Below are 85,015 nucleotides of genomic sequence, written 5' to 3' on the forward strand. Positions count from 1 at the left end.
TCCCTGTTCCCTATTCCCTATTCCCTACTCCCTACTCCCTACTCCCTACTCCCTACTCCCTGCGCTATAATTGCTGCTGATTCAGATAGAAATAATGTCCTCGCTTTGCCATTAAGTCTTCGTGAGTACCGCTTTCAATCAAGACCCCTCTATCGAGGACTAAAATCAGGTCAGCTTTGCGTACGGTAGAAAGACGGTGAGCAATCACTAGGGTGGTGCGGTTTTTGAGAATAGTATTGAGATTGGTCTGAATAATCCGCTCGGATTCTGCATCCAGGTGGGAGGTGGCTTCATCGAAAATTAATAGGTGGGGATTTCCCAAGAGGGCGCGAGCAATGGCTAAACGCTGTCGCTGTCCCCCAGACAACATCCCTCCTCCCTCCCCAATCTCGGTTTCATAGCCCATGGGCAATTTTTGGATAAATTCATCAGCACCGGCCAGTTTCGCTGCTGCCATAATTTCGTCTAAGGTGGCTGAGGGATAAGCCAGACTGATGTTTTCTCGAATTGTCCCTCCAAACAGAAAGGTATCTTGATCTACCACACCAATTTGCTGGCGCAAGGAGCCTAAGGAAAGACTGGTGATATCCTGCCCATCAATCAACACCTTCCCATCTGAGGGAAGATACAGCCCCAACATCAGCTTGGAAATCGTGCTTTTCCCGGAACCACTGCGCCCCACTAGGGCGACCATTTGCCCTGGTTTTACCTCAAAACTAAGATTTTCCAGGACATTGGTATCACTTTCTGGGTGATAGCGGAAGGTGACCTTATCAAAACGAATGTGACCGCGCAATTGAGGTAATGATTGCCGTGCTTGATAGTGCAAATCTTCTTCTGGTTGGTAATCCAGCACATCATTGATGCGCTCCATAGCAATCACCACTTCCTGAAATTCATTCCACAGTACCGTGATCCGCTGGAAAGGGGTAATCACATTACCCAGCAACATATTAAAAGCCACCAATTGCCCAATGGTGAGCTGATTTTGAATCACCAACCATGCCCCAAACCAGAGCAGTGCGGTAGTGGCTAACCCCTCGATGGTATTGCTGAAAATCTGGAGTCGATTGCTAATCACTTGCCCAGAAAAGTTAGTTTTAACCTCTTTATTTAATAACTCTTCCCAATGCCAGCGTACGGTTTGCTCAACTGCTGTAGACTTGACAGTGCGGACACCAGAAAGCACTTCAATCAGATAACTGCTTTCTTTTGCGATCGCATTAAATACTTCCCGAGAAATTCGTTTTAAAAAGGGTGTAGAAATCAACGCCAACAGGAAAAAGGGTGGTACAATTACTAAAATTAGCAGCGCCATCTTCCAACTGTACCAAAACATCAATCCCACATAGATAAAAACTGTTACTAAATCTAGCAGGATAGATAACGCTTCACCGGTAAGAAACCGCTCAATTTTACGATTTTCCTGAATCCGGGAGGTAATATCACCCACAAAACGAGACTCAAAGAAACCTAAAGGTAATCGCAAGGTATGGCTGATAAACCCCACAATTAGTGCTAGGTCTACTTTATTTGCGGTGTGGTCAAGCAAATATTGCCGCAACCCGGTAATCGCAACCCGAAACATAGTAAACATCAGCAATCCTAACCCCACAGCGGTTAGGGTGAGGGTGCTCCGTTGCACCACCACTCGGTCTAAAATTATCTGGGTAAATATCGGTGTAATCAGACCAAATATCTGGATCATCAGGGAAGCAAAAAACACCTCCAGCAACACGACACTGTGAGGCTTTACCAACTCAAAAAATTGCCAGAAAGAGGTCTTACTTTCTTTGGTATCCTTCAGGATTGCTGTGGGTTCCAGTAGCAGTACATAACCAGTCCAATCCGCTTTGAATTCCTGGTGGCTCAGACTTTTCTGACCAAGAGCAGGGTCAGCAATTACCACATGCTTGTTGGTGATTTCATAAACAACAATAAAGTGTTTTCCTTCCCAGTGGACAATCGCAGGTAGCTGTTGTTTTGCCAGTCGATCCAGACTAGCTTTCACTGGTCGAGTGGAAAAGCCAATACTTTCGGCAGCCGCTGATAGTCCCCGCAATGAAGCGCCATTACGGTCAGCATTGGAGATATCTCGCAAGCGATTAACACTGAATCGTTTCCCCCAATAGCGACCGATCATCACCAGACAGGCAGCACCGCAGTCAGAACCACTCTGTTGGGCAAAAAACGGATAGCGCCGGATCACTCGCTGCCACAAATGACCAACTTTTTGAGTAGGGCTAGGAAAGTAAGCTTTGCTGATGGTTTGCTTGGGTTTTTCGTCTCCGGAGGTGGGGATGTCTTTCTTCTGTCCCACTCCCGCTACTTCCGCTATTCTCCCTTTCTCCCCCTCTCCCAAAGCACTCTCCGAGGGCATCAGCAGGGAATTTTGCCCTTGGGCCTGACGATAAAAATGTTCGCGGATTTGGGGATGTTTGCTAATCAGGGGAAATAACAGTTCCGGAGTTAGATAACAGAGCTTAGTTTTGAGGGAAGCTCTGGCTGAGTAACACTCAAAAGACTCTTCTGGAAAGAAAGTACACTCCCCAAACGAAGCTCCAGCTTCTAAGTTGGTAATTAACTCCCCGGCACTATTAATCAGTCTGACCTTTCCGGAAATCACAATATAAATGCCAGCTTCAGCATCTGTTGACTGCCAAAATTGACCGACCGTTGGCTCGCGATATTTTATTTGTTTGAGACAGCGTGATACTTCTAATTCTGAAAGAGAATGCCCTAGAGTATTAGCGAGCTGCTCAGGGGAAATCAGTGGATTAGATCTAGGATTAGATGTAGATGTATGTCGAACCATAATCTCATGCCATGTTGCTGGGATTAAATAGCCAAAAACTATTGGACTCGGAGCCATTAGCGGATTTCAGGTCAGAAATAAAGATGCTGTGACCATCGTTTTCCTGTCTGCTAGGGGAGTTAACCTTTCTCCGTGTTGGTATAGTCGATAATCCCATGTCTTTGAGCAATCGTTGCAGGTGGCGATTGCTGAGTTCAATCCCGAATTCTTTGGCCAGATGTTTGTTCAACCAATTCACTGTCCAGCGGCGAAAGGAATACCCATAATCCCGGGGACTCTGGTTAATCAGTTCTTTCAAACGGTCTAAATACTCGTCATTGACTGCCTTGGGGCGACCAATTGGACAATCCTGCCATTGGTGAGCCATCCCACTACGAGCTATATGCATCCAATGTCTTACTGTTGCGGCACAACACCCCAAGGTTTGACAAATTTCCGTTTGAGATTTGCCCTCATCTGCTAATAACATAATTTGAATCCGCTGACGGTAGGATTCATGTAAATCCTCTTCTAGGCTTTTTTGGAGTAGTTTGCGTTGGAAGGCTGTTAAATAATGACTTTGAGTAATTTTGGCTTCTGTATCTTGAGCGTTATTCATATCAATCTGTTTTCTATTTACCACAGTCCTAAATTGGGCATTTTTAACATTCATTGAATGTAAGCTATCAGCGGTCAGCGGTCAGCGGTCAGCCCTCAGCCCTCAGCGGTCAGCCTATGGGTATGGCCACAGGCTAGAAGCCTGTGCCACCCTACTTGAGGTGCCTTCAGCGGTCAGCCCTGAGCCCTCAGCCCTCAGCCCTCAGCCTTTAGCTGATAGCTGATAGCTGATAGCTGTTCGCGTAGCGTGCGCGTAGCGCTTAAGCTGATAGCTGATAGCTTACTAATGAGCTATTTAGAAACCCTATATAGACCCCAAGAGTTAAGCGATTGGCCTACGGCCACGCTACGCGAACGCAATCAACTTACAGTTCTAAAACAGATAGTTTTTACTTCGATGGAAGTAATTGTTAGTTCAAGAATAGTTGAATTAACTCTTGGTAGTAATGGCTGAATTATCTCCCATGAAAGATTATATAAGTAGTCGGCTCAAAATCAACGGTTTAGCATTAAGCAATCCTTAAAAAATGCCCATCATTGCTCCAACCCGATGGACTAAAAATTCACAAGAATTAAGATAATCTTAAAAACGTTGCTCCGAGTACTTATCACTAAACTATTGGTTATCTAAAGGGTATCGCTTTCACGAAAACTAAACTAAACCTTTAACTCTGTAAAGCTTTGATAAAGCTTGCATAAAGCTTTGATCAAAAAACAATGACCAAAAAACAATGATCAGATCAAATTCCATAGTTTATCCCTTTATCCACAATGGATGTAATCTGTAATTATCGGGGGATGGGAATTAGGCACTAGCCAGGATCAATGCACCGATGAAGTGAGCACCACTGAAGGCTGACAAGGCTGCTTGTCACACCTGAACGCTATAGCTAGTTTTTTGATTGGGGTGGAAGCCTGAGTTAATGCATTTCCCTGGGTCAAACTTTAAAGGTGAATGTTATAGTTCACCATTTGCCACATGAGCGGGTTGTTGTGGTAAGCAAACTATTACGATGGCTGCAAACTGCTACATGTATAAGCAATATTGAGTTGGTAGTAACGGCTTCTTTACCTATTATTCCTTTATAATAGGTAATGCTGACAGTACCCTTTTGGGTACTGTTTCACTGCAGTTTCTGTGTTAAGGCAATATGCAGAATATGCATTTAAATTTCAGTCCGAGCCACTATTGATGTGTAGGCGTAATCCGCCAGAATTGGGATGAAAACCTCTCTGGGTAAGGGAAAAAGGTCAATTGCCTGAAAGTGAATACTTAATGATATACGCCTCCAAGGTGAATCGCCCTCCCCATCTAGGTTGATCGGTGATTGGATTGCAAGATTTTGTCAAAGTCCCGCTATCTGGTATTTGATTCATGACTATAACTCATCCTTACTGGTTTAGGACAACCAAGAGCATCAAGCTTTATTGGTCCTCCTCACTATAATTAATCACTCCAAAAATTGAATTTTTATACAATTTTATGTAAAGTTTTGTAACGAATATCATGGTCATCACCCAGGCAATTCAACCTATGAATGCTAAAATAAACCACGATAAGGATTAAAATAAACATCTGTAGCGGGCTTGGGGAGAACTGGTTGAGAAAATTTTGCTTTTGCGATCGCGTAGCGTGACCTATGGTCAATCTCGTAGCGTGACCTATGGTCAATCCCGTAGCGTGACCTATGGTCAATCGCCTTTGGCGGGCTCTTCGAGCCATCCCATAACGTAAGCCATCAGCCATCAGCCATCAGCCATCAGCTAGCAGGCGCTTTAACTGCACTGGGTCGGATCAGTAAAACGAGCAGGGATTTTCAACCAGCCGTACCAGGACCCCCCAGCTTGTTTACTACCAACCGTTGATTAGCATGATAGGTGACAGCTGATACCTCGAGGACTGTAAAACATAACCAGTCGTGTGTGACAATCGTTGTAATCTTCTCGTACAAAGACGGTTAACTCTGATCAGGAGTTTCTGGCAAAAACCCTACCGACTATAAACTAATCAATCGCCATATACCTAATAGGGATGCGTGTAGGAATTGTGATAATTTTTGTTCCCAGATCCGCTGTTCCCAGATCCGCTGTTCCCTGTTCCCAGATCCGCTGTTTCCACGGCTAACTGTTAATACCTGACGGCTTATATTCACTTCTATCATTTATCGACTTGTAGAGATCATCAAGCCTTTTCTTTACCTCTGGAGGTTGGGATGTAAAACGGATATAAAACCCTAGATGTTCTGTTTCAAGTGACGTCACTTTAGCATAGATGTCATCACTATATTCGGCTTGGGATTGATTTAATATATTTAGGCTTATATTACTGAGCTCTACTGGTAAATCCTCTCTTCGTCTCTCATAGGAACGCACTTTCGCTCCCTTAGCTGAAAGCTGAATTAAACTTCCGAGAAAAAGATTTTTGCCGATATGCTTTCCTTCCAAAACTTTATAGGTGAGTGGAATGGCTTTAGGAAGGGAAAAAAAATCCTCATCGTCTTTAGGTAGAAATAGATTGTATTCATCACCAATTCCCACAACTTGATAGATAGTAATTGGCTGTTTAACCCCTTTTGGTTGTACCTGTTTGTACCCGTGAATCATCACGATTGACTTAACCTGTTCAAAGGTAGATTCTGAAATCAGAATTTGACCACCTATGGTATAGGATTCAATGCGATAGGTTAAGTTTACTTGGCTACCTACTACACTGTAATCGGTGCGTTTTTCCGAGCCAATATTGCCCACCACAACATCACCTGTGTTGATACCAATACCCATTTCTAGAGGTGGATAGCCCCAGGCATTCATCGTTTCGTTGACAGGAACCATTGCCAATTGCATCGCCACAGCACAAGCAACTGCCCGTTTTGTATCGTCTTCTCTGGCCGTGGGAGCACCAAATAAAACCAAAATTCCATCACCCATGAACTTATCAATGGTTCCTTGGTATTTAGTAATTACCTCTGACATATATTTCAGATAGAGGTTGAGGATTTGAACCACTTCTTCGGGAAGCAATCGTTCTGATAGGGCTGTAAATCCTCTTAAATCAGAGGTTAGTATGGTGAGAGTTTTGCGCTGGCCTCCCAGTTTCAATTCTTCGGGTTTTTCTAGTAACTTATCTACTACTTCCTTACTCAGGTAACGCCCAAAAATCTGACTAATGATTTGATTCCTTTTTTCTAAATCTTGGTTAGCTTCAGCCAAAGCAGCCGTGCGTTCCCTAACCCGCCTTTTTAATTCCTTTGCTGTTTGACGCAATCTACCGATAACCAAAATTAGCCCTGACAGTGCCAACACAGATAGTCCTCCTAAGGTGATAAATGTACTCCTCAGACTCATTTGTGTATGTACCACAAATTTATCTAGAGGCTGAATGATTTCCAAAACACCTCTGACCTCTCCTACTTTCCAGTCCATCCTGGGACTATCCGGATGGCTGTTATGACAAGCAATGCAGCTAGGCTCCATAATGATGGCTTCTGCATATCGAAATGAGGAACGACCTTGGATCTGCTCTTGGCGAAAAAATGACTGAGTGGGATATTTTCTCAAGAACTTGAGTGCATCCCATTCAAAATCATCTTTCGGACCCCCTTCAGCTTGTCGATGGGGAAAGGGATAATCACTGTAAAGCCTGATTAAAGCTCCCGTATCATTGGCACTGATGCGCGAACCCAGTTCTATCACATAGGTGGCTGGATTAGGAATTGCCCCTTTTTTGGTGGTGTAGTCATGGGTAACGGTAATCCCATGAACAGTTTTAGCACGACTAACCACCTCAGTACTGTAGAGGTTACGTGCCTCATTAATAACTTGAGTGGATAAGGCGGAATACTCTAGTGCGTGGGATTCAATTAGATCCATAGAGAGACGAGACATGCTTGAGAGGGCAATTCCCACTCCCAGGCAAAACATGATCGTTAGAACCAGGATTATTCTCTGAAAAATTAGGTTGAGTAACCAGTTCCAGAGTTTAAAAATTAGGTGTCGCATCCCATAGAAACCCCAACCGAAAAGCGTGTTATTCAAAATCCCTTTCACCCCTGGTTGAGAACACCATCTCAGAGGTGATAGTTATAGAGTTCCCTGAAATGCTGACAAAACCTAAATTTCGCTTGCCATTAGGACTAATACTTAATGCTTAATCTAGCCAATTTGAAAAATCCTGGGAAAATTGTTCAAGAGACAACAACTGAATTCTCGGGTCATTACAAGCAGATTCTTGCTCAGCTTTGGTGTTGTAGCCCCAATCAGCTAGATAGAGTTTCACCGGTTTGAGGTCTTGCTGCTGTTGCACAGATTTAAGGGTCTTGAGCCGATCTTCCACAAACCATAGTGTTACGGCTTCCCCTGGAAAAGTTTCAATTAATTGTCGTAGGGTTTGATGTTTGGGTCGTTTGGACTCCTTGCCAATAATTCTGTCTTGTGGTAATTTAATACCTTGTTGCAGCAATAGTTGTTTGATGAAGCGTCCTTCTTTAGTAGAAACAATATATACCTGTGTGGTATTTGTGGAAAGTATTTGATCCAACCGCTCAATCACACCGGGATAAAATTGGTGTAGACTCAACCAACCATCTAAATCGGTAGTAATCCATTTATCCCGAATAGTGTCTAACTGCTTAGCTATATCGGTTCTGTCTAAGGTCTCGGAATTAACGATAGACTGGGAAACCGTTGACCAATTCTGCAAAATCTCGTCTTCTGAAATACCGAGAATCAGCGCGTGAATCAATATTGGCATTTCCCAGCCGATTTGGATAACAGGTCGTAAGGGGTAGAAGCTAGCTGCTAAATTTTCGGGTGGTGTTTCACTGGCGGGTTTCCAAATTTGACAGTATGTACGCCACGCCGTCTGAAAATATTCTAATAGTCCGTTACACAGAACACCGTCAAAGTCAAGAGCCAGAATTGTGGGTACCATTTAACTTAATTAATACTTATGAATACTACAAATTACTATACTCAAAATTAAGGTAAAAACCTAAAATAGTTTAGCTTTACATTTTTCCCTTAATCTTTACATTTATGCAATAATAGATAGCAAGGTTTTAGTGAATTGGTATAATTTTATAGCACCCTATCAAGTTATAGTTTTTATGGCACTCCAGCAAATTTAAGAAGATTGAGCTTTGCTCACGCTACGCTCCGGAAGCTAAGCTTCCGCGCTTATGGGATTGGCCGTAGGCCACGCTACGGGATCGACAATACCAAATTTTCCTGAATGTGAACCCAGTGTTGGTGTCTGACTTGCCTGTGACCAAAGCGGTAAGCAGCAACTGAAAACTCCACTGGAATAAATGGCTGATTTTGCCAGTTATACCATTGACGACCCTCCTTGAGCACGGTCTCAACTACTTCATAGGCTCACGATCAGGGGCAGAAACTTGTGTAGTACAATCCATTGGTAATGCCAAGGAACTAGAGACTGGGCTTCTTCAAACCGATCATGTTTCTCCTTGATACTCCAGCTTGTCAATCACTGCGTTATGGAACTTGATAAACGGTAGCTGAACCTAAGAGTTTCAGAATTTCATGTTGGTGAGGGACTGCTGGCTTGGGAAATACGCGATGGCTCGAAGAGCCCGCCAAAAGCGATCGCATTGCTCACTTTATTACTCCATAAATCTAGCGCTATATATAAATTAGGAGCTCTCAACGTATATAGCGTTTTCATTTCACGTGAAAATGCTATACTTGTTAAGCAAAACCACTATTCCTCCTCAAGGAACCATAAAAACTAATAGAAGTTACCACCTAACCCAGGGTTTTTGAGATCAAGTTTTTCGATCAGCCCTTGTCCTTTGCTTATCAGGTGCATCTCATATTTGTAAATAAAGAAGGGAAGTGTGGGAAGTGTGGGGCCCGGGCGCGGGAAATGTGCCAATTTTCGCGCGAATTTTTTCGTAATTGTAAAAGCGATGCAGAGGTGCGACCCGTGGCGAATTTAATTACGGGTCAAACGCACCATTACGGTCTTGGGGAGGCAGCGCGGTCTTGGGAAGGCAGCGCCGACCTGGGGGGGTTTCCCCTATGAGCGACTGCTGTTCCACGGGGCAAACAGCGGTGCGGACGCAGGTTCCGCACACAGACCCATGGGCCATGAGCGACTGCCGTGGTTACCCCCATGAGCGCTTTGCATCAAGAAAGGATGAAGTTTTACCAAAGGATAAAGGTAAAGGGAAATTTTTATCGTTCATCCCAGGTTACTGTCACTCTAAATCTTGACTATTGGTCAGATCAATAACTTAAAAAACACGCTTCCTAGTAAGTTATTCCAGCCTCACCGGTGTGGGAATATAAATCACTATAAATTGGCCATAAATTCAATTATTCGTTAACTAAAGTATAACTTATATATAACTCAAAAAACAATTGCAAACTATGGATTTTTTTTAAATTAATTTAAGCATTATAAAATGGCATAAATGAGTAAATACTACCAATCCATGTTTTTTTTAACGAATCAACCATTGGATAAATTCTCAAAAGCTAACCCTAAGAGCATTTGTTCGTTGTAGACTACAAATAATTTGAGCGAATCCATTTTTAATCAATTACCATAAAGAAAATAAGAGCTATAATAAACTTAGAGGTACAAAATGAATACTTGGGTAAAGTCAGAAGCTGCGTACCTAGAAAATCATCGCCCTTGGTACGAGGGACCTCATGGCACTTGCAATCTCCTCAAACCGACTCTAATCCACATGGGAGACGATAAGCCACTTCATTTGATGTTCCCTGTCCATTGGACTGAAGCTATAGATGCCTTACCTCAAGCTAAAACAATGGCACGGCAACTCAATGGGTTCTTAGTACTACTGCTTTATGGACAGGCATCTGACCAAGAAATTCAATCCTTGGTACTAGAATTAGCAGAAGCCCAAGTTCTCCCCTTGTGGCTAGGTTGGCAAAATAGGAAAAGATTCGACCGCATTGTAGCGATGCTTTCGACGAATTCTGAACTGAATTGATGTCAGTGCATATGATGTCAGTCCATAGTAAGGGTGCATTCAAGGCATTTAGCACTGATATTGACAGTGCTTGCATGGTTTGTGACGAGGATTCTTTAGGAGTTAGACCTTGAATTATTGAAGCAATAGAATTATTGAAGCAATCCACATGAACATTATGAACAGACTAGACAGAATCGAGCTGATGTGATTAGGGTTTTTATTAAAACATTACGTGGTAAGATTCCGGTTTGACTGGTAAGAAAAGATAATGACTAACCCTTGATATGACTTAACTATCAATATCTAGGAATTAGCCATTACCAAGTTTTTTTGGTAGCTATCTGATCACGACTACTCGAGTGAGGTTTTCGGTGACCGTCTTTTCATAGCCTTTTTTACAGTGACCATCTGAGACATAAGATGCTGAACTTTAGTGTAGAGTTGGTCAAACTCATCACCATTAAGGGGAGTTGGTTTCTTCTGTGGCTCCTGAGCAGCATTGGGTGGAGCATAGGCTAGAAATGATTGCACCGATGGAAACCTAGCCGTAGCTGCTCGCACGTCCAAGTCGGGTTTAGTGGGGGATTGAGTGGATGGTTCATGATCCACTGTTTGATTGGTAATTATTACAGGTTCAGTTACCGACCCAGTTTCGGCAATCGGATGGTAGTTTTTGGGCAAGGATTCAGAAGTGACTTGCTCAACATTGCTAATGGGCTGGTAGTTGTCGTTCAAAGATAGTGAAGTGTCTTTCTCTGAGGTAAACTCCTTCAGTCCAGAAGCGTCTAACCTAGAGTCTGAGAGCTGAAGTGTCTCTAACAATTCCTCCTTTTTCTTGAGATTTTCCTCAAGACCCGATAACTGTGCCTCTATATCAGACCGGTTGCGGTCAGCGGAGCGCCATCCGGTCATCGCCACTGTAGCAGTTCCTACAGTCAGACTTAGTAGCGCTGCTAAGCCCAAGTAAGGTGGAGCTACGTCCATTAGTTTACCGTCAAACACTGGCTCCTCTTGTACTTGGATATTTAAAGGTCTAGAGCCAAACCAAGCTAGTGGTATGGTTAGGACTGTAAAGAGTGCAGCTGAAAATACAATTGGTTTCAGGACAAATTGCTTAATCGGAGATGTCATAATCAGTAGTTTCCTTCGATAGTTGCCGCATCAGCCATTTAACCTGAGCCGCGTCAGACTTTGCCAAGTTTTGATCAAGTTGTGATCTGTTTAGTCTTTCGCTCACTCCTTATCGGTGGTCAGCGGCAGAAGTTTTTTGTAGCTGCACCCTTTAATACTTTGGCTTTTCTTTAAGTTAATCCGTAGTAATCCCATGTTTCATAAAAGTTTCATGAAACGATTTACTAAGTTTATGAATTTTACATGAATAAGTAGTGAAGGTATATTTAGAGAAATAAGTAGTGAAGGTATATAAACCCCTTCTAGATTGAAACTTGCAGTTCCTAGTGATTACCTGAGAACTTTACAATTAATCAGAAGACTCCCTGAAAAACCGAGGGTTTTGAAGGTGGATGTGGGGGAAACTAAAAAGGGTTATGGAACTAAAACCCATGTTCAATAAGCGTTCGACTGTATGCCCCCCCAAAAGTTGGTAAGTTTTTTAAATACCTGCCCTGACTTAGTCTTTGGAATCTGTCAAAATACTTTGTGACGGTTGTGTGACAACCTCCCAGAAATCCCTAGCTGATTTCGAATCTAGCCTTTACCCATCAAGCATTACATGATTTTTAACCAGGGGAATTGTCGGGTTTCGGTTTTGAGGAGATACACTGACATTAGGGCTAGTTTTGGGTATTGATATTAAGGGATTGTCTATCGTAACCTACCCATTGCCCTATATATAGTATAGTGGCTTAATTTAGTTTTTCGAGTTAGCCAGGGTGACGGAAGCTCAATCTCAAGTTCTTAGGTGCGCTCTTACTTGGCGAATTAAATTCGCCACGGGTCGCACCTCTAGTTGTGACTAACTCTACCTCTTCTCTTGTAGAAACCGATGTCTAGATTTTTCCGGCACATATCCCGAGTTGCCCGCATCCTATCAACTATCCTGCTGACAATCATCAGCCATTTCGGGCAGCCTCGACGGCGCAAGCCTGGGCATAGTAGGCTTCCTAAGTACCAGCGAACCAAATTTACACTTCCTTGGCGAATCATTGGTCTTGGCTTAGCGTTAGTCTTTTTATCCCTGATGGAATTAACCTTGCCTTCTCACCATCCTGTTGATGCAGCCAATGCTGCAAGAACCATGCAGCTACCTCTTTCTACCCAAGGATCACAACTACTTGATTCCCTAGGTCGCCCGATATTACTCAGAGGGGTGAACTGGTTTGGGATTGAGACAGAGTTGCATGCTCCTCATGGGTTGTGGAAACGAGACTACAAGGATATGTTGGCGCAGATCAAAAGCTTGGGCTACAACATGATTCGGCTGCCGTTTTCTATCCAATCCCTAAGAGCCTCAGAGGTCAGTGGGATTGATTTCAACATCGGTAGCAATCGGGAGCTTTACGGTAAATCGCCCTTGGAGGTCATGGATGCCATTATCAAGGAAGCCCAGCAGCAAGGCATATTAATTTTGTTGGACTGTCACCGACTCAATGACCAACGTATTCCTCCATTATGGTACGGGGATGGGTTTACGGAAACTGATTGGATAGAAACCTGGAAAATGCTGGCAACTCGTTACCGCAATCAGCCTAATGTCATTGGTGCAGACCTGAAAAATGAACCCCATGGTCGAGCGAGCTGGGGAACAAACGATCTAGCCACTGACTGGGGACTGGCAGCACAGAGGGCTGGTAATGCCATTCTTGCGGTCAACCCCAAATGGCTGATAGTTGTTGAAGGTGTGGAAAAGAATGTTCCAGGTCAACGACTAGCGACCCATTGGCATGGGGGTAATCTGGAAGGGGTTAGGGAATATCCAGTACGTTTGTCTAATCCGAATAAGCTGGTCTATTCCCCCCATGAATACGGCCCTGGAGTGTTCAATCACTCTTGGTTTTCAGAACCGAGTTTCCCTAACAATTTGGAATACCGCTGGGAAATTGCTTGGAACTATATCGCTAGACAAGGCATTGCGCCGATTTTGATCGGAGAATTCGGTGGAAAGGAGGTAGACCCTAACTCAAAAGAGGGAGTTTGGAAGCGGCGGCTGGTAGATTACATTAATCGAAACAACCTCAGTTTTGCCTACTGGAGTTGGAATCCCAATAGTGGGGATACTGGCGGGATCCTGCAAGATGATTGGCAGAGTGTGGAGGCTCCTAAGCAACAACTGCTTCAGGGACTGCTAATTGCCAACAATTTCGCCCCGAACGTGGGAGTTGCTCCGATTATCCCCTCAATTTCCATACCGCGACCAAGTTTCCCACCAGGCATAACTAAACCAATGCCTACGCCATTGCCGAATTCCCAACCCAGCTCAATCGGGCAAATACCTACACCAACATCAAGTGGGCAGCAATCCAGGAGGGTTGCACCACTACCTCCACCCCTATCTAATTCCACACCCAGGAGCGTGGCACCACTACCCCCGCCTAACCTGCGTACCAACCCTGGTGTAATTCCACCTTTACCTGCACCTTTACCGAGTAGTAACCCTGGTGTAATCCCACCGTTACCTGCACCTAACCTGCGTGTCACACCAACTCAAGTTACACCCCTTCCCCTACCGTCACCCCTTGCCAATCCAGGTTTAAAGGAGCCACTACCTTTACCATCCCCCAGTGCCAAACCTAGCGACAGGGCACCTTTACCTTCATCGCCACCTGATACCAACCAAGCTTTAAGGGAGCCAAGACCAACACCTGAAACTAGCCCTAATCTCCCTAACCCTAATCTCTCTACAAGGTCACAAACTCGAAACCGTGTCTCTTTAAAAGTGCTACCTAACCTGCATTCAGATTGGCAAGAAGGATTTTGCATCGGCATACAGGTTATCAATGAGGGCAGTAGTAAGGTTGAAGACTGGGAATTAACATTCCAAATGAATCAAGCTGCGATTAACAATAGTTGGAATGCTAATTTCCAACCCCGTAACAGGGAAAACTCTCAATCCTCTAAAGACTATGTGGTCACCCCGCTGGATTGGGGAGGATTGATCGAACCTGGTCAAAGCCGTCATTTAGGATTCTGTGCCAACAAGCTAGGGTCTGACTACAAACCCCAGCAAATGTATGCATCAGGCCAGTGAAGGTTGATCTGCGATTGGCCTACGGCCACGCTACGGGAACGCCGAAGCGCTGGCACTACTTCCTCAATCACCCGGTGAGCTTTCAACCTTAAGCCTTAAACCTCCAACCTCCTTAAACCTTAAACCTTAAACCTTCAACCCGATTAAACCTTAAACCTTCAACCCGATTAAACCTTAAACTAGAGTACTTTCAAAAGCTGTTTAATTTTTGTCTCCTGTTTCTGCTTTAACTGATCTGGGAACTTCAACTCAATGGCAACTTGATCGGATAAATCTTCGACATCCACAATTTGAGCCAACAATCGCTGTGGTAACTGGTTAGTCGATTCCTGACTCAATAGCAAGCCAACGAAGGGTTGGTCTTGCTCCATTCTTCGTAAATCTTCTGGTGTGAGCAATGGACTAGTTTGCTCCGTGGTGTCAGAAAATTCAGTGCTGCGGTCTAATTCCACCCGTAAACTCATCACTCCCATTTCAGTTGCCCTGCCACTGTAAAACTTACCTTCCCAATAAAGCTGAGCAGTAGCCCTAATCTGTTTCCGCACCTTAGTACTACTGGTTTGGGTGTTCAACTCTCGGAAGGCACGGAACACACCAGTGGCTAAGAAACCTAAGGAGCCCATGGGTCGGTCTAAGGTCGCACGCTTCTGGGAATACCACTCCCTGACATCGGAATAAATTACTAGGACTAAATCATCTAGCTGAGCTTGAGTGAGGTTGATAAAATTAATCGCAAGGTGAACTTGATGGTCACTAATCGGTGTCTTGCGGATAATTTCTCCAGCAACAAAGGCTCGTCTGCCGTAATCTCCCACAATTTCAAGGTCTACTTGATCAGGTAGGTTGGGCCAGCTATCTAAGGCAATTAAAACTCCGCTTTCTGAGATATTAACCGTTTCCCCTGGCCAACTCTGGTCAGTGGTGTGAATTGTCACCGGAAGGCGTCGTAGCAGGCGGTGTTTGGGGCGTTGTTGGGGTTGTTCAAAGGCAACCAGCAAACCTGCTATCAGCAGAACCGAGTTAAAGACGCACCACATGGCGTTAACCAAGACCGCTTCTGCATCTTCTGGACGCAGCAGCAGCCAAAACGGAACAGCTAGTAAGGCAGCAATCACTATAGCTGTTACTACCAAAAGACCCTGTACTGACTGCCAATCAAAACTCCGCTGACTAACCGATACCCCCTTGTCAGTTACATTAAATGAACCGAGCTTGGGGTTAATCACCGCCATCAGAGTGACATACCCCGTCTGGAATGACATCACAAATTCAAACACCTCGTTCCAGAAGGAAAAGCGAACTTCTTTGTAGGTGATATAGTTAGCATTGAGGCTAATCAGTAGATGGGGCAGGGCATAAAATAAGGTTTCTAGCCCCAAACCCTGAATGGGATTGATGCCAAACAATAGGAATAGAGTGGGAGTGACAGCGTAAATCAGCCGGGGAAAGCCATAGAAGAAGTGGGAGGTGGCTGAAAAATAGCAAATCCGCTGGCCTAAGGTGAGATGTTTTGCCTTCCAGTTCAACAAGGGGAATTCTAGCCGTAGAATCTGAGCCATTCCCCTTGCCCAACGCACTTGCTGACCCACATAGGAGGCAAAGGTTTCAGGGGCTAAGCCAGCAACCATAATCTGGTCATAGTACACTGACTCATAACCTAAGGAATGGAGTCGGAAGGCCGTGTGACAATCTTCTGTAACGGTTTCAACAGCAATTCCCCCAATCTCCAGCGCATGGGTTTTGCGAATTACCGCTGCTGAGCCACAGAAAAAGGAAGCATTCCAGAAGTCATTGCCCTTTTGCAGTACTTTATAAAAGAGTTCATTCATGACTGGAATCTCACCCTTAGTATAGAGATTTCGCTCAAAGGGGTCGGGGTTAAAGAACCAGTGGGGCGTTTGCACAAAGGATACGTTTGGGTTGTAGAAAAACCCGACTGTGCGCATCAGCAATTTTCGCACTGGAATGTGATCGCAGTCCAGAATCAATACCAGATCGCCCTTGGTAGTCTTAAACGCTGTGTTGATATTACCTGCCTTGGCATGATCATTGTTAGGTCTAGTCAACAATTTACAGCCGATTTCTTCGCACATCTGCTTCAACTTTTTGCGACGCTCTGGATACTTTCTGCCATCATCTAAGACATAGACTTGTTTTTTATCCTCCGGATAGTCCATAGCCAGAGCGGCTACTGCTGTATTGCGGACAATTTCCACAGGCTCGTTGTAGGTTGGAATGTAGATATCAACCTTGAACCATTGGTCTTGAGGATAGTTAGCCAGATCAACGATTTCTCGGTCTTTGATTTTGAGAGTTTGAAAATAAGCTAGCACTAGGGTTAGAATTGCATACAATTCCGCCCCCAACAACAGCACACAGAAAAACCCGTTGATCCAAGTATCAAAATTTAGGGTATAGGCAAAGCGATAGTATAGGTAGCGCATGGTGGTCACCAGGCTCAGCCATACTAAAAACAGATGAAAATACTCACTGACTGTTTTATCAGATTGTTTGGCTTCAGTGCGCACTACCACTTGACCAACCAATATTAGTGCGATCGCTACAATCCCCTGCTGCCTGACTGTTAGGGGTGTAGTAATCAGGGGTATGGATAGCAACACCAGCAGCAAAATCAGCCACGACAAGTGATTCGACCCTAGCCGTGCTAGGACTCGGTCAAAAAACCGAGGTAGGCGATCAACGAGTAATGTAATTAAAGGGGAGCGACGAGGGCGATTTTGCCTATTTCTCGATTGTTTGAATAAGGAAAAAGACATAGCAATTTATAGCATTTTGATTTGAGATGTGAAACTAATATTGATGTAAGTATTCAGCCGTCAGCTATCAGCTATCAGCTGATAGCTGACAGTGGAATTTTGATTTAATCCTATTTAATAGACAGACAAAAGTAAATACTAATCAAGAGTAAAGACTAATCACTAATGACTAATTACTAATGACTTTTTTGATCTGTCACACGCTTGAGGTACAACTGGCTAATGCCATAAAGCAGGAAGGTTACGCCCAGAATACCTAAAGCTAGGAACCACCAGTTTTGTTGGAGGAAGAACGATGCTTTACTGAGGGCGGAGGTTTTTTCAATGCGCTTCTTAGAACGGGCTAGTTCAAAGAACTCTAGCTTATAGGCATCGGGGTCATAACCAGCAGGGTCTTGTTGATAACTACTAACTAAAACCGTATCCTTCTGCAACTGGTAGAACCAAGAATCTTTAGTGAGAATCTGCCGCACCCGGTCTAAGCCATTTTCCGTTTGACCACTCAAAGCCAAAAGTACCCGCTGATTGTTATAGGGAGACATGATTTCTTTAATTACCCCTTCACTATCCGGTAGAGTCTGGACACTAGCTTCACCCCACTGACGTCCTAGAGCATTACTCAAACGCAAACCACTTGACTCAAATACCTCTGGAAAGGGAAATTCCTCTCTGGTGCCAATTCCGACCAGATTGCGCTTCCTCGTGATCTGATCAGGCAATTGTTCAATGGTGTAAACATCCAGCTGTACTGAATCTGCCTTACTTAGACGTCCTAAACGTTCACTGACAGCTAGGAGGGTGAGCAGATCGGTATCAGATGGTGTCTCTGACAACACGATCGCTGTATTGGACAAATCTTGAGGAGCTGCAAATGGGTAACCTACTTGCAACAGTTCTAGATTAGGTAGTTGAACTGACGGCTCCCGATTAACTTTGAAGTTGGTCTCAGCATGAACCGTACCGGTTAGTTGTTGATCGGTAATTTTACCACACTCCTCTGGTTCCCTGGGGTTCAGCCGGAAAGCGACTTTGATTTTAGAGGTGGGTTTAATCAGATTGGCAGGAAGATCCACTTTGAGAGTTTCTCGCTGTGAGCCATCCCTCTTAGTCAAGCGTTTACCACCAATTAGTACATCATCTAGTAAGACTTCTACAGCAGAGGTGCGAGGATTGACCTGGGGACCATAACTGTAAACTAAATTCATGGAACTGCCCCGTTTAAACCGATCATCCGGTAAGGCCCGAAAATCAAACTCTACCGGTGGTGCTGAAGTCCCTCGCACCGTGACGTCTTTAAAGGGTTTACCATTGGGCTGAGTAGCGATGTCTTCGAGAGTAAAGGAATTTTCTTCTGGCAAATAACCAGGCCAATTTCGGGGGGATGGTATTGGTACATCCCGAAGCTGATCTACGAAAATTAATTGACCTGTGCCAAGTTTACTGGTATCTGGCTGTACTAAAAACTGGGCAGCCTTTTTCACGCCATCTGGGCCATTGCCAGTCACCACCAAGACCGGGTTACTGCCATCATTGACTGTGGTAAGTGCTAGCACACCGACATCATCGGGTAAGGGAATCTGATTCCCATCTAAAATCTGATTCCCGGAGAAGGTAAAGGGCAGTGCTAAAGACTTCAAAACTGGTTGATCCCCAGGAGTCCCCATCACAACTAAACTATCGCCCCACTCTAATTCGTCGATAGTCTCTACCAAACGGGTGGTAATGGGACGGAAGTCAGCCAACCTGCCTAAGGAAGCCTGTAAGCGAGGGGCAGCAGTCAACCAAGATTCTAAGGACTCCACGGATCGGGTCTGGACATTCCCCTGCGGCAGCATATAAGCAATGCGATTGGCATCTAAGCTGAGTTGATCAAAGAAAGGATAAGGATAGCGACTGAAGTTTAGGGGAATAGGTTCAACTTGGTATTGGAAGATTAATTTGGAATCCGGCAAAACCTCAGTCCACAACGTGGCATCCCCTCCATCCGTACAGCCAGTGGTGTTGTGTTGCTGGGCTACTAGGGAAAGTTCATTGTAGTCCTGGATCAGGGTCGTTGGAATAGCAAACATGACGTTAGCCACCTGAGACTGCTTGCGGTTGAGAGGGACACTGGCCACACTGGTACCATTAATCCGCAAGGTCAGGTTAGAGCGATTTGCAATCAAGGCTGGTGAATGCTGGAAGCGGATTAAGGCTTTGGCGGTTTTTATATTCCAACCCCTCGGACGGGTAAAGCCCAGTCTTGCTTCCGAATAAACCCCCCGCATACGGAGGCGATTGCCTACAATCGGAGAGCGGTTAAATTGCAAGATGTACTCACTTAATGGGATATTCGGCGTAGAAGCAATTGGATTTGGGGTAGATTGGGGCTGTGAACGAGGTTGGGACTGGGAGCGGGGTTTGGTCCGTGGCTGAGGTCGGGCAGCTGGTCGAGGTCTGGTGGGAGCAACCCTTGCTGGCGCAGGATTAGAACGTCTTTGTCGTGGCGCTGCTGGAGCAGCTTTTGGTCTAGGTCGCGCCGCTGGCCGAGGTCGAGGTTTAGGTTTGTAGACTGGAGCCTTAGTGGGGGTTTTGGGTAAGCTGTACTTCTGGATGAACTGGTCTTCCTGTTTTCTGAGGTTACCGTCCCCTTGAGCTCTGGTTAGGGTAGTACCGATGCCGAGGGTTAATACCATGCTTGCACATAGCAGCAACAAGGATAATCTAGGACCTAGAGAAGGACGTCGTTGATGATTAGTCGTACGATCTTGGGCTTGGGAGCGGCGAAACAAGAATTTCATAATCTTAACAATAGAGAATACTAGGAGAATAGTAAGATCACCCTTAATTTATAAAGAAAAGTTGTATTGCTTAGGCTTAACTTTAACGATTGAGACCATTTTTGTCACCTGTATTACCTGATTGATCGGTATAGTTATCGGTATAGTTATTGGTCTGTTTAAACTATTCCCCTCCCTAACTGGGATTTAACAGGTTGCGGTCGATGGCTGTGGTAGGCAATAACCCTAACCAAGCTAAGTTTTGGGTATAGTAGGCCGATTGATCATCCCAAATCCCTTCCTGATATTGTGGTAATAGTTTCTGCTCTATCAATTCTCTAGCCATGGCTGGTTCAATTAAACGTAGGGCAGAATAAAGCATGGCATATTGGGAAGTTGCTTCGTAAGTCACCGTTGGTTTTCCCTGGATGTCAATCCTGGCGGGCAGCTTTGAAGAAGAACGCCACAGGGATTGCAAATGCTGGGTGGCAGTACCGAGATAGGCAAATGCTTCTGGGGTATTGAACCAAGCTGCATCCCAAGCAACCCTCCACCACACTCGGTAGGCATCAAAACTATAAGAACTTTTGAGTGGACTGTCTGGTGGCAATGGCTGGAATTGACCAGTTTGGGTGTCAAGGGCGACCCAATCGCTGGGTAAGCCTACAGCAGAAACCTGGGAAGATTCTTTTAACACCTGGTAGCTACTATCCACCAAACTTAACCAGTCATGGTTGGAATCAACTTGGGCAAAGAGACGAAAGGAGAAAGGAGCAAGATATGAGGGGTTGAGATATAGAGTTGATGGAGAAGGGACAAAGGCTGCTACAGGTCCTGGCAGAAGATAGCGCTTTCCCCTTACCTCTTTGGTGGACAAGTTCCAGAGATCTTCCAGCTTAGTCAAAGCTAAGTCTAGGTATTCCGGACGATTCCAGCGGCGGTAAGCTAAAATTAATGCCGTTGCTGCATCAATATCGGCATCGCTGGCAAAATTTCTGTCAATCGCACCCCAGTTACCGCTCTGATCACGACCCCACTTCCACACCCACAGTTGATCTTCGAGAGTACCATTGGTTCCTGAGCGTTTGAGATTGTTTTGAGACCATTGTAAGGTTAGGGCAAAGGTGGTGGGGTCATCGGCAATGACCGCTCGCAGCATCCCATAGGCTTGCCCTTCAGAGGTTGAGCGATCGCTAGCTTCGTAGTCGATGACTCGCCCGTCTTTTTGAATAAATTTCTCTTTGTATACACTCCAACTTTCTGCTATAATATTACTTTCGTCTATAGGTAAAGTAGTCTGGGGAGGGTCTGGTTCAGGATACTCACGGTAGACTGAAGGCGTTTTGGTTGGTGATGACTGGGGGGGTGTTGGGGTTGGAGATCGTCTTGACAATTGATGGGGAGCACAACCCAATTGACTCAACATAATGGTGACAGTAACGATAGAAACGCTCTTAGTGCGACCCATAAATAAATGTTGACGGCTGTTGTAGGACATCGTAAATTTGCGGCTCTTACATTTACTCCTCAAACATAGTTGGATACAAGCCTCTAGATTGATCCAACCTGGTCTTTTAAGGCAAGAAGTCTGAACATCAGCCTAGCCCAAAAACATCAGAGTTCAGAATTATTGAATGCTGATATCGGCTTTAAAAGTCTGGATTATTGATTTGTGATTATAAAATAGCCAATTTTTAATTGCCAATTTTTAAGTGTTCATTGCCATTTGGGATTTTCTCTTTTCATACCTTAATCCTTTATACTTCATCCTTAATCCTTAATCCTTCATCCTTGACACTTCATCCTTTATACTTCATCTAGACTTCATCCTTCACACTTCACACTTCATCTAGACTTGATCCTTTATCCTTAATCAAAACGTTCCCAAGGCGGTTGGAAACCCCTGCGGAACAGAAATCCTTCTTGGATTTGCTGTCTCTGACGGGACAGAGTAGCAGTACTAGAGCCTCGACTGAATTCCTCCAGTCTTAGCTGTTCCAACTGTTCTAGGGCTTTGACTTTGAAGTCTTCAGTCTGATTTAGTCCAACTAAGGCACGACGTACCCCAAAATCCAGGGGTTGGATCGCAAGACCCCTATAATAGAGTTGCTTGGCCGAGTCAAAGCGCCGTTGTTGGAAACGAACACCACCTAAAGCAGCAATAATCTCCGTGTTACTTGGTTCTGCGGTCAAAATCACCTGATAGGCGCGCTCTGCTATGTCTAACTCATCAATCGCTTCTGCCAATCGCCCCTGCAACAAGTATGTCTGAACGGAGTAGGGAGCCCGATTGACTAATTCAATCACCTGAGCTCTAGCTAATTCTGGACTACGCTGAGCAATAACCTGAATTAAACGGCGGTTTACTGGTATGTTGTCTGGTTCAGATTGCAGGAGCGAAATGTATAGGGGTTCCCGTGTGGGATTGGCAGGTAGAGCACCAACTAGAGCAAAGAGTTCTTGGGGCGGAAGCACATTGGGTTGTGTCTGCAACCAATAGTATACAAATGCCTCAGCTTGGGATTCTGGAATCAGATTCGCTTGATAGGCAATTGTAGCTCGTGCTAGCTGTAGGTTAACATCACTAGGATTGAGCGCCACTAGTTGGTCATAAAGTGCCACAGCTTCCCCTGGTCTATCCTGTAGCAGAAGTATAGATGACAATCCTTGCAATGCACCATTGAGAATATCTCGTTGTGGGTTGCTGGCAATCAAGGCTTGGTAACGCTGACGGCTAGCAATCCAATTACCTTCACGACGTTCAATATCTGCCGCTAGCAACTGTACTGCCCGATCGTCAGCTCCCTGGGGTGTGGCGGTATATGTAGCCAAAGCATTTCTAGCTGAGATCAAGTCATTGGCTTCAATGTAAAGTTGAGCCATCCGAAAGTACAAAAACGGGGCGTTAACCCCAGATGCCAGGATATTTTGGTAAATAGATAGAAATTCTGGCCCCGGCGGCTCGATCGGGATCAAGGCGTCTGCCACCGCTTGCAATTCCCTGGGTTCAGTAGGTAGGGGAATCAGTATGGTCGCTAGACGGTTGCTCAATTGAGCTTGAGAAATTAACCCGGTCTGACGTTCCAGACCCACGATCTTAATCATCAGACTACGGTTATCAGGCTCGAAGGCAAGCTGTTGTTGGTAAAGCTGCAATGCGGTTGCCCGTTCGCTGGGTATGCCTGTGAACACATCAGCTATCTCCCGAATTAAGTTAGGGTCATTAGGATTCTCTGCCAGTGCCTGGCGGTAGAGCATAGAGACTTGGGCTTCCAGGGCTGGATCTTGATTTTTATTGCGAATTTCATTTAGCGATCGCGCTAAGGGCAATGTGGCTTGAGAAAGACCTTGTAAAGGCTCTAATACAGCCAAGGCTTCAGAGATTTGTCCATTATCAGCATAGGATTGGGAGAGGGCGGCTCGGGTTTGGATGCCTAGGTCATCCAGCTGATCGATTAGGGCAAACCCCACTAACTCGTTTTCCAGAACCTGCACCGCCTGAGCCGCATTGCCAGTTTGCCTTAAGGATTGGGCATAAGCCAGGACAGCATAGCCACTAATCACATTCCCTGTCGCGAGGTATTGATTAAAGAGTTCCAGACCCCTTTGAGGGTTACCGTTGTAGGTGTAAACTTCTGCTGCCCCTATTAGCACATCTGGAGTAGGGTCCGTTTGCAGCACAATTTCATAGTCTGCGATCGCTTCACCAAATCGTTGCTGATAACCATACAGCAGAGCTCGCCTGCCACGAGCTTCTGTATCATTGGGATTAATATCGAGCAAGACCGTAAGGGCTTCAATTCCCTGAGCCTGCCATTCTTGTTTATAAGTCCCGAACAGACCTACTGCACTTAGGGCTAACTCATTGGTAGGGTCTTCAGCGATCACCTGTTGATAGGCATCCCAGGCTTGGTCAATCAATCCCTGTCGGCGGTAGGCGATGGCTAGGCCAATCTTCGCATCAATGGATTGGGGATAACGCTGGACAGCTTGCTCAAACTCTTTAATTGCCTCCTCCACTCGTCCTTCCCTGAGCAGATTAAAGGCTTTGATAATCGGCACCGGAATAGTTTGGGCTTGAGCTGCCTCAAGGCAAAAGGCAAGAGGGAAAAGGGAAACAGTTAAGGGTAAGAGGTAAACGGTCAAGGGTAAGAGGTAAATGGGTAAATATTTTACCACACGGCGGCACGGATGGCAAGGTGAATCCAGTCCCTTTGCCTTTTGCCTCTGACCCGAGGATTCTCCGCTCTTTATCGGGGGTAAGCCTTTTCCCTTGTTCCTTTTGCCTTCCTCTAGAATCATCTTTCCGCCTCCCGGTCGTCTCCCGCTATAATCTTTGATTTAGCGGTGAGAGGAAAGGGAGGACAGAGTTTAATGCCTATAAGCATAACCATCTTTCCTGTGAATAAATTGACAATATTTATGACTGATACCCTGCACCAGTCCTGATTTAGTTGAAATATTAAAAGATCCGGATTTCCGGGTCGCAACTCTTCCCACATAAGTACCGATTTTTTTGCCTTTAGTTACAACGGCGCGAACAATATCTCCTGTTTGAAAACCTTTATGAATCTTAGTTCTTGAACAGTAACGGATAGGAAACCCATACTTGTTTGTTCGACAAATTTTACGAGTACCGTGACCTTTAGCGGCAATAAGTAAAGGTTGATAACCCTCAATAATTAAAGTATCAACTTTGCCAACATTTGCGGCATCCAGCCAATGAGTTTTAGGTAGGTTTTGACGACATCGGTTGAATTTAGTCAAACCACCACTCCCGACTTCAACAGGTAATCCGATTGATTTCAGTTCATGGTACAACTTCCAACGAGTTGTGTTAACGGCAGCCGCATCAGTTAAAGGTCTTTTGGCTTGAGACAAAACCCGTTTCAACACGTCAGGTTTTCCAGATAAGAACTGTTCGATTTCTTGAGCAGACTTAGACTGATTGCATGAATGACACGCAATAGCTAAATTAGAGACTCTATTCGAACCACCTTTAGATAATGGCTTAATATGCTCAATCTCTAACTGAGTACCCGTTGTCCCACAATAGGCACATTTTCGATTCCATTTTTCGAGTAGATATTCTCGAAAAATGGAATCGTAGAGCGTACCTTGCTGATACTCAATGCCAGATATTTCGGGATTTTGCAACTTCTGAGTGTCAAATCTAACCAACTCTTGAGAGATTCCTGCAATGGGACATAAACGAGTTAGTTTTTTAACCCAAGTCAAGATGTTATGAACTCTAGACATTAGGCTAGGAGCTAACCAGCCTTCTGGTCTAGACCGGTTAAGAAATCTAGGCTTGCGATACCGAGTTTTGCGGTTACGGCGAGCACACCTTAGTTGCCTACGAGAAGTTAAGGCATCTCGAATTTGAAAACCTCTGTGAGTAAGTTCACCGCCCCAAACTATTCGGTTACCTTGAACAATTGCTAAGCCACTTGTTTTTGCTCCGGGGTCTATTTTGAATTGTGACCCGTGGGTTATTGGTTCTTGTATTTCCTCCGTTAAAATTATAGTAAATGGGTAACGACGATAGACTTTAGCTTTTCCTGTCGAAAGTAGAATTCTAGCTCTCGCCGGTTTGCATGGATCTAAAGGTTGTCGATTTGAGTTAAGTACAAATACACGCATAATTGTGTTTTCTCCTATTACTAGGGTAAAGTTAGCTTAGTCAAAGTTATTTCTCGGTACTTTCCCGATCGCACTGACTTAACTCAACTAGGTCTGTTTAACGACCGGGTTCTAGAGCTGGGGACTAGCTACGCATCTCCAGGTATGAACACTAACTCTCAGAAATAACGTAGTTCTGTAAGAACCTAGACTGGTAAACTATGAGCTTGAAAGCTCCCGCTATAGTCTGTTCGCGCAGCGTCGGCTACGCCGAAAGACTTAGCGGTGAGTTGTTTACTGAGTCAACCTACCTCTAGGAGTTACATCAAAATCAGTTTTCAATCGAAATCCGGCAAAGGTTTCCTTTAAACTATTGCGTTGCTGAAGGCTAAAACCAAGCCGCACATTCGGTAAAAATTGGAAATCGTAGTATAGCTCTAAGACATCTGGTACATCATCCCCATTTTCCTGGCGCAATTCCTCATTGGAGAGATCCCGACCATAGGCTAATCCTACCCGGTCATTCTTAGAAAACAAATCCAAGAAGGTGATTCCGAAACTGAAGGTGTTTCCCTCTTCATCCAAATCCCGGTTGCGGTAAATCCCATAGCGACCAAATATGCCCATATTCAGTTCAGGAATAAACACTTCGCCATTGACACCAAATGCTTCTTCATCATCATTCTTGTTGATGCCAAAGTCATCCCTTCCCCGTTCGATGGAGAAAATTTCCCGGAAGCCACTATTGGCACCACCATCCCTGCCTGAGGCATAGGTTCCTCGCACGATCACATTATCGTAGCGCAGACCAATTTCTCCAGCCAAGCCATTGAGGTCAAATCGCTCCAGACTTTCAGCTGATGAAAACAGAGCAACTTTGCCTTCTATATTGTCTGTCACTGCCCAGTTAACCAATAAACCTGGACGAGATGCGATCGCAGTAGCACTCAAGGCTGGATTAGTTTGAAAAACTGGATTAAAGAAATGGCTTACCCCATCCTTGGCAAAACTATTGCGATCAAAGTAGGAGGTTAAATCCAACTGACCGACAGAAAAGCGCAGAGTGGGTAAGGTGCTAGCAGGAGCAGCCGTAAAGAACAACTGATTGATAGTTGCCCCTTCGTTAGGTGAGTCTACCAATTGGTCATTTTCGCTAGTCAGATCTAGGGTAGCTCCAAACAGGAATTGGGGCGTTAGCACATAGTTTCCGTCCAAGCGAGCTCTGGCTACTGAATTTTCCCCTTGAGTCACGAAACTACCCTGGAAACGCAATGATGCTGGGGTGAGAGCGGTAGTAGGCAGCAAGGGGCGACCGGTGGATTGGGCAGTTGGGGGAGAGGTTGGTCGATTCAGGTTTGAGTTAGGAGCCGGTGGCCAGGGTTGTAGTGCTGGTTGCAAGAAGGGTACTTGACCAAAGCCAGGGGTATTGGGATTTGGCACCACTGGGATGGGAGTGACTTGCCCTGGTACCTGCCCTGGGGGGGTGGCCGGGAAAGGAGACTGACTCAAGCCAGGGATGTTGGGATTTGGCACCACTGGGATCGCCATGACTTGCCCTGGTACCTGCCCTGGAATGGTATTTAAATACTGTAGCTGACCTAAGCCCAAGCCATAACTACTGCCCCCTATCGGAATGGGATTGATCGGGACTACTGACTGGGGGGCTGGGGCAGTTCTCAGATAGGGCAGCTGACCTAAACCCGAATTGTAAGGACTACCCCTCATGGGCATAGGATTCACTGGGGCTGGCAGAGGAGCGGGCATGGGTCTCGGGTAGGGCAACTGACCGAAGCCAGGGTTATAGGTAGTACCCCCCATCGGAATGGGATTGACTCGGGCTGGCAGAGGAGCTGGTGTAGTTCTCAAATAAGGTAGCTGACCCAAGCCAGGGTTATAGCTAGGGTTATAGCTATTTATCCCCTGGGGGGTAGACATGCCGAACCCTGCCGTCGGCATCAATAGTACAGTTTGTGGGAAATATGGCAATTGACCAGGATTAACATTATTCGTACCCATAGTCGTACCCAAGGGCATCGTCCCAGTTACTCCTGGCATCATCGGCATCAAGAGTACCGTTTGTGGCACGTAAGGGAAATAGCCCCAATTTGGGTTAGGAGTATTGCTTCCCAACGGCATCGAGTTAGGAAGTGCTGGCAATGACGCTGGTGTCTTGCTTTGTGGGAAGACAGGCAGTTGTCCTACCGCTTGGTTTTGGTAGTTATTCAGAAATAGGGGTGTGACCGTTCCTTGGCCTAGCTGCTCCGGCAGGCTTGGTGGGGAAGGAGGCAGTTGCTTGAACTTGTTGGGAAGTTTACCAGCATTAGACGGAATTGGGTCTGTTGGTACTGCCAAAGGTTGGGTTTTTGCTTGGGAGGTTGTCTGCTGGTTGGAGCTAGAGTTGGGACTATTCGGAACTAACTTCGGAATTAGGGATGGCAGGAGCTGATTACAGGCTGTGTTTGTTTGACAGTTGCTCCAGTTAGCTGGGAGTACTCCTTCCAAATCTACACTCGAACTGCTGCCATAGGGCAACAGTTGGCTTAGCTTGAACTCCGTGAACGTTAAGTCTATTTGCTCTAGGTTTAGCGTCGATGATGACACTAGAGGCTTTTGATGTGATGGCGTTAACGCTAACTGGTCTACTTTAGTGTCAGCTTTAGTGTCAGCAGATTTCTTCTGGGTGACTAGCTTAGAGTTAGCTGCTTTGCTGTGTTTTAGTTCCGACGACTCTGGGACTGGTGAGCCTAGTTTCGAGGTAGCCTCAGGGTTAGGTCGATGAGAGACTTTAGTAGTTTTATTGAGCCGGGATGACTTTGGTAACCCATCCCTGTGTCCTGGTTTTAGCTCCAGTTTCCCTGGTTTTTGAGGCTGTTGAGATAACTCAGGGATTTCCGAACCCACCTTTTTGCTAGTGGTGAGGTTAGGTTGGCTAGTGGTGATGTTTAGGGAAGCCGACGTTTTGGCTTTTCCAAAGGGTGGCATTGCCCTAGCTCTAGACCTGGCATAGGGTGATCTGAACTTGGGTTTAGTTGATTGTCTTTGCTGGTGGTTACCTGTCGGCTGGGCTAGGGTAGTTCTGTTTTCTCTACCGTTTTCTCTACCGTTACTGCTTAGTAAAGCCGACTTTTTGCCTTTGGGCCGTGCTGGAATAACTTTGGCTATCTGCTCTGGCTGGGCCTTAGCCGTCGGCTGGATTGGAGCAGCTACAGTTTTTTGGACGGTTTTTTGGGAGGCAGTCCTTGAGGTAGCTGAGCTTTGGGTTTTCAGCGGTGCAGAAACAGCTTTAGCTGTAGACTCCCGTTTGGCTAATTTTTGCTGCTGCTGCAACCGAGATAATGGTAACTTCCTCCTGGTAACAGAAGAACTGGGCTGAGCAGATTCCTTGGTTTTCAGCAATGCAGGGAGAGCCTCAGGGGTAGCCCTTGACTGGGGTGAGCCTAACTTACGCTTAGCTGCTGGTTTAGCTGATTGTTCAGTCTGGGGTAAGACGTGCGGCGGCACAGCTGAAGTCAGTTTCCTGGTGGAGTTGCTCCTTAGGGCAGAAGATCTTTGGGTCTTAATTGGCTCAGGGATTGTCTCCTGTTGACTTTCAAGCTTTCCTAGTGCTAAGATTTTGGTTTGGGTTACTTGTTCACTTTCTTCACTAATGGATTGCTCTGAATCCTTGCTCTGATTTGTCCGGAGCTGCTCTAAAAACTTAGTATGTTTAGATAGGGTAGTTGCCTGGGCTGGTTCAATGGCACTGAAGGACAGCATCCACACTACGACGAATGACCCAGTACTAAGCAGTTGCATCCATAGAAGGACATTCTTGACTATCCATCTCAGACATTGACTAGTTGTTTGATGGATTGTCGGGGTTTTTTGCCTAATCAATCCTTTCTGTAAACCCTGTCGCCGCTCTAGGAAAGGGCTTGGTTTTTGGCGACTCATACTACCTCCACTCTCATTGATCTTGCCTGACGACCAGTTATGGTCACAATTTTAGGGCACACCCAGTTCTAGATTATTTTGGCTCAGATTTGTTGAAAACTGAACCAAAATTAGCTCAGATCCCTAGGATTTACTTGGACTGTTAGTGATCTAAGCCAAAACTATCACCAAAATTACCATTACTAGAGTTTAGTGCTTAGCTCGATTTGTCGCCAACTAGATCACGCTTAGGTTACTGATCAGGTTTGCTGATAGTCAATGGTTGTTGGCATCCATGAAGCCATTAAACCATTAACACAGATATTTAATCCCCCCATAGTTGACCAGCAAATCAGTTACCTGACCTACCCTGTTGGGGTAGTGCCGATTTCTTGGTAGGACTTTAACACTTGCCGATCACCTAGCCAATGTTAATGGCAATTACTGGTCAGTTAACTCAATTTAGATGCTTGATGCCCCCGTACCAACCTTGCTGGGTGCTGATTGGGGTTTTGTTCTTGTTCAACACCAACAATAGTCTTAACACAAAGTTGTTTGCAAATCCCAACAACTACGATTTTTACCTTTGGGGATGGGGTTTGGGTATTTAGCTAGTATTGACAAAAATAACTGAGGGGTCAGACCCCTCAGTTATTCTAGTACAGGATTTCACTTATGGCAATTTACATGTAAGTAGTATGCTAAACCGACTACCACAAAAATTCTAAAGGTGCGCTTGACCCATTAAAAATTAAATTCGCTTCAGGCGCGCACCAAAGAGGTGCGCGCCTCCTAGGGCTAGTAAATTGCCCTTGGGTCGCACCTATCGGCTTTCGCCGACGCGGGGCGCGAACGGGCGCACACCTAAAAGATGCCGGTAATTTCTTGATCAAAGGGCTCCAGGAAAGTGCTGATCCCTGGAGGAGGAAGTAACAACACAACTTGATTGTCAATCCTCGCTCCATGAGGAGGAGATAGAGTTCAACGACCAATTCCCAAATACGAGAAACCAGCACGTTCTAGCTGGTTCCGATCTAGGAAGTTGCGGCCATCAATGATCACCGGATGGTTCATCAGCTGGGCCATTTTACCATAGTCCAGCTTCTGGAACTGATCCCAATCTGTAACTAACACTAAAGCATCACAGCTATCAGCCAACCGTTCTGGATCGGTTTCGACAATCACGTTAGATAGACCATGACGCATGCCAGTTTGGGAAATAATTGGGTCATAGGCTTTGACCTTGGCTCCGAGTCGGTTTAGTTCTTCCACCAGATTTAGAGCAGGAGCATCCCGCATATCATCAGTATTGGGCTTAAAGGTCAAACCCAACAGGCCCACTGTTTTACCTTTGAGGATTTTAAGCTCTTTCTGGAGTTTTTCAACCGCAAGTAGACGTTGGCGTTTGTTGACACTGACAGTGGCTTTAAGCAAATCTGCTTCATAACCGTAATCTTCAGCGGTATGGAGTAGTGCTAAGACATCTTTGGGGAAGCAAGAACCACCCCAGCCAATTCCTGCTTGTAAAAACTTGTTGCCAATGCGGGAATCTAAACCAATTCCTTGAGCAACTTGGGTAACATCAGCACCGACGCGATCGCAAATATTGGCAATTTCATTAATAAAGCTAATTTTAGTAGCCAAAAAGGCATTAGCCGCATATTTAATCATTTCAGCTGAGCTGAGGTCTGTAGCTAGTACAGAAACTGGGGGAAGGGATTTGTCTTCGGCAAACTGGCGTTCGACAATTGGTTGATACAGTTCCTTCATCATTGCGATCGCTTGTTCGCTATTGCCTCCTAGGACAATACGGTCTGGATTAAAGGTATCGTAAACTGCTGACCCTTCTCGGAGAAACTCTGGATTACTGACCACATCAAAATCCGCTGTAATGTCTTCTGCTGCTTCAGTTTCAGCTTGCCCTCCTGCAGTTACCAAAGATTTCTGGCGTTCAGCTACCCCATCTAGGACAATCATGCGTACCCAATCTCCAGAACCAATGGGTACCGTTGATTTGTTAACAATTACTTTGTAACCATCCTTGAGATGGGAGCCAATCCCTCTGGCAACCGCTTCCACATAACGAGTGTCACTTTCTCCGGTAGGTAGGGGGGGAGTTCCCACTGCAATGAATAAAATTTCCCCATGCTCTACCCCAGCCGCCAAATCTGTGGTAAACTCAAGTCTACCTGCATTAGCTGACTCCTGCATTATTTCCGACAGTCCCGGTTCATAGATGGGAGACTGTCCAGATTTCATCAGCTTAACTTTTTCTTCGTTGTTGTCTACACAGATTACATGATGACCGATATGGGCTAAGCAAGCGCCAGTTACTAAGCCCACATATCCTGTACCAATCACACAAACGCGCATGGACCTATGCCTCAATTAATATAAACTTCAATGGTTAGTAAAGGTTAGGGAAGTCTCACGGTTGGAGCCAAAGATAGTATTGGCCCCCTGACCCGAGGTTGATTGATTTAATTAAATCTGATTGTTTTACTCTTGAGGAGTTAAACGCTTACGGAAATCGGATACTGTCAAATCTAACCCTTCTGACAAAGGAATAGTAGGTTCCCAACCTAGTAAAGTTTTAGCTTTACTAATGTCTGGTTGACGACGTCGGGGGTCATCCTGAGGTAGAGGCTTAAAGATAATTTCTGTATCAGGATTCACCATTTTCTGAATTGCCTGAGCGAGTTCTAATATAGTGTATTCTCCAGGATTTCCGAGATTAATCGGTCCGGTATGGTCATTATTCATAAGTCGAATTAGTCCTTCTACTAAGTCGGAGACATAGCAGAAACTTCGGGTCTGTGAACCATCCCCATAAACCGTTAAGGGTTCCCCCTTCAGAGCTTGCACCACAAAATTGCTAACGACTCGCCCATCATTTTCCAGCATTCGAGGACCGTAGGTGTTAAAAATGCGAGCTACACGAATGTCTACACCATTTTGTCGATGGTAGTCAAATGCGAGGGTTTCTGCCACTCGCTTCCCTTCATCGTAACAACTGCGGATCCCAATGGGATTGACATTACCCCGATAATCTTCTGACTGGGGATGGACGTCAGGATCCCCATATACCTCAGACGTGGACGCTAATAAGAATCTCGCCTTCACCCGTTTGGCTAACCCTAGCATGTATAGGGTACCCATGACATTGGTTTTGATAGTCTTGACGGGATTGTACTGGTAGTGAACTGGGGATGCTGGACAAGCAAGGTGGTATATTTGATCAACTTCTAACCGAATCGGTTCAGTGATGTCGTGACGGACCAACTCAAAGTAGGGGTGTGACAGCCATTTGAGGATATTCCGTTTGTGGCCAGTATAGAAGTTATCCAGACAAATAACTTCATGACCTTCTGCCATCAAACGATCAATTAGATGGGAGCCGATAAAACCAGCCCCACCAGTAACTAGGATTCTCATGCCACTGAACTTTTATCATGTGAAATCAATCCTAAACTAACCTCTGAGTTTAACTGTGTCCAGTTAGACAATTTTTTTTTTAATTGATGGCAAAAATTCCGGATATATATCTCCCCATATAGTTGTTCACCTACCTTGAAAACCGATTCAGTAATTACCGAAGGTTATCATCAAATTTTCTTGGCTGACTGGTTGAAAATTACGCTAGTTCGTATTACTAGGTTGGTACTAAGCATTACGAGATTAGTACTCGGCTTTCAGCTCTGGACGTTTAATGACTCAATCACCCCTCTAACCTTGGTCAAGACGTAATACTGCCATAAACGCTTCCTGGGGAACATCAACAGTGCCTACAGCCTTCATCCGCTTTTTCCCTTTTGCCTGCTTTTGGAGAAGTTTTTTCTTCCGGGAAATGTCACCACCGTAGCATTTAGCCAATACATCTTTTCTCAAAGCCGGAATATGTTCACTAGCAATGACTCGACTACCAATAGCCGCTTGAAGAGGAATTTTAAATTGGTGGCGGGGAATAAGTTCCTTAAGTTTCTCCACCAAGGTACGACCCACATAGTAAGCTTTGTCTCGGTGAACAATTACGGCCAGCGAGTCCACAGGTTCCGCATTAATCAGTAGATCCAGCTTGACTAAGGGATTATCTCGGTAACCAATGAGCTGGTACTCCATACTGGCATAACCCCGAGAGCGAGACTTCATTTGATCAAAAAAGTCAGTAACCACTTCTGCTAGGGGTAATTCATAAATTAAAGTAGTCCGTCCTTGGGCAAGATAAGTCATATCCTTAAAATCCCCACGGCGGCTTTGACAGAGTTCCATCAGAGTCCCAACATAGGTTTCTGGAGTAATCATTTCTACCCGGACATAGGGTTCGGCAATTTTTTCCCGTTCTTGGGGGGATGGCAGGGTACTCGGATTATCAATTTCAAGGACTTCTCCCTGATTGGTGGTCACTTGATACACCACTGAAGGGGCAGTGGTGATTAGCTCCAAATCATATTCCCTTTCCAGGCGCTCTTGAACAATTTCCATGTGCAGCAAGCCTAAGAAACCACAGCGGAATCCAAATCCCATGGCAGAGGAAGTTTCTGGTTCGTAGTTCAGGGCAGCATCATTGAGCTTGAGCTTATCTAATGCTTCCTTTAAATCCTTATACTGGTCAGCATCCGTGGGAAACAAGCCACAAAAAACCATGGGTTTGGCTTCCGTGTATCCCGGTAAAGGGTCAATAGCTGCTGCTTTTGCTAAAGTAATGGTGTCACCAACACGGGCATCGGCTACCGCCTTAATGGCAGCAGCTAGGTAACCAACTTCACCCGCGTGGAGTTCATCCACTTGGACTTGGTTAGGGGAAAGCACCCCTAGCTCATCAATTTCGTACTCCTTGCCAGATGCCATCAAGCGAATGCGATCGCCTTTTTTTAGAGTGCCATCGACCACTCTAAAATAAACGATTACGCCACGATAAGCATCATAGTAACTGTCAAAAATCAACGCCCTTAGGGGTTGGTCTACAGTATCGATTGGAGGTGGAATTAGATGTACAATAGATTCCAGGATTTCTTGTATGCCTATACCTTCCTTGGCTGATGCTCGAATCGCTTGGCTACAATCAAGACCAATGATATCTTCGATTTCGGTACTTACCCTTTCCGGTTCAGCTCCAGGCAAGTCTATTTTATTTAGAACTGGAATAATTTCTAGATCGTGTTCAAGGGCTAGGTAAACATTTGCTAGAGTTTGAGCCTCTACACCTTGGGATGCATCGACTACCAACAGTGCTCCTTCACAAGCCACTAGTGAGCGCGACACTTCATAGGAGAAATCCACATGACCGGGAGTGTCAATTAAATTGAGAACGTACTCGTGACCATCGCTAGCAGTATAGTTCATCCGAGCCGCTTGCAGCTTAATCGTAATTCCCCGCTCCCGTTCCAAATCCATATTGTCCAGGAACTGTTCTTTCATCTGGCGGTCGCTTACGGTCCCAGTAGCTTGCAGTAGGCGATCAGCTAAGGTCGATTTCCCATGATCAATGTGGGCGATAATCGAAAAATTACGAATATGAGAGACAGGGGCATCAGTCATAAGCTATTGGTATAAACCCAGTCAATAACTGGTCTATTGAGTTCATGCTTCACTTAATGTATTTTAATGTTTTCCGTCAGAGGTAAGGGTACTATCCCTGGAATGGTTATAACTGAGCCAGGCTATTTGTCAGTTATCGTAAAGTTATATTAGTAGTGTTATTAGCCCATCGATTATGAATGATCATGCCTTACATCAAGAGGGTTTGCTTGAAAACCACCTTGACTCTACCAAAGCTACTAACGTAGATTTATCACGTTCAGCTGACAAAGAAGAAATTTCTATTCATTTGGATACGGAACTCTTGGATCAAATCAAACACTTGACTAATGATCCGAGTAAAGTAATAGAAACGGCAATTCGTCAATGGCTCAGGGGTGAAAGGGGAACAGATCAGGAATTAGCCCGTACCTTTGACCGAAATCCGCCCCTGCCCCCCCGAGGTGAGTGGAACGATTGATAGACAAGAGGTAAAGGCATCTACTTTGAGACGTTGCCATTGGCTCGTGCGTTAGGGTTGGGTGGTTGCATTTACATGTTGAAACGGGAACTGAGGCTCCCGGTGTTGCTTGTAGTTTCCAGGTTTCTTTTAATGGCTGCACCTGTGAATTTTCAATGTTTTCAAACTGGATATATAAATAATAGGCAATCCGCTAGTGCACAAGGTGATTCTAACTTTTTGCAGGGTTTAGGGTGTGAGCTGGTGTATACTCAAGAGGCATCGGGTAAATGCCTTTCTTTTTACTGGCAAGCTGCTGAGCAATATGGTCTGAGTTTCACACAAGTGGTGGGACTTCCCCTAGAAGATGCATTCTGCCCGACTGAAGCCGAAGCCTACCAAGAGAGGCTTCAGAGAATTTTGAGCCAGCGAACCCCTGAACGTTGTCTTCAATCGTTTTGTTACCAGGACAAATCCTTTGCCTTTGAGTTGGTCATTAGCCCCATTTTGCCAGCGGATGGCGAAGCAACCACTGTTCTAGTTATGGGGCGCTTTTTGCCGGAATCATCAATATTGGAATGGCGGGAATCTCCTACAAGCCTAAGTGTAGACCCCCATCAAAAATTACTCACCAAAATTGCTCGGCAAATTCGTCGTACCCTCGATCTAGATACCATTTGGCAACAAACTGCCCAAAGTCTAGGGGAGGCACTCCAGGTCAGCCGTTGTCTCGTGTGCTATTACAAACCAGACGCACGGGTAACTAAGGTGCAGGCAGAATATTGCCAACAGCCCTGGCGGTCAATGGCCAAACAACTGTTACCCTTAGATTCTGAGCCTTACCTCCAACAAGCCCTCAGTAGTCAGGAGCCACTGCTGGTAGAACACATTGTTCCTGGTGAATGGGAACAGTTATCTGTGTTGGTGGTTTCAACTTCTTATAAAGATGAACCTAATGGTTTGATTTGTCTACAGCAGTGTGATCATCGCCGTCAATGGAGTGCCGCAGAAATCAAGTTAGTGGGGGAATTGGCTGAACAAGTCGGCACAGCGATCGCTCATGGCACCCTTTACAAGGAGCTAGAAATAGCTAGTGAAAGGGCTGAAGAGGCCTCTCGCCACAAAAGTGATTTTCTGGCTAATACTTCCCATGAGTTACGCACCCCTCTCAATGGCATGATTGGGTTTCTGAAGTTGGTTCTTGATGGCATGGCAGACGATCCACAGGAGCAACGGGATTTTATCCAAGAAGCCTACAATTCTGCATTGCATCTGCTCAATATTATTAATGATATCCTGGATATTGCCAAGATTGAAGCGGGTAAAATGGAGCTAGAACTCGCTCCAGTAGAATTAGAGTCTCTGTTTAGAAAAGTTGAAGACTTTACGATCAATCAAGCCGAGCTAAAAAACCTCAGCCTCAGAATTGAAATGCCTGATGTCTATGATGGCATTGTTATGTATGGTAACTATCAAAGGCTGCTACAGGTCATGTTAAACCTAGTGGGCAATGCCATTAAGTTTACTGATGAAGGTGGGGTGACTGTTAGTGCTGAGGTGATCCGAAAGAAGATAACTTTCAAAGGTACAGAATTCCCAGGATTGGTTAAAGTTCGAGTTGCTGATACTGGCATCGGTGTTTCCCTCGACCAGCAAGACCGGCTGTTTCAAACCTTTACCCAAGTCGATGGTTCCCGAACTCGCCAATATGGCGGCACGGGTTTAGGCCTAGTCATATCCCAAAAGCTGATTGAAACCATGGGGGGTGTGGTCAATTTTTTCAGTATGGGGGAAAATTTAGGGTCAACAGTTACCTTCACAGTACCTCTTTATCAAGTTCCTGTGATGGTTTCCAATCAACCAACTGATATGGATTAACCATCCACTTAAAAGGTTACCCTTACCATCACCGCTCCCAGTGACTTTAGCATGATCAAGGGCTGATAGCTGGCAAGGGATTGATTGGCTTAGGGGGTTAGCTGAAGGCTGGCAAGCTTAAGCGATATCCTCTGCTGGAGAATTCGATCAAATCTGGTTAAATAACCATACTTCCTGCTGACGAGAACAGGGAGAGCAGCTTTCAGAACTATGGAATTAAAATAAAGTCAGCTGATCCTGTTAATGGTTAATAGTTCATTTTTTATAAAACCTAACGGTAAGATTAGCAAACTTTTTGTGCAAAATTTCAACTAAACTTACCTATACTTATTCCAAATCATGATAAATTTGGGAGTAATGGTGAAAATTTAGTTTTAGCTTAAAGTTAGCTGAAACTACCTCACCCAATTTAAAGATTCTATATCAAGCAGTAATGCTATAATAACCAGCGTCAGAGATTAGTGAATGAGTAGTCTTTGGATAAACTATCGGTTGACTTAGCAAGACTATGATCGAAAACGAAACAGCTCGTGAAGTATTCCAGGCGGCTTACGAAAACCGCTACACCTGGGACGACGATTTTCCTGGTTACAAAGCTGACCTGGAAATTAAGCAAGGTGATGAAGTATACACTGGTCAAGTTCGCATTAATGGTGATCACAGTGTTGACGTCAGTGGGTTTGATGATGAAAAGGTCAAAGAAAGTGTCTATAACCAGATGCGGGATATTGTGACCCACCGCAAGCGGTCATCCTTTGAAAAAGCCCATGGTAAAAACCAATTTAGCTTTGGTGACAATGATTCTACTGGTGCAGTGGAAATTTTTGTCAAGGGTGATGCTATGGGCTCTAACTATAAAGTCCGAGGGCAGGAAATTTGTCATGTCAGTCGCGTGATGGGTCCGATGGCTTTTACAATTAATACCAACGATAGCCTAGATACAGGAGAAGGGTATATTTCTTCAGGCTACAATGCCATTTTTCGCAATGCCAAAACTGGTGATTTGATGGCTAAACGAGAGTTTGAAGACAGCTTTGATAAAGTTGGTGATTATTATATTATGACTCGTCAAGTGGTTTATGCCATCGAGGAAAAAGGGCGGACAGCTACTGAATTCAACTTTTCTAATATCAGGTTACTCGAACCAGCTATGGTTTAAGCTTTGGTTGTAAGCTATCAGCTATCAGCTATCAGCTATCAGCCATCAGCCTATGCGCTACGCGCACGCTACGCGAACAGCCATCAGCCTATGCGCTACGCGCACGCTACGCGAACAGCCTTGGCCAAGGGCAAATCCCCAGACTTTCAATTCTGATTAATCTCGAACTATTAAATTCTACCGTTTGCGTAGCGTGGCCATAGACCTGCATAGGTTTATTTTAAGCTTACGGCTGACAACTGACGGCTGACAGCTGACGGTTGAATGCTTACGTTTTATTTAAGGGGGAGAAGAGTTCAAACATAACGATCGCAAAACTCTAATCCCACAGATACATTGCTGGTTTGCTGGGGATAATCCACAACTGGGCGAGTAATGATAACTAGGGAGATGCCTAACTCATTAGCTAGGGTTCGTTTGATATCTTCTCCCCCAGCAACCCCAGATGCCTTGGTGACAACAACAGAGATGTCCCAGTGATGCCAGAGTGCCTTTTCCAACTCAGCTGGTACCGGAGGGCGCAGGGCAATAATTCGATTTGGGCTAAATCCAGACGCGATCGCTACATCGATGGCAGTAACACTCGGCAGAATCCTGGCGTATAGGGTTGACTGGTCTTGCCAGCTACGGAATAAGGGTAAATGTTTGTAACCGATGGTCAGCAATACCCGCTGGTGATGGAGATAGTTACCAGCAATCAGGTCTTGGAAACTATTGAGATAAATTATTGGTGAATTGTCTAGTTCAGAACTTACCTGAGAATTTAGCTGTTGTCGTTCAAAACGTAGGTAAGGTATATGCCGAGCACAAGCGGCTGAAATCGCTATTTGGGAAATTTCTACCGCATAGGGGTGAGAGGCATCTAGGATCGCTACAATACCATGCTTCTCCAAAAACTGCTCTAGCTCATTTGTATCTAAACGTCCGACTCGAACCCTTAAATTTGGGGTTTGGGGATAGAGGGATTTAGCCGCCGTTGTGGTAACGGTTACTGTACAGGGCATACCCCTGGATGCGATCGCATTTGCCAGAGTCACACTTTCCGTGGTTCCACCAATCAGCCAAATACGGCCACTGCTATCTAGCACTCCTATCTGCCCTTCAGGGCTTTAGTAAAGTTTTTGCGATAGGACTTATTGGCAACGATTAAAGCTGGCCACAACAGTGACAAGTATATCCGATTGGTTAAGCTCCGGTTGAAGTCAGTGCGCTCAAACCCCCTCCAGAATTTCCACACGCCGTAGCCATAGACTACCAGTAACCCTAAGACAATTAACTTAGCCATTCATCAAAAATCTTGCCATATTTGGAAACCCCGTCTCAACTCAGATAGGCGTCTCGCCTGACAGGGATTAAAAGCGAGCCCTTGGGGCGGTTTTAACTACCCTTGATGAATCTGGGTAGAAGACATTTGGTTATTGTTACATGCTTTTTCACCTCCGGTGCTTTTTATAAGATAATTTTTATATTAATGATAATTTTACCTTATCAAGCCAGTGTTAGACCATGACCTCAATACCATAAGTGTGTAGGTTAATCAACCGAATTGATTCGGATTACAGCTCCTAGTAGCATTGATCCAGATCCAGTTTCTCTAGTCTTCATTTGTGGTGTCACCCTTAGGAGTTACAGACTAGCCAAACTCAGTAGTGATCATTACCTGAATGAAGAAGCAGCGGGTTAACGCGCGATCTTTCTTCTGAGGTCGGAGGAAACTTGGCGACACCAGTGTCGTTAGTTATAGTTCCGCCAGTCTTTGTCGAAAGCACTCTTTTATGAATCACTATCGACGCTAGCATGCCAAAATCACGGTTTTGAGATCAAGTCACTGTTTGTGGAGGTGAGTAAACAGCTAGAAAAAATGTCCCAGAGTCTACCAAAAACTCTTATTATTTGTGAGAGTTAAATTAGGGTAACACCGACACGGATGATTATGTAACTTAAATTAAAGCCGAAAACCAAGGTAAAAATAGTTGCGCTTAAATCCCGGTGGAACGAACTTTTTTGACATTTTTATGGCGCTCGCGGGATATTCCTGAGAGCTTTGGGAGATACCCCCTGGATGCTATTGCATCTTGCATTGGCGGGCTAAAGTCTACGAGGGTAGATTTTGGTAGCTAAAAAGTATCGGAAAGTACTTCACTAAAAAAAGCCCATAACAAGACAAATGAACGTAGACAAGATGATCAAACCCCTTAACGGGTTAAAAGAGGAGGAATTATGCGAGCAGTGCTGATGGCTGGTGGTTCAGGAACACGGCTGAGACCGTTGACCTGTGATCTGCCCAAGCCCATGGTGCCAATCCTGAATCGACCCATTGCTGAACATATCGTTAATCTACTCAAACGGCACAATATCAATGAGGTCATTGCCACTCTGTACTATCTCCCAGATGTCATGCGGGACTACTTCCAAGACGGCAGTGACTTTGGGGTAAAGATGACCTATGCGGTAGAAGAAGAACAGCCTCTGGGGACTGCAGGTTGTGTTAAAAATATTTCCGAATTACTCAATGAAACCTTTTTAGTCATTAGTGGCGATAGCATCACCGACTTTGATTTGACTGCTGCGATCGAATTTCATAAAGCTAAGAAATCAAAGGCGACATTAATCCTAACTCGCGTTCCCAATCCCGTTGAGTTCGGGGTGGTGATCACCGATAAGGAAATGCGCATCCGCCGATTTTTGGAAAAACCTTCGACCTCAGAAATTTTTTCCGATACTGTTAATACTGGCACTTACATTCTCGAACCATCGGTTCTAGAGTACCTGCCATCAAATGAGGAATGTGACTTTTCCAAAGACCTGTTTCCGAAACTCCTCGCGAAAGATGAGCCAATGTATGGCTATGTGGCTGAGGGATATTGGTGTGATGTCGGTCACCTGGAGGCTTACCGAGAAGCCCAGTATGACGGCTTAATGAATAAGGTCACACTAGACTTTGCTTACCCAGAACAATCCTCAGGACTGTGGGTGGGACAAAATACCTATATCGACCCTACTGCCAAGATTGAAACCCCAGTACTAATTGGTAGCAACTGCCGGATTGGTCCAAACGCCCACATCGAAGCAGGAACAGTAATTGGCGATAATGTTACCATCTCTGCCTACGCTAACCTGAAACGACCGATTATTTGGAATGGAGCGTTGATTGGTGAAGAGGTTAATCTGAGTGCCTGCACCATTTCCAGGGGAACCAGGATAGACCGTCGTGCTCAGGTTTTCGAAGGTGCCGTTGTCGGTTCCCTGTCTAAAGTGGGAGAAGAAGCTCAAATTAGTCCCACTGTAAGGGTTTGGCCAAGTAAAACTATAGAATCAGGTGCAACATTGAATATCAATTTAATTTGGGGCAACACTGCCCAACGGAATCTTTTTGGTCAGCGGGGTGTCCAAGGCTTAGCCAACATCGATATTACTCCGGAATTTGCCGTTAAGTTGGGAGCTGCTTATGGGTCTACCTTAAAACTAGGCTCCCAAGTATCACTCTCCCGTGACCAGCGTAGTATCTGTCGCATGGTGACCCGGTCTTTGATTGGGGGATTGATGTCTGTGGGTGTCGATGTCCAGAACCTAGATGCAACTGCAATTCCTGTGGCTCGAACCGTGATACCAACCCTAGGGGTTGAGGGGGGTATCCATGTGCGAGTGCATCCTGACCGACCAGATCATATCCTGATCGAAGTTATTGATGCCAAGGGAATTAATATCAGCAAGGGTAAAGAGAAAAAAATTGAGGGGGCTTACTTCAAAGAAGACCTAAGACGAGTCCAGATCAATGATATCGGTAATGTTAACTACCCGATCCAGTTAATCGATATCTACGGTACTGCTTTTGAGAAGCATCTCAATGTAGAGGCAATTCGCAACAGTGGTTCTAAGGTAGTTATTGACTATGCTTATGCCGTGTCTGGTGCGGTGTTACCCCGACTGTTAGCGAAATTTGGCGCTGATGCAGTAGTCCTCAATGCCAGTTTGAAACAAACAGCTATCTCCACAGAAGAACGAGAGAGTTTGCTCAATCAGCTGGGTCAGGTGGTCGAAGCCCTAAAAGCCAATTTTGGCGTGCAGGTCTCTGCTAATGGGGAACAGTTTATTTTGGTGGATGAATCGGGAATGTCGATTCGAGGTGAGGTATTGACTGCACTGATGGTCAATATTATGTTAACATCTAATCCCAGGGGAACTGTGGTGGTTCCAGTGCAGACATCAAGTGCGGTGGAACAAATTGCCCGACGCCATGATGGCAAGGTGATCCGCACCAAAGCTAACCCCACAGCACTGATGGAAGCTTCTCAAAGCAACCCCAATGTGGTATTGGGAGGCAGTTGGGATATGGGCTTTATTTTCCCCCAACTACATCCAGGCTTTGATGCCATGTTTGGAATCGCCAAGTTGATCGAGATGCTGACAGTCCAAGAGCGATCGCTTGCTGATATTCGCGCCGAACTCCCCCGCGTATGGTACAAAACCGTTACCCTGCGCTGTCCTTGGACAGTTAAGGGTAGCCTGATGCGTCATCTGGTGGAAACCCATCCCAGTGAGCAGCTCGAACTTGTTGATGGCGTTAAAATTATCAACGCGCAAAATGATAACTGGGTGTTGATTTTACCCGATGCTGGCGAACCCTTAGTTCATATTTTTGCCAACAGCGATGACCGGGATTGGGCCGAGGAAAACCTCAAGCATTATCGCAACCATGTTCAGGAATTCGTTGAACAAGAACAAGGTGTAGAAGCGCAACCTTCAGCCGTGTCATAAATCCGTGTCATAAATCCGATTGATCGGCTGTTAACAGGTAAGCTATCAGCGAACAGCGATTAGCGCTACGCGCACGCTACGCGAACAGCTATCAGCTAATGCGCTACGGGCACGCTGTCTTGATGCAAAGCGCGAGTGGGGGTTTCCCCCAAGACCGCGCCGCATCGCTACTTGAGGTGGTATCAGCTATCAGCCATTCGCGTAGCGTGGCCTTTGGCCAAGGCCTGTGGTCACGCTACGGGAACAGTTTATGCCCATAGCGCAAGCTACACCGAACAGCTTTTGAATAAAATAAGCTGACGGCTGTTCGCGTAGCGTGGCCACAGGCCTTTAGCTGACGGCTGAATGCTTACGTTAACAGGCATAGCGGTGGCTTTCCTCAGAGAGTTTGTAGACTTCAGGAAAGTCACCGCTATGCCGTTGTTGGTAGTTAATTGTTGGTAGGTTAAGTTCAATAAAAGAAAAGCCAAAAGTATTGGTACGCTTGTTCTATAATGAAGAGTCAACACTGAAAGGACAAGGGAGATACGAGATGAACAGCTGCATTTTAATGGCACAAATTATTCAAGATCCAGAACTGCGTTACACCTCAGAGAATCAGACACCGCTGACTCAGATGCTAGTACAATTCTCCGGTCTCAAGGCTGAGGAATCCCCATCAACCTTAAAAGTGGTAGGTTGGGGGGAATATTTGGCTAATGAAATTAAAACAAACTATTCCACAGGCGATCGCGTGGTGATTGAAGGTAGCTTAAGGATGAATGTGATTGAGCGACCAGAAGGATTCAAGGAAAAACGGGCAGAATTGACTGTTTCCCGGATTCACAAATTGGGAACAGATGATCACTTCGAGCCACAAGTCATGGCATCGGATAGAACTTTCCAGCGTACCCCAGAACCATCCTCTCCCCAAACCTATGATAAGGTTGTATCGATGGATCAACATCGGATGTCGTCATCAGTTTCTTATCCCAACAATACCGAACAAGATTTTGCTTATACCAGCACTGAACAAAATACTGAGCAAAGTTTTGAGTCTTCTTTTGGGTCTTCATCTCCTCAAAACCCAACCTCTGGTAGCCCTAGTCATCAACAAGATTTAGATGATATTCCCTTTTAGTTATTCGGAGAAAAGATTATAGCGTTTCTCATAGTTATGAGGTACAAAAAAAATTTACCTCTTCCCTCTTCTCTGCTCCCTGCTCCCTGCTCCCTGCTCCCTGCTCCCTGCTCCCTGCTCCCTGTTCCCTATTCCCTATTCCCTGCTCCCTAAAACCAATAATTTTTCCCAGACCCAATTTCAAACTACTATAATAACCATAATGAAAAATATTCAACGTCCCAATTACTTTACTTCCCAGTTTCTAGTAGAAGAAGATTTTAAGGATGAGCAAGCCTACCATCGTGACATGCGCCTGCGTCACAATCGTTTACTCCATGAATGGGGTGTGGTGGAAGGATTAGAAGTAACTAAAGCCGGGGATAAAAAAATTGCCGTTAGTAAGGGTATGGCCATTGATAAAGATGGTCAAGAAATTATTGTTTTACCAAATTGTACAGTACCGGACACGATTAACACGATTAACTTAGATGGATTACCACTCAAGACAACTATTGAAATTACCGTCATGTATCGGGAAATTAAGGACAAGGGTTACCGAGTAGGTAGCGAGATCAAATACACTCGCACCACTGAACGTCCCAAGTTTGTCATTTACGGGAGTAACACAAGTCAAGACAATCTCCAAGACGGTAATGTAGATTTAAAAAATGCGGATAGTGACCCTAGGGATGATAAAGAGATTCTGTTGGCACGGGTGACCCTAGACAACAACGGTAAGGTTAGTGCAGTGGATAATTCTGTACGCAAGCTTGCTGGTGCTAAGTTATCTACTGCAGATGCTTTTCGAGTCAGATACGACTACAATTTCTTTGGGGCTAATCAAGATGCTTTAGTGATTGAACAAAGAGATCTTAATCACCCTAATCCTGATGGAGGGATTGCTTTTGTTAATACGGGTGACGATGGAGTTGTAGAAACTGCCCTTGTTATTAAAGGAAACAGCAATGTAGGTATTGGGACAAATAATCCTAGTGAAAAATTAGAGGTGGCTGGAACTGTTAAGGCCACCAACTTAAACCTGACAGGAGACTCAACCATCGATGGTTCCCTAACCGTTGCTGGAAACCTGGAAGTACAGGGGGATGTGATTGCCCGTGATACCGAGCATATGCCTGGGAATGTGTCCTTGGGGAATGGTGATAATGATCAAGTGATAATTGCAGGGGTAATTCGCTCAGAGCATTCATCTGGGGCGCTGAGGGTGGATGATGCGTTACATACCACTGGTGCTCTGACAGTGGATGGCAATGTAGGCATTGGCACAACCTCTATTCATAATCCTCAGGATTGGCACAAAGTTTTAGACATCTTAGGTTCACAGCATGCTCGGTTAAATGTCAGGTCTGGTGGTGGGGTAGTAACCAGTGTTTTTAGTCATGATGATTGGAATGGAGCCAGAGGCGTAATTGGAACGGAATCGAACCACCCATTAACCTTTGCTACTAACTATCAACACCGTATGACGATTGACCCCAATGGCAATGTGGGTATTGGGACAACTAATCCACAATCCCTTTTGCAAGTTGGAGATGGATTAGGAGGTGGTAATCGCCCCTGGATGACAACAGGACTACAAGTTGCTTGGGATAGTGACAATGTATTTCTAGGATTGAAAGATGAAGGGGCAGATCGCAAAGATTCTGTACTGGCATGGGGAGATAATACCAATGATGTATTCAGATTCATTTTTGCAGCGACCGGCGGTGCTGCAGATGGTCAAGAAATAATGAGGTTACAGCCAAACGGCAATGTCGGTATTGGCACAAATAATCCTACTGAAAAATTAGAGGTGGCTGGAACTGTTAAGGCCACCAACTTAAACCTGACAGGAGACTCAACCATCGATGGTTCCCTGACAGTGAATGGTTTGCTGGAAGTAAAAGGGAATGTGTCCTTGGGGGATGCGGATAATGATGAAGTCAAAGTTACAGGGGTAATTCGCTCAGGGCATTCATCTGGGGCACTGAGGGTGGATGATGCTTTACATACCACTGGTGCTCTGACAGTGGATGGTAATGTCGGTATTGGGACAACCAATCCTAGTGAAAAATTAGAGGTGGCTGGAACTGTCAAGGCCACTAACTTTGAAGGGGATGGTTCGGCTTTAACTGGTATTAGTGCTGGAAAGTGGTCTGATGGTGGTAGTAACAAGATTTACTATAATGCTGGCAATGTCGGCATTGGGACAAATAATCCTATTGAAAAATTAGAGGTGGATGGAGCTGTTAAGGCAAAGTCGCTGACTATCGAAGACAACCTCACTGTCAATGGCAAGATTACAACCTCTGGCATGATTAGGGGGTCATCAATGCCGCCTAATCTAATCAGAAATTCCTACATGAATATACTCGATGGCAACAAGCCTGCTGGGTACAGAATCGATGGGAATGTTACTTTAGAAGCAGCCCACCCTTTCACGAAAGGGTTTGAAGGACCCTATGTAGGCGAAAAACCACCCAATGCTGCCGATAGTGTAGATGATGCAACCGAAGAAAATCCTTATTGGTTTGGCATATTTAACAAAGGTGCGCGAATAAAAAGAGGTGGTTTAGCTGATGGTTGGGCTAGTTTTCCTGACGGTAAGATTTTGAAAATTACTGGGGATAATTCAGGACAACATACCATGATACTTTTTCCCTTTGAGTCCCGAGGTAATTTTTTAACCAAAAAGTACGTACATCTCAAAGCTTGGCTCAAGATTTCTTCCGGTAAACAAGTGGGATTTGGCGAACTTGCTGGGTGGGGTAACGGAAAGCCTAATAGTGGATTGATAATTACCAAGGAACAAAGTGATAATGCTCCAGATGGTTGGTATCGAGTAGATGGCGTAATTCCCACATCTGAGGTAACGAGGTTGGGTGGTCAGAGTTTTTCTATGGGTATAGCGGGTGACGACGCTGACGGATCTTTTGAAGTATATCTAGCCTTACCATACCTAGCCAATTTAGATAATGATAGCTGGCTTCCTAGTGTTTCTGATATGCTTTCGCGGGATGGGTTAACAGTTCATCCTACTTCTGGTAATGTTGGCATTGGGACAACAAATCCTAGTACAAAATTAGAGGTAGATGGAACTGTCCAAGCCACTAGGTTTGAAGGGGATGGTTCTGGTTTAACTGGTATTAGCGCTGGTGGCACAAAGTGGTCTGATGGTGGTAGTAACAGGATTTACTATAATGCTGGCAATGTCGGCATTGGGACAAATAATCCTAGTCAAAAATTAGAGGTGGCTGGAACTGTTAAGGCCACTAAATTTGAGGGGGTAGGAGACTCAACCATCGATGGTTCCCTAACCATTGCTGGAAACCTGGAAGTACAGGGAGATGTGATTGCCCGTGATACCGAGCATATTGCCGGAAATGTCTCCTTGGGGGATGCTGATAATGATGAAGTGAAAATTACCGGAGTGCTGCGCTCGGGACACTCCTCAGGGGCGCTTAGGATAGATGATGCTTTACATACCACTGGTGCTCTGACAGTGGATGGGAGTCTCAGTGTTAGTAATGCGATCGCTACTGCTCAATTAAGTGTCACAGATCGGGTCACAGGTTCCCTAACCGTAGAGAATAATCTAACTGTGGGTGGTTCCCTTACTACCAGTGAACTAAATGCCACAGGAACTATTCAGGCAAAATATCTATCACTTGCCCAAAGTGGTGCTCGGAATAGCAATATGGCAACCTTTGCGAGTAAGAATCCAGAGCCTCCTTTCGTTAACTGGTATCACAATAAATCAGGGGGTGATACGGTTCGCTACGGGTATATTCAGGCTGGAGATTTTGGTCAACACAAAGAGTTTAGATTTAGGGTAGAAAACCAAGCTAATTTTACATTCCTCAACGGCAATGTCGGCATTGGCACAAATAATCCTAGTCAAAAATTAGAGGTGGCTGGAACTGTTAAGGCCACTAAATTTGAAGGGGATGGTTCTGTAGGTAATGCCGAATTAGCTAATAACTCCGTGACCAATGCCAAAATTGCCAATGATGCGGTCAACGCTGCCAAGATTCAAAACGGTTCTGTCGGTAATGCGAAATTAGCCGATAACTCCGTGACCAATCAAAAAATTGCTGATAACAGTATTAGTATGGATAAATTGGATGATGAGACTAGGAATGCAGTGAATCAAGCTTCTCAGGTCGAACGTCTAGAAGGGCTAATTTTGGGTCTAGAATTTAGAATTTCAGGGTTAGAAAGGGGAAATTTGTAGAAATGCGAGTAGATTTTCCTATCGCTGTTCCTGACTCAGATTTTCCTGATCAAGAAAATTCAAGCTAATACTTTAAAGCTTAAAGACGTTATGATCAAGCAAGGATATTAGCAGTAATACCCAAGAAAAAGGTGAACCATATGGGATATCAACGGGCAAGCCAAACTAAAAACAACCAAACAACCCCAAAGGGAAAAACCGTTCAAGCCAAGCCAACCCCCTTGGGTACCCATAGTCCGGTTCACCCGATGCTGCAACTCCAACGAAAACTGGGAAACCAAGCGGTCAATCGTCTGATCCAGACAAAAATGCAAGTGGGGGAACCAGATGATGTGTACGAGAAGGAGGCAGACAGTGTTGCAGCCCAAGTAATGCGCATGCCAGCACCCTCAGTGCAAAATTCCATGGAGGAAGAGGAGGTTCAAACTAAGCCGATAGCGCTACAGTTACAATCCGAGGAAGAGGAAATTCAAACTAAGCCGATAGGGCTACAGTTACAATCGGACGAAGAAGAAATTCAAACTAAGCCGATAGCGCTACAGTTACAATCCCAGGAAGAGGAAATACAAACTAAGCCCATAGCGCTACAGTTACAATCCCAGGAAGAGGAAATACAAACTAAGCCCATAGCGCTACAGTTACAATCCCAGGAAGAAGAAATACAAACTAAGCCCTATGGGCTACAGTTACAATCCGAGGAAGAGGAAATACAAACTAAAGCAAATCCTGGTCAAACCCCAACAGTATCCCCTAATTTAGAAACCAAAATCCAATCCCGACGGGGAACGGGTCAACCTCTACCGGAGAATACCCGCAGTTTCATGGCATCCCGCTTTGGTAATGATTTTAGCGGAGTAAAAGTCCATACAGACTCGATAGCAGCATCAGCAGCCCAAGAATTAAATGCCCAGGCTTTCACCACCGGTCAAGATATCTTTTTCGGTTCCGGTTACTACGAACCCCATACCACTAAAGGGAAAACCCTCTTAGCCCACGAACTTACCCACACGATTCAGCAACAGCCTAGTGTTGCCGGGAGCTCTATTCAGGGTCGTGAGGGTATGAATGACAGTGAAACCGCAACCATTTCACCCACAGCCCCAGCCCCAGCACCTTCCTCCCCCACATCAGTACCACCCCCAACTACCACAACCCAACCTCCCGAAGTTACTGTTACCGCCACATCCCCAGAAGCAACTGCTGCCCCACCAGCAATAACTGAACAGACCACAGCATCAGTTTCCGCAGAAGCTCCCCCAGAATCAGTAACTCCCCAACCTGCAGGGGAAACAGGAAGTGTTGGTGTGGAATTGCTCATGCCCGAACCTCCTTCGGAACTTTCCCCAGAAGCTCAAAACCGCCTCGCACAAGTTCAAAGCAATGCTGCTACGGCTGCTGCCACAGAATCTGAACTTCCCAGTGCAGAAGCTAACGTTGCCAGTGCCCGTAGTGCAGTAACAGAACCAGAGGAAGAAACCAGTGCCCGTGCAGGGGAAGCTTTGGTGGAAGCCCTCGGCGAACGACCCCAGCCCAGTCCTGAAATTGAAGCTCTGTGTCAGAGAATTTATCAGATAATTCGCAGTAAGCGTCCCCCCGATGAAGAATCCCTCGTGGATGCTGACCCCACAGAAGCTGCCCAGGAAGCAGGGGGTGAACTGAATCAATCCATTCAAAGTAACATAGAGCAAGTCGAAAGTAGTTATGACCAACTAGACCAACAACCAGAAGGCACTGCCCAACAGCAACCCCAAGCACTGGAAGTTCCCCCGGAAACCGTAGAAACCCCAGAAATCAATGCCGAAGCTGCTGTTCCTGACCCCGTAACCCCAGAAGCAGTGTCCCTAGATGCAGATGTTGCTGCCAGTAGCACTCGCATGGAAGAAGCGGGGATGAATACGGAAGCTGCCCAGTTAGTGGAAACAGGTCCCATTGCAGAAGCGAGGGCAGCTCAGGGAGAACTTCAGGAAACAGCCCAGCGAGATCCAGCAGAGGTTCTTGCCGAGCAACAAGAAGCTTTAGCCAATGCCAGTTCTGATATGGCAGCTTTGCAGGAAGCAGCACTTAATGCCCTAGCTACCTCCCGTGCATCCACCGTCGGCGGAGTACATAGCCAACAGACAGAAATGGTGGGTTCCGAAGAGCAAATGCGCACCCAAATAAGTGCCCAAGCTCAAGGAATTTTTGCCCATGCCCAAAACCAAGTTAATACCCTCCTCACGCCCCTATCTCAAACAGCCATGAATCGATGGGAAACCGGAGCAGCAGTTCTTTCTGAGCAGTTCCGGCAAAGTCTATCTCGGGTAAAACGCTGGGTCGATGAGCGTCACGAAAGTACGGTGCTGGCAGTGGTGGATTATTTTACCGGTTTACCTGACTGGGTAACGGAGGAATACGACAAAGCGGAACAGGCTTTTGGTGATGGGGTTTGTAACCTGATCCGGGAAATTTCGGCAGAGGTAAATGGGGTAATTGCTACCTGCGAAGCAATCATAGATCAAGCCCGTCAGGAGATTAATAATCTCTTTACCAATCTGCCAGCAGAACTACAGGAATGGGCAGCATCGGAACAGGAAAGGTTTAATGCTCAACTCGACGGCTTGCATCAGCAAGTAATGTCAACCCGCGATAACTTTAACAGTGACCTGGCTAACCGTGCAGCTCAATCCGTACAAGAGGTGCGCCAAGAAATTCACGAGTTGCGTGAAGCTGCTGGAGGGTTAATTGGGCGCGTTGTTAATGCGGTTAACCAATTCCTGGAAGATCCCGCTAAGTTTATTATTGAGGGATTGTTAGCATTAGTGGGCATTGCAGCCTCTGCTTTCTGGGCAGTGGTAAACCGCATTGGAGATGTGATTGACGATATTGCTGAAAATCCCTTGGGATTTGCCGAGAATTTACTGGCAGCCATTGGTCAGGGATTTGCTCAGTTCTTCGACAAAATTGGTAGCTACCTGCTCGATGGCTTACTAGAATGGCTATTTTCTGGTTTAGGAGCTGTGGGAGTGCAAATTCCCTCTGATTTTTCCCTATCGAGTGTTATTACCTTCTTCTTGGAATTAATGGGTATTACCTGGGAGCGAATTCGGGGCTTACTGGCTCGGCACATTGGGGAGGAAAATATCGCCTTAATTGAACAAGCCTATGAACTCATCGCTGACTTAATTACCATGGGTCCCCAGGGAATTTTTGAGATGATTAAAGAACAGTTAGATCCCCAGAATATCCTGGACATGGTAATGCAATCAGCAATTGATTTCTTGCAGGAAACCTTGATTGCCCAGGTGAGTGTTCGGGTGCTGGCTATGTTTAACCCCGTGGGAGCAATTGTTCAGGCGATAGAAGTAATTTATAAGGTACTTAAGTGGATTTTTGAAAATGCAGCTCGCATCTTTAGCCTGGTGGAAACTGTGGTTAATGGTATGGCGGATATTATTGCTGGTAATGTTAGCGGTATGGCAAATGCGGTTGAGCAGGCACTAGCAAGGTTGGTGGTTCCCGTCATTGATTTCTTTGCCGGTTTAGTTAATTTAGGTAATTTGCCAGATCGTATTGCGGATACGATTCGCGGTTTCCAAGAGTGGGTTGAGGGTATTCTGGAACGGGTGATTGCTTGGTTGGCGGAAAGGGCGAGGGCGTTGTTGAGGAGTTTGGGGATTGGGGGTGAAGAGGATGATCAGGTAGGACCAGATGGACAGCTCAGCGATGTTGTTGTGGGTGAAACTATCAATTTTACAGGTGGCAACGAGAACCATCGTATTTATGTTTCTGTTAGTGGGTCTGAAGTGGAATTGATGGTGGCAAGTAGTAGACCGCTACCTCTCTCTAGTAAGCTAACTGAATGGGAAAGCTCTCTCTCAACGCTTGCATCTCCACAACAGCAACAAGCTAGTGCCCTGATTGCTACAGTTAGAAGCCAGTACAATATTGTTGTAAAAGAGGGAGAAGAGGCTAACCAGGCAATTAGTCAAGCGCAACGAACCCCCAATGAAAACACAACAGCGCAAGCACAGCAACAAGACAATGAGGTAGAAGCAGCGGAAAGAAGTATCACGCCTGAACTAGGTGAATTGTTTGACATCTTTGAAGGTGGCATTCCATTCCAACCGATTGAGGAAACGATTCAACTTGAAGGAGGTACTGATCGACTGTCTATAAGACCAGGCAACCGAGGGAATCTTGATGTATTTGTCAAAAATAGTGAAATTACATCTTTATTTGTCAGTATTATCTCAGGTCCGCTTGGAAATGCCATTCATAATCATGGCACCATTTTAGCCGAATCCATTGCAGATAATATTGATCCTCAACTTGATGAAATAAGATCTGTGCATATTAATGACGGAAGAGTTGCCTCTAGCTCACTCGAATTACTTAATTCCCATGCAAGAACAATTAGTCAGCAATTATCCAGGTTTGGACCTGCCATGAAAGCTCCTTCCCTCTCAAGACTGTTGAGTCTTGAGCCGATTCAGAGGTACCGAGTTGGCTTTAATCAACAAATGGGAAATCACCCAACAATCATTGCTGAATACGATAGACAGCTACACGAACAGGAAATTGGTCTCAATGCCATAACACTGGATCAGTGGATTGTTAACAGGAATGCTTATTCTCTCAATCAAAATCAAATTGAGCAAATTGACAGTGATGAAAGAGAAACTGTTTTAAGAGAACTCCGTGAACGTGCTTTAGCAGCTCAAGAAACCGCAAGAGGACGAAAGCCAAGGTTCCAGCAAGCTGCCGATGAGGTAGAAAGAGCACTTGAAAATCCAGAATACATCCCCAATTTTAATAAGTTAAAGTTAGTAACTAATCGATTTGGTAATGAACGAGCTTGGCGCAGGCAAAATAGAGAAGGAATTGCAGCCCTATTACAACAACTTAGGAGTGAAACAGATGATTGGAAACTTATTTTTAAGAGAGCTGCTGTTCTGCACAATGCTGATCAAATAGCAGGAGGATTTGGCACAATCCCGAATGTAAACATTGTTCCTAGACCTTCAGAAAATGATAGTGATGAGGCTTGGCAGAATTATCTTCAACAGCTCCGAAGATATGTCGGATCATCCCGAATCAATTCTGGAATAGGTTCACTTTGGAGAACCAAAATAGATGCTCTGGAAGATTATATTAGAAGCAACTATCAATCTCAAGGATGGTCTATTTGGAGAATGAATGTGGAACTCAGTAGAGAGTAATTAGGTAGGCAGAAAATATGTCATCAGTTGGAGAAGCTTTCATTCAAGGAATTGGTCGCCCAGACTTACCTGAAGTATCAGGGATAGATTTTTCTAAGCGCATTGCGCAAAAAGTTTGGGAAGAAGTGCAAGAGGAGATTGGCTCTGGATGGTTTATGAATAGGTTTTTATATTTATTTGGAGAAAAGCTAGAATATTTATCTCCTTGTATAGATGCATGGAGCTTCTTGTTGGATTCTGAATTAAACAGAATAGTTATTGGTAAAAACGCTTATGGTTTTCTATTGATAATGGAAGACCCAAAAACTAAGGGAATTAATGCCCCAATTGGTTTGTTTGATCCATGGAATATTAGCTATCGTAAGTATGATGGACTGGGTTTTATAAATCTGATTGGTAATTGGTTGCCTCAAGGAAGAGTACCAGGTTTTCTATATAATATTCTGTATGAAAGCTGGCAAGAAAAAAATAAAAACTATCTCGATTTTTTTGAAATAATTGCCATTAAGCAGCCTTTATCCCTTGGAGGAAAAATAGAAGAGCAAAATTTTCAAATTGAGAATATAGTTGAGTACTATCAAACTACTGGTTCTATATATAATAAAGTCTTAAATTCATAATAATATCAGCCTCTTATCCTGATATTTATGAATCACAATTTTTCAAAAATCCTCTGGTCTAACCCAGAGCGATCGCGTTTCTTCCTCATCCCTAGCAATATACACGGCGATGATTTTCCCAGCCTTCATGGAGCAGCATAAAATGGTTGCGATCGTGCCCCGCGTGACCTACGGTCAATCGCTAACCTAACCCAGAATAACTTATAACTCTCAAAGAAGTCGATTATTGTATAATAGTTTCGTATCAAGATTTGCATAGATTGCTTATCTGAAGAGGTGATTTTAGAATGGAAAAAATAATCCAGTATCGCCAATACATTAAACAACTTCTGAGTGATTATGCCAGTAAAAGTCCATCTGATCAAGATGTTGAAGCTGCCTTAATATTTGACTCAGACCACGACCATTACCAAGTTGTCTATACTGGTTGGAAGAATCGCCAACCAATGTATGGTTGTGTTCTACATATGAGTATCAAGAATAGGAAAATTTGGATACATCATGATGGAACTGAAATTGGTTTTGCCAACGAACTTGTTAAATTGGGAGTACCAAAAACTGATATTGTACTAGCATTTCAAGAACCTGCTGTACGTCAATATACTGACTTTGCAGTGAATTAGAGTAAATTCATCGGCATTTTTTATAATTTTAGAGGTAAATTGACTGTCATAGAACTTATCAGCAAACACTATGCCACCGCATACCCAGTATGTTCACGAATCTCGGGGGGATGAAAAGCAAGAACAATCCTATCCTTCGGTACTCCTGAAGCAACCAATTCATCCGTGATACCATCTTCAATACCGTCGTAGTGAATCCAGATTTTACCATCGCGGATTTGAGCATGAACAATGGTACCATATACACGGCGATGATTTTCCCAGCCTTCATCGAGCAGCATAAAATGATTGCGTTCGCGTAGCGTGACCTACGGTCAATCGCTACTGATAATTACAGAGGTTGTCACATCACCATAGCGGTAAGGAAGATTGGCGTAATACTTTAAAATATTTTCTAGCGATGCAGCGCGGTCTTGGGGGTTTCCCCCATGAGCGACTGCATCAAGACAGGGTTTCACGCCATTGCTCTAAACGTTGATTGGTGGTTTCCATTCGATAATTTCCTCAATATTTACATCGAAAAAAAGTACTGGAACTAAAACCAGGACTGCCATTAACCACAACTGGCTTTACTTTAATTTATCAAAAAAATGAGTAACCATACTGAAAACTTCCCTTTAGACAAAGACTTAACCTTAAGCGACTCCTCCAATCCCTTAACCATTCCCACAACTTCCCTATCCCTCACCAAACAAAACGACAAAATCATCGAATGTCGTCTTACCTTCTGTGTAACCCCCGAACTTTACCACCGCATCGATACCGAAAAACTATTCAACCTCAAACCAGAAGTACGGGCACCCATCAGTGGTGGTAACTTTCTCCCCAGTGGTGACATCCAAATTGAAACCACTCTCCAACCGGATTTACTGCCACAGCTATTAGAAAAGGCTTCCACCGCAGAAGAAGCTGCTAACTACCTGCTTCACCTTTGTCAACAACCCGAAAACCCCTTAACAAACAAACTACTCAACACCGAAAGCTGGCTATGCTTATCGGTAAAACAGCAACAACCCAACGGTGAAGTCGGTTATAACACCTTCTGGAACTACCTTAATCCTTCCACCATTAACCACCCAGAAGCTACCAGCGAAGAACTGTCAGAAGGAATTGTTAACTTTTTCCAAGAATGGACCCAAGCCAATTTAGCTGAAGCTACCCAAAACGCTACCTCTGAATTTCTTGAGGGAATTACCAGCGTTTTCAACGAATTAGTTGATGAAAAATTCTCCGACACAGAAGAAGATCCCACCACAAACCAATCAATCTTTACCGCAATAGTTAACTTTTTTGAATCAGACCAATGGCAATTTGTCAATATACCAGAAACATCAGCCTTGCGTCTTTTATTCCGGGGTGAAAACGGACAATGGACTTGCTACGCCCAAGCCAGAGAAGAACAAAGACAATTCGTTTTTTATTCAATGTGCCCCGTTAAGGCTCCAGAAAACAAGCACCTAGCTATCACAGAATTCATCACCCGCGCCAACTATGGCATGATTATGGGTAACTTTGAATTCGATTTAGACGATGGAGAAATCCGCTACAAAACCAGCATTGATGTAAAAGAGGACAATCTTAGTTTGGCTTTAATTAAACCAATAGTTTATGCTAACGTGATGACAATGGATGAATATTTACCAGGAATTATGGCAGTTATTGAATCAGAGGTGGAGGTGAAAGAAGCGATTTTGCGGATTGAGGGTTAAGACATATAGCAATTCTACGACTTGTGAGGTACAAATTTATGGGTTTTAGGGAGCAGGGAGCAGGGAGCAGGGAGCAGGGAGCAAGGAAGAGGGAAGATGGAAGAGGGAAGAGTCAATTTGAGGTACAATAACGGAGCCATAAAGTTGTGGGAGTAAATGCAGTAAATTTGTTTGATATAGATATTGGATTGGTGAGGTATCAGCAATCACATTAGGCATTTCCTAAATCCTCTGTTAATTCTGCTTCTGTTAATCTGAAAGTGTTGATACCATAGTCCCTCAACTTAGATAAAAAAACTACTCGCTCAATACCAGCTAGTTGAGCAGCAGCACCAGAGGAAAGTTTACCTAATTCATAAAGTTTCATCGCAGCACTTAAACATAATTCTTGTCCTAGTTGTTCTGGTGTTAGGTTTAAAGCCTCTGCGGTTTCTTCTGGAACAGATAGGGTAACTTGATACATAATCAACGGGAAAGCTACTTTGCTATAAATATAGCATTTATCAAATAGGTGAGGTACAGCCCGTAGGGAGCATGTCAGTGCTATAAGGTACACAATTTATAGATTTTAGGGAATAGGGAATAGGGAACAGGGAACAGGTAAGAAGGTAAAAATATTGTGTACCTCATTATGATAAAAAACGCTATATTAACTTTAACAAGGATAACGTCGAGGTGCGCAATGGATCTACACAAATCTAAAACTATACTCTTGACTAGCATACTCTTGGCATACTTGAGTCTCAATGCTTGTAACGAACAAGAGACACCGCCACCGGATACATCCACTTCCTATCCATCTCCTATAATAGAAGTAGAAACATCCCCAACTCCTACCCAAACTCAAACTACTCCTAAGCAAAGAAACGTTAAAGTTTTTTTTCCCAAGCAACCTCAAAGTAATCAGGATTTTAGGTATGTAGAACCTGTAGTCAGAAGCACCACTAGTCGTGCAGTGGCTACTTTTGCCATTGAACAGTTGATTATTGGTCCGACCAAAGCAGAAACTAAAATTGGTTTCACCGAAGCACTACAACTTAAAGGTAGCTCCAACTGTGGTAAAGATTTTACCCTCTCTATTGCAGCAGAAACCGCGACCCTCAAGTTTTGCCGTGCCATTCCTTCCCCTGGAGTAGGCTATGATGCTAGAGCTACCAGTGCTATTGAATCTACCCTCAAACAGTTCTCAACTATCAAATCGGTAGTTATCCTCAACAAAGAGGGCAATTGTTTTGGGGACTTAAGTGGTGAAAACTTCTGCAGGAAGTAGGATAAAAGCAATACATCGTTACTCCTTACTTCCTACTTCCTACTCCCTTGGGTGCAGCGCTAAGATTCTTTACCCATAGGATTATTTCCTACATTGACCAAAGGTCACGCTACGCGAACAAAGATAATCACAAATTGAGCATCAGGCATCAGCCGTTTAAGGGCTTTTAAATGACCTTCCGCATCCGAGCGCTTGCGGAACCGAGCAACAACTACTCGTTGCATTTTAGGCAATAGGCGGACTATCACCCACGGATGAAGGCGTTCAGAATAAGACATAATCAAACTATATCCTTTTCTAGGGGTACTAGAGCCAGCCTTGGACTGTCGAGAACCTGTAGGCTGGCTCTTAACATGGAACGTTTAACCTCCATGTCAATTTTATTATAACAGACAAATAAACTTATATTATAACATAATTTGAGAATTTTTGTAACAAATCCGTTGCAGATTGTTTACAGTTATCTCTCTTCCATCAGATTGGGTATATAGCATTTTTTTTGGAGAGATAAACATAGGATTGAGATCAAAAGGGAACAGCGTATCTGGGAACAGGGAACAGTATAAAAGAGCTCCGAATAATTTTTGATGTTATGAAAAATTAGCAACATTGTTCATGACCTATTGAGAAATGTTATATATTAAAAATAAGCCGATTTTTGATATAAATTGCCATGATTGCTCAACTTGACACTCCCCAAATGTCCCCCCAGGACTATTTAGCTTGGGAAGCAGAGCAACTTGCCCGCTACGGCTATATTGACGGTCAGATCTATGCCATGACTGGGGGCACCATCCCCCATAACCAAGTAGCTGTAAATCTAGTCGCTTTAATCAAACCCCATCTGCGGGGTAAACAATGTAAAACCTTGAGCAGCGATGCCAAAGTTGGGATTACAGAACAAGGTCCTTTTCACTATCCAGACGTATCCGTTACCTGTGATCACAGAGACCGCACTGCCCGGGATTATATTCGTTATCCTTGTCTCATTGTAGAAGTGCTCTCTAGCACCACAGAAGCCTTGGACCGTGGCCAAAAATTTAGACACTATCGCCACATTGAAACATTACGAGAATATGTTTTAATTGATCCCGATCAAATGAGCGTAGAATGCTATCGATTAAACGAAAACCAGAGATGGGAACTGTACCATTATCCTAGTAGCCCTGATCGCCCAGAGGATTGTCAAGTTGAACTTACCAGCATTGAGCTAGCATTTCCCATTAACTTGCTTTACGAAGACATTGACCAACTCGATAACAGCTAAAACGATGAGATTTATCAATCCCAAAACTGACTACGCCTTCAAAAAAATATTTGGTTCCGCTGAAAGTAAAGACATTCTGATTAGTTTTCTCAATGCCTTGATTTATGACGGTAACTCTACCATTGAAGACTTAGAAATCATTAATCCCAACTTACCGCCAAAAGTTGAGGGCTTAAAAGATACTTACCTTGATGTCAAAGCTAAACTGAATGATAGCACCCTGGTCATCATCGAAATGCAAGTTTTAAATGTGCAATCCTTTGGTAAAAGAGTATTGTTCAACGCTGCTAAAACCTACGCCTTTCAACTACAAAAGGGAGAGGGCTACCGCATGCTCAAACCAGTCATTGCTCTAACCCTGACCGATTTTGAAATGTTCGCCAATCGCCATCATTTTACCTCTCGTTTCGTTTATCGAGAAGTATCTGATGGGTCGGTGTATCCCGAAAACGATATCGAACTAGTGTTCGTTGAGTTACCAAAGTTTACCAAAGAACTCCCAGAACTCGAAACCATTACCGATAAATGGATTTACTTTATCAAATCTGCGCGATCGCTTGCCTCCATCCCCGAAAATATGGACAATATTCCGGAATTACAACGAGCCTTTGAAATTGCCAATCAAGCCAATTTAACCCCCACTGAACTTGAAGATTTGGAACGTCGAGAAATGTTTATCTACGATCAGCAGGGAGCAGTTGCTCTTGGTCGGGAAGAAGGTCGGGAAGAAGGTCTTCAAGAAGGTCGTCAAGAAGGTCGTCAAGAAGGTCTTCAAGAAGGTAGGCTGGAAGGGAAAAAAGAAGAACAACGCATGATTGCTCAAAAATTACTCACTGTACTAGATGACGAAGCGATCGCCGCAACAACAGGATTAAGTCTAGAAGTAGTTCGAGAGCTGCGCGAGACAATGAATGAACCATGAATACTAAGTTTTCCCAAACCCTTTGGTCTAATCCAGAGCGAACGCGCCCCGCGTGACCGTAGGTCAATCGCTTTTAGCGTGGCCGTAGGCCAATCGCGTTTTTTCCTCATATCCAAAGATTACCAACTTCGCCAACACCCTCCCATCTTGTGAAGTTAGCCGTGATGAGGCGAAAACTGCGCTCAATTCCCAATACCGATTTCAAGGAAAATGGTATACCCCATGTTCGAAGATCTACTCTCAGCCTTAGAAAGACTAAATAAACTACTAGAGCAAGCAGTAATAAAAGCACAAGCTGTCTACGGTTCTCAAGCAGCTACTGACCCTTATCGAGGTCTTCGTATTGATCGCGATCAGGTCAAGCAACTCCTAGATCGTGAACCAGGGATACCTTTGTTTGCAGTAGATGCAGAAAAAACTGAGTCCGATCAGACTAACAATACACCATTAAACTGGCTGAAACAGACTTTCGGTTTGTCTGGATTTGATTTAGACATAATGCTGATTGCCCTGGCTCCAGAAATTGATTTAAGTTACGAGGGTCTGTATGCCTATCTCCAGGATGATGTGACTCGCAGGCGACCTAGTATTGATTTAGCCTTAAATTTACTATGTCCCTCTGCTGAAGCCAAGCTGTTGCAACGAGTTCATTTTGCTCCTGACGCACCGTTAATCAAACATGGTTTACTTCACTTAATTCCTGACCCTCATCAGGTTAAACCACCAATATTATCCTATTATCTCAAGCTAGATGATCAGGTTATCCATTCTCTGTTAAAACAAAAGAGTCTTGAACCGCGTTTAGAATCTTGGTGTCAATTGATAGATAGTCCTACTGTTGAGGACAAGTTACCGATTAAGGATGACATTAAACACATAGTTCCTAAGCTAGTCAAACACGCTCAACATACTAGTCAGCCTCTACATCTGTATTTCTCTGGTTTATATTCTACTGAAAAACGCCGTGGAGCGATCGCCCTTGCCGCTCAACTCAACAAGCAGTTATTGATTGCGGATTTAGCTCAAGCTTTAGCAATTAAGGAAGAGTTTGACCAACTGCTAAAATTGCTATTTCGTGAAGCATGTTTTCACGATGCTATCCTCTATCTAGAAAGTCTGGAAAGTTTAGATGCACTACAGACCAAAGAGCAGCATCTGTTATATAAAAGCTTACTTGACAGACTAACTGAGGAAAAAAGTGTGGTGATCTTATCTGGAACACAGTCGTTGGTGCCAAAGTTTACCAATCTCCAGGGTGTGATTACTTTACCTTTTGCTACACCGGATTTTTATCAACGGCGCGTTTACTGGCAAGCTACTTTAGAAACTAAAGGAATTGTACTTAGCGATCGCGACTTGGATACCCTAGCCAATCGTTTTACCTTGAGTTCAGCCCAAATAGCAGGAGCAGTAACAACTGCTTGTAATCAGGCTTTGTGGCGTGCTGCTGCCGAATTTGAAGAATTGCCATTAAACAGTACAATTAAGCCAACCCTAAATGACTTATTAGCAGCGGCTCGTGACCAATCTGGTAGTAATTTAACTGAATTAGCTCGCAAACTTAACCCTAAGTATAGTTGGCAAGACATTATCTTACCCCCCGATCAACTCGCTCAGCTCAAAGAAATTTGTAATCAAGCCAAGTATCGTCATATTGTCTATGAGAAATGGGGCTTTCACCGCAAGCTATCCATTGGCAAAGGATTAAATGTACTATTTTCAGGTCCACCAGGCACAGGTAAGACCATGGCGGCGGAAGTGATTGCTAATGAACTACAGCTTGAGCTATACAAAATTGATTTATCCCAAGTTGTCAGTAAGTACATTGGCGAGACTGAGAAAAATCTCAACCGCATTTTTATGGCTGCGGAAACAGCTAACGCTATCCTTCTGTTTGACGAAGCAGATGCTCTGTTTGGCAAACGCTCTGAAGTTCGAGATGCTCATGACCGCTACGCCAATATTGAAGTTGGGTATCTGTTGCAGAAGATGGAGGAATATGAGGGGATATCAATTTTGACCACAAATTTGCGCCAAAATTTAGACGAGGCATTTGTCCGTAGGTTAGCCTTTACAGTACACTTTCCCTCACCAGATGAAGCTAGTCGTCGGCGCATTTGGGAGGGGATTTGGACTGAAGAAATCCCCTTGTCAGCAGATGTAGATTTTGAGTTTTTGGCACGACAGTTCAAATTGAGTGGAGGGAATATCAAGAATATTGCCCTAGCAGCAGCTTTTCTAGCAGCTGAAGCAGGTAGTGGAGTGATGATGGAACATTTGTTACAGGGCACTCGCCGGGAGTATCAGAAGATGGGTAAGGTCTGGAGTGATGGAATGCGATCGCATACATAATCCGGCCATGATCAGTAGTAAGCCAGTTTTATAAGGTGCTATGGATGACTTAAGTAGACGAAAGTACACAGGTGACGGTAAGTGTCGCTACAAACCGCTTCCTGGTGCATGGCAAGAGCCAGAACCTTACATTGCTTCTAAGGCTTTGGCAGATGCAGTTAATACTGCTCTCTACCTGCGTCGTCCTTTATTATTAGAAGGTGACCCAGGCTGCGGGAAAACGCGATTAGCTTATGCGGTTGCCTATGAACTGGGTTATCCCCTCTACAGCTGCTACATCCGCTCTACCAGTCGAGCCCAGGACTTACTTTATGATTATGATGCCATAAGTCGGTTGTATGACATTCAGGAACGTCAAACCGCAGGTAATCCCAGCCAACCTTTGTACCGCAGAAATTATGTTACCCTAGGAGAGTTGGGCGAGGCAATTAAGCAATCACAAAATGACATTCCTTCGGTGCTTCTCATTGATTAAATTGATAAAGCAGATCGGGATTTTCCTAATGACTTGCTCCTAGGATTAGAGCGATTGCAATTCCAAGTTAAAGAAGTAATAAATGTTCGTTTTGATGCTTTAAAAGGTAAAACCAAAGAAGAACGAAGATATTTTTTACCGTTAATTATTATCACTAGTAATAGAGAAAAATAATTGCCAAAACCCTTCCTACGTCGTTGTTTATTTTACTACCTTAAATTTCCAGAAAATGCTACCCTAAAACAGATTATCCAGAGTCATTTTAAAACTGATATTACCCGCGTATCCGAAGCAGCTATCCAAAAATTTGGAGAACTGCGGGGATTGAGAAGTTGGCAAAAAATACCAGGTACTAGTGAATTTTTAGATTGGTTGAGAATTTTGGAACGGGATCAACAAGGGAATCAAAGTACTGCTGAAGCATTAGCGGATACTCCAACCGCCAATCTGCCTCATCTAGAAACTCTAGTCAAAACTCAACAGGATCATGAGGCCCTTAGCAAGACCAGGATACCAGATTAGTTAGTCAGAGTATGCGATTGGCCTTGGCCTTGACCAAAAGGCCACGCTACGGGAATGGGCAACGCTACGGGAATGGCCACGCTACGCGAACGCGCCCGAGAATGACCAATCACTGGCTAAATTCAATTCCCAGACTGACGCCCTAATTCATAAACACCACAACTCATGCAAGCAATAATCCCGATACTGATTGCCCAACTGTGTCCCAGGCTAATTTCCACGAGGTAGTTACAAACTGCACCAATGACTAAAAAAGGCACAATGCTGACAACTGACGCATAGAAAGCGTTTTGAGATTCTCTGACCTTGCGGGTTCGTTCAAATTCCTGAGCCGAGATGTAAAAGAATCCCTCAGCAAAGTTAAACCAGCGGTTCAATTGCTCCATAATCCATTGCCTGAAGGACGAGAGGCTTAAATATAGGGCTAGAGACCACAAAGATGCTCCTGCGATCGCTGTAGTATCCACCTCAAATCGGAAGGGCAAAAATTCAGTCAGCATTGGTTCACGGATAGGGTAGGCTGGGGCAAATTAATCACTAAGTTAACCAACATTTAACTTCTCTATTTGAGTTAATCGCTTTAGTGTTAACGGTTAACGCTAGACATGCGCACAGTAGACACGGGCAGAACGGTTAGTCAAAGGTCAACCCTTAACAAAAAATTCAATCCTTGTCTTGATGCAATAGCGAGTGGGGGAAACCACGGCAGTCGCTCATGGGGGAGACCCCCAAGACCGCGCTGCCTCCCCAAGACCGCGCTGCATCGCTAAATTGTGCAAGTTAAATGTGTATTAGCTTATTGAGGTATCTTAACAAAACTCAAGATTTTGATAAATACCTCAAACACCCCAAACACCCTGCTGATGGCAGGTGATCTGGAGGGATATAAATGGAAAGACCCCTAACTAGCTAAAGCCAGACTAGAACTAATGCGCAGTGGTTATTTATCAAGGCTTCTAATTTTCGCTGGACTGAGTTTAACGAGTTTAATCGGTTTAAGTACCCTTTCGAGTTTGCCCAGCCAGCCAGTAACTGCATCAGAACCTCCCTCAAGCTTGGTAGCCGGAGTAAGAAGTTTTGCCAAAGGGGGTTCCTTTCCCGTAGAAAACTTCCGGGGCTACACCTCTGGCTTCGGTTACCGACCCTCTCCTAGAGGTTCTGGATGGGAATTCCACCGAGGTTTAGACATAGCTGCCCCTGAAGGAAGCTATATCCGTAACTGGTGGAGTGGTAAAGTAATTAAAATTTCTGATGGTACTGCTTGCGGCACCTCAATAACTATTCAATCGGGCAAGTGGCAGCACATCTACTGTCACATGAAAGGATACGCAGTTAAAAATGGAGGTACTCGCTATTTAATTGACAACTCCGGTGGCATTCAGATCAAGGAAGGCCAACTGTTGCCTTCTGGAGCTAGAATCGGTCGAGTAGGGATGACTGGTCGTACCACCGGTCCTCATCTGCACTGGGGATTGAAGTATGGCAAGCAATACGTTGACCCAGCCCAGGTGCTGCGGGCAATGTATAAAACACGAGCTTGATTGGCACCATAGTTAATGGTTAATGGCCATTAACCATTAACCATTAACATGTTTCAAACATGCATGCCGCGTGATCGTTTAACTAGAAACTACGAAACTACCAATTGTTCCTTGTCCATCTGGGTTTGTTCTTCTACAATTTTGCGTAACTGGTCTCCTTCGATAGTTTCTTGATCTATCAACAGGTCTACTAATCGGTCAATTATTACCCGATTTTCCCGGACTAACTGACGAGCATGGCCATGGCAATGCTGCACAATTGTGCGCACTTGGGCATCAATGTGGGCAGCAATTTTCTCTGAGTACTCAGCCCTATTAATCACATTACCCCCTAGAAAGACTTCTCCCCCTGGATCTTCTAAGGACAGAGGACCCAAATCACTCATTCCAAAGCGGGTTACCATCTGCCGTGCTCGCGAGGTAACTTGTCGCAAGTCCCCAACAGCACCAGTAGTCACTTCAGCCTCACCAAAAATTTCTTCTTCTGCCGCTCTACCCCCTAAAGCAGCAGTAATTTGGGCTTTTAGTTGAGCCCGAGTAATCAAACCTTGCTCTTCATCAGGAATATACCAGGTCAAACCACGGGCTTGCCCTCGGGGAATTAGGGTTACTTTCTGTACCGGGTCGTGATCCGGTAAGAGAGTGGAAATTACAGCATGTCCTACTTCATGGTAGGCAATTAATCGCTTATTCTTGCTGTCCACTAGAGGAGTGCCTTCCATCCCAGCTACCACCCGGTCAATAGCATCATTGATCTCGAGCATAGTGATGGCATCTTTGCGGCGGCGGGCAGTCAGGATTGCCGCTTCGTTGAGTAGGTTGGCTAAGTCAGCACCAGTAAACCCAGGGGTACGCTTAGCAACAGTTTCTAGACAAACCTCAGGGTCAATCTTTTTGTTGCGAGCGTGGACTTCCAGAATGTTATTCCTGCCTTTGTAGTCAGGGTAATCCACAATAACTTGTCTGTCAAAGCGTCCAGGACGTAATAGTGCAGCATCCAGGACATCTGGGCGATTAGTGGCAGCAATAATAATAATACCTGTGTTGCCTTCAAACCCATCCATTTCCGTCAGCAATTGGTTAAGGGTTTGCTCCCGTTCATCGTTTCCACCGCCAATCCCTGCTCCCCGTTGCCGTCCTACTGCATCAATTTCATCAATGAAGACCAAGCAAGGGGCATTTTCTTTGGCTTTTCTGAACAAGTCACGGACACGGGAGGCACCAACACCCACAAACATTTCCACGAATTCGGAACCAGAGATGCTAAAGAAGGGAACTCCTGCTTCACCAGCGATCGCTTTGGCTAAGAGAGTTTTACCAGTTCCTGGAGGACCGACTAGCAGCACACCTTTCGGGATGCGTGCTCCAACAGCAGTAAAGCGTTCTGGTTGTTTGAGGAATGTGACAACTTCTTGCAATTCCTCCTTAGCTTCTTGAATACCTGCTACATCATCAAACAGAACCCCGGTTTTGGCTTCCATCTGAAACCGTGCTCGGGATTTGCCAAAGTTTAAGGCTTGACCAGAATTACTCGCAGAGCGTCGCAGGATCATCATCAAGCCTGCTAGTAACAACAGAAGCAAAAATAAGTTGGCAATTAGACCTAAAGCGGCTGAGTTATCCGCAGAGCGCTTAATTTCAGTGGGAACATTCTGTTGACGGAGTTCCTTGAGTAGCAAGGAGTTTTGATCGAACAAAGCAACTCGTTGAGGAGGTTCATTCTCCTTGGCCTCCTTTAGGCTAACTTTAGCAATCTTAGTAGCTTCATCAATTTCTATTTTAGCGACTTCCCGATTTTTAACTTTCTCTAATAGCTCACTATAGGTTAGAGATTTCTCTTGTTTAAGCTGTGCTTGGGCTGGGGTACCCAGTATCACCCCTTGCCAAAGGAGCAAACTGGCAGCAATACGCCAGAATTTGACTAACTTGCGGTTTTCCTGAGGTTGCTGTAATCTAACCTCAGGATTTGCCAGCGGCTGTGGAGAGGTGTTTACCTCTGCATTAGCCATCCATGCTCTCATCCAGAAACGTTTCTTCATGGCTGTTTGCTCTTTGGTCTTGCCTTGACTCAACTCCTGGGTAAACCTAGTTAGGCTTCAATAGAATTCACGCCCTTGAGTTGAAAATTCTTTCACTTTCTAGTCTAGCTCCCTAAAATCCGGCTTTAGCTGTAAGAAACTCATCTTAAGTCCGGTAGCATCGGTAACCTGCTCTTGCCTAGATCGGGTTTCCAAACCTCACGCTGGTTTGTTTCTTAATCCTTCTTCCTGTAGAGACCTTGCGTGGAACATCTCTACAAATGGTAACCATACAACTGGACAGGAGACCACTAGTTGACCTTGTACGTTTGAGAGTCAACCATCAACCGTCAACCATGAACAAACATCTGATCAATTACACCGAAGTGGATGTCTTTATTTCTTCTACCTGATCTGAGGGGGTTGGCGGAACCTGGGGGATTTCCATTGGTACATCTTCCTGTTGGAGATCCTCTAGGGTAGTAACAAAATCTCTAATCCCTTGAAATTTGCCATAGACGGAAGCAAAGCGTACATAAGCCACTTCACTCTCCGAACGTAGGTAGCGCAAGACTAACTCGCCAATTTCGTGACTGATGACTTCCCGACCAAATCGCTGTTGCAATTCTGCTTCAATCTCATCAACCAATGCTTCCAGGCGTTTTTGGAGAATACCGGTTTTTTCACAAGCACGTATAATTCCCCGTAATAACTTGGAACGGTCAAATGATTCCCGCTTGCCATCCCGCTTGATCACAGTTATTGGCACAAATTCGATCCGCTCATATGTCGTGAAGCGATGTTTGCATCCCAAACACTCCCGACGTCGCCTCACACTTTTCCCTGCCTCAGTAGAACGAGACTCAAGAACGCGGCTCTCGGTGTGGTGACAAGAGGGGCATCGCATAAGATAATTTTTTTTCTTGCTGAGTGGACTGATTGGCGGCAGATATTTGGAACGCCCTAAGAGTCGGTACTGTCAAAATAACGATTAGATGGAAGCTGAGCCGATATAAACCTCAAACCTGTTAACTTCCTTATATCCTATAAGGTCATCTACAGGCTATTGCGGCTCAGAGCATCCACAGAACTGTTGAATTTCGATTTGAGTAAATCGAGGTAAACTACTTACCAATCTTAGGCGGTTCCCGAAAAGCAATGGCAAAAAATAGGGTGCCTAGGGCTAAGGTCAAGATTAAGATATAAGCAACTGATTCCATAGCTATAATTGTTGGTTATCTTCTCACTTACCAGTCTACCTTGCTATAACCACAGAAATAGCAAAAAGGCAAAAGAAAATTTCTTTTCTTCTGCCTTTTGCTTTTAAGTCAAACTGTGATAGGAGATAGTTAACCTCTAGATAGGCTCTGTCCTACGGGTACTCTTATCACCAAGCTTCTGGAAGAAGCCCCACTCGACTTGCTCTTCCTCTAGGTCAGGATCGACACCAGCAAACACATCCCGATAGAGGGTGCGTGAGCCGTGCCAGATGTGCCCAAAGAAGAACAACAGTGCAAAGACAGCATGACCAAAGGTGAACCAACCCCGGGTACTAGTGCGGAACACACCATCAGAGTTTAGGGTTTCACGGTCAAATTGGAAGCCCTCACCCAGCTGAGCAGTACGAGCGTATTGCTTCACATCGAATGGGTCAGTAAAGGTTTGACCATCAAGAACTCCACCGTAGAAGCTAGCAGTGACACCAGCTTGCTCGAAACTATACCTAGATTCAGCCCGTCGGAAAGGTATGTCCGCACGAACTACACCATTAGCATCGGTCAAAATGATCGGGAAGGTTTCAAAGAAGTTCGGCATCCGACGAACGGTCAGCTCCCGACCTTCACTGTCTGTGAACACCGCATGACCTAGCCAACCTTCAGCAATGCCATCCCCTTTGTCCATCGGACCTGTACGGAACAAACCACCTTTGGCAGGGGAGTTGCCTATATAGTCATAGAATGCCAGCTTCTCTGGAATCGATGACCAAGCTTCTGACAAGCTAGCACCATCAGCCAATTCAGCTTGTACCCGTTGGTTAATTTCCTGTTGGAAATACCCCTGATCCCACTGATAGCGAGTTGGACCAAACAGTTCAATTGGGGTAGCAGCACTGCCGTACCACATGGTGCCTGCTACTACAAATGCAGCAAAAAACACAGCCGCGATACTGCTGGAGAGTACCGTTTCGATATTCCCCATCCGTAGAGCTTTAAACAAGCGCTCTGGTGGTCGTACTGTTAAGTGGAATAAACCAGCAATAACCCCAACAACACCAGCAGCGATATGGTGAGCGACAATACCTCCAGGGTTATAGGGGTTAAAGCCTGCTGGTCCCCATTCTGGTGCGATCGCTTGAACACTACCAGTGAGACCATAAGCATCAGATACCCACATCCCAGGACCCCAAAGCCCAGTCAAGTGAAAGGCACCAAAGCCAAAGCAGAGTAAACCAGATAAGAACAGGTGAATACCAAAAATTTTTGGCAAATCGAGAGCTGGTTCGCCACTGCGTGGGTCTCTGAACACATCTAAATCCCAGTAAACCCAGTGCCATACGGCAGCCAGGAACAATAAACCAGAAAGGATAATATGAGTTGCAGCGACACCTTCAAAAGACCATAAGCCTGCATTGGTTACAGTTTCACCAGTGATGCTCCAGCCCCCCCAGGAATCAGTAACCCCTAGACGAGCCATAAAGGGCATGACGAACATCCCCTGACGCCACATCGGGTTAAGAATCGGGTCACTCGGATCAAAAATTGCCAATTCGTACAGGGCCATTGAACCAGCCCAGCCTGCCACCAGGGCTGTATGCATCAAGTGCACAGCTAGCAGACGTCCTGGATCATTCAGGACGACCGTGTGTACTCGGTACCAGGGTAGTCCCATTGACTACGCTCCTCCTAATATAGAGTTTTTACTTCGACGCTTCTTTTGATCAGTATGTTAGAAATCGCCTTGAACTTCCCCCCGCTTGAAACACAGGGGATCCTAAGAGTAACGTTGTTCGAGGGGTTAAAAACCTCATCTGACAACGCTTACGGTATGATTTCTTTAATTTGACACTGTTTGGAGAGCTTTCAAGCTCTCCGACCGACCTTGGTTAGGTATGAACCTAACTGTATCGCTACTTTGGTAGCCCCCCTAGATATCGCCATTGGCAACTTAGGTAGGACAAAGTATGTATGAAACTAAAGTTTGTTTAAAGAAGTGTAACTATTGTTAGAGCCGATTGCAAGCGAACGCTCGTGTTCTCAGCTTAGGGTCGGAAGCGCTTAACCAGCTATATTGGGCAAATTTACCTTGTATTTGCCTAAATTAGAGCAATATAGCTTCTAAAACCTAAAAATTGTCAAATTCATTCCGGTAGCCTCTTTACTGATTAGCAATAGTCGGACACAAATCAACATGAAAAATGTATATGGAAAAAGGCACAAGGATAGAACTTATGCCCAGTTGAGTTTAAACGATATTACCTAAAGCACTTAAGAGGGGAGGGGGCAGAGGGTAAAGAGTCCAGAGGTGGTAAAAGCTGGGGCTCAAAGGGCTATTGATATGCAACTCGGTATTAGGGTCCAATCCTATGGGTAGGGTTTTTTGATTAACTGCTAACCCGAGCTATAGCTTTGATCACAAATCGCAATCAAAAGTATTATTTCCTCATATTCCCTATCCTGACCCTCTTCTCCTTCTTCTTCCTTGTCCCCTGGTGCCTTTTCCCATCAGTTAACCTTTGCCCGCTACCATTATTTCAGTATGTGTCATCGCTAAGCGCTCGAGAACTTGCTCAGCAGTGATCAAGCGTTTTAGGACAACTTGACCAATAGTTTTTGCTGACTCAGGTGAGGTGTTAGGCATGGGTTTGACTTCAAGCATAACCACAAGGTCTTCAACCTGATAGAGCCACAATTTTTCTCCTTGCTCTAGGATAGAAAGGTTCATTTGCTTAATTTCTGGCAGCCGTCGCCAAGCGTTTTCGTTCCAAAGACCTCCAAACTCCCAAACGCGCCCGACTATCCAGCCTTCCGATAAAAAGAAATATTTCACGTTGCTCTTCGCTAATCCTGCTCTATATTCCTATTTTCCACTCAAATTGAGTTTTTCAGCTTAAATTGACGATTTAATTCAACTTTTATCGAACAACGGCAATTGGTCAATTTCAGGACTTACGCACCAAAGCTTGTTGGTTAAGACTGGGTGTCAGGTGTAGTGGAGATTTGTAGAATTTGACAAAATGATCAGTATATGATAAACAGCAGTAAGCATTGTTACTTGACCATAGTTTTTTTAGCTATAGCAGTCGCCAGGGCAGGCGCGGACATGACAAAAGTCTCAAACCTAAGTAAGCGCAAGAGTTTGACTTCTGACTTCTGATTTCTGACTTCTGACTTCTGCTATATAGCTGGTTACGGTATCAATTGATGGGTAAACTAATCGATAATTCAGATAAAAAAAGGATAATACAAGCCAATCCAATTCTTAGATAACCTGGCTTTATACAACCTATTGGATTGGCTATATATAGACTTCAAGCTTGATCTGACAAGCATTTACTCCTGTTGAGAGGACTGGATTTACTCGCGCTGGGATTTTCATCCCTGGCGGATTATTGGTAGTAGTGCAAGATGTGATGCGCAAATGGGCTGATCTCAAATTGTCATTGGTCAAATTATCATTGGTAAATTAACAAGTAATAAGGAACAATTAACTAATTCCTAATAACAAATTACTTTTGATTTAACTTTTGATTGTTCTAAATTAGATACTAGTTCAGATAACTCCTGGGGGTCGTCGATCAAAAAATCGGGTTGATATTGAGCTAGAACTTCTTTATAATTAAATCCCCAACTGACAGCAACTACTTTAATATTATTTTGTTTAGCTGCCTCAATATCCCTAGTTTCATCTCCGACATAGATCACATCAGCAGGATTTAAATTATGTTTTTTGAGGAATTTACGAATAACTTTTTCTTTTCCAAATATGGGACTCCCTGAGTCAACAAAATCAAAAAGCTTTACCCAAGAATTAGTTTCCAGGAAAAGGTTAACGTTCTCTGCAGAGTTAGATGTCAATATTCCTAATTGGTAACCTTCAGATTTCAAATCATTTAAAACGTCTATTAGTCCAGGAATAGGAGTTAAACTTTGAATATCTTCGCGTAAGAGTTTTTGGACTTTTTTCAACAAAAACGGGATTCTAAACCTCGAAATACCCGATTGCTTAATAATTTCCCTAGAGCTTAAATGTCTAACTTGCTCCAATTTTTCAGCTGATGTGGGCTGATATCCAAATTCTCCCGCTAAGCTATTACTAATCTTGACAATGGCAGTAAGGGTATCAGCCAGAGTCCCATCAAAATCAAAAAGAATTACTTTTACACTCATTGAGCAATTAACAATTAACAATTCGCAATTCGCAATTCGCCACCCGCCACCGAAGTAATCAATGACTAGTCAGACTAGTCAACCGATTTTTGAGATGCATCAATATTAGCTTGGGCATTGCGCCGTAGCATATTTGGCTTAATACGCCGCAGCGCCGAAGCTGGAAACCGTCGATTCCACTCCTGATCAGATATAGTAGCTAATTCCGTGAGTCGAGGAGCCACATTCTCAGGGTAGGGCTGAAACTCTACCACATCAGTTTCTTTAGCAAAACGTTGGTTCCAGGGGCAAACATCTTGACAGATGTCACAACCAGCAACCCAGCCGTCTAAATGGGGTTTAATCGATTCCGGCAAGTTTGCAGCCCGATTCTCAATGGTATGATAGGCGATGCAGCGGTTGGCATCAACGACAAACGGTTTGGTAATAGCACCCGTTGGGCAGGCTTGAATACAGCGGGTACAGCTACCACAGTGTGAAGTGTGAGGGGTATCTGGGGTCAAGGCTAGGTTAGTCAACACTTCCCCTAAAAATACCCAACTGCCATACTCCCGCGTAATTACATTACCATTTTTAGCAATCCAACCAATACCTGAGCGCTGCGCCCAGACTTTATCTTGTACTGGCCCTGTATCAGCATAGTAACGCACCTGGATTTCTTCTGCTTGTGCTTGTAACCAACAGGTCAATTCCTTCAATTTTTTATGCATGACCTTGTGGTAATCTCTGCCCCAACCGTAACGGGAGATTTTCCCATACTCAGGGTTTTCGGGACGCTGGTGAGGGGTGTAGTAGTTGAGAGCAACACAAATTACCGACTTCACCTCTGGCATACAGCCACGAATACCCAAGCGTCGAGGATTTGCCATCCAAGCCATGTCTGCTTGATACCCTAACGCTAGCCAAGCCTTCAAGTTTTGCTCTGCTGAGTCATGATGATCAACATCCACAGCTGCAATTCCGACCTTATGAAAGCCCAGCGAGCGAGCTTTCTGTTTTACCTCAGTGCTAGTAACTGGTATATCCAAGCTGTATTTACGAAGTAACTCTACCTGTAGGGTGTGTTAATAACGCACCTTCACCCAACACTTTTCACCCAACACCATTCATCCTTTCCCCAATCTCTACAATAACCACAGTAATGTTATCCCTACCGCCTTCTTCTTTAGCTGCTTCAACAAGGATATCCAGAGCCTGCTCAATACTTGAACTATCTTGGAGAGAGGAAGCAATCAATTCATCGGAAAGTTCTTCGGTGAGTCCATCGCTACAAAGCAAAAGGCGATCGCATAATTTAACTTCTATCCGATAGACATTGACTTTAGGTAAGTCCTTTCTGCCTAGACATTGAGACAGAACATGACGCCAGGGATGCATCCGAGCCTGTTTAGCTGTCAGTTCTCCCAACTTAACGGCTCTGGCTACCCAGGTGTGGTCTTCTGTAATCTTCTCTAACTTAGAATTTCGGAACCGATAGAGGCGAGAATCTCCTACATGAGAAAACCAACACTGGTTTTGACGGAACATCACCACTACGGCAGTGGTTCCCATATCTGACCGTTCTGGATGAGTTTGCTGATCGTTGAGGATAGCCTGATTGGCCTGATAGATCGCTTGTTCTAGTAACTCATCAGAAGGAGTTTGAGAGTTCCAATCTTTATTCAAATAAGTCTTAATCGCCTCAGTGGCGATTTTACTTGCCTCTTGTCCACCGGCATGACCACCCATACCGTCGGCAACAATAAAGAAGCGACCGTCCGGGTCTATGTAGTAGTCATCTTGGTTAACTGTACGTAGTAAGCCCGGATCTGTAATACCGGCGAAGCAACTTTTCATCACATCGGTTGTTTACTGGCTTGATGCTTTCTGCTCGTCTTTGAGCTTCAGTTTGATTTTGATGGATAGAAACATGATTATTATCGACCTGATTCAGTTGAATTAAGGAAATGTCCAAAGATGTCCGGATAAATGCCGAAATATCCAACGATTTAGCCTCCTAGTACTTGCTACTACAGTGGATAGATCGTGGGATAAGGAGTTATTACGACTTTACAACAACTACAACATCCGATCAAACCGGTCAAGCCGTCGGAGCAACCTAATTAAGGCAAATCCTAACACAGTTGCCACCAAAACGACTACCAAAGCTAGTAGGACATTACCATTTACAAATAAAATGGTAGCCGAAAGGGTGAAGGCACTGATTAATAAAGTATAGTTGGTTCCCAACTGAATACCACTCAGCCGTCGTAAAACCCGGTCTGATTCAATAGAGCGCACTCGAATGCGCAGGTCTCCTCTTTCTAATTTTTCAATAGTACTTTCAATGCGTTGGGGCAAACCTAATGCAGTACTACTCATCTGTGCGGCTTGGCGTCCCAGTTCATTAATAAAGCTATTGTTGTCGGGAGTGTTGCCGTTGGTCATAATCTCTAGTGCGAAGGGTTTTGCAACTTCCATAAAATTAAATTCGGGGTCTAAGCCTTTACCCACTCCTTCCAGTGTAGAAAAGGCTCGCATCACAAATGTGAACGTTGCTGGGAATCGAAAAGGCTGGCCATAGGCAATTTCGTAGAGGTCATCGCTGATGTTAGTGATCGATTGATCCTCAAAGGGCTTATCCATGAAATTATCCAGCATATACTGAACTGAGCGCCTTACCGGTCCCATATCACTCACTGGTGAGAGCGCACCCAATTCAATTAGGGAAGTCACCACTCGGTCGCCGTCTTTTTGGGCAATGCCAAACAGGGTTTCCATAAGTTGCTCGCGCACATTGGCCTTAATCTGCCCCATCATGCCAAAGTCGTAAAAGATCAGGGAACCCTGATGACTAACCGCAATATTTCCCGGATGGGGGTCAGCATGGAAGAAGCCATCATTTAGCAACTGCTGTAGGTAAGCTTCTGCTCCCAGACGAGCGATTAATTTGCGGTCTAGACCAGCTGCTTCTAGAGCTTCGTAACTACTAATCTTAATCCCTGGTAAAAACTCTAGGGTCAAAACTCGTGATGAGGTATAGCGCCAGTAGACACGGGGTACCTTCACCCAGTCATAGCTGCGGAAGTTGCGCCGAAATGTATCTGCATTTCGGCCTTCATTAAGATAATCAATTTCTTCCCAAAGAATACGACAGCACTCTTCATAAATCCCACTCCAGTCCCGACCACGCCCCCAGTCTGGATGGTTTTGGAAGTAATAGGCGATCCCCTTGAGAATTTTTAAATCAATGGTAAACAGTTTTTTTAAGCCTGGTCTTTGGATCTTAATCGCTACCTCTTCACCACTGCGAAGTTGAGCTTTGTGAACTTGCCCTAAGCTAGCCGCCGCCAGAGGAATTGGGTCAAAAGCACTGAACAGTTCCTTGATGGGCTTGCCTAAATCTTCCTGGATTATCTGCTCAACTTGCTCGTAACTAAAGGCAGGAACCCGGTCTTGTAGTTTGCTCAGTTCTTCTACATACTCACTGGGGAATATATCAGCACGGGTGGAGAATAACTGTCCAACTTTGATAAACGTTGGTCCTAGATCTAAGAATGTATCTCGAATCCAGATAGCTTGTGTTTTGCGTCTATATGCGTGCTTTTGCTCTGTATATCCTCCCCGATAACTCCAAGGTTTACCATCAAGCCACAACCCAGTGATGAGGGTCAAAACAAAACGCCAAATATCAATAAAACGCCTTTGACGGGAGTAATTTTCTTGATTCCACCGATAAGCTTTTTCGCTGTATTGCTTACCTATAGAACTTTGCCTAGACACATTTTGTTCCTGATCTAGTGTAAGGTTAATAGATTTCTGAGAAAGAGCAGACACTCGGATTTATCTGTAAGGTTTTTATCAAAAAAATAGCAGGTTATTAAAAATTATGTCGAAACTACTCACTTCTGTAGATAATCTAGGGTAGTAACGATAAATCTGATCAAGATTGCTTGCGATAGTTTTTTAATTCCGTACGCAAGCTGGCAATTTCTGCTCGCAGCTCATCAATCATGGCTTGCAGATCAGCTGGTTTGGATCCTGTTTTCCCTGTGTTACTAGCTGTGTTACTGCCTGTGTTACTAATAGTAGAATCAGCTGCTCCAGCTTCGCGATTGGCACTTTCAATGACCTGATCGGTAAACTGCCGCAGTCGCTCACGCTGCTCAGCATCAAACTTGCCTAACTCACTCAGGGCATTGGTCAGAGCATCCTCGAGCTGCCGATTAATGGCTTGAGCTGCAGCCCTACCCAGAAAAAAGGCATGAATTACAGAGTTACTCATTGATAAGTTTCTTTAGCTTACGTTACAAATTATAACGTACTTGCCCAAGATTATGAGTGAATTCAAATCTAGTTACTTGCTTCGTATATCCTCAGTTTTTCACATCTACCATGTCCTTTCAATTTAAAAAACGATTATTATATCATCTTATGTATTTAAATCTCACAGGGCTTAGGCAGTAACTTTAACTTTTCCTTCGTAGCCCTACTACTTATTAAGCGCGTTTGGTGGCGAGTTCGGGGTCAGTCCTGTGTAAGTATCAATATTAATAAAGCACCTTGATCAGGTTGAAAGTGTTTCACAGTTGGGGTTCTGACAAAGGCCAATTGCTGCGAGGAGGGAAGGATTGATCGGTGTGGAAGATGGTAGAACCAGGTTCTTTTTGAGAGTTAATTCGCAGTGCGAAACCAAATCCTAATCCGGCTGAGGCGGCAAGGGCACCGGTCATCAGTAGGGCTTTCACTGGGAATCCAGCTTTGGTAGTTTTGAGTTTTGAGGTTTGAGTTTTGAGCTTGGCGTGGACAGTTTTGATAACAGCTAAGGTCTGAGTGCTCAGTTTTGAGGTTTGAGTGCTCAGTTTTGAGGTTTGAGTGCTCAGTTTTGAGGGCTGAGTGCTCAGTTTTGAGGGCTGAGTGCTCAGTTTTGAGGGCTGAGTGCTCAGTTTTGAGGGCTGAGTGCTCAGTTTTGAGGGCTGAGTGCTCAGTTTTGAGGGCTGAGTGCTCAGTTTTGGGGCAATTAATGACTTTTGCTGAGGACTCAGGACTTTCAACTGAGAACTGCTTTGAGCAACTTTCTCCTGAGTTGGCAGCAGCGATAACCAAGCTTCTACAGTTTTAGGACGTTGATTGGTGACCATGTGCAAGCCACGCCAGACTGCTTGTTTAACTACTGGAGTTAGGTTTTGTGGACATGGTGGTAAGTCCGGCAGGAAAAGAATATAGAAACCTTCCTGGGCATGCAATACTTCCCTGACTGGTGCAGGTAAGGGTGGGGTTCCAGTAAGCAAGCAGTAAAAGGTTGCGGTTAAGGAATAAACATCGGTTGCCTGGGAAAGTTGTCCTTTAGAAACGTACTGTTCGGGGGCACTATACCCAGCAGCAATTAAACTGGCGTGGGTTTGCCTGACTCCTAGGGTGAGTTGACTAGTAATACCAAACTCACATAGCACTAGCTTATCGGTATCTTGACGCAGAATAATATTTTCCGGTCTAACATCTAGATGCAGCAAACCCTTTTGATGTAATATGCTCAGGGCATCGCCAATTTGACGAATGTATGCAATAGCTTGGGCTTCTGGAACCAAGTTGGCTTGGATGAGTTCAGCTAACGTCTGCCCTGGAATATATTCCATGACTAGGTAAGGTCGTCCGGCAGCTTCAAAGGATTCGATTACCCTGACTAAATGCTGATGCTGACAGCTGCTCAAGAGCCTACCAAGGGCAAGAAATTGCCGCTTGAACTGCTCACCATGGGGATGGTGGCACAGATTGTCGCTGAGGGTTTTGATCACGACGGTTTGACCAGACTCAGCGTTGATGGCTAGGTAGGTGATGCTAAAGACACCTTTGCCTAGCTGGCTATGAAGAACATATTTGCCGTTGTGCAAGACTGTGCCTGCCTTTAAGTCCATGAAAGTTCAGTTCAACTCCCACCTATGCTAACCTTAAGTGGTGCAGAATGGTTGACACTACCTAGGTTTCGTTCCTCGCTTTCTAACAATCAAGCATCAAGGAAAAACCAGGATAACTATTACCGCAATTATCAGAGTGGGAGAGTTTGAGAGGGAAAATTCATCCCCGTCCTGTTAGGTCGGGGTATTCTTTTCCCTGTCAAATAGTGTTAATATAGAAAGTAAGGGTCTCAAAAAAACTGGGTATTGACCCTACTCAGCTACCCTGGCCTATGGCCACGCTACGCGAACGGTGCGCGGGAAAGTCACGCCCATGGAGATAACAGTCGCGCACGGCTGTGCCTGGGAATCCCCATCCCTGCGACGGGTGGGGAGGTTCAATCAGCTTAATTATTCTGTAGCAGGAGTTGTTAATCAGGATCAAACATTACCAAGGGTTGCCAATTAGGGTAAAAGCGCTCCAATAGTAGGGATGTCGTAACTCCACATCTGGCAACTTGGCTAACCCTGCTGGTAAAGGAAAACTGCCCTGATCCGTTACCAACTTCCCTCTCTCCAGACGGACTGTACCCCTGAGCAAATTTAACTGAGCTTTCCGTATAGCCTCGGCTTTCACTGGGACTTGCTGTAATTTTTCGTAAAACGTTGTCATTAGCCCCAGGGTACCCTCATCGCTGACATACCAGAGACTTCCCAATGCGGACTTGACCCCCGCTAGCACTGCTAGACCGGCAAATCCTAATTCGGCTTGCTCGTCTCCTAAGGCAGTACGACAGGCACTTAAGACCAACAACTCCACCTTAGGCTTACTTAAGCCTAGTTTAGGCAACTGGTTAAGTTGCAGCTTGGTATCCCACAGCTGGATGTAGGAATTACTTGGCTTACCGGCTAAGAATTCACTATGGGTAGCCAAATGAACGATACCAAAGGGTTGTGAGGCACGAGCTTTTATCAAATTTGCTACGGTGAACGCTTCGTTAAGTAATGCCTTTCCTGACCACAGTTGTTCTGTAACCATCGATAACTCTACAGGAACTGCTGGTAATGGGTTTTTGTTCTTAAACTGGGATGCTCCCATGGCCAAGACTTGAAATTTCCTAATGTCTACATAGTTCATGTTGGTTAATGATAGAGTTGGCATCAAACCAAGGCTATATCGTTCTACAAGAAACCCAGTGCCATCATGAAGTGCTGCCATGGGTAAGGAGCGCAAACCAACGTCCATGATAAAGGCAAGATTATTTATTTTTTGGGCTTTTAGCTCCTGCTCTACTGGATCAATCAACCAACGATACAACTGCTGAGCCAAGGGTAGGTAGACATTTGCGCTTTCGAGATTGGTGATACTCCTGTGGAATTCCCGAGCAACAGAGAGAACTTGCGATCGCGTTGCTCCCTGCACCTGTTTTCGAATTACTGCTCCCGAAGCCGTAACGACTAGTAATTCCAGCTGTGTATCGAGATTTTCTTGCCAGTGTGACCTAGTCTTTTGCCGATTTTCCGTTCTCTCTCGTTCCGGTTTGGTTGACGTCAATCCTTTAGAATTGACTAGATTGCCCTTAGTAGTTTCCGGTTTAAATTCTGGTTTAAAGAAGAGGTAAATTAGGGCTGGTTTGAGTCCAGTAATAGTTTCAATCTGGCGCAGGTGGGCTTGGGCTTCTTCCAGGGTGACTATGGGAGTGTTGCTAATGCCTAGATGTTTTTCAAAGGCATAGGTAAAGCCTCCCTCAAGTTGTTTAACATCAGCTTCAGCTTCTAGGGTAGATTTAGAGGATTTACTGGTAACTTGCTGTGGGACTGATTGTGCCAGTGATTGACTAATATTAGTACTATTAGTATTAGTAATCTCTGCTATAGTCTGTGGTGCTGGTTGATTGTAATAAATGTTGATTAAATTCGATTTAGGTGTAAAATTAACAAACTCAAGGTTTTTAAGATTATAATTAGGTTCTAATTTAGTATTTTTATGGTTTATTTGAGTGTATTCTGTTTTGGGAGCAATTGCCTGAGGCTTTGGTTGAGTAAGAATTGGTAAGAATTCAAGGGAATACTGATATAGTTGAGGGCGACTGGGGAATATATTAGCCGGATTTGAATAGGGATTGGTAGCCATTGCTTGACCTTGGCTAGTCGAATTTGAGATCACATCTTCAGCCATTGCTTGACCTTGGCTAGTCGAATTTGAGATCACATCTTCAGCCATTGCTTGACCTTGGCTAGTCGAATTTGAGATCACATCTTCAGCCATTGCTTGACCTTCGCTATTCAAAGAATTACCGAGCAAATTGGTAGTCATTGCTTGACCTTCGCTAGTCGAAGAATTTCCCAACAAATTGGTAGCCATTTCTTGACCTGCGCTAGTCGCATTTGAAGATGGCTCCCCAGTATTAATTTCTATATCACCTAAATCTGACTTGTAGATCGAAAAGTCTCCTGTTGGAAGAATGGCAGAATCACCTGTAGAAATAGCTCCCTCTGTACCATTAGGACTGCTATTTCCCACCTCAAAGGGGGTTTGCCCATTCCCACCATGACTGATGGTGATTTCTCCTCCACCATCTCCCCCAACTGTAGCAATGCTGACTGCTGTTTCTTTGCCCTCGATTAAGGTGTCAAACGTCCCAGTGGCTTTAAAAAAACCTTCTGTGGTAATTTCCACATTACCGCCTTTGCGATCGCTAGCACCTTGGGCATTGATCCAGCTAACATCAATATTACCTCCATTTAGGGTAACATCCCCTCCCTTGCCAACTGTTGTTGATGAGTTAAGCTCTTGGGTGCTCAGAGTCTCAGACGCTGTGATTGTAATCGCTCCCCCATTTGTCTTGATATCACCTAGAGTGACATTAACGCCATCAATGGTGATATCTCCAGAAAAGTTCAGAGACAAGTTAGGGGCGGTAATATCATTACTAGCGTTCAGAACAATGTTGCCCAAAACTTGTTCTAGGGCATTCGCGCCAAGGGTAAAGCCAGATGTCCCCCCATCCCCCGACAAAATTTCCATCACATCAAAACCAAGGGGATTATCTGCTAGCTGCTGACCAGCAATCCCTGTCCCAGGTACAATAGTAATGTTATTGTGGTCAAATGTAATTGTGCCGTTTTCACCAACAGGGGCGGTGACATCAACTTTTTTGCCATCAAAGATTAAAGTCTGTTGGCTAGATATCTCAACTGTCCCACCATCTGGTGTTCTATCACTTCCGGCCTGTGAAGTTTGCTCTTGAGCGCCACGGGCAGTAATCTCCCCGTAGAATGCTGTGGTTTCCTCTGACCAGACAGTAACTCGACCTCCGTCTCTATTTGCAGCTTCTCCATCAGCCTTAATCACGGAATCACGGCTGACAAAGGTGCGATTGGCATTTAGTTTTACATTGTCTGGATTGTCTTGGGGGTGCTTCCCAATCCACACCTGGCCACCATTACCGCCGGAAGAGTCAATGGTGGCATTAATTACAGCAATGCGATCGCCTAATACTGTTACACTGCGTCGCTTAAGTTCTGGGCTGGAAACATCTAGGGTCCCCGAGACAATGGTTGTTCCTGTCTCAGTGGGAACTGTGGTGCCAGAATCTGTCAGCTGCACGGTTCCATTGGAATTGGCACTGAGTTTTGTCTCAACGCCTTGGGCTTGTCCTGTCAGTAGCTCTGGTATATCTAGTGCGGTAATTATTAATGGTTGCCCATCTAGTGTACGAGGGGGGTCAATCTCTAGACTCAACAAATTTCCAGGTTGAGAAATGTTAATCAGACTCTCTCCTGGTACAGCAGCGATAATAATCTTGCCTCCTGGTGCCCTCAGTTCTTCCGCAGTGTTAATCACACTACCCCCGATCAATGCGATAGTTTGATTGTCTTCTACTGCCAGGTTACCAGCGTTAATGATACTTCCAGGTTGGGCTAAATCAAAGGCAAAGCTAGTGGGCTCACCAATTAAGTTCTGGTACTCATTATTGTCCCCAAACGCATCAAACCAATTCCCGTTCTCAAAGCCAATCCCAGTGGCTGTGGTTGCTGTAAAGGAAGCAGGGACATTCAGTTGAGCATCAGCCCCAAAAATAATCCCGGCTGGGTTCATTAAATATAAGTTAGGGTTATAATTACCGCTTGTGATTTGAATTAGACCATTAATAATTGAGGGCTTACCGCCTACGACTCGCCCCAAAATATTGCTAACCTGGGGATTATTAGAGATAAAATTGGCAATCTGACCGGAATCGAGTCCAAATTCCTTAAAACTGTGGAACAGATTCAGTTGATCGCTAGAGAGGCTACCACCAGTGATATCGAAGCTTTGACCATTAGGAGTTACAATTGTCGCACTGCCTTCTGCTGAGGTGATTTCTGCGATTGCTGGTAGCCCAGTTGGGGAGAGCAACATGGCTACCCCCCAGGGCATGACTTGAGCTAGAGATAAGCGGTTGAGGAATGAAGGAGATATTGTTCGGTTAGAGCCTTGAGGAGGGAAAATCTTGCCCTCTAGGCGGCTCCACCGTCCTTGGTACTTAGAATAATTGCTGCGCTTGGGTTTTACTACCGGTTTCCCCATAATCTTCATAGCAACCCCCCCTAAGGTTCTCTGTCTAGTAGTCATGCAGTCTAGTAGTCATGCACCTAATTTGAAACAGCTGTAGCACCAATCCACTAAGGGAAGGCCATGGCCTTCCCTTAGTGATCACTGTTCACAGTAACAGAATAGGTGTAACTTATGGAATGTTCTGTCTAGCTGGCAACAACTAAATGGTTGTCTTGTGGTACATGTTGAGGTACTTCTGCCGGTAATCCTACCAGATCTTGGTACATATTGATATATTCCCTGGCTGACTTCTCCCAACTAAAGTCTTGGCTCATAGCTCGTTGTTGCAAACTCCGCCATTCTTTCTTGTAGCGGAAACCTTCCCAAGCCCGAACCATACAAGTATATAAATCTAAGGGTTCGTAGCGGTCAAAGCAGTAACCCGTGCCAGTTTGATTGATCGGATCGTGGTGGGAAACCGTATCCACCAAACCGCCAGTACGCCGTACAATGGGGATACAGCCGTAACGCATAGCCAGCATTTGGCTAATCCCACAGGGTTCAAAGCGAGAAGGCATCAAGAATACATCACTACCAGCATAAATCCGTCGAGCTAGAGGATCGTTATATAGGATTTGAGCAGACATTCGTCCTGGATAGCGGGATGCGGTTTCCCACAGTTGGGTTTCATAGTAGCGCTCTCCCGTACCTAGGACTAAAAATTGACAATCGGTGTAAGCTAGGAAACCCTGTAAAACTTGAACCAGCAGGTCAATCCCTTTCTGTTCCACTAAACGGGAAACCATACTGATCACACAGGTATCAGGGTTGATAGCTAAGCCGACTTCTTTCTGGAGAGCTACTTTGTTTTTGCTGCGGATGTCGAGAGTATCAGCGGTGAAGTTGTGAGGAATGTAGTTATCGGTTTCGGGATTGTAACTTTCTGTATCAATCCCATTGACAATTCCAACAGTTTTACCACTGATAAATGACAACAAACCTTCTAAGGATTCACCGTATTCAGGAGTTTGGATTTGTTGAGCGTAGGTGGGAGAAACAGTATTTACCCGGTTAGCATACTGTACAGCTGCCGCCATAGTATTATGACCTTGCATATACCAGGGACACCAAGTAATTTCTTCTAAGCGCCAGCGCTGGGGACCTTGATAAGCCAGGTTGTGAATTGTGAAAACTGTGCTGATATCTGATGATTGGTGCATCCACACGGGAATCATGCCTGTGTGCCAATCATGGCAGTGAATAACATCAGGCTTCCAGTAGTTCCAAGCAAACTCAGCTGCACCATTGGCAAATAGGGTGAATCGCCAGTCTTCATCATCTCCAGAATAGATTTGGCGACCAGCAAAGGCAGCATGACCAAATAGGTATAAGGGGACATTAGTCTTTGGTAGTAGGGTTTCAAACACATTGAAGTGTTGAAACATAGCATCACCGGACCACACTGGTTGCTCTGGAATCGCCATTTTCTCGGGCAAAAAGCCGTAGTAAGGCATGAAAATTCGGACATCCTGTCCCAATTGCCTCAAGGTTTTGGGTAATGATCCCACTACATCCGCCATACCGCCAATTTTCGCAATTGGAGCTGCTTCCGCCGCAACGAATAGAATCTTCATCTGTTAGTTGTCAATTATTGGTTGTTAGTGCCTTTGAAATAGCTGCGAGCTTGAAGGATGAAGTGCATTTGATCAAGCCTGAAACATGGAGCAGAACTTTTCAGGAATTGACCTTTAACTCCTCTGTTGACTTGATCGAAGAACCTTCAGCTTTCCGGCTATCCTAGCTTACTCTAGCCGATACTTTTTAGCTACCAAAATCTACCAAAGTAGACTTTAGCCCGCCAATGCAAGCTGATTTTTCAGCCAGGGTGATTAAACTAAGCCAGTGAGTCACCTCACTGACTCGTCTTCAAAACCGTACGTGA

General features: G+C 44.8%; 58 protein-coding genes and 1 pseudogene. 22 read left to right on the forward strand and 37 right to left on the reverse strand.

All coding sequences use genetic code 11. From position 1 onward, the window contains the following. Positions 1–64 precede the first annotated feature (64 nt). Positions 65–2,815 carry a peptidase domain-containing ABC transporter gene (locus BJP37_RS12675; protein ID WP_075899246.1) on the reverse strand — a complete coding sequence of 917 codons (2,751 nt, stop codon included), beginning with the start codon at positions 2,813–2,815 and terminating at the stop codon, positions 65–67. A gap of 4 nt (positions 2,816–2,819) precedes the next feature. Further along, on the reverse strand, positions 2,820–3,467 hold the full coding sequence (locus BJP37_RS12680) for a helix-turn-helix domain-containing protein (protein ID WP_081431161.1): 648 nt from the start codon (positions 3,465–3,467) through the stop codon (positions 2,820–2,822). Between the two features lie 231 nt (positions 3,468–3,698). Here BJP37_RS12680 and BJP37_RS39090 point away from each other — a divergent pair, with 231 nt between their 5' ends. Then, positions 3,699–3,866 (forward strand): hypothetical protein, encoded by a 168-nt coding sequence (locus tag BJP37_RS39090; RefSeq protein ID WP_158069558.1) that lies wholly within the window; start codon positions 3,699–3,701, stop codon positions 3,864–3,866. A 1,017-nt stretch (positions 3,867–4,883) separates the two neighbouring features. On the opposite strand, the gene BJP37_RS36400 is transcribed toward BJP37_RS39090, so the two are convergent. From BJP37_RS36400 to BJP37_RS39095, 4 genes are all read right to left on the reverse strand, one after another. Further along, entirely contained in the window at positions 4,884–5,159 is a 276-nt protein-coding gene (locus BJP37_RS36400; RefSeq protein ID WP_143727593.1) for a hypothetical protein, read from the reverse strand. A 374-nt stretch (positions 5,160–5,533) separates the two neighbouring features. Beyond that, positions 5,534–7,282, reverse strand: a complete 1,749-nt coding sequence (locus BJP37_RS12685) for an adenylate/guanylate cyclase domain-containing protein (protein ID WP_229415568.1) — start codon at positions 7,280–7,282, stop codon at positions 5,534–5,536. A gap of 277 nt (positions 7,283–7,559) precedes the next feature. Beyond that, positions 7,560–8,342, reverse strand: a complete 783-nt coding sequence (locus BJP37_RS12690; protein WP_075899248.1) for an HAD family hydrolase — start codon at positions 8,340–8,342, stop codon at positions 7,560–7,562. 609 nt (positions 8,343–8,951) lie between these two features. Continuing rightward, positions 8,952–9,095, reverse strand: a complete 144-nt coding sequence (locus BJP37_RS39095) for a hypothetical protein (RefSeq protein ID WP_158069559.1) — start codon at positions 9,093–9,095, stop codon at positions 8,952–8,954. A 925-nt stretch (positions 9,096–10,020) separates the two neighbouring features. On the opposite strand from BJP37_RS39095, the gene BJP37_RS12695 reads away from it, so the two are divergent. After that, entirely contained in the window at positions 10,021–10,392 is a 372-nt protein-coding gene (locus tag BJP37_RS12695; protein ID WP_075899249.1) for a hypothetical protein, read from the forward strand. A gap of 333 nt (positions 10,393–10,725) precedes the next feature. On the opposite strand, the gene BJP37_RS12700 is transcribed toward BJP37_RS12695, so the two are convergent. Beyond that, positions 10,726–11,505, reverse strand: a complete 780-nt coding sequence (locus tag BJP37_RS12700) for a hypothetical protein (protein ID WP_075899251.1) — start codon at positions 11,503–11,505, stop codon at positions 10,726–10,728. Positions 11,506–12,574: 1,069 nt separating this feature from the next. On the opposite strand from BJP37_RS12700, the gene BJP37_RS42455 reads away from it, so the two are divergent. Continuing rightward, on the forward strand, positions 12,575–14,581 hold the full coding sequence (locus BJP37_RS42455) for a cellulase family glycosylhydrolase (protein WP_438941533.1): 2,007 nt from the start codon (positions 12,575–12,577) through the stop codon (positions 14,579–14,581). Between the two features lie 179 nt (positions 14,582–14,760). Here the strand turns inward: BJP37_RS42455 and BJP37_RS12715 are convergent, their stop codons facing one another. From BJP37_RS12715 to lepA, 9 genes are all read right to left on the reverse strand, one after another. Continuing rightward, positions 14,761–17,358, reverse strand: a complete 2,598-nt coding sequence (locus BJP37_RS12715; RefSeq protein WP_075899253.1) for a glycosyltransferase family 2 protein — start codon at positions 17,356–17,358, stop codon at positions 14,761–14,763. A 176-nt stretch (positions 17,359–17,534) separates the two neighbouring features. Then, a complete protein-coding gene (locus BJP37_RS12720; RefSeq protein ID WP_075899255.1) occupies positions 17,535–20,138 on the reverse strand; it encodes a cellulose biosynthesis cyclic di-GMP-binding regulatory protein BcsB in 2,604 nt (867 codons plus the stop codon). Between the two features lie 175 nt (positions 20,139–20,313). Further along, complete coding sequence (locus tag BJP37_RS12725; protein ID WP_229415287.1) at positions 20,314–21,615, reverse strand: family 8 glycosyl hydrolase; 1,302 nt, start codon at positions 21,613–21,615, stop codon at positions 20,314–20,316. Between the two features lie 371 nt (positions 21,616–21,986). Next, complete coding sequence (locus tag BJP37_RS12730) at positions 21,987–24,419, reverse strand: tetratricopeptide repeat protein (RefSeq protein WP_081431163.1); 2,433 nt, start codon at positions 24,417–24,419, stop codon at positions 21,987–21,989. A gap of 69 nt (positions 24,420–24,488) precedes the next feature. After that, positions 24,489–25,760, reverse strand: coding sequence for an RNA-guided endonuclease IscB (gene iscB / locus BJP37_RS12735; RefSeq protein WP_075899257.1), 1,272 nt, complete (start codon positions 25,758–25,760; stop codon positions 24,489–24,491). A gap of 273 nt (positions 25,761–26,033) precedes the next feature. Then, positions 26,034–29,672, reverse strand: a complete 3,639-nt coding sequence (locus BJP37_RS12740; protein ID WP_075899259.1) for an atrophin-1 family protein — start codon at positions 29,670–29,672, stop codon at positions 26,034–26,036. A gap of 960 nt (positions 29,673–30,632) precedes the next feature. Further along, a complete protein-coding gene (locus tag BJP37_RS12745) occupies positions 30,633–32,024 on the reverse strand; it encodes a UDP-glucose dehydrogenase family protein (RefSeq protein ID WP_070392769.1) in 1,392 nt (463 codons plus the stop codon). Between the two features lie 126 nt (positions 32,025–32,150). Then, positions 32,151–33,086 carry a UDP-glucuronic acid decarboxylase family protein gene (locus BJP37_RS12750; RefSeq protein ID WP_070392770.1) on the reverse strand — a complete coding sequence of 312 codons (936 nt, stop codon included), beginning with the start codon at positions 33,084–33,086 and terminating at the stop codon, positions 32,151–32,153. 291 nt (positions 33,087–33,377) lie between these two features. Then, positions 33,378–35,189, reverse strand: a complete 1,812-nt coding sequence (gene lepA / locus BJP37_RS12755) for a translation elongation factor 4 (protein ID WP_075899261.1) — start codon at positions 35,187–35,189, stop codon at positions 33,378–33,380. Positions 35,190–35,364: 175 nt separating this feature from the next. Here lepA and BJP37_RS12760 point away from each other — a divergent pair, with 175 nt between their 5' ends. The 4 genes from BJP37_RS12760 to BJP37_RS40995 all read left to right on the forward strand — a co-directional run bounded on the left by BJP37_RS12760 (position 35,365) and on the right by BJP37_RS40995 (position 38,821). Beyond that, positions 35,365–35,649 carry a hypothetical protein gene (locus BJP37_RS12760; RefSeq protein WP_229415288.1) on the forward strand — a complete coding sequence of 95 codons (285 nt, stop codon included), beginning with the start codon at positions 35,365–35,367 and terminating at the stop codon, positions 35,647–35,649. A gap of 132 nt (positions 35,650–35,781) precedes the next feature. After that, positions 35,782–37,506, forward strand: coding sequence for an ATP-binding protein (locus BJP37_RS12765; RefSeq protein WP_075899263.1), 1,725 nt, complete (start codon positions 35,782–35,784; stop codon positions 37,504–37,506). Positions 37,507–38,014: 508 nt separating this feature from the next. Continuing rightward, entirely contained in the window at positions 38,015–38,665 is a 651-nt protein-coding gene (locus tag BJP37_RS12770; protein ID WP_075899265.1) for a DUF3386 domain-containing protein, read from the forward strand. A gap of 3 nt (positions 38,666–38,668) precedes the next feature. Beyond that, complete coding sequence (locus BJP37_RS40995) at positions 38,669–38,821, forward strand: hypothetical protein (protein WP_198954023.1); 153 nt, start codon at positions 38,669–38,671, stop codon at positions 38,819–38,821. A 140-nt stretch (positions 38,822–38,961) separates the two neighbouring features. On the opposite strand, the gene BJP37_RS12775 is transcribed toward BJP37_RS40995, so the two are convergent. Both BJP37_RS12775 and BJP37_RS12780 read right to left on the reverse strand, forming a co-directional pair. Continuing rightward, positions 38,962–39,753, reverse strand: a complete 792-nt coding sequence (locus BJP37_RS12775; RefSeq protein WP_075899267.1) for a cobalt-precorrin-6A reductase — start codon at positions 39,751–39,753, stop codon at positions 38,962–38,964. Positions 39,754–39,755: 2 nt separating this feature from the next. Continuing rightward, the gene (locus tag BJP37_RS12780) at positions 39,756–39,950 is read right to left on the reverse strand and encodes a hypothetical protein (protein WP_075899269.1); all 195 of its coding nucleotides are present in this window, start codon (positions 39,948–39,950) and stop codon (positions 39,756–39,758) included. A gap of 935 nt (positions 39,951–40,885) precedes the next feature. On the opposite strand from BJP37_RS12780, the gene BJP37_RS12785 reads away from it, so the two are divergent. Together BJP37_RS12785 and BJP37_RS39100 are read left to right on the forward strand one after the other, a co-directional pair. Then, entirely contained in the window at positions 40,886–43,423 is a 2,538-nt protein-coding gene (locus BJP37_RS12785) for a mannose-1-phosphate guanyltransferase (protein WP_075899271.1), read from the forward strand. A gap of 98 nt (positions 43,424–43,521) precedes the next feature. After that, complete coding sequence (locus BJP37_RS39100; protein WP_158069560.1) at positions 43,522–43,683, forward strand: hypothetical protein; 162 nt, start codon at positions 43,522–43,524, stop codon at positions 43,681–43,683. A 6-nt stretch (positions 43,684–43,689) separates the two neighbouring features. On the opposite strand, the gene BJP37_RS36415 is transcribed toward BJP37_RS39100, so the two are convergent. After that, on the reverse strand, positions 43,690–43,893 hold the full coding sequence (locus tag BJP37_RS36415; protein WP_143727594.1) for a hypothetical protein: 204 nt from the start codon (positions 43,891–43,893) through the stop codon (positions 43,690–43,692). Between the two features lie 62 nt (positions 43,894–43,955). Here BJP37_RS36415 and BJP37_RS12790 point away from each other — a divergent pair, with 62 nt between their 5' ends. From BJP37_RS12790 to BJP37_RS12815, 5 genes are all read left to right on the forward strand, one after another. Continuing rightward, positions 43,956–44,543 (forward strand): single-stranded DNA-binding protein, encoded by a 588-nt coding sequence (locus BJP37_RS12790; RefSeq protein WP_075899273.1) that lies wholly within the window; start codon positions 43,956–43,958, stop codon positions 44,541–44,543. A gap of 202 nt (positions 44,544–44,745) precedes the next feature. Further along, positions 44,746–48,756, forward strand: coding sequence for an autotransporter outer membrane beta-barrel domain-containing protein (locus BJP37_RS12800; RefSeq protein WP_075899277.1), 4,011 nt, complete (start codon positions 44,746–44,748; stop codon positions 48,754–48,756). A gap of 140 nt (positions 48,757–48,896) precedes the next feature. Beyond that, complete coding sequence (locus tag BJP37_RS12805) at positions 48,897–53,954, forward strand: eCIS core domain-containing protein (protein WP_075899279.1); 5,058 nt, start codon at positions 48,897–48,899, stop codon at positions 53,952–53,954. A gap of 17 nt (positions 53,955–53,971) precedes the next feature. Beyond that, on the forward strand, positions 53,972–54,574 hold the full coding sequence (locus tag BJP37_RS12810) for a hypothetical protein (RefSeq protein ID WP_075899281.1): 603 nt from the start codon (positions 53,972–53,974) through the stop codon (positions 54,572–54,574). A gap of 287 nt (positions 54,575–54,861) precedes the next feature. Continuing rightward, on the forward strand, positions 54,862–55,197 hold the full coding sequence (locus BJP37_RS12815) for a XisI protein (RefSeq protein WP_075899283.1): 336 nt from the start codon (positions 54,862–54,864) through the stop codon (positions 55,195–55,197). A gap of 68 nt (positions 55,198–55,265) precedes the next feature. On the opposite strand, the pseudogene BJP37_RS44985 reads toward BJP37_RS12815, so the two are convergent. Next, positions 55,266–55,655, reverse strand: a pseudogene (locus tag BJP37_RS44985) (XisI protein). A gap of 132 nt (positions 55,656–55,787) precedes the next feature. On the opposite strand from BJP37_RS44985, the gene BJP37_RS12825 reads away from it, so the two are divergent. Further along, a complete protein-coding gene (locus BJP37_RS12825; RefSeq protein WP_075899285.1) occupies positions 55,788–56,906 on the forward strand; it encodes a type III secretion system chaperone family protein in 1,119 nt (372 codons plus the stop codon). Positions 56,907–56,951: 45 nt separating this feature from the next. Here BJP37_RS12825 and BJP37_RS41000 read toward each other — a convergent pair whose 3' ends face one another. Together BJP37_RS41000 and BJP37_RS12835 are read right to left on the reverse strand one after the other, a co-directional pair. After that, positions 56,952–57,125: a PIN domain-containing protein gene (locus BJP37_RS41000; protein WP_198954024.1), complete on the reverse strand. Its 174-nt coding sequence runs from the start codon at positions 57,123–57,125 to the stop codon at positions 56,952–56,954. Beyond that, a complete protein-coding gene (locus BJP37_RS12835; RefSeq protein ID WP_075899287.1) occupies positions 57,118–57,369 on the reverse strand; it encodes a UPF0175 family protein in 252 nt (83 codons plus the stop codon). Before BJP37_RS12835 ends, BJP37_RS41000 begins: the two co-directional genes overlap by 8 nt. Positions 57,370–57,588: 219 nt before the next feature. Here BJP37_RS12835 and BJP37_RS12840 point away from each other — a divergent pair, with 219 nt between their 5' ends. Beyond that, a complete protein-coding gene (locus BJP37_RS12840) occupies positions 57,589–58,176 on the forward strand; it encodes a GerMN domain-containing protein (RefSeq protein ID WP_075899289.1) in 588 nt (195 codons plus the stop codon). 104 nt (positions 58,177–58,280) lie between these two features. Here BJP37_RS12840 and BJP37_RS41005 read toward each other — a convergent pair whose 3' ends face one another. Then, on the reverse strand, positions 58,281–58,454 hold the full coding sequence (locus BJP37_RS41005) for a hypothetical protein (protein WP_198954025.1): 174 nt from the start codon (positions 58,452–58,454) through the stop codon (positions 58,281–58,283). Positions 58,455–58,849: 395 nt separating this feature from the next. On the opposite strand from BJP37_RS41005, the gene BJP37_RS12845 reads away from it, so the two are divergent. The 5 genes from BJP37_RS12845 (at position 58,850) to BJP37_RS42475 (ending at position 63,714) form a co-directional block, all read left to right on the forward strand. Further along, positions 58,850–59,443, forward strand: a complete 594-nt coding sequence (locus tag BJP37_RS12845) for a Uma2 family endonuclease (RefSeq protein WP_075899291.1) — start codon at positions 58,850–58,852, stop codon at positions 59,441–59,443. A gap of 4 nt (positions 59,444–59,447) precedes the next feature. After that, positions 59,448–60,365 (forward strand): Rpn family recombination-promoting nuclease/putative transposase, encoded by a 918-nt coding sequence (locus tag BJP37_RS12850; RefSeq protein WP_075899293.1) that lies wholly within the window; start codon positions 59,448–59,450, stop codon positions 60,363–60,365. A 222-nt stretch (positions 60,366–60,587) separates the two neighbouring features. Further along, positions 60,588–62,717 (forward strand): ATP-binding protein, encoded by a 2,130-nt coding sequence (locus BJP37_RS12855; RefSeq protein WP_081431165.1) that lies wholly within the window; start codon positions 60,588–60,590, stop codon positions 62,715–62,717. Positions 62,718–62,757: 40 nt separating this feature from the next. After that, a complete protein-coding gene (locus BJP37_RS42470; RefSeq protein ID WP_229415291.1) occupies positions 62,758–63,192 on the forward strand; it encodes an AAA family ATPase in 435 nt (144 codons plus the stop codon). A gap of 174 nt (positions 63,193–63,366) precedes the next feature. Next, positions 63,367–63,714: a MoxR family ATPase gene (locus BJP37_RS42475; RefSeq protein ID WP_229415292.1), complete on the forward strand. Its 348-nt coding sequence runs from the start codon at positions 63,367–63,369 to the stop codon at positions 63,712–63,714. Positions 63,715–63,836: 122 nt separating this feature from the next. Here the strand turns inward: BJP37_RS42475 and BJP37_RS12865 are convergent, their stop codons facing one another. After that, positions 63,837–64,214 (reverse strand): hypothetical protein, encoded by a 378-nt coding sequence (locus BJP37_RS12865; RefSeq protein ID WP_070392012.1) that lies wholly within the window; start codon positions 64,212–64,214, stop codon positions 63,837–63,839. A 429-nt stretch (positions 64,215–64,643) separates the two neighbouring features. Between BJP37_RS12865 and BJP37_RS12870 the strand changes: the two genes are divergently transcribed. Beyond that, positions 64,644–65,255 carry a M23 family metallopeptidase gene (locus tag BJP37_RS12870; RefSeq protein ID WP_075899297.1) on the forward strand — a complete coding sequence of 204 codons (612 nt, stop codon included), beginning with the start codon at positions 64,644–64,646 and terminating at the stop codon, positions 65,253–65,255. Positions 65,256–65,344: 89 nt separating this feature from the next. Here the strand turns inward: BJP37_RS12870 and ftsH are convergent, their stop codons facing one another. From ftsH to glgA, 13 genes are all read right to left on the reverse strand, one after another. Further along, positions 65,345–67,264: an ATP-dependent zinc metalloprotease FtsH gene (gene ftsH, locus BJP37_RS12875; RefSeq protein WP_070396567.1), complete on the reverse strand. Its 1,920-nt coding sequence runs from the start codon at positions 67,262–67,264 to the stop codon at positions 65,345–65,347. Between the two features lie 385 nt (positions 67,265–67,649). Continuing rightward, on the reverse strand, positions 67,650–68,180 hold the full coding sequence (nrdR, locus tag BJP37_RS12880) for a transcriptional regulator NrdR (RefSeq protein ID WP_070392014.1): 531 nt from the start codon (positions 68,178–68,180) through the stop codon (positions 67,650–67,652). A gap of 217 nt (positions 68,181–68,397) precedes the next feature. After that, the gene (locus BJP37_RS12885; protein ID WP_008180851.1) at positions 68,398–68,493 is read right to left on the reverse strand and encodes a photosystem II reaction center protein T; all 96 of its coding nucleotides are present in this window, start codon (positions 68,491–68,493) and stop codon (positions 68,398–68,400) included. Positions 68,494–68,629: 136 nt separating this feature from the next. Further along, entirely contained in the window at positions 68,630–70,162 is a 1,533-nt protein-coding gene (gene psbB, locus BJP37_RS12890; RefSeq protein WP_075899299.1) for a photosystem II chlorophyll-binding protein CP47, read from the reverse strand. Between the two features lie 837 nt (positions 70,163–70,999). Continuing rightward, entirely contained in the window at positions 71,000–71,320 is a 321-nt protein-coding gene (locus tag BJP37_RS12895; RefSeq protein ID WP_070392016.1) for a hypothetical protein, read from the reverse strand. A 668-nt stretch (positions 71,321–71,988) separates the two neighbouring features. Beyond that, positions 71,989–72,660 carry an HAD-IA family hydrolase gene (locus BJP37_RS12900; protein ID WP_075899301.1) on the reverse strand — a complete coding sequence of 224 codons (672 nt, stop codon included), beginning with the start codon at positions 72,658–72,660 and terminating at the stop codon, positions 71,989–71,991. A 74-nt stretch (positions 72,661–72,734) separates the two neighbouring features. Continuing rightward, the gene (gene queG / locus BJP37_RS12905; protein WP_075899303.1) at positions 72,735–73,688 is read right to left on the reverse strand and encodes a tRNA epoxyqueuosine(34) reductase QueG; all 954 of its coding nucleotides are present in this window, start codon (positions 73,686–73,688) and stop codon (positions 72,735–72,737) included. Positions 73,689–73,752: 64 nt separating this feature from the next. Further along, a complete protein-coding gene (locus BJP37_RS12910) occupies positions 73,753–74,496 on the reverse strand; it encodes a Stp1/IreP family PP2C-type Ser/Thr phosphatase (RefSeq protein WP_198954026.1) in 744 nt (247 codons plus the stop codon). 222 nt (positions 74,497–74,718) lie between these two features. Then, positions 74,719–76,422 (reverse strand): ABC1 kinase family protein, encoded by a 1,704-nt coding sequence (locus tag BJP37_RS12915; protein WP_330359496.1) that lies wholly within the window; start codon positions 76,420–76,422, stop codon positions 74,719–74,721. A 160-nt stretch (positions 76,423–76,582) separates the two neighbouring features. Further along, on the reverse strand, positions 76,583–76,924 hold the full coding sequence (locus BJP37_RS12920; RefSeq protein ID WP_075899307.1) for a DUF6825 family protein: 342 nt from the start codon (positions 76,922–76,924) through the stop codon (positions 76,583–76,585). Positions 76,925–77,222: 298 nt separating this feature from the next. Next, entirely contained in the window at positions 77,223–78,554 is a 1,332-nt protein-coding gene (locus BJP37_RS44990) for a protein kinase domain-containing protein (protein WP_075899309.1), read from the reverse strand. 427 nt (positions 78,555–78,981) lie between these two features. Further along, on the reverse strand, positions 78,982–83,151 hold the full coding sequence (locus BJP37_RS12930; protein WP_075899311.1) for a CHAT domain-containing protein: 4,170 nt from the start codon (positions 83,149–83,151) through the stop codon (positions 78,982–78,984). A gap of 128 nt (positions 83,152–83,279) precedes the next feature. Continuing rightward, positions 83,280–84,707 carry a glycogen synthase GlgA gene (gene glgA / locus BJP37_RS12935; RefSeq protein ID WP_075899313.1) on the reverse strand — a complete coding sequence of 476 codons (1,428 nt, stop codon included), beginning with the start codon at positions 84,705–84,707 and terminating at the stop codon, positions 83,280–83,282. Between the last annotated feature and the right edge of the window lie 308 nt (positions 84,708–85,015).

The sequence above is a fragment of the Moorena bouillonii PNG genome (genome assembly GCF_001942495.1).
GTDB classification, from domain to species: Bacteria; Cyanobacteriota; Cyanobacteriia; order Cyanobacteriales; family Coleofasciculaceae; genus Moorena; species Moorena bouillonii.

Excerpts from the sequence above, each read along its gene's own strand:
- BJP37_RS12675 (WP_075899246.1), bottom strand. The coding sequence starts at position 2,815 with ATGGTTCGACATACATCTACATCTAATCCTAGATCTAATCCACTGATT.
- psbB (WP_075899299.1), bottom strand. The coding sequence starts at position 70,162 with ATGGGACTACCCTGGTACCGAGTACACACGGTCGTCCTGAATGATCCA.
- BJP37_RS12800 (WP_075899277.1), top strand. The coding sequence starts at position 44,746 with ATGAAAAATATTCAACGTCCCAATTACTTTACTTCCCAGTTTCTAGTA.
- BJP37_RS12700 (WP_075899251.1), bottom strand. The coding sequence starts at position 11,505 with ATGACATCTCCGATTAAGCAATTTGTCCTGAAACCAATTGTATTTTCA.
- BJP37_RS12870 (WP_075899297.1), top strand. The coding sequence starts at position 64,644 with ATGCGCAGTGGTTATTTATCAAGGCTTCTAATTTTCGCTGGACTGAGT.
- glgA (WP_075899313.1), bottom strand. The coding sequence starts at position 84,707 with ATGAAGATTCTATTCGTTGCGGCGGAAGCAGCTCCAATTGCGAAAATT.
- BJP37_RS12840 (WP_075899289.1), top strand. The coding sequence starts at position 57,589 with ATGGATCTACACAAATCTAAAACTATACTCTTGACTAGCATACTCTTG.
- BJP37_RS12685 (WP_229415568.1), bottom strand. The coding sequence starts at position 7,282 with ATGGATCTAATTGAATCCCACGCACTAGAGTATTCCGCCTTATCCACT.
- BJP37_RS39100 (WP_158069560.1), top strand. The coding sequence starts at position 43,522 with ATGCGCTACGGGCACGCTGTCTTGATGCAAAGCGCGAGTGGGGGTTTC.
- BJP37_RS12690 (WP_075899248.1), bottom strand. The coding sequence starts at position 8,342 with ATGGTACCCACAATTCTGGCTCTTGACTTTGACGGTGTTCTGTGTAAC.
- BJP37_RS41000 (WP_198954024.1), bottom strand. The coding sequence starts at position 57,125 with ATGCCTAATGTGATTGCTGATACCTCACCAATCCAATATCTATATCAA.
- BJP37_RS12680 (WP_081431161.1), bottom strand. The coding sequence starts at position 3,467 with ATGAATGTTAAAAATGCCCAATTTAGGACTGTGGTAAATAGAAAACAG.
- BJP37_RS12885 (WP_008180851.1), bottom strand. The coding sequence starts at position 68,493 with ATGGAATCAGTTGCTTATATCTTAATCTTGACCTTAGCCCTAGGCACC.
- BJP37_RS42455 (WP_438941533.1), top strand. The coding sequence starts at position 12,575 with ATGGAATTAACCTTGCCTTCTCACCATCCTGTTGATGCAGCCAATGCT.
- BJP37_RS42470 (WP_229415291.1), top strand. The coding sequence starts at position 62,758 with ATGGATGACTTAAGTAGACGAAAGTACACAGGTGACGGTAAGTGTCGC.
- BJP37_RS12815 (WP_075899283.1), top strand. The coding sequence starts at position 54,862 with ATGGAAAAAATAATCCAGTATCGCCAATACATTAAACAACTTCTGAGT.
- BJP37_RS12780 (WP_075899269.1), bottom strand. The coding sequence starts at position 39,950 with ATGGCTAAGTTAATTGTCTTAGGGTTACTGGTAGTCTATGGCTACGGC.
- BJP37_RS12790 (WP_075899273.1), top strand. The coding sequence starts at position 43,956 with ATGAACAGCTGCATTTTAATGGCACAAATTATTCAAGATCCAGAACTG.
- BJP37_RS41005 (WP_198954025.1), bottom strand. The coding sequence starts at position 58,454 with ATGTCTTATTCTGAACGCCTTCATCCGTGGGTGATAGTCCGCCTATTG.
- BJP37_RS12865 (WP_070392012.1), bottom strand. The coding sequence starts at position 64,214 with ATGCTGACTGAATTTTTGCCCTTCCGATTTGAGGTGGATACTACAGCG.
- lepA (WP_075899261.1), bottom strand. The coding sequence starts at position 35,189 with ATGACTGATGCCCCTGTCTCTCATATTCGTAATTTTTCGATTATCGCC.
- BJP37_RS12765 (WP_075899263.1), top strand. The coding sequence starts at position 35,782 with ATGGCTGCACCTGTGAATTTTCAATGTTTTCAAACTGGATATATAAAT.
- BJP37_RS12715 (WP_075899253.1), bottom strand. The coding sequence starts at position 17,358 with ATGTCTTTTTCCTTATTCAAACAATCGAGAAATAGGCAAAATCGCCCT.
- BJP37_RS12900 (WP_075899301.1), bottom strand. The coding sequence starts at position 72,660 with ATGAGTGTAAAAGTAATTCTTTTTGATTTTGATGGGACTCTGGCTGAT.
- BJP37_RS12930 (WP_075899311.1), bottom strand. The coding sequence starts at position 83,151 with ATGACTACTAGACAGAGAACCTTAGGGGGGGTTGCTATGAAGATTATG.
- BJP37_RS12835 (WP_075899287.1), bottom strand. The coding sequence starts at position 57,369 with ATGTATCAAGTTACCCTATCTGTTCCAGAAGAAACCGCAGAGGCTTTA.
- BJP37_RS39090 (WP_158069558.1), top strand. The coding sequence starts at position 3,699 with ATGAGCTATTTAGAAACCCTATATAGACCCCAAGAGTTAAGCGATTGG.
- BJP37_RS12785 (WP_075899271.1), top strand. The coding sequence starts at position 40,886 with ATGCGAGCAGTGCTGATGGCTGGTGGTTCAGGAACACGGCTGAGACCG.
- BJP37_RS12810 (WP_075899281.1), top strand. The coding sequence starts at position 53,972 with ATGTCATCAGTTGGAGAAGCTTTCATTCAAGGAATTGGTCGCCCAGAC.
- BJP37_RS36400 (WP_143727593.1), bottom strand. The coding sequence starts at position 5,159 with ATGGCTGATGGCTTACGTTATGGGATGGCTCGAAGAGCCCGCCAAAGG.
- nrdR (WP_070392014.1), bottom strand. The coding sequence starts at position 68,180 with ATGCGATGCCCCTCTTGTCACCACACCGAGAGCCGCGTTCTTGAGTCT.
- BJP37_RS12760 (WP_229415288.1), top strand. The coding sequence starts at position 35,365 with ATGAATGATCATGCCTTACATCAAGAGGGTTTGCTTGAAAACCACCTT.
- ftsH (WP_070396567.1), bottom strand. The coding sequence starts at position 67,264 with ATGGCTAATGCAGAGGTAAACACCTCTCCACAGCCGCTGGCAAATCCT.
- BJP37_RS12695 (WP_075899249.1), top strand. The coding sequence starts at position 10,021 with ATGAATACTTGGGTAAAGTCAGAAGCTGCGTACCTAGAAAATCATCGC.
- BJP37_RS12720 (WP_075899255.1), bottom strand. The coding sequence starts at position 20,138 with ATGAAATTCTTGTTTCGCCGCTCCCAAGCCCAAGATCGTACGACTAAT.
- BJP37_RS12850 (WP_075899293.1), top strand. The coding sequence starts at position 59,448 with ATGAGATTTATCAATCCCAAAACTGACTACGCCTTCAAAAAAATATTT.
- BJP37_RS12740 (WP_075899259.1), bottom strand. The coding sequence starts at position 29,672 with ATGAGTCGCCAAAAACCAAGCCCTTTCCTAGAGCGGCGACAGGGTTTA.
- BJP37_RS12745 (WP_070392769.1), bottom strand. The coding sequence starts at position 32,024 with ATGCGCGTTTGTGTGATTGGTACAGGATATGTGGGCTTAGTAACTGGC.
- BJP37_RS12725 (WP_229415287.1), bottom strand. The coding sequence starts at position 21,615 with ATGTCCTACAACAGCCGTCAACATTTATTTATGGGTCGCACTAAGAGC.
- BJP37_RS12805 (WP_075899279.1), top strand. The coding sequence starts at position 48,897 with ATGGGATATCAACGGGCAAGCCAAACTAAAAACAACCAAACAACCCCA.
- BJP37_RS44990 (WP_075899309.1), bottom strand. The coding sequence starts at position 78,554 with ATGGACTTAAAGGCAGGCACAGTCTTGCACAACGGCAAATATGTTCTT.
- BJP37_RS12825 (WP_075899285.1), top strand. The coding sequence starts at position 55,788 with ATGAGTAACCATACTGAAAACTTCCCTTTAGACAAAGACTTAACCTTA.
- BJP37_RS12920 (WP_075899307.1), bottom strand. The coding sequence starts at position 76,924 with ATGAGTAACTCTGTAATTCATGCCTTTTTTCTGGGTAGGGCTGCAGCT.
- BJP37_RS12730 (WP_081431163.1), bottom strand. The coding sequence starts at position 24,419 with ATGATTCTAGAGGAAGGCAAAAGGAACAAGGGAAAAGGCTTACCCCCG.
- BJP37_RS12845 (WP_075899291.1), top strand. The coding sequence starts at position 58,850 with ATGATTGCTCAACTTGACACTCCCCAAATGTCCCCCCAGGACTATTTA.
- BJP37_RS39095 (WP_158069559.1), bottom strand. The coding sequence starts at position 9,095 with ATGAAAACGCTATATACGTTGAGAGCTCCTAATTTATATATAGCGCTA.
- BJP37_RS12770 (WP_075899265.1), top strand. The coding sequence starts at position 38,015 with ATGATCGAAAACGAAACAGCTCGTGAAGTATTCCAGGCGGCTTACGAA.
- BJP37_RS12750 (WP_070392770.1), bottom strand. The coding sequence starts at position 33,086 with ATGAGAATCCTAGTTACTGGTGGGGCTGGTTTTATCGGCTCCCATCTA.
- BJP37_RS12910 (WP_198954026.1), bottom strand. The coding sequence starts at position 74,496 with ATGAAAAGTTGCTTCGCCGGTATTACAGATCCGGGCTTACTACGTACA.
- BJP37_RS12855 (WP_081431165.1), top strand. The coding sequence starts at position 60,588 with ATGTTCGAAGATCTACTCTCAGCCTTAGAAAGACTAAATAAACTACTA.
- iscB (WP_075899257.1), bottom strand. The coding sequence starts at position 25,760 with ATGCGTGTATTTGTACTTAACTCAAATCGACAACCTTTAGATCCATGC.